At 59.1% G+C, this 115343-nt stretch carries 113 protein-coding genes (1 of these 113 running past the window's edge); 79 read left to right on the forward strand and 34 right to left on the reverse strand.

The window, feature by feature from the left end; translation table 11 throughout:
* From ACGHU1_RS00005 to ACGHU1_RS00025, 5 genes are all read right to left on the reverse strand, one after another.
* On the reverse strand, positions 1-100 hold a 100-nt coding region (locus tag ACGHU1_RS00005), incomplete at its 3' end, for a Flp family type IVb pilin (protein ID WP_390583143.1).
* A 216-nt stretch (positions 101-316) separates the two neighbouring features.
* Positions 317-1468, reverse strand: coding sequence for a hypothetical protein (locus tag ACGHU1_RS00010; protein ID WP_390582215.1), 1152 nt, complete (start codon positions 1466-1468; stop codon positions 317-319).
* A gap of 47 nt (positions 1469-1515) precedes the next feature.
* A complete protein-coding gene (locus tag ACGHU1_RS00015; protein WP_390582217.1) occupies positions 1516-1806 on the reverse strand; it encodes a helix-turn-helix domain-containing protein in 291 nt (96 codons plus the stop codon).
* A 49-nt stretch (positions 1807-1855) separates the two neighbouring features.
* Entirely contained in the window at positions 1856-2194 is a 339-nt protein-coding gene (locus tag ACGHU1_RS00020; RefSeq protein ID WP_390582219.1) for a type II toxin-antitoxin system RelE/ParE family toxin, read from the reverse strand.
* Between the two features lie 61 nt (positions 2195-2255).
* Entirely contained in the window at positions 2256-3086 is an 831-nt protein-coding gene (locus ACGHU1_RS00025) for a hypothetical protein (RefSeq protein WP_390582221.1), read from the reverse strand.
* Between the two features lie 114 nt (positions 3087-3200).
* On the opposite strand from ACGHU1_RS00025, the gene ACGHU1_RS00030 reads away from it, so the two are divergent.
* From ACGHU1_RS00030 to ACGHU1_RS00055, 6 genes are all read left to right on the forward strand, one after another.
* Complete coding sequence (locus tag ACGHU1_RS00030; protein ID WP_390582223.1) at positions 3201-3995, forward strand: outer membrane protein assembly factor BamD; 795 nt, start codon at positions 3201-3203, stop codon at positions 3993-3995.
* An 89-nt stretch (positions 3996-4084) separates the two neighbouring features.
* The gene (recN, locus tag ACGHU1_RS00035; RefSeq protein ID WP_390582225.1) at positions 4085-5752 is read left to right on the forward strand and encodes a DNA repair protein RecN; all 1668 of its coding nucleotides are present in this window, start codon (positions 4085-4087) and stop codon (positions 5750-5752) included.
* On the forward strand, positions 5753-6091 hold the full coding sequence (locus ACGHU1_RS00040; RefSeq protein ID WP_390582227.1) for a hypothetical protein: 339 nt from the start codon (positions 5753-5755) through the stop codon (positions 6089-6091).
* 43 nt (positions 6092-6134) lie between these two features.
* Positions 6135-8207, forward strand: a complete 2073-nt coding sequence (gene ligA / locus ACGHU1_RS00045; RefSeq protein WP_390582229.1) for an NAD-dependent DNA ligase LigA — start codon at positions 6135-6137, stop codon at positions 8205-8207.
* A gap of 37 nt (positions 8208-8244) precedes the next feature.
* Entirely contained in the window at positions 8245-9357 is a 1113-nt protein-coding gene (locus tag ACGHU1_RS00050; RefSeq protein ID WP_390582231.1) for a serine hydrolase, read from the forward strand.
* Positions 9357-9857 carry a CinA family protein gene (locus ACGHU1_RS00055; protein WP_390582233.1) on the forward strand — a complete coding sequence of 167 codons (501 nt, stop codon included), beginning with the start codon at positions 9357-9359 and terminating at the stop codon, positions 9855-9857. Before ACGHU1_RS00050 ends, ACGHU1_RS00055 begins: the two co-directional genes overlap by 1 nt.
* Here the strand turns inward: ACGHU1_RS00055 and ACGHU1_RS00060 are convergent.
* The 5 genes from ACGHU1_RS00060 to ACGHU1_RS00080 form a co-directional block, all read right to left on the reverse strand.
* On the reverse strand, positions 9854-10525 hold the full coding sequence (locus ACGHU1_RS00060; RefSeq protein ID WP_390582235.1) for an SDR family oxidoreductase: 672 nt from the start codon (positions 10523-10525) through the stop codon (positions 9854-9856). The genes ACGHU1_RS00055 and ACGHU1_RS00060 overlap by 4 nt on opposite strands.
* 80 nt (positions 10526-10605) lie before the next feature.
* Positions 10606-11295, reverse strand: a complete 690-nt coding sequence (locus tag ACGHU1_RS00065) for a DUF2459 domain-containing protein (RefSeq protein WP_390582237.1) — start codon at positions 11293-11295, stop codon at positions 10606-10608.
* Entirely contained in the window at positions 11285-12193 is a 909-nt protein-coding gene (locus ACGHU1_RS00070; RefSeq protein WP_390582239.1) for a 50S ribosomal protein L11 methyltransferase, read from the reverse strand. Before ACGHU1_RS00070 ends, ACGHU1_RS00065 begins: the two co-directional genes overlap by 11 nt.
* A complete protein-coding gene (gene bla, locus ACGHU1_RS00075; protein WP_390582241.1) occupies positions 12190-13098 on the reverse strand; it encodes a subclass B3 metallo-beta-lactamase in 909 nt (302 codons plus the stop codon). The genes ACGHU1_RS00070 and bla overlap by 4 nt, the downstream gene beginning before the upstream one ends.
* Positions 13088-13798 carry an SDR family NAD(P)-dependent oxidoreductase gene (locus tag ACGHU1_RS00080; RefSeq protein WP_390582243.1) on the reverse strand — a complete coding sequence of 237 codons (711 nt, stop codon included), beginning with the start codon at positions 13796-13798 and terminating at the stop codon, positions 13088-13090. The genes bla and ACGHU1_RS00080 overlap by 11 nt, the downstream gene beginning before the upstream one ends.
* A gap of 130 nt (positions 13799-13928) precedes the next feature.
* On the opposite strand from ACGHU1_RS00080, the gene sdhC reads away from it, so the two are divergent.
* From sdhC to ACGHU1_RS00105, 5 genes are all read left to right on the forward strand, one after another.
* Entirely contained in the window at positions 13929-14309 is a 381-nt protein-coding gene (gene sdhC / locus ACGHU1_RS00085) for a succinate dehydrogenase, cytochrome b556 subunit (protein WP_390582245.1), read from the forward strand.
* A gap of 11 nt (positions 14310-14320) precedes the next feature.
* Entirely contained in the window at positions 14321-14707 is a 387-nt protein-coding gene (sdhD, locus tag ACGHU1_RS00090) for a succinate dehydrogenase, hydrophobic membrane anchor protein (protein WP_390582247.1), read from the forward strand.
* A gap of 35 nt (positions 14708-14742) precedes the next feature.
* Positions 14743-16560, forward strand: a complete 1818-nt coding sequence (gene sdhA / locus ACGHU1_RS00095) for a succinate dehydrogenase flavoprotein subunit (protein WP_390583145.1) — start codon at positions 14743-14745, stop codon at positions 16558-16560.
* A 220-nt stretch (positions 16561-16780) separates the two neighbouring features.
* Positions 16781-17167: a hypothetical protein gene (locus tag ACGHU1_RS00100; protein ID WP_390582249.1), complete on the forward strand. Its 387-nt coding sequence runs from the start codon at positions 16781-16783 to the stop codon at positions 17165-17167.
* A 93-nt stretch (positions 17168-17260) separates the two neighbouring features.
* Positions 17261-18244 (forward strand): C13 family peptidase, encoded by a 984-nt coding sequence (locus tag ACGHU1_RS00105; RefSeq protein ID WP_390582251.1) that lies wholly within the window; start codon positions 17261-17263, stop codon positions 18242-18244.
* Between the two features lie 15 nt (positions 18245-18259).
* Here ACGHU1_RS00105 and ACGHU1_RS00110 read toward each other — a convergent pair whose 3' ends face one another.
* Positions 18260-18961: a peptidylprolyl isomerase gene (locus tag ACGHU1_RS00110; RefSeq protein ID WP_390582253.1), complete on the reverse strand. Its 702-nt coding sequence runs from the start codon at positions 18959-18961 to the stop codon at positions 18260-18262.
* A 123-nt stretch (positions 18962-19084) separates the two neighbouring features.
* Here ACGHU1_RS00110 and ACGHU1_RS00115 point away from each other — a divergent pair, with 123 nt between their 5' ends.
* Together ACGHU1_RS00115 and ACGHU1_RS00120 are read left to right on the forward strand one after the other, a co-directional pair.
* Positions 19085-19474 (forward strand): BlaI/MecI/CopY family transcriptional regulator, encoded by a 390-nt coding sequence (locus tag ACGHU1_RS00115; protein ID WP_390582255.1) that lies wholly within the window; start codon positions 19085-19087, stop codon positions 19472-19474.
* A complete protein-coding gene (locus tag ACGHU1_RS00120) occupies positions 19471-21147 on the forward strand; it encodes a M56 family metallopeptidase (protein ID WP_390582257.1) in 1677 nt (558 codons plus the stop codon). The genes ACGHU1_RS00115 and ACGHU1_RS00120 overlap by 4 nt, the downstream gene beginning before the upstream one ends.
* A gap of 91 nt (positions 21148-21238) precedes the next feature.
* On the opposite strand, the gene ACGHU1_RS00125 is transcribed toward ACGHU1_RS00120, so the two are convergent.
* Positions 21239-22105 (reverse strand): neutral zinc metallopeptidase, encoded by an 867-nt coding sequence (locus ACGHU1_RS00125; protein WP_390582259.1) that lies wholly within the window; start codon positions 22103-22105, stop codon positions 21239-21241.
* A 117-nt stretch (positions 22106-22222) separates the two neighbouring features.
* On the opposite strand from ACGHU1_RS00125, the gene ACGHU1_RS00130 reads away from it, so the two are divergent.
* The 7 genes from ACGHU1_RS00130 (at position 22223) to ACGHU1_RS00160 (ending at position 28748) form a co-directional block, all read left to right on the forward strand.
* A complete protein-coding gene (locus tag ACGHU1_RS00130; RefSeq protein WP_390582261.1) occupies positions 22223-22978 on the forward strand; it encodes a 3-hydroxybutyrate dehydrogenase in 756 nt (251 codons plus the stop codon).
* On the forward strand, positions 22975-24453 hold the full coding sequence (locus ACGHU1_RS00135) for a M20/M25/M40 family metallo-hydrolase (protein WP_390582263.1): 1479 nt from the start codon (positions 22975-22977) through the stop codon (positions 24451-24453). The genes ACGHU1_RS00130 and ACGHU1_RS00135 overlap by 4 nt, the downstream gene beginning before the upstream one ends.
* A gap of 124 nt (positions 24454-24577) precedes the next feature.
* Positions 24578-26032 carry an IMP dehydrogenase gene (gene guaB / locus ACGHU1_RS00140; protein WP_390582265.1) on the forward strand — a complete coding sequence of 485 codons (1455 nt, stop codon included), beginning with the start codon at positions 24578-24580 and terminating at the stop codon, positions 26030-26032.
* A gap of 9 nt (positions 26033-26041) precedes the next feature.
* On the forward strand, positions 26042-26299 hold the full coding sequence (locus ACGHU1_RS00145; protein WP_390582267.1) for a hypothetical protein: 258 nt from the start codon (positions 26042-26044) through the stop codon (positions 26297-26299).
* Positions 26296-27474 (forward strand): RsmB/NOP family class I SAM-dependent RNA methyltransferase, encoded by a 1179-nt coding sequence (locus tag ACGHU1_RS00150; RefSeq protein ID WP_390582269.1) that lies wholly within the window; start codon positions 26296-26298, stop codon positions 27472-27474. Before ACGHU1_RS00145 ends, ACGHU1_RS00150 begins: the two co-directional genes overlap by 4 nt.
* Positions 27475-27536: 62 nt before the next feature.
* The gene (locus tag ACGHU1_RS00155) at positions 27537-28031 is read left to right on the forward strand and encodes a tetratricopeptide repeat protein (RefSeq protein ID WP_390582271.1); all 495 of its coding nucleotides are present in this window, start codon (positions 27537-27539) and stop codon (positions 28029-28031) included.
* A gap of 36 nt (positions 28032-28067) precedes the next feature.
* On the forward strand, positions 28068-28748 hold the full coding sequence (locus tag ACGHU1_RS00160; protein ID WP_390582273.1) for a glutathione S-transferase family protein: 681 nt from the start codon (positions 28068-28070) through the stop codon (positions 28746-28748).
* Between the two features lie 4 nt (positions 28749-28752).
* Here ACGHU1_RS00160 and ACGHU1_RS00165 read toward each other — a convergent pair whose 3' ends face one another.
* Together ACGHU1_RS00165 and ACGHU1_RS00170 are read right to left on the reverse strand one after the other, a co-directional pair.
* Entirely contained in the window at positions 28753-29238 is a 486-nt protein-coding gene (locus tag ACGHU1_RS00165) for an RNA pyrophosphohydrolase (RefSeq protein ID WP_390582275.1), read from the reverse strand.
* A 1-nt stretch (position 29239) separates the two neighbouring features.
* On the reverse strand, positions 29240-30187 hold the full coding sequence (locus tag ACGHU1_RS00170; RefSeq protein ID WP_390582277.1) for an alpha/beta hydrolase: 948 nt from the start codon (positions 30185-30187) through the stop codon (positions 29240-29242).
* 95 nt (positions 30188-30282) lie between these two features.
* Between ACGHU1_RS00170 and ACGHU1_RS00175 the strand changes: the two genes are divergently transcribed.
* From ACGHU1_RS00175 to ACGHU1_RS00190, 4 genes are read left to right on the forward strand one after another with little or no spacing between them, the layout of a single operon-like run.
* Positions 30283-31245, forward strand: coding sequence for a metal-dependent hydrolase (locus ACGHU1_RS00175; RefSeq protein WP_390582279.1), 963 nt, complete (start codon positions 30283-30285; stop codon positions 31243-31245).
* A 15-nt stretch (positions 31246-31260) separates the two neighbouring features.
* A complete protein-coding gene (locus ACGHU1_RS00180) occupies positions 31261-32652 on the forward strand; it encodes a cryptochrome/photolyase family protein (protein ID WP_390582281.1) in 1392 nt (463 codons plus the stop codon).
* Between the two features lie 52 nt (positions 32653-32704).
* Positions 32705-34000: a class I SAM-dependent methyltransferase gene (locus ACGHU1_RS00185; RefSeq protein ID WP_390582283.1), complete on the forward strand. Its 1296-nt coding sequence runs from the start codon at positions 32705-32707 to the stop codon at positions 33998-34000.
* Between the two features lie 28 nt (positions 34001-34028).
* Entirely contained in the window at positions 34029-35225 is a 1197-nt protein-coding gene (locus ACGHU1_RS00190) for a serine hydrolase domain-containing protein (protein WP_390582285.1), read from the forward strand.
* Between the two features lie 37 nt (positions 35226-35262).
* Here ACGHU1_RS00190 and ACGHU1_RS00195 read toward each other — a convergent pair whose 3' ends face one another.
* The 3 genes from ACGHU1_RS00195 to purF form a co-directional block, all read right to left on the reverse strand.
* Positions 35263-35610 (reverse strand): PilZ domain-containing protein, encoded by a 348-nt coding sequence (locus ACGHU1_RS00195; protein ID WP_390582287.1) that lies wholly within the window; start codon positions 35608-35610, stop codon positions 35263-35265.
* Positions 35611-35776: 166 nt separating this feature from the next.
* Positions 35777-36493 carry an SDR family NAD(P)-dependent oxidoreductase gene (locus tag ACGHU1_RS00200; protein WP_390582289.1) on the reverse strand — a complete coding sequence of 239 codons (717 nt, stop codon included), beginning with the start codon at positions 36491-36493 and terminating at the stop codon, positions 35777-35779.
* 3 nt (positions 36494-36496) lie between these two features.
* Positions 36497-37984 carry an amidophosphoribosyltransferase gene (purF, locus tag ACGHU1_RS00205; RefSeq protein WP_390582291.1) on the reverse strand — a complete coding sequence of 496 codons (1488 nt, stop codon included), beginning with the start codon at positions 37982-37984 and terminating at the stop codon, positions 36497-36499.
* 244 nt (positions 37985-38228) lie between these two features.
* Here purF and ACGHU1_RS00210 point away from each other — a divergent pair, with 244 nt between their 5' ends.
* From ACGHU1_RS00210 to ACGHU1_RS00240, 7 genes are all read left to right on the forward strand, one after another.
* A complete protein-coding gene (locus ACGHU1_RS00210) occupies positions 38229-39467 on the forward strand; it encodes a lipoprotein-releasing ABC transporter permease subunit (protein WP_390582293.1) in 1239 nt (412 codons plus the stop codon).
* Positions 39460-40140, forward strand: coding sequence for an ABC transporter ATP-binding protein (locus ACGHU1_RS00215; RefSeq protein ID WP_390582295.1), 681 nt, complete (start codon positions 39460-39462; stop codon positions 40138-40140). The genes ACGHU1_RS00210 and ACGHU1_RS00215 overlap by 8 nt, the downstream gene beginning before the upstream one ends.
* A gap of 50 nt (positions 40141-40190) precedes the next feature.
* Positions 40191-40469: a hypothetical protein gene (locus tag ACGHU1_RS00220; protein WP_390582297.1), complete on the forward strand. Its 279-nt coding sequence runs from the start codon at positions 40191-40193 to the stop codon at positions 40467-40469.
* Positions 40470-40591: 122 nt separating this feature from the next.
* On the forward strand, positions 40592-41071 hold the full coding sequence (locus ACGHU1_RS00225) for a glutathione peroxidase (RefSeq protein ID WP_390582299.1): 480 nt from the start codon (positions 40592-40594) through the stop codon (positions 41069-41071).
* Positions 41072-41155: 84 nt separating this feature from the next.
* The gene (gene dnaE / locus ACGHU1_RS00230) at positions 41156-44659 is read left to right on the forward strand and encodes a DNA polymerase III subunit alpha (RefSeq protein ID WP_390582301.1); all 3504 of its coding nucleotides are present in this window, start codon (positions 41156-41158) and stop codon (positions 44657-44659) included.
* 131 nt (positions 44660-44790) lie between these two features.
* Positions 44791-46401: a long-chain fatty acid--CoA ligase gene (locus ACGHU1_RS00235; protein WP_390582303.1), complete on the forward strand. Its 1611-nt coding sequence runs from the start codon at positions 44791-44793 to the stop codon at positions 46399-46401.
* 3 nt (positions 46402-46404) lie between these two features.
* Complete coding sequence (locus ACGHU1_RS00240; RefSeq protein WP_390582305.1) at positions 46405-46845, forward strand: DUF1330 domain-containing protein; 441 nt, start codon at positions 46405-46407, stop codon at positions 46843-46845.
* Between the two features lie 41 nt (positions 46846-46886).
* On the opposite strand, the gene ACGHU1_RS00245 is transcribed toward ACGHU1_RS00240, so the two are convergent.
* The 5 genes from ACGHU1_RS00245 to ACGHU1_RS00265 all read right to left on the reverse strand — a co-directional run bounded on the left by ACGHU1_RS00245 (position 46887) and on the right by ACGHU1_RS00265 (position 51582).
* Positions 46887-47270 carry a BLUF domain-containing protein gene (locus tag ACGHU1_RS00245; protein WP_390582307.1) on the reverse strand — a complete coding sequence of 128 codons (384 nt, stop codon included), beginning with the start codon at positions 47268-47270 and terminating at the stop codon, positions 46887-46889.
* Between the two features lie 80 nt (positions 47271-47350).
* A complete protein-coding gene (locus ACGHU1_RS00250) occupies positions 47351-48451 on the reverse strand; it encodes a PA0069 family radical SAM protein (RefSeq protein WP_390582309.1) in 1101 nt (366 codons plus the stop codon).
* 39 nt (positions 48452-48490) lie between these two features.
* On the reverse strand, positions 48491-49021 hold the full coding sequence (gene moaB, locus ACGHU1_RS00255; protein ID WP_390582311.1) for a molybdenum cofactor biosynthesis protein B: 531 nt from the start codon (positions 49019-49021) through the stop codon (positions 48491-48493).
* A 12-nt stretch (positions 49022-49033) separates the two neighbouring features.
* Entirely contained in the window at positions 49034-50815 is a 1782-nt protein-coding gene (locus ACGHU1_RS00260) for a lytic transglycosylase domain-containing protein (protein WP_390582313.1), read from the reverse strand.
* Positions 50800-51582, reverse strand: coding sequence for a uracil-DNA glycosylase family protein (locus ACGHU1_RS00265; RefSeq protein ID WP_390582315.1), 783 nt, complete (start codon positions 51580-51582; stop codon positions 50800-50802). Before ACGHU1_RS00265 ends, ACGHU1_RS00260 begins: the two co-directional genes overlap by 16 nt.
* A gap of 103 nt (positions 51583-51685) precedes the next feature.
* On the opposite strand from ACGHU1_RS00265, the gene ACGHU1_RS00270 reads away from it, so the two are divergent.
* Genes ACGHU1_RS00270 through ACGHU1_RS00300 form a run of 7 tightly spaced genes read left to right on the forward strand, consistent with a single transcriptional unit; the run spans position 51686 to position 59553 of the window.
* Positions 51686-53332, forward strand: a complete 1647-nt coding sequence (locus ACGHU1_RS00270) for a 4Fe-4S dicluster domain-containing protein (RefSeq protein WP_390582317.1) — start codon at positions 51686-51688, stop codon at positions 53330-53332.
* Between the two features lie 8 nt (positions 53333-53340).
* Positions 53341-54153: a 4-(cytidine 5'-diphospho)-2-C-methyl-D-erythritol kinase gene (locus tag ACGHU1_RS00275; RefSeq protein ID WP_390582319.1), complete on the forward strand. Its 813-nt coding sequence runs from the start codon at positions 53341-53343 to the stop codon at positions 54151-54153.
* Positions 54150-54872, forward strand: a complete 723-nt coding sequence (locus ACGHU1_RS00280; RefSeq protein ID WP_390582321.1) for an N-formylglutamate amidohydrolase — start codon at positions 54150-54152, stop codon at positions 54870-54872. Before ACGHU1_RS00275 ends, ACGHU1_RS00280 begins: the two co-directional genes overlap by 4 nt.
* A gap of 41 nt (positions 54873-54913) precedes the next feature.
* Positions 54914-56635: a dihydroxy-acid dehydratase gene (gene ilvD / locus ACGHU1_RS00285; protein ID WP_390582323.1), complete on the forward strand. Its 1722-nt coding sequence runs from the start codon at positions 54914-54916 to the stop codon at positions 56633-56635.
* Complete coding sequence (locus tag ACGHU1_RS00290; RefSeq protein WP_390582325.1) at positions 56616-56969, forward strand: hypothetical protein; 354 nt, start codon at positions 56616-56618, stop codon at positions 56967-56969. The genes ilvD and ACGHU1_RS00290 overlap by 20 nt, the downstream gene beginning before the upstream one ends.
* The gene (locus tag ACGHU1_RS00295; protein ID WP_390582327.1) at positions 56969-58357 is read left to right on the forward strand and encodes an NAD(P)H-hydrate epimerase; all 1389 of its coding nucleotides are present in this window, start codon (positions 56969-56971) and stop codon (positions 58355-58357) included. Before ACGHU1_RS00290 ends, ACGHU1_RS00295 begins: the two co-directional genes overlap by 1 nt.
* Positions 58354-59553, forward strand: a complete 1200-nt coding sequence (locus tag ACGHU1_RS00300; RefSeq protein ID WP_390582329.1) for a class I SAM-dependent RNA methyltransferase — start codon at positions 58354-58356, stop codon at positions 59551-59553. Before ACGHU1_RS00295 ends, ACGHU1_RS00300 begins: the two co-directional genes overlap by 4 nt.
* Positions 59554-59555: 2 nt before the next feature.
* Here the strand turns inward: ACGHU1_RS00300 and ACGHU1_RS00305 are convergent, their stop codons facing one another.
* The 4 genes from ACGHU1_RS00305 to ACGHU1_RS00320 form a co-directional block, all read right to left on the reverse strand.
* A complete protein-coding gene (locus ACGHU1_RS00305; RefSeq protein ID WP_390582331.1) occupies positions 59556-60350 on the reverse strand; it encodes a hydrolase 1, exosortase A system-associated in 795 nt (264 codons plus the stop codon).
* Positions 60347-61030: a hypothetical protein gene (locus ACGHU1_RS00310; protein WP_390582333.1), complete on the reverse strand. Its 684-nt coding sequence runs from the start codon at positions 61028-61030 to the stop codon at positions 60347-60349. Before ACGHU1_RS00310 ends, ACGHU1_RS00305 begins: the two co-directional genes overlap by 4 nt.
* 23 nt (positions 61031-61053) lie before the next feature.
* Positions 61054-61320 (reverse strand): phosphopantetheine-binding protein, encoded by a 267-nt coding sequence (locus ACGHU1_RS00315; RefSeq protein WP_390583147.1) that lies wholly within the window; start codon positions 61318-61320, stop codon positions 61054-61056.
* Between the two features lie 200 nt (positions 61321-61520).
* The gene (locus ACGHU1_RS00320) at positions 61521-62516 is read right to left on the reverse strand and encodes a GNAT family N-acetyltransferase (RefSeq protein WP_390582335.1); all 996 of its coding nucleotides are present in this window, start codon (positions 62514-62516) and stop codon (positions 61521-61523) included.
* Between the two features lie 24 nt (positions 62517-62540).
* Between ACGHU1_RS00320 and ACGHU1_RS00325 the strand changes: the two genes are divergently transcribed.
* The 13 genes from ACGHU1_RS00325 (at position 62541) to ACGHU1_RS00385 (ending at position 78828) form a co-directional block, all read left to right on the forward strand.
* Complete coding sequence (locus tag ACGHU1_RS00325; RefSeq protein ID WP_390582337.1) at positions 62541-64109, forward strand: acyl-CoA ligase (AMP-forming), exosortase A system-associated; 1569 nt, start codon at positions 62541-62543, stop codon at positions 64107-64109.
* The gene (locus ACGHU1_RS00330; RefSeq protein WP_390582339.1) at positions 64106-65338 is read left to right on the forward strand and encodes a pyridoxal-dependent decarboxylase, exosortase A system-associated; all 1233 of its coding nucleotides are present in this window, start codon (positions 64106-64108) and stop codon (positions 65336-65338) included. Before ACGHU1_RS00325 ends, ACGHU1_RS00330 begins: the two co-directional genes overlap by 4 nt.
* A gap of 188 nt (positions 65339-65526) precedes the next feature.
* Positions 65527-66168: an XrtA/PEP-CTERM system exopolysaccharide export protein gene (locus ACGHU1_RS00335; protein ID WP_390582341.1), complete on the forward strand. Its 642-nt coding sequence runs from the start codon at positions 65527-65529 to the stop codon at positions 66166-66168.
* 15 nt (positions 66169-66183) lie between these two features.
* On the forward strand, positions 66184-67707 hold the full coding sequence (locus ACGHU1_RS00340; RefSeq protein ID WP_390582343.1) for an XrtA system polysaccharide chain length determinant: 1524 nt from the start codon (positions 66184-66186) through the stop codon (positions 67705-67707).
* A 12-nt stretch (positions 67708-67719) separates the two neighbouring features.
* Entirely contained in the window at positions 67720-68694 is a 975-nt protein-coding gene (locus ACGHU1_RS00345) for an AAA family ATPase (protein ID WP_390582345.1), read from the forward strand.
* A gap of 95 nt (positions 68695-68789) precedes the next feature.
* A complete protein-coding gene (locus ACGHU1_RS00350) occupies positions 68790-70307 on the forward strand; it encodes a preprotein translocase subunit YajC (RefSeq protein WP_390582347.1) in 1518 nt (505 codons plus the stop codon).
* Positions 70308-70324: 17 nt separating this feature from the next.
* The gene (locus tag ACGHU1_RS00355; RefSeq protein WP_390582349.1) at positions 70325-71542 is read left to right on the forward strand and encodes an XrtA/PEP-CTERM system-associated ATPase; all 1218 of its coding nucleotides are present in this window, start codon (positions 70325-70327) and stop codon (positions 71540-71542) included.
* A gap of 2 nt (positions 71543-71544) precedes the next feature.
* Complete coding sequence (locus ACGHU1_RS00360; RefSeq protein WP_390582351.1) at positions 71545-72471, forward strand: XrtA system polysaccharide deacetylase; 927 nt, start codon at positions 71545-71547, stop codon at positions 72469-72471.
* Positions 72468-73529 carry a FemAB family XrtA/PEP-CTERM system-associated protein gene (locus tag ACGHU1_RS00365; RefSeq protein WP_390582353.1) on the forward strand — a complete coding sequence of 354 codons (1062 nt, stop codon included), beginning with the start codon at positions 72468-72470 and terminating at the stop codon, positions 73527-73529. The genes ACGHU1_RS00360 and ACGHU1_RS00365 overlap by 4 nt, the downstream gene beginning before the upstream one ends.
* A gap of 11 nt (positions 73530-73540) precedes the next feature.
* A complete protein-coding gene (locus tag ACGHU1_RS00370; RefSeq protein ID WP_390582355.1) occupies positions 73541-74767 on the forward strand; it encodes a TIGR03087 family PEP-CTERM/XrtA system glycosyltransferase in 1227 nt (408 codons plus the stop codon).
* On the forward strand, positions 74757-75794 hold the full coding sequence (gene xrtA, locus ACGHU1_RS00375; RefSeq protein ID WP_390582357.1) for an exosortase A: 1038 nt from the start codon (positions 74757-74759) through the stop codon (positions 75792-75794). The genes ACGHU1_RS00370 and xrtA overlap by 11 nt, the downstream gene beginning before the upstream one ends.
* A gap of 14 nt (positions 75795-75808) precedes the next feature.
* Complete coding sequence (locus ACGHU1_RS00380; protein WP_390582358.1) at positions 75809-77707, forward strand: XrtA/PEP-CTERM system amidotransferase; 1899 nt, start codon at positions 75809-75811, stop codon at positions 77705-77707.
* Positions 77708-77934: 227 nt separating this feature from the next.
* On the forward strand, positions 77935-78828 hold the full coding sequence (locus tag ACGHU1_RS00385; RefSeq protein ID WP_390582360.1) for a crotonase/enoyl-CoA hydratase family protein: 894 nt from the start codon (positions 77935-77937) through the stop codon (positions 78826-78828).
* 3 nt (positions 78829-78831) lie between these two features.
* On the opposite strand, the gene zapE is transcribed toward ACGHU1_RS00385, so the two are convergent.
* From zapE to ACGHU1_RS00400, 3 genes are read right to left on the reverse strand one after another with little or no spacing between them, the layout of a single operon-like run.
* A complete protein-coding gene (zapE, locus tag ACGHU1_RS00390) occupies positions 78832-79947 on the reverse strand; it encodes a cell division protein ZapE (protein ID WP_390582362.1) in 1116 nt (371 codons plus the stop codon).
* Positions 79944-80432, reverse strand: coding sequence for a PaaI family thioesterase (locus tag ACGHU1_RS00395; protein WP_390582364.1), 489 nt, complete (start codon positions 80430-80432; stop codon positions 79944-79946). Before ACGHU1_RS00395 ends, zapE begins: the two co-directional genes overlap by 4 nt.
* A 22-nt stretch (positions 80433-80454) precedes the next feature.
* The gene (locus ACGHU1_RS00400) at positions 80455-81237 is read right to left on the reverse strand and encodes a succinate dehydrogenase iron-sulfur subunit (RefSeq protein ID WP_390582366.1); all 783 of its coding nucleotides are present in this window, start codon (positions 81235-81237) and stop codon (positions 80455-80457) included.
* 235 nt (positions 81238-81472) lie between these two features.
* On the opposite strand from ACGHU1_RS00400, the gene ACGHU1_RS00405 reads away from it, so the two are divergent.
* Positions 81473-82219, forward strand: a complete 747-nt coding sequence (locus tag ACGHU1_RS00405) for an SDR family NAD(P)-dependent oxidoreductase (protein WP_390582368.1) — start codon at positions 81473-81475, stop codon at positions 82217-82219.
* Between the two features lie 125 nt (positions 82220-82344).
* The gene (locus ACGHU1_RS00410) at positions 82345-82719 is read left to right on the forward strand and encodes a hypothetical protein (RefSeq protein ID WP_390582370.1); all 375 of its coding nucleotides are present in this window, start codon (positions 82345-82347) and stop codon (positions 82717-82719) included.
* Between the two features lie 95 nt (positions 82720-82814).
* Here the strand turns inward: ACGHU1_RS00410 and ACGHU1_RS00415 are convergent, their stop codons facing one another.
* Positions 82815-83849 carry a phosphoribosylglycinamide synthetase gene (locus ACGHU1_RS00415; protein ID WP_390582372.1) on the reverse strand — a complete coding sequence of 345 codons (1035 nt, stop codon included), beginning with the start codon at positions 83847-83849 and terminating at the stop codon, positions 82815-82817.
* 183 nt (positions 83850-84032) lie between these two features.
* Between ACGHU1_RS00415 and ACGHU1_RS00420 the strand changes: the two genes are divergently transcribed.
* Both ACGHU1_RS00420 and ACGHU1_RS00425 read left to right on the forward strand, forming a co-directional pair.
* Positions 84033-85442: a hypothetical protein gene (locus ACGHU1_RS00420; protein WP_390582374.1), complete on the forward strand. Its 1410-nt coding sequence runs from the start codon at positions 84033-84035 to the stop codon at positions 85440-85442.
* Positions 85443-85506: 64 nt separating this feature from the next.
* The gene (locus ACGHU1_RS00425; RefSeq protein WP_390582376.1) at positions 85507-86142 is read left to right on the forward strand and encodes a class I SAM-dependent methyltransferase; all 636 of its coding nucleotides are present in this window, start codon (positions 85507-85509) and stop codon (positions 86140-86142) included.
* 55 nt (positions 86143-86197) lie between these two features.
* Here ACGHU1_RS00425 and ACGHU1_RS00430 read toward each other — a convergent pair whose 3' ends face one another.
* A complete protein-coding gene (locus tag ACGHU1_RS00430) occupies positions 86198-89005 on the reverse strand; it encodes a ribonuclease E/G (RefSeq protein WP_390582378.1) in 2808 nt (935 codons plus the stop codon).
* Between the two features lie 430 nt (positions 89006-89435).
* Here ACGHU1_RS00430 and ACGHU1_RS00435 point away from each other — a divergent pair, with 430 nt between their 5' ends.
* From ACGHU1_RS00435 to ACGHU1_RS00460, 6 genes are all read left to right on the forward strand, one after another.
* The gene (locus ACGHU1_RS00435; protein WP_390582379.1) at positions 89436-90305 is read left to right on the forward strand and encodes an N-acetylmuramoyl-L-alanine amidase; all 870 of its coding nucleotides are present in this window, start codon (positions 89436-89438) and stop codon (positions 90303-90305) included.
* A gap of 103 nt (positions 90306-90408) precedes the next feature.
* Positions 90409-92934, forward strand: coding sequence for a penicillin-binding protein 1A (locus ACGHU1_RS00440; RefSeq protein ID WP_390582381.1), 2526 nt, complete (start codon positions 90409-90411; stop codon positions 92932-92934).
* A gap of 40 nt (positions 92935-92974) precedes the next feature.
* Positions 92975-93508 carry a peroxiredoxin gene (locus ACGHU1_RS00445; RefSeq protein ID WP_390583149.1) on the forward strand — a complete coding sequence of 178 codons (534 nt, stop codon included), beginning with the start codon at positions 92975-92977 and terminating at the stop codon, positions 93506-93508.
* 91 nt (positions 93509-93599) lie between these two features.
* On the forward strand, positions 93600-94727 hold the full coding sequence (gene prfB / locus ACGHU1_RS00450) for a peptide chain release factor 2 (protein WP_390582383.1): 1128 nt from the start codon (positions 93600-93602) through the stop codon (positions 94725-94727).
* Positions 94727-95443, forward strand: coding sequence for a class I SAM-dependent methyltransferase (locus ACGHU1_RS00455; protein WP_390582385.1), 717 nt, complete (start codon positions 94727-94729; stop codon positions 95441-95443). Before prfB ends, ACGHU1_RS00455 begins: the two co-directional genes overlap by 1 nt.
* A 103-nt stretch (positions 95444-95546) precedes the next feature.
* The gene (locus ACGHU1_RS00460; protein WP_390582387.1) at positions 95547-96950 is read left to right on the forward strand and encodes an NAD(P)H-dependent flavin oxidoreductase; all 1404 of its coding nucleotides are present in this window, start codon (positions 95547-95549) and stop codon (positions 96948-96950) included.
* Between the two features lie 406 nt (positions 96951-97356).
* On the opposite strand, the gene ACGHU1_RS00465 is transcribed toward ACGHU1_RS00460, so the two are convergent.
* A complete protein-coding gene (locus ACGHU1_RS00465; RefSeq protein ID WP_390582389.1) occupies positions 97357-98373 on the reverse strand; it encodes a 2-hydroxyacid dehydrogenase in 1017 nt (338 codons plus the stop codon).
* Positions 98374-98479: 106 nt separating this feature from the next.
* On the opposite strand from ACGHU1_RS00465, the gene ACGHU1_RS00470 reads away from it, so the two are divergent.
* Positions 98480-99001 (forward strand): SH3 domain-containing protein, encoded by a 522-nt coding sequence (locus tag ACGHU1_RS00470; RefSeq protein WP_390582391.1) that lies wholly within the window; start codon positions 98480-98482, stop codon positions 98999-99001.
* Positions 99002-99032: 31 nt separating this feature from the next.
* Here the strand turns inward: ACGHU1_RS00470 and ACGHU1_RS00475 are convergent, their stop codons facing one another.
* Positions 99033-99323, reverse strand: coding sequence for a hypothetical protein (locus ACGHU1_RS00475; protein ID WP_390582393.1), 291 nt, complete (start codon positions 99321-99323; stop codon positions 99033-99035).
* Positions 99324-99337: 14 nt separating this feature from the next.
* On the reverse strand, positions 99338-100534 hold the full coding sequence (locus ACGHU1_RS00480) for a thiolase family protein (RefSeq protein WP_390582395.1): 1197 nt from the start codon (positions 100532-100534) through the stop codon (positions 99338-99340).
* Positions 100535-100694: 160 nt separating this feature from the next.
* Between ACGHU1_RS00480 and ACGHU1_RS00485 the strand changes: the two genes are divergently transcribed.
* The 17 genes from ACGHU1_RS00485 to ACGHU1_RS00565 form a co-directional block, all read left to right on the forward strand.
* Complete coding sequence (locus ACGHU1_RS00485) at positions 100695-102125, forward strand: coniferyl aldehyde dehydrogenase (protein ID WP_390582396.1); 1431 nt, start codon at positions 100695-100697, stop codon at positions 102123-102125.
* Positions 102126-102262: 137 nt separating this feature from the next.
* Positions 102263-102637 (forward strand): NADH-quinone oxidoreductase subunit A, encoded by a 375-nt coding sequence (locus ACGHU1_RS00490; protein WP_390583151.1) that lies wholly within the window; start codon positions 102263-102265, stop codon positions 102635-102637.
* 71 nt (positions 102638-102708) lie between these two features.
* Positions 102709-103239, forward strand: coding sequence for a NuoB/complex I 20 kDa subunit family protein (locus tag ACGHU1_RS00495; RefSeq protein WP_390583153.1), 531 nt, complete (start codon positions 102709-102711; stop codon positions 103237-103239).
* 2 nt (positions 103240-103241) lie between these two features.
* Positions 103242-104012, forward strand: a complete 771-nt coding sequence (locus ACGHU1_RS00500; protein WP_390582398.1) for an NADH-quinone oxidoreductase subunit C — start codon at positions 103242-103244, stop codon at positions 104010-104012.
* A 5-nt stretch (positions 104013-104017) separates the two neighbouring features.
* Entirely contained in the window at positions 104018-105223 is a 1206-nt protein-coding gene (locus ACGHU1_RS00505; protein ID WP_390582400.1) for an NADH-quinone oxidoreductase subunit D, read from the forward strand.
* 102 nt (positions 105224-105325) lie between these two features.
* The gene (gene nuoE / locus ACGHU1_RS00510; RefSeq protein ID WP_390582402.1) at positions 105326-105994 is read left to right on the forward strand and encodes an NADH-quinone oxidoreductase subunit NuoE; all 669 of its coding nucleotides are present in this window, start codon (positions 105326-105328) and stop codon (positions 105992-105994) included.
* A gap of 3 nt (positions 105995-105997) precedes the next feature.
* Positions 105998-106138: a hypothetical protein gene (locus tag ACGHU1_RS00515; RefSeq protein ID WP_390582404.1), complete on the forward strand. Its 141-nt coding sequence runs from the start codon at positions 105998-106000 to the stop codon at positions 106136-106138.
* Complete coding sequence (locus tag ACGHU1_RS00520; RefSeq protein ID WP_390582406.1) at positions 106135-106320, forward strand: hypothetical protein; 186 nt, start codon at positions 106135-106137, stop codon at positions 106318-106320. The genes ACGHU1_RS00515 and ACGHU1_RS00520 overlap by 4 nt, the downstream gene beginning before the upstream one ends.
* A complete protein-coding gene (gene nuoF, locus ACGHU1_RS00525; RefSeq protein ID WP_390582408.1) occupies positions 106310-107602 on the forward strand; it encodes an NADH-quinone oxidoreductase subunit NuoF in 1293 nt (430 codons plus the stop codon). The genes ACGHU1_RS00520 and nuoF overlap by 11 nt, the downstream gene beginning before the upstream one ends.
* Positions 107602-109617 (forward strand): NADH-quinone oxidoreductase subunit NuoG, encoded by a 2016-nt coding sequence (gene nuoG / locus ACGHU1_RS00530; RefSeq protein ID WP_390582409.1) that lies wholly within the window; start codon positions 107602-107604, stop codon positions 109615-109617. The genes nuoF and nuoG overlap by 1 nt, the downstream gene beginning before the upstream one ends.
* A complete protein-coding gene (locus ACGHU1_RS00535) occupies positions 109614-109889 on the forward strand; it encodes a hypothetical protein (protein WP_390582411.1) in 276 nt (91 codons plus the stop codon). Before nuoG ends, ACGHU1_RS00535 begins: the two co-directional genes overlap by 4 nt.
* A complete protein-coding gene (gene nuoH / locus ACGHU1_RS00540) occupies positions 109886-110932 on the forward strand; it encodes an NADH-quinone oxidoreductase subunit NuoH (RefSeq protein ID WP_390582413.1) in 1047 nt (348 codons plus the stop codon). Before ACGHU1_RS00535 ends, nuoH begins: the two co-directional genes overlap by 4 nt.
* On the forward strand, positions 110929-111417 hold the full coding sequence (nuoI, locus tag ACGHU1_RS00545) for an NADH-quinone oxidoreductase subunit NuoI (protein ID WP_390582414.1): 489 nt from the start codon (positions 110929-110931) through the stop codon (positions 111415-111417). The genes nuoH and nuoI overlap by 4 nt, the downstream gene beginning before the upstream one ends.
* 45 nt (positions 111418-111462) lie before the next feature.
* Entirely contained in the window at positions 111463-112086 is a 624-nt protein-coding gene (locus tag ACGHU1_RS00550; RefSeq protein WP_390582416.1) for an NADH-quinone oxidoreductase subunit J, read from the forward strand.
* Complete coding sequence (gene nuoK / locus ACGHU1_RS00555) at positions 112083-112388, forward strand: NADH-quinone oxidoreductase subunit NuoK (RefSeq protein ID WP_390582418.1); 306 nt, start codon at positions 112083-112085, stop codon at positions 112386-112388. Before ACGHU1_RS00550 ends, nuoK begins: the two co-directional genes overlap by 4 nt.
* A gap of 6 nt (positions 112389-112394) precedes the next feature.
* Positions 112395-114389, forward strand: coding sequence for an NADH-quinone oxidoreductase subunit L (gene nuoL, locus ACGHU1_RS00560; RefSeq protein WP_390582420.1), 1995 nt, complete (start codon positions 112395-112397; stop codon positions 114387-114389).
* On the forward strand, positions 114389-115343 hold the 5' portion of the coding sequence (locus ACGHU1_RS00565) for an NADH-quinone oxidoreductase subunit M (protein ID WP_390582421.1). It continues 593 nt past the right edge of the window; only the first 955 of its 1548 coding nucleotides appear in the window; its start codon is at positions 114389-114391; its stop codon lies off the right edge, out of view. The genes nuoL and ACGHU1_RS00565 overlap by 1 nt, the downstream gene beginning before the upstream one ends.

A 115343-nucleotide genomic window follows, 5' to 3' on the forward strand; every position in this document is an offset into this window, starting at 1 on the left:
TCTGAAACGCAATGATAGCCGCGAGCGAGATTAGCGCCGCGATCAGCCCGTATTCAATCGCGGTGGCCCCGCTTTTGTCAGCAAGTAATCGTTTCAGCATTGCTATGCCCCCGTCCAAAGAATCGAGCTGTATGTGACAAGGGTTACTGAAATATATCTAGTTTTGATGATTTTCTATCCTTAGGGCTCACAGCCCTCAAAGATGTCCAAGCGTAGGTCGGAATTTATGACCGTGAAGGCCAAGCAGACTTGCAGCAAAATTGGGGAGCCAAGATACTTGCGCTGAACAGCTGTCAGGCGCCAATTCAACTAAGTATCAAACCGGGGGAATGTTCCGAGGATCAATGTCGTATGGGTCTTGGACGGTAAAGCGCACTCTCTTGTCCTGCTCTTTACCTAGTGGGCTACCGACATCGGTGGACATATGGTTACAAGCCCAATGTTTTCCTCTAAGGAAATCACACAAATAAAGAATATCGCTGCACACCGTTATATACTCGTGCACCGGGACTTCTTCTGTGAAAGCTCCCTTGTGAGCTAGTCTATTGCGGTCTTCGAAGAGTTGCTGAACTGCCTTGACATGGTTTTTCCAAGTCCCCCAATTTATATCCTCATTCTGACTGTGAAGCTCCGGTAGGTAGTCTTTGACGATTCGATATATGGGTGGTGAAGGCACGTTGATAGCAAGCCATTCGGCCTCGGGAACTTGCGATGAAATATGTGATTTCAAGCCCGTTTCTAAAGCAGATGCACACATCAGCAGCGCAGCGCGAGGATTGCGTTCAACGGTGCGCGATGCTTGATGTAACAGCGCATGGCCTAGAGGTTCCTCGACTTGGTTATCCCAGAAATATTTGAAACGAGCGGTTAAGTCAGTATTGGAACGAAGGAAAGGCGTACTCAGGCCGGTTTGCGGGTCGAATTTTTGAGGAATCAAGTGATAAAGCCGCGTCCTTGGTGTCCGCCAACCGATCCAGGTAGATAACTCGTCGAGACTTGGGACTTCCGTCAGACCTTCCCCCCACCTAAGAAGCCCTAAGAAACGGTCTGTTTCTAATTGCAATTTAGTGATGGATTCTTCTAAAAAATTGTCGATGGACTTTGGGAGCCAACGTCGACGAAATCCGACATTTGCAACAAGCCTACAATCCTTATCGATAATCTCAGTTCCGTTGATTGAAAACGGCAAATCAAACGGTAAACAAGGGTGTCGTGTGACTGCCTTGTTCCGAAGTGCCCTCACGAACTCGACGTCTGCTAGGTCAGCTTTGGCTCGAAAAGTGGTTCTAAGTTGAGTTTCCTGGAATTGCTTTCGGGGCTCTCCATTCGAAAGTCTAAATTTCAGACCAGTGTTTTTCGGGGAGAACTCGAATGGCGTTGAATCCGGTTCTGAAAAGTTCATGTACGAAAAGCTGGTTCGTAAGAGATACGAAAAGCTGGTTCGTAAGAGAAAAGTGATGTAACTCATCGATACCATCCTCCCCGTTCTTGAGCTGCCTCGTACTCAGCTAACAATCAACCCGCAGCCCGATCAATCAACTCCAATGCCGCTTTCGGATCAGCGTCCACCATGCCCAATAGTGTCCGCGCAGGTGCATCGGGTGAACGTCGATGCTGCTCCCAATCGCGCAACGTCGCGACAGGCACGCGAATTTTCGCGGCAAATTTCACTTGGCTAAGCCGCGTCTTGGCGCGGATCGCCTTAACGTCGGGGCCGGCGGCAACGCGGCCCTTGGTTGTATCTCCTTCGGCATAGGCCAAGGCATCGGCCAACCCGCCTGCAATCTTGTCGAATGCTTTTGTCATCTCGTTGAAGCCTCCTTCGCTTCGTTACGCGGTCCTCAATGACCTGCGCCTACCGTTCGCTCTGACTCTCCTTCAAAGTTGATGTCAGTTGGCGAAGCGCGTTGCGTTCGCCTTGTGTCAAATTGGCTTTTTCACCTTTGCCGAACACGGTCAGCAGAAAGACAGGAATATCGCCGCCGCCGTAGAAATAGACGACGCGATAGCCGCCGGATTTCCCTTTGCCGCGCCCGGCTAGGCGCACTTTGCGGACACCGCCGGTGCCTTGCATCACGTCACCGATTTCAGGATCGAGTGCGACAAGGTCGACGGCGGATGTCATCTCTTCCTCGCTCATCTTCGCGCCTTTAGCGGCACGCAGATAGCTTTCGGTTTCGATGACTGTCTGCATAGTGGGTTACGATATACGGCAGGGCCGTAGTAATATCAAGTGTGATTTATACGGCACTGCCTTAACCCTTGTCGAAACCATCATCAGTAAGCTTGTGAATCGTCTTAGGCACCTTCGGCTTCACCACCTTCTTCGGCTGCGGCTCCGCGTTCACCGTTTCCCTCGGCCCCTCGATCAAGTTCCGCCGCTCCGCTTCCTCGGCCTTGATCCCTTCCATATCGCGGGCCTTTAGCGCCTCGAAGCGCTGCCATGCCTCGCGCGTGTCCTCGGACAGGGCATCCCATTCGCGTTTCTTGCGCTGCTCGATCTCGGTGCGCAGTCCGTTGATCCTCGCGTCCAGCTTCTCGCGGATTTCCTCAGAGGAGGGGGCGGCGGCGGTGCGCTCTGCCTCCCACTCAGCAAACCATTTCTTGCGCAGGCGCTCCTCTTCCATCCTGCCGACGGCGTTCAGCCCTTTCGCGCGCCCTTCGGCAAAGCGTTCGGGTGCGCGGTTGCGCAGCATAAACATCAGTAGCCGGTCATTGTACCTTTTGCGCGTGCCGACCAGCTTGCCATAGGAATAGAGCGGTTCGTCCACGCCATTGAGCGCGCGGTCCATCGCCACATCCTCAATCCGCTGGACGCCCAGGTCGAGCGCGGCGGACCATGCCTCGCGAAAGCTTTCCGCGCCCGGTTGGCGGCGCAGGTAATACGCGCCGGGCTGGCTCATATCGACAGCTTTGCATGCGGCGGCGACCGATCCGGTGTCGGCCAGTGCCTCGATAAAGGCGCGCTGGCGCTGGGGCGTCCAGCCGTCGTGCCGTTTGCCTTTACGCGGGACGATGGAGAATTCGGGGATCTGGCCTGCGGCGGCGGGAAGGCGGGCGGTGCGGGGATCGGCTCTGCGGGTCATGGCGGGTCTTTTGTGGCTGGCTGGGGGAGGGGCTCTGAACCACAGAAACGCGAAGTAGGAAAACGCGCGCAACTTCACTTGGCGTTCAGGCTGGCGCTGGCTATACGGCGGTCCATGAAACGCACACTTCGCACATCGCTCACCCGCACCGCCCTGATGGGCGCGGCCATCGCCGCCACCACCGCCTGTGCAGGCGGCTCCGCTGATGAGGACGTGGCCTATGTCGCGCGGGATGTGGAGACGCTGTATGCTGAGGCGCAGCGCCGGCTGGACAAGGGCAATACGCTGTTCGCGGCCGCTTTGTTCGATGAGGTTGAGCGGCAGCACCCGTACTCGCCATGGGCACGCCGGGCGCAGCTGATGAGCGCGTTCAGCTATTACGTGGCGCGCGATTATAACAAGGCGATTGCGAACGCGCAGCGGTTCCTCTCGATCCACCCGGGTAACAAGGATGCGCCGTATGCGTATTACCTGATTGCCTTGAGCTATTACGAACAGATCAGCGACGTGAACCGCGATCAGAAGATCACCGAGCAGGCGAAAACAGCCCTGCGTGAGGTGAACCGCCGTTTCCCGCAGACCGAATACGCCGCCGATGCCCGGCTCAAGCTGGACCTGGTGGATGATCACCTTGCGGGCAAGGAGATGGAGATCGGGCGGCATTACCAGCGGTCGGGCCAATGGCTCGCCTCTGCGCTGCGATTCCGCAACGTGGTCAACAACTTTGAAACCACCAGCCACACGCCAGAAGCGCTTTATCGCCTTGTCGAAAGCAGCCTTGCGCTGGGGCTTAAGCAGGAAGCGGTAAAGTATGCCGCCGTGCTGGGCGCGAACTATCCGGGCGACGAATGGTATGAGAAAGCCTTCGAACTCGTCGATGACAATGCGAGCGGCGTCACCGTAGGCTAAGCCCGATTGCGATCTGGTGCCTGCGATTGTGGGGATTACCCTTTCCGCAGCGTGACGCGCCTCAACACTTGGGTTAAAGCTGGCGCGCAATGCTGACCCGGCTTTCCATCCGCAACATCGTCCTTATCGAAGCGCTCGATCTTGATTTCGGGCGCGGTCTGGGTGTGCTGACGGGGGAGACGGGCGCGGGCAAGTCGATCCTGCTGGATGCGCTCGGCCTGGTGCTGGGCGGCCGCGCGGAAACGGCGCTGGTCAGGGCTGGCGAGGCGAAAGCCAGTGTCACCGCAAGTTTCGAATTCGCGGCACTGCCTGCTCCGATTGCCGAGGCTCTGGATGACGCCGACATCGAGCTTGAGCCGGGAGAGCCGCTCATCATTCGCCGGCAGGTGAAAGCCGATGGCGGGTCCAAGGCGTTCATCAACGACCAACCCACCAGCGCCGGATTGCTGCGTTCGCTTGGCGCGTCGCTGGTTGAGCTTCACGGCCAGCACGATGATCGCGGCCTAGTAAATCCGCGCGGCCACAGGGCGCTGCTGGACCGGTACGCGGGCACCGACCTCACCGGTCTCGCGCGCCATTGGACCAGCTGGGCCAAGGCGGAGGCGCAGCTGGCCGAGGCGCGCGGCGAGGTTGAGCAGGCCAAGGCCGATCAGGACTTGCTGATCGCGCACCTTGCAGAACTGACCGCACTTGAACCGCAGGCGGGCGAGGAAGTCCGGCTCGCCGCTGCTCGCACCGATATGCAAAAGGCGGAGAAGCTATCCGGCGAACTCGAAGAATTGCGTCACATCTGGGAAGGGTCGGAATCGCCGCTCGCCTCGCTGCGGGTTGCCGCGCGCAAGCTCGACCGGATTGCCGGCGAGCACGCGATGCTGACCGAGGCGCTCGCCGCGCTGGATCGCGCCGTGATCGAAGCGGGCGAGGCCGAGGAAAAGCTGGAAGCCGCTGCGCAGGCATTGGTCCATGACCCCGCCGCGCTGGACGATGCGGAAACGCGCTTGTTTGAACTGCGTGCACTCGCTCGCAAGCACCGCTGCGAGGTCGATCACCTACCTGAACTGATGCGTGATATGCGCTCCCAACTGGACGCAATCGAGGGCGGCGAAGCGCAGCTCGATGCGCTCGAAGCCGCCGCCAAGGAAGCGCGCACGGCGTATCTGAAGTCGGCGCAAAAAGCGCACGATACGCGGGTCAAAGCGGCGAAGAAACTCGACAAGGCTGTGGCAGCAGAACTAGCACCGCTGAAACTGGATGCGGCGCGATTCCTGACCTCCATCGGCACCTTGCCGGAGGATAAATGGGGCGCGCACGGCATGGATGCGTGTGAATTCCTGATTTCGACCAACCCCGGCGCGGATTTCGCGCCGCTCAACAAGATCGCATCGGGAGGCGAATTGTCGCGCTTCATCCTCGCGCTGAAAGTGGCGCTGGCGGAAAAGGGCGGGGCTGCGACGATCATCTTCGATGAAATCGACCGCGGCGTCGGCGGCGCGGTGGCGAGCGCGATTGGCGAACGCCTCGCGCGCCTCGCAGCGGATGAGGGGCAGCTTCTCGCCGTCACGCACAGCCCGCAAGTCGCGGCTCGCGGTGCAACCCACTACATGATCGCCAAGGCTTCGAGCGGCACGGTGACCAAGACCAGCGTTGCCCTGCTCGATGACAGCGAGCGGCAGGAAGAGATCGCGCGGATGCTGTCAGGCGCAGAGGTTACGCCGGAGGCGAGAGCACAGGCGGATCGTTTGCTGGAAGGGGTTTGAATGATTGAGGCTTGGACCTTAGAAAGCCAATCCATTCGTTTCTTAGCTATCGCGCATCTGATCGCAGCGGGAAGCGCACTTTTTTTGCTGATCGTCCCGGCATTCGGTGTTTTGGCTCGCGTGATTATATTCATTTTTAACCCGTCTGCTATCACAGCATTCGGAGTCTGGGCTTTCGCTTGGGTTCTTTGCGGCGTCGGCGTTGCGGCAGCCAATTTTGTTTGGTCGATGGAAGCCATAAGTAAGCCGCACTGGCTGCTCATCGGCAAAGCGACAGGTCTTTCCATACTAATTCTCATGACTAGCCCACTTTGGTGGGCGGGCAACGGCTCACTGTGATTGCGGCTGCCAAAGCCCCGTCTTTTCCAGAGCGGGAGAAACCATGTCGCGTTTAACTGAAGCCGAAGCCGCGAATGAGCTGATGCGCCTTGCGCGGCAGATCGCAAAGCATGACCGGCTTTATCATGCCGAAGACACCCCTGAAATTACCGATCAGGAATACGATGCGCTCGTGCGCCGCAATGCCGAGCTTGAGGCAGCCTTTCCGCATTTGATCCGGCCAGACAGCCCCTCCCAAAAAGTCGGGCATGAGGTCGCCGCCTCGCCGCTGTCGAAGGTCACGCATGAGCAGCGCATGATGAGCCTCGACAATGCGTTCAACCGCGAGGAGGTGGAGGAATGGACGCAGCGTATCCGCCGGTTCCTCAGCCTTGCCGAAACCGATCCGGTGGCGATTACGGCTGAGGACAAGATTGACGGCCTGTCCTGCTCGCTGCGGTATGAAAATGGCAAGCTGGTTCGCGCGGCCACACGCGGGGACGGGCAGGTGGGCGAGGATGTGACGCCTAATGCGCGCCATATCGCCGATATCCCGCAGCAATTGCCTGATGGCGTGCCTGAAGTGTTCGAGGTGCGCGGCGAGGTGTACATGGCAAAAGCCGATTTTGCTGCGCTTAACGCTGCGCAGGAAAAGGACGGCGGCAAACTGTTCGCCAATCCGCGCAACGCCGCCGCCGGATCGCTGCGCCAGAAAGATGCCGGTGTGACGGCAAAGCGCCCGCTCAAATTCTGGGCCTATGGCTGGGGCGCGGCCTCCGAAGTCCCTTGCGATAGCCAGCATGCAATGATGCGCCGGATTGAAAGCTGGGGCTTCCCCCTGTCGCCGTTCCTGACCGTGACCGATGATGTCGACGCGATGATCGCGCATTACGAGGAAATCGGACGGCAGCGTCCTGATCTCGGCTATGATATTGACGGTGTGGTCTACAAGGTGGACCGGCTGGATTATCAGCAGCGGCTGGGCTTCGTCGCGAAAGCACCGCGCTGGGCGCTCGCACACAAATTCCCGGCAGAGCGCGCGCAAACCACGCTGGAGGCAATTGATATTCAGGTCGGGCGCACGGGCAAGCTGACGCCGGTTGGCAGGCTTTCACCCGTGCTGGTCGGCGGAGTAACGGTCACCAACGTGACGCTGCACAACCGTGACGAGATCGAGCGGCTGGGCGTACGCCCCGGTGACCGGATCGTGGTGCAGCGCGCGGGCGATGTTATCCCGCAAGTGGTCGAAAACCTGACGCGCGGCGAAGACCGGCCAGCCTTCGAATTCCCCGATCATTGTCCCGAATGCGGCAGTGAAGCGGTAGCTGAGGAGGGCGAAGTTGATGTGCGCTGCACCGGCGGGCTGATCTGTCCCGCCCAGCGCACGCAAAGGCTGGAGCACTTTGTCAGCCGCAAAGCTCTCGATATCGACGGGTTTGGGACCAAGACGATTGCGCAGTTCTTTGCATTGGGATGGCTTGAAAGTCCGGCTGACATCTTCCGGTTGCATAGCCGGCGCGAGGATATTCTTGCGCTGGAAGGGTGGCAGGACAAGTCTGTGGATAACCTGTTGGCTGCTGTGGATAGCAAGCGGGAACCGGACGCCGCGCGCCTGCTGTTCGGGCTGGGCATCCGGCATGTCGGCGAAGTGACCTCGCGCGATCTGTTAAAACACCTTCACACTCTCCCAGACCTGCGTCAGATCGCGGAAAAGGCGCGTGCCAATCAGGATCAGGGCGGCGACGAAGATGCAGCGGCAGAACTGACCAGCATCGATGGCATTGGCCCCAGCGTGGTCGAAGCCCTGGGCGATTTCTTCCATGAGCCGCACAACGTCGCCGTGTGGGAAGATCTGCTCGGCGAGGTTTCGCCTCCGCGTTACGAGGTAGAAACTCTGGACAGCCCCGTCGCGGGCAAGACGGTCGTCTTCACCGGCAAGCTTGAAACCATGAGCCGTGATGAGGCGAAGGCCCAGGCTGAACGGCTGGGCGCGAAGGCGGCAGGATCGGTCAGCGCCAAAACCGACCTCCTTGTTGCGGGGCCGGGTGCGGGATCGAAGCTGAAAAAGGCGCAGGAGCTCGGCATAGAAACCACAGATGAGGCGGGCTGGGCAGAAATTGTCGCCAAGGCAGGCTGAAAACGGAAACTAACCGCGCGCAAGTCGTTGGAGAGGCATGGGTTTTTCAACACGCTTCGTCACGATTTTTCTCGCAGTGTTTGGTATCGCGGCGTTTGTTGTTGCGGCATCGCTCGATCCGGCGCGAAAGGCCGACGCGCCCGCTTCGATAGAGGCGGCGATAGAACCGGCGGCGGAGGTGGTCGAAACGCCCGAAGAGCGCGCTTTTGAACAAAAGCTGGAAGAGATTGGCGCGGGCCTGTCCGGCCAGCTTGGGATTGCAGTGGTCGATGTGCGGAGCGGGCGCAGCTACGATTTCAACGGCGATGATCAGCTGCCGCAGCAAAGCGTGAGCAAGCTGTGGGTGGCAATGGCGGCGCTGGGACAAGTGGATGACGGCGAGCTGGACCTTTCCGAGCCGGTCACCATTCGGCGCGCGGACCTTACCCTGTTTTACCAGCCCATCCGCGAAATCGTGCGCGCGCGCGGCAGCTTCTCCAGCGATTACGCCGATTTGATGGAGCGTGCGATTGCCCGCAGCGATAACAGCGCCAACGACCGGTTGCTGAGGCGGGTAGGCGGGGCCGCGGCGGTTCAGGAATGGCTTGACGAAAAAGGGTTGCTGGGCATTCGTTTCGGCGCTGATGAACGGACCAAGCAGAGCGCGATTGCCGGGCTGCAATGGCGCCAGACATATTCGTATCGCAACCTCTTTTATGAAGCGCGCGATCGGGTGCCCGATGATGTGCGGCGCGGCGCGTTTGAGGGCTATCTCGCTGATCCGATTGACGGTGCATCACCGCTCGCCATTGCGCGCGCGCTGACGCTGCTCGCGCGCGGGGAGCTTTTATCGCAAAGCTCGACCGAGCGGCTCCGATCCATCCTCGCCACCACCAAAAGCGGACCGCGCAGGTTGAAAGGCGGCCTTGCCGAGGGCTGGCGCATCGAACATAAAACCGGCACAGGTCAGGTCTATGGCAGCGAGCAATCGGGATATAATGATGTGGGCGTCCTAATCTCACCCGAAGGCAGCGAATATGCTGTTGCGGTCATGATCGGGCGAACAGCCAAGCCGGTTCCCGCGCGCATGGACATGATGCAGGCTGTGACGCGGGCTGTGATCGAGTTTGATGAGCGCCGCTCTGCGCCCGCAAAACTGGCCGCAAGCTGATGGATTTGCTGCGCGAGCTAAACCCTCAGGCGGTTCGAATTGCGGATATGTTAAAGGCTCGCGGTGAAATGATAGCCGTGGCTGACGGGGCAACCGGCGGGCTGATCGCGGCCACTTTGCTGACGGTGCCGGGGGCTCTCAAATTCTATGTTGGCGGCGGGATCGTCTATTCGTTCAAGGCGCGTGATGTGCTGTTTGACCTGCCGCGCGGGGCGTATGAAGGGATGCGCTCCGTCACAGAAGAATACGCGCTGCTTCAGGCGCGCGCGATCCGGGAGCGACTGGGCGCGGACTGGGGCATCGCCGAAAGCGGGTCCGCCGGGTCGAGCAAACATCCGATGGGCGTCGCATCGGGCCGCAGCATCGCCGCGATCGCCGGGCCGCAATCGGAAAAGACCGCCATCACCGAAACGGCCAGCGATGACCGGATCAGCAATATGGCGGCCTTTACCCGAAACGCGCTCAATCTGCTGGAAAGCGCGCTTTCACAGTCAGCTTAATCGTTGGGCATGATATAAACTTCGCGCACGGCAGCGGTTTTTGGCTGGGCGAGAGCATAAACCACGGCGTTTGCGACATCTTCGGGCTGGATTTTCGTCGGCTTTGGCTCGTCGAAAAATGCGGTGTCCACCATGCCCGGTGCGATGATTGTCGCGCGGCCGCCCCATTCACGCATTTCTTCGGCAAGGTTTTCGCCGAAGCCGTGCACGAACCACTTCGTCGCAGAGTAAACTGATCCCTTGAACGTGTCGCGGCCAGCTTTCGATCCGGTCACGACGAAATGCCCTTTGGTCTTCTTCAGGTGAGGGATCGCGGCGTGGGCGGCATAAAGCACGGCGAGGATATTGACGTGGATCATGTCGTGCCATTCATCGGGATCGCCATTTTCGATACCGGCATTTTCAACGCCCATGCCTGCATTGGCGTAAACCGCATCAACGCCGCCGAAATGAGCCGCAGTTTTCTCAAGCGCATCGGTAATCTCTTCGCGCTTCGTCACGTCGCATGGCAGCGCGATCGCTGCATCCCCGATTTCGCCTGCGATCTTTTCAAGCTTGTCGGTTGAGCGTGCGCACAGCGCCACGTTCCAGCCCGCCTCGGCGGCGGCTCTGGCAGTGGCCGCTCCTATGCCCGATGATGCGCCTGTGATGAGAAGTGTTTTCGCCATGTTGTCGGTGTCCCTTTTTTTGAGTGGATGTTTGTCCAATCAAGCGATGACGCCGGAGCTCGTTCCGAGAAACAGGGCCTCTAGTCCTTTGCCAGGTCGGGCACCCATTTCATCACTCCGCCGGGCAGCGGGGTCCATCTACCGGTCGCTATCCCAGCCCCGGCCAGCCTGTCACTGGTCCATTGATTGCAGGTGTTGAACAGGTGATATGTGCCGAGAGCATCGTAAAACACATCGTGCCGCCCATAACCGCCATAGGTTTGCCGCCCGCTGACAGGGGCGATCTGGTCGATGATGCCTTGCGACAGCGCCCGGTATTCTGCCCGGCTGATGCGCATCGGGCGAAAATCCTCGGCCGGGGCAGGGCGCACATACCATGCGATATGCATCAGTCCGTCGCCGCCTTTTAACGCGTTCAGGCCGACCGCCGGGTCAAGATCGCTCCACGTCGGGGTCTCCAGAAAGAAAGATCGCTCGCCCCAGCTGACCGCAACATGGGTATAGGGTCTATCTGGCGCAGCGGTATCACCCAAATCGAAATGCGCGCGCCAATCCTGACCGTCCATGACGACCGGCATGACGATTTCGGTGTGGATACCGTTTTCGCCGATAAATATCTCAATGCCACCGTCTTCCGCTTCGCTCCAATCGGAGTTGCGCGGCAGGGATGAACCGATCCACGCCGACAGCAGAAACGCAGCGATGGGAAGCAGGATTACCAGCGCAGCCGCCCCGGCAACGCGGCGCGGCCATTTGCGTTTAGCGCACACTGCGCCGCCTGAACCACAATATCGCCCAATCCCCGCGCTGCAGACGGGCGGTGAGGCGAAAGCCTGCACGGCGATAGGCCCGCTTTACCGCGCGCTCCTGCTCGCCTGCCAACAATCCCGCCAGCAGCACGCTGCCCTTGGCAGAGACGGACGCCGCAAAATCGGGCGCGAGTTCGACCAATGGCCCGGCAAGGATATTGGCAATCAACAGGTCATACGGACCGCGCGCCACCAGCAGCGGATCATCCATCCCGTCTGCGATCACCATCGTCATGGCTCCCGCTTTCGCGCCCAGCTTCATCGAATTGAGCGCAGCGTTGTCGGCAACAACACCGGCACAGACAGGGTCGATGTCCGATGCCGTGCACTTTGCCCCGGGCCACAATTTCATCGCGGCAAAGCCGAGCAGCCCGGTTCCCGTGCCGATATCGGCAAGGTTGCGGAAATGCGCGCCGCTCGATTTCATTGCGCCCAGCATTTCCAGACAACCCGCGGTTGTTTCGTGCTGACCCGTGCCAAACGCCTGACTGGCGGGGATCGCAAAATTGATCGCGTCCTCAATCGGCGGAAAATCGGGCGTGTGGATGTAAAACCGGCCCGCGCTGATCGGCGGCGTGCCCTGCTGGCTTAGGGTTAGCCAGTCTTCATCGGGCAGTTTTTCCGAGGTGATTTTTGGCGCCTTGCCATCGAACAGCGCTGCAATAGCCTGGGTCTGGGCGGCGGCGGGTTTGTGCGGATACCATCCTTCGAGCACCCATTCTTGAGGGCGATCCTCGTCAATCTCGCGCCCTGAAATTACAAGGTCGTAATCCCATTCCTCGATCTCGTCATGGGCGAGCAGTGCGGCCTGAACGGTTTTCTTGGGCGCGAATGCAGAGAGTTTCCATGCGCTGGTCATTCTGCAGGCTCCGCAGATTCGTCAGTCAGACGTCTGTCTAACCGCTCCATGATCTGGGTCGCATATTCGGAGCAATCCATGCCGCCTACCAGCTTGCCGGCGCGCATCCTTGCGATCATCCGGCTCGCCGAGGGGTGGGGCGTCATCAGCACATCGCAGTCGATCGCAGCGAGGCGGGAAAGCCCTTTGCGGTAATTCGCCAGATAGGCCGGGTGATCGGAAAACCTGTAGCTATCGCTGCTTACGGGAGACAGGCTGTCGGCATAGACTATGGTTTTACAGTCATCTTCTTCGCAGCTTTGCCATCGCCATGACAAAGCGCCCGGCGTATGCCCCGGCGTGGCGATGGCTGTCACCGTTATGTTGCCAAGGGTTTCGGTCTCGCCGCTCTCGATATGACGCTCCGGCACGACTGGGTGCATCGGATCATGCATCCCGTATTGCGGATCTTCGGGATGATCCTGCCCGGTGAAAAAGACGGCTGCCGCCGGTTTTGAAGCAATCAGCTTGCCGCCCGTCAATTCAGCGGTTTTGGCCATCCCGCCGACATGGTCGAAATGTTCATGGCTGTATAGCAACAGTTCGATGTCCTGCGGATCGACGCCGAGGGTGCGGATGTTCGCGATCACCGCATCTGCTCCGGTCTCGGTCCCGGTATCAATCAGGACATGCCCTGCATCGCCCCGAATAAGGATCGCAGAGATGCCGCAGGTGCCGACATAATAGGTGTCGCCGTGCACTTTGAAGGGCGGGGCAGGCTTATCCCATTCATCCCATGCCTTACACGTATCGATAAACGCCTTCTGGTCATCAGCTAGCGGTGCCTCACGGGGATCATTAGCGAATGCTGCTGAGCAGCCAGCCAGGACTGCGGCGGCCAGCAGTGCAGAGAATTTAACGGACAAAGCTCGCTCCGTTCGCGTCGATCACTGCGCCCGTCATGCTGGCCGGTGCGTCCAGTGCGCAGAATTCTATGATGCGCGCAATTTCCTCAGGCTCGGCCACGCGGCCCAGCGGAATATCGGCGAGCAGCCCGTCGCCGCCGCGGCTGGTCAGGTAATCGCCGGCCATGCTGGTGTCGGTAAAGCCGGGCGTGATTGCAAAGCTCAAGATGCCTTCGCTCGCATAGGCGCGCGCGATGGATTTGTGCATCGCGACCATTCCCCCTTTGGCCGCTGCGTAATGCCAGTGCGCGGGCGAATCGCCGCGATACGCCGCGCGGCTTGCGACATGTATCAAGCGTCCCGGCGCACCGGTTTCTTGCCAATGGCGCACGGCAAACCGGCTAAGCTGCGCTGCGGCTGTGAGGTTTATGCGAAGCGTATCCTCCCACGCGTCCAGCCATTCAATGTCGGAGCGGTCGATAGAGTTGGCATCGAACAGACCGGCATTGTTGACCACCGCGCTGATTGCCCCGCCGGAACGCTCCATCGCCTGCTCCCACAAGGCATGTGCGGAACCGGGATCGCTGAAATCAGCAGCGATCTCGCCGTCCCCATTGCCAGACGTGCTGTGACCGATCACATCTGCGCCGCGCGCGGTGAGGGTATGACATGCCGCAGCGCCGATCCCGCGGCTCGATCCGGTGACCAAAATGAAGCTCATGGCATCCTTTATCCTAAACTTTGCAAGGCACTGTCCAGAACTTTGCAAGCGAGCATGCAGCCTCACGGCTTGCCTCATGCGACAGGACCGCTAAGAACGCCCGAGAAGAACACGTTCTAACGGGATAGCCATGAACCAAAGACCGCTTTCACCTCACCTCCAGATCTGGCGGTGGGGCCCTCATATGCTGGTATCGATCCTGCACCGCGCGACCGGCGACGGATTGGCGCTGGTCGGGCTGGCGGTTCTTGTCTGGTGGCTGGGCGCGATTGCGAGCGGGCCAGAGGCGTATGAAAGCTTCACGTTCTTTATGACGACACCGCTCGGTTACATCCTGATGATCGGGCTGTCCTGGGCGTTTTTTACCCATTTGATGAGCGGGCTGCGCCACCTCGTGCTGGATATCGGCGCGGGGTATGAGCTTAACACCAACCGCTTCTGGTCGATGGCCTCGCCAATTCTTGCAATCATTCTGACGGCTGCCCTTTGGGCAATCGTGCTGCTGGGTTGAGGGGAGCGAGCATGGGTAACGGCACTTCCATCGGCCGCGTTCGCGGTTTGGGCGCTTCTCACGAAGGCGCGCATCACTGGCTGGTTCACCGCTTTACCGCGGTCACCAACCTTGTCCTTATGACATGGCTCATTGTCAGCTTTGTGCTGCTTGGCGATTACAGCCATGAAACAGTGACCACGTGGCTGTCGCAGCCGATTTCGTCGGTGGCAATGATCCTGCTTGTCATTAGCCTGTTCTGGCACGCCCGCATGGGCCTGCAGGTTCTGATCGAGGATTACGTCCACAATTACGGCACCAAATTCGCGCTTCTTTCAGCGCTCAACATTGCAGTTATCGGCGGCGGCGCATTCAGTGCGTTCAGCGTCGCCTCGCTCGCATTCGGAGGTCAGGCCTGATGGCTACCGCAGCATCGAACAATAATGGCGCCGGTTTGAAAGGCGCTTACAAGATTACCGACCACACCTATGACGTGATCGTAGTGGGCGCAGGCGGTTCCGGCCTGCGCGCAACCATGGGCTCTGCCGAGGCGGGCCTGCGCACTGCCAACATCTCAAAGGTTTTCCCGACCCGTTCGCACACCGTAGCGGCACAGGGCGGCATCGCGGCGAGCCTTGGTAACAACACGCCCGATCACTGGTCCTGGCATATGTACGACACCGTGAAAGGTGCCGATTGGCTGGGCGATCAGGATGCGATCGAATACCTCGCCCGCGAGGCGCCTCAGGCCGTTTACGAGCTTGAACATGCAGGTGTGCCGTTCTCCCGCAACGAAGACGGCACAATCTACCAGCGCCCATTCGGCGGTCACATGCAGAACATGGGCGCAGGTCCGCCCGTGCAGCGCACCTGCGCGGCGGCTGACCGCACCGGTCACGCAATGCTTCACGCGCTGTATCAGCAGAGCCTGAAATACGATGCAGACTTCTTCATCGAATATTTCGCGCTCGACCTGATCATGTCCGAAGAGGGCGGCGTAAAGAAATGCGTCGGCGTGATCGCGATGTGCCTTGATGACGGCACGATCCACCGGTTCCGCGCTCAGTCCGTTGTGCTGGCGACGGGCGGATATGGCCGCTGCTATTTCACCGCTACCTCTGCCCACACCTGCACCGGCGATGGCGGCGGCATGGTGCTGCGCGCGGGCCTGCCGATGCAGGACATGGAATTTGTCCAGTTTCACCCGACCGGCATTTACGGCGCGGGCGTCCTCATCACCGAAGGCGCGCGCGGCGAGGGCGGGTATCTTACCAATTCCGAAGGCGAACGCTTTATGGAGCGGTATGCGCCTAGCGCGAAAGACCTCGCCTCGCGCGATGTTGTTAGCCGTTCGATGGCGCTCGAAATGCGCGAAGGGCGCGGACAGGGGCCAGAGGGGGATCATATCCACCTTCACCTCGATCATATCGATCCAAAGGTTCTGGCCGAGCGTCTGCCGGGCATTACGGAAAGCGGCAAGATTTTCGCCGGTGTCGATCTGACGCGCGAGGCGCTGCCGGTCACGCCAACGGTTCACTACAATATGGGCGGCATTCCGTGCAATTATCACGGACAGGTCGTGACTATCGGCCCTGACGGCGATCCCGACTTTGTGGTTCCGGGCCTCTATGCGGTTGGCGAAGCTGCCTGCGTTTCGGTTCACGGCGCAAACCGTCTCGGCTCGAACTCGCTGATTGACCTGGTGGTGTTTGGCCGTGCAACCGGCATTCACCTTAAGGAAAACCTCAAGGCCGGCGCCAGCCAGCCCGAATTGCCGACCGATAGCGCGGACTTTGCTTTGGGCCGTCTCGACCATTTCCGTTACGCGCAGGGCGGATCGCCGACTGCTGCTATTCGCTCCGACATGCAGAAAGCCATGCAGGCCCACGCAGCGGTGTTCCGCGATACGAAACTGATGGACGAAGGCGTGCAGAAGCTCGCCGACCAGAACAAGCGGATGGAGGACATTCATGTCACCGACCAATCGCTCATCTGGAACAGCGATCTTATCGAAACGCTCGAACTCGACAACCTGATGGCGCAGGCCAATGTCACAATGGCATCGGCAGCCAACCGGAAGGAAAGCCGCGGCGCGCACGCGCATGAGGATTTCCCGGATCGCAATGACGCCGAATGGATGAAGCACACCGCAGCCTGGTTTGAAGGGTGGGGCGGCAATGGCGGTTCGATCAACATCGATTATCGCCCTGTCCACGAATACACGCTGACAGAAGACGCGACCTATATCGAACCAAAAGCGCGCGTTTACTGATCCGATTGGCGCTGTTTCTGCGCCGTCAGCTACAACACACTTTCAAACTATACATGCCGGGCCGGAGTTTTCTCTGGCCCGGTTGTGTATCGTGCCAGCTGGATTTGTGGTGCGTTCGCCAATTGGCCCCGTCGCTGGCGCGCGCCGCGCGCTTTCATGCTCTGTTCATTCGGTATAGCAGACCTTCAAACGCACAGATCAAAAAGGGGAGACCGTACATATGTTGATGTCAGCCTTTACCGCACTTGCAGTGGCGGCTTCTCCGCCAGCCATCGTCGGCTCTTTCGGCGGTTATGATGAACGCAACGATCCCGGAACCCGGTGGGAGCGGTTTGATCTGGTTTTGACCAACACCGGCACCGACACTCAGACAGTCTCGCTTTGCCCGGCCGATGCCGACATGGTCCTGCAAAACCACCGCGCATCCACGCGCAATGCATTCGCAATAAAGTTTGATGATGAGGCATGGTCGTTCAGCTGCGATGAGCAGGAACTGGCTGCTGGCGAAAGCACGACCGTCGGCATGTTCTTCCGTCCGGGTGATGAAACAGGACCATCGCGCAAGATCGAAGTCGCAACCAGCGTTGGAAATTTCATTCTGGGATAAGCGGTATCGAGGCGCCGGTCGTCCAGATAACGCGGAATATGCGGCACGATAACCGCGCTTGACCATTGGCTCGCCCGCAGGCAGCTTCACGCAATGATCAAACGCGTGTGCATCGGTCTATCGCTCATTTCGTTTCTGGCGCTTCCCGCCGGTTCGCAAGAGCGTAAAGAAGGCGTCCACCAGCCACCCGAACACACCGCCCCTTTCCCGAACCTCGCGATCGGAAAAAACCGCCGCGAAGCCGCGCAAAGTTTCGAACTTGCGCCCCAGCTTGAACGCGGTGTGCCCGCGCGCGAAATGTTGGAGCAGTCGCGGCGGCTAGACCGGGCGCTTGGTCAGATCGCGCCGCAGCAACCGGGCCGCATCGATGCCTATGTTCTTACGGTCGCGCTAGACAGCGATCCCGTTTTCGCGCGCGAGGCGCGAGAGGCAGGAGAGGTGTTGTCGCGTAGATATGGCGGCAAGGGCCGGACACTAACGCTGGCAGGGCCGGACGGGGTGCGCGATGATCTGCCGCGCGGGTCGATCCGATCACTGATCCTTGGCCTCGCTCATATTGCAGAGGTGATGGACCCTGATGAAGATGTGCTGGTGATATACACCACCAGTCACGGCGCGAAGATCGGGTTGGTGAACCATTACGGCGATAGCGAATACGGCATATTTTCGCCAAAGCGGATGAAATCTGTTTTCGAAGAGCTGGGGATCAAACGGCGGCTGCTGATCATCAGTGCCTGCTATTCCGGGGTGTTCATCCCAGAACTTTCCAGCCCCGACACTGCTATTTTGACAGCGGCAGCAGCTCAGCGGACATCATTCGGGTGTGAGGCGGAAAATGACTGGACGTTTTACGGGGATGCGCTGATCAATCGCGCGCTCAGGAAACCACAACCGCTTGCCGATGCTGCGAAAGAGGCGACGCGGCAAATCGCCAGTTGGGAGGCTAGCCGGGGGCTGACGGCATCACTGCCGCAGATTTCTGTCGGCGCGGATGCTGGTGATTGGCTTGACCAACTCGAAGCCCGTATGCCGCAGGTGGCCACCGCGCCCGTTGGCAGGCCATCCATCGGCCAATAGCCGCAAAAGCGATGCCTATTCTGCTGATCCGCTCACCCGGCGCACATCGATAATTGTCACAGGGTCTGCCAGCATCTGCCCTTTCATCCAGCCTTCGCCCTTATCGGGATCGGTCGGTGCGGCATGGATCGCTTTTACCACATCCATGCCGTCCGTAACGAAGCCGAATACGGCATAGCCGTTTTGCCAGATGGGATCTTCGGATTGCGGTTTTGCGTCCAGTCCCGTCTGGTTTTCCACCATGATCGAGAAATCGCCGTTCGCGGTTCCCGGCTCCCCCATCGCCATGGATAGCGCGCCGTTCGTATGGCTTAATCCGGTGGTGCTAGTCGGTTCGTGCTGGATACCGGGGAGGACGCGTGCGGGATCCCACTGCGTTCCGCCCTGTATCAATCCATTGGGGCGTGGTTCGCGGTTTAGCGACATGGCGCGGTAAAAGACTGTGCCGTCAAAGCGATCCTCATCTGCGTAGCGCAGGAAATTTGTAGCAGTGATGGGCGCGCGCTCGGTTTCCAGCGCGACAATTATGTTGCCCATGTTCGTTTCAATCACAACGCTGACGGTCTGCGGAGCTAACATCTCGTCCGTTCCTGTCGCAGGGTTTGGCGCATCAGGGCTTTGCGCGCCTTGCGCGGTTTCATCCGGCTCGCTCTCTGGCGGAAGGCTAGATTGTGCAGCGAAGAGGGAGGCGGCTGTGAGTGTCGAAATCCATGTCATTCGACCTTTGTGATAGGTCGCTGGCAGAAGAACAAGGGGGTGGGTGACGCATTCATCTGGGCTTAATGTTTACAAGCGTAGTCGGTATGACTACAGGTGTAATCAGGAAGTTGGGAGGCCGTCTTGAGCAAGTCGTCAGACAATTCACCCGAGCGCATTAGCGAGGCTGAGCATGCCGTTATGGAGGTGCTGTGGGATCGCGGATCGATTAGCGCGGCTGAGGTTTGCGCTGCCGTTTGCGGACAGCGCGGGTGGAGCCTGCCGACAGTCAAGACACTGCTTTCGCGGCTCGTCCAGAAGCAGGCGATTGAGACGCAGCCCGATGGGCGGCGCTTCCTATACAGCCCCATTATAAAGCGGTCCGAATATGTCGGCGGCGAATCCCGCAGGCTGGTCGACAAATTGTTCGGGGGCAGGGCGGCCTCACTGGTCGCTCACCTCGCCGAATCCGAAGCGTTGAGCGAGGACGATCTGATTGAGATCGAAGCTCTGCTGAAGGAGCTGAAACAATGACCGCCTGGCTGTTTGATACGCTCGTCTGGACTGCGGCATTGATTGCGCTGGTCCTCATAATCAGACGTCCGGTTGCGCGTTGGTTCGGCCCGCAGATCGCCTATGCACTATGGATGCTTCCCGCGCTCAGACTGCTCATGCCCGGCATCACCCTGCCGCATTGGCTCGCACCTGATGATCCGGCCACAATTACCGACACCACGAACTATCAGATGATCCTTGATCAGGGTTCCGATGCTCCAGTTGCGACACTCGGCAGCGGCGGTTCAAGCCTTGAGGCAGGATCGGCAGCGTCTCTTCCATCCGCATCGATTACCCCGACATCCCTGCTAGAGGCAGCCCCATGGGTTGAGCTTGGATTCGCGGTGTGGCTGGCGGGCGCTGCCATTTTTCTCTGGCACCGGTTCAGCACTTATTTCGACTTGCGGCGCGAACTGCTTGCCGATGCGCGCGAGGTGGGCCGGTCTGGCCGGATCAGGCTGATCGAAACGGGCGGTACGAAAGCGCCTTTGGCGTTCGGTGTGATCGATCCAGTCGTGGCTTTGCCGAGCGGTTTCATGGCGCAGGACGACCGCGTTGCCCGCGATCTGGCGCTCGCGCATGAATTGTCGCATCACCGCGCGAATGACTTGCTGATCAATATCGCCGTGCAGCCGCTGTTCGCGATCCACTGGTTCAACCCGCTTGGCCGGTATGGCTGGTTGGCGCTGCGCCGTGATCAGGAGGCGGCCTGCGATGCCCGCGTCATTTCCGAGCAGCCTGAAAAAGAGCGCGCAGCCTACGCCAACCTTATCGCCACAACCGCAGCAGGCCCCAATCTCGCGCTTGCCGCGCCGATGGCCTGTCCGGTGCTTGGCGATAAGTCGATCATCCACAGGTTAAGGAACCTCAATATGTCCGATACATCCAACACCCGCCGTATGGCCGGGCGCTTTATGGTTGGTGCCGCAATCATCGCGCTGCCTCTTACCGCATCGGTGAGCTATGCTGAAAACAGCGCACCGGAGCCGCCAGCTGCACCGCAAGTCAGCGTGACCGCACCTGCGCCCCCAGCGCCGCCTGCACCGCCAACGCCCGTGGGTCCGTCAGTAGCGCCGCCTCTCCCTCCGGTTCCGCCAGCGGCTCCGGCAGTGCAGGCGATGGTTGCGGTCGATCCCGATATCGAGATTGAGCGAGACGAAAACCGCCAGACCGTCGTTCATGTCGTCCAAGACTTTGAGGAAAGCGGCGATAGGAAAACCACGAACAAGGTGCAGACAGTAAAGGTCGTGAATCACGGCAAAAAGATGAGTCAGGAAGAGATGGACGCTCTCATCGCCGAGCTGCGCGAAGATCTTGCCGAGGCTGACCGCGAAGTGAAACTGGCCATGAAAGAGGTTGAAAAGGCCGTAGTGGAAATTCGGACCTCGCAGGCCGAAACAGGGCGCACCATCGTAAAAATGGAATGCCATGGCGACTCAGGTGAGGTCGCCTTTTTTGAAGAGCGTGATGGAAAACCCGACAAGGTCTATATTTGCCAAAGCCGGGTATTGGCGCACGCGCTGACCGGATTGAAAGAGGCCCGCAAAGCGATTGCCAAGAACGCGGAGATCACCGGTGATATGCGCGAGAACGTTCTAGAGGAACTCGACGAGCAAATCGAAAGCTGGACTGCGGCCCAAAATCAAAGCTGATTTGAAAAGATTAGTTTCCTCACAAAATAGGGCCGGAGCGATTTGATCGCTCCGGCCCTTTTGTTTCCAGTTGAACTTTCCAAAAGCCCGATCAACTCATGTCAAAATACACATCACAGGCGCTGTCATCGGCGCTTTGCATTCCGCGCCGGAGCGCGTTCATGCGTTGTTGGCTGGTGCCGTGGGTGAACCCTTCGGGATTGATCCGCTGACCCGCACGGCGCTGCAAGGTGTCATCGCCGATGGCGCTTGCGGCTTGCAGGCCTTCTTCCATATCGCCGCGCTCGATCAGGTTGCGGTTTTTGCCCGCCCAGACCCCGGCATAGCAATCCGCCTGAAGCTCCATACGAACCTGCAGGTCATTCGCCTGCGAAGGACTACGCTGTTGCAAGCTGCGGACCTGCGCGGCGAGCCCTGTCAGGTTCTGGATGTGATGGCCGTATTCATGCGCGATTACGTAAAGCCGCGCGAAATCCCCGCCCGTGCCGGACATTTGCGCAAGCTGGTCGTAAAAGCCGGTGTCGATGTAAATGCCCATGTCGGCAGGGCAGTAAAACGGGCCTGAGGCCGAGCTGGCGCTGCCGCATCCATTGGTGGCGACGGTGCCGCTGGTGAACAGGGCAAGCACCGGTTCTTCAAACGGAATTCCGGCCCGCTGGAATTCGGGTGCCCAAGTTTCGTTGAGGCTTTGCAGGGCGCTGCACGCTTCGTTCGCGAACTGGCCGCGATTGCAGATTTCTGCCTCGCTGAGGTCGCTTTGCTGGCTGGGGGCAGAGGTTTGCTGCTGCGCCCCCTCAATCATGCCGATGGTCTGCATCGGGTCCACGCCGAATACCACCGCACCGATCAGCGCGATCACGATCGTCCCGCAGCCGAGACCTCCCGCCCGGCGCATTCCGCCGCCTCCACCAGATGAACGAACTTTGATTTTGGAGGTGTCGAACGGATTTAGGCGCATTGATCGGGTCCCCTGTATTCCCATTTTGAAGCTGGCCGCCGCCATGTCCAAAAATACTGGACAGCCAGCACGCTAGCAGCGAAAGCCTGATGGTCTAACAATTCACGGACTTTACCGATGTTCCTCGAAGGCAAACACGCACTTATCACCGGCTCAACTTCGGGCATTGGACTGGCGATTGCCCGCGCTTTGCGTGCAGAAGGCGCGGAGATCATTCTCAACGGGCTGGGCGAGGCCGATGAAATTGCGAAGCTACAGGAAGAGCTTGGCGCGCGGTTCAATGGTGCCAATCTGCTGGATGCAGATGCCATCGAAAACATGATGGCGGAAATCGGCCCGGTTGATATTCTTGTCAACAATGCAGGAATGCAGCACGTATCCCCGGTTGAGGACTTTCCGGTCGACAAATGGAATGCGATCATCGCCCTGAACCTGACAGCGGCGTTTCACACATCGCGCCTCGCCGTGCCGGGTATGAAAGCGTCGGGCTGGGGCCGCATCATCAACACCGCCAGCGCACATTCGCTGACGGCATCTCCGTTCAAAAGCGCCTATAACGCCAGCAAACATGCAATTGCTGGTTTTACCAAAACGATTGCACTGGAGCTTGCGCAAAGCGGTGTGACGGCAAACTGCATCAGTCCGGGCTATGTCTGGACCCCGCTGATCGAGGGTCAAATCCCCGACACGATGGCGGCGCGCGGACTTTCACGCGAAGAAGTGATCAACGACGTTCTGCTGGCAAAACAGCCGAACAAGAAATTCGTCCAGCCCGAAGAGGTGGGCGCATTGGCTGTATTCCTGTGCCGCGAAGAAGCAGGCAATGTCACCGGCGCGAACTGGAGCATCGACGGGGGATGGACTGCCGAATGACGATAAAACGGGGGGCGATCGCGCTGGCTTTGGCTGGCAGTACTATTCTGGCAGGGTGCGGGGGCGCGCCGCTGGCCAGTGTTCCGGCGTCCGAACGCGCGCAGATCGAACTGGCGCTGATGCGCGATATCGCGGTGCTTGCCAGTGATGAGTTTGGCGGCCGTCAGCCCGGCACGATGGGCGAAGGGCGCACGGTCGATTTTATTATCAAGAACTTGCAGGATGCGGGACTGACGTCAGGCACGAACGATCCCGGCAGCGCATGGCGCGCGCCTGTCGATCTGCTGCGAACAAAACCATCGGGCAGCCGCCTGATGATTCAGCAGGGAGAGACTGAGAGCGAGCTTGCCGGAGCAGTGGCTTTTACTCTGCGAAAACGCGAACTGATCAATGACGCGGAGCTGGTTTTCGTTGGAAAGCTATCAGACGAGGTTCCGTCCGAACTTGTTACCGGACAGGTCATTGTAATGCTGGGCGAACCCGGTGTCAGTCCGCAGCGGCGTACCGTGCTGTTCGACAAAAACCCGGCAGCGATCATCACTGTGGTCGAAGACGATGATGCAATCGCAAACGTAAACCGGGCCTATGGCCGGGAACGACTGTCGCTCGCTAGCGAGGCTGAAACCTCTTTAACCGCTTTTGCCTCGCAAGCCGCGATAGCTAATGTGCTAGGCGCGGACAATTGGGCGGAATTGCTAGCCTCAGCCGAAGACGGTGCGTTCCAGCCAATTGCGCTCAACGCGACGGTTTCGATCGAGGCGACAACGCAGCGGACGGAATTCACAAGCTACAATGTGATTGGAAAACTGCCCGGAACACGGCCCAATTCGGGTGCGGTTCTTTTGCTGGGGCATTGGGATCATTTTGGAGAATGCGGCGACGACGGGGATGAGGACCGCATTTGCAACGGCGCGGTCGACAATGCCAGCGGCATAGCCGCCATGTTGGAACTGACACGGCGGTTGTCTGCCACAGGGCCGTATGACCGCGATATTTACGTTCTTGCGACCAGCGCGGAGGAATCGGGTTTGCTGGGGGCTAAAGCGTTTATCGAGAATCCGCCCATTCCCACCGGCTCCATCGTGGCGGCGTTTAACTTCGATTCGGTGGCTATCGCGCCTGCGGGCAGCGCAGTCGGTTTTATCGGGGAAGGGCGCACCCCGCTCGATCCGGTAATCATTGATGTGCTGAACAAGTCCAACCGGACACTGGGCGACCGCGAATTTGCCGCGCAGTTTATCCAGCGCCAGGATGGTTGGGCGCTGCTGGAAGGGGGCGTGCCGGCGGTATTTTTGAGCACAGCTTTTGGGTCTGAGATTGTTACTGGTCCTTATCTTTCGACGCATTATCACCGCGCCAGTGACGAGCTGGACAAAATCGAGCTGGGCGGCGCGATTGACGACCTGCTTTTGCATGAGGAATTGGTGCGCCGGATCGTAGATACCTCGCAATATATGCCACCTGCGGCACCATAAGCGGTCATAACCCGCCAAATTGGCGGCGCGTGGGCCTAGCGTTCGGGCGAAAGCGCGCCTAAATGGGCCGCCACGAATCCGCACATAGTGGATCGACACGCGGTTAACATGGAAAGTGGCGCATATGGACATCCCTCTTGGTCTAACATTTGATGATGTCCTGCTGCGTCCGGCGCAAAGCAGTGTGCTGCCAAGCATGGCGGACACGAAAACCCAGCTGACGCGCGATATCGCCTTGAACATCCCGATCCTGTCGGCCGCGATGGACACCGTGACAGAAGCGGACATGGCGATTGCGATGGCGCAGATGGGCGGCATCGGCGTTCTTCATCGCAACCTTGAACTGCCCGATCAGTGCGCGGCGGTGCGCACGGTAAAACGCTATGAAAGCGGGATGGTCGTTAATCCAATCACCATCAGCCCGGATGCCAATCTGGGCGATGCGCAGGCGCTGATGGATCAGCACCGGATCAGCGGCATTCCGGTAACAGACACGGGCGGTCGACTGGTTGGCATTCTTACCAACCGCGACGTGCGCTTTGCCGAAAATCCCGCGCAGCCAGTTCGCGAACTGATGACGACCGATAATCTAGCCGTGGTCCCTATCGGCACTTCACAAGAGGACGCCCGGCGGCTCTTGCATCAGCGCCGGATTGAAAAGCTGCTGGTGGTCGATGACGATTACAAATGTATCGGCCTGATCACAGTCAAAGATATCGAAAAGGCGGTCAATTATCCCAGCGCCACCAAAGACAGCGCAGGCCGCCTCCGCGTGGCGGCAGCGACCACGGTGGGGGACAAGGGGTTTGAACGGTCAGAGGCGCTGATCGATGCAGAGGTCGACGTGGTCATCATCGACACCGCCCACGGTCATAACAAAGACGTGGCCCGCGCGGTTGAACGCGTGAAGAAGCTGTCAAATTCCGTGCAGGTCGTCGCGGGTAATGTCGCAACGGCAGAGGCCACACGCGCGCTTATCGATGCAGGTGCAGACGCGGTGAAAGTCGGCATCGGGCCAGGCTCGATCTGCACCACCCGCGTGGTCGCAGGAGTCGGCGTGCCCCAGCTAACCGCGATTATGGATAGCGCGTCCGAAGCAATTAAATCGGGCGTTCCGATTATCGCGGATGGCGGACTGCGCACCAGCGGCGATGCGGCAAAAGCTCTTGCCGCAGGAGCGAGCACGGTGATGGTCGGATCGATGCTGGCCGGAACGGCCGAAAGCCCGGGCGAGGTCTTCCTTTACCAGGGCCGCAGTTACAAGGCGTATCGCGGTATGGGCAGTGTCGGCGCGATGGCGCGCGGCAGCGCGGACCGGTATTTTCAGCAGGACGTATCCGCGATGAAACTGGTGCCAGAGGGGATCGAGGGACAGGTTCCATTCAAAGGACCCGCATCGAATGTGGTTCACCAGCTTGTTGGCGGGGTAAAGGCGGCAATGGGCTATACCGGCTCTGCCACAATCGAGGATCTGCGCAAGAATGCAAAGTTCGTTCGGATCACCAATGCGGGCCTGTCCGAGAGCCACGTTCACGATGTCGCGATCACCCGCGAAGCTCCGAATTACCCGACGCGATAAGGCGATCAGATGGTAGAATTTATCCCCGTCATGCTGTTCATCCTTGGCTGGCATCCCGACCGGCCCGGTGAGCTTGACCTCCAGAGGCCCGAAATCCTGTTCGCATCGGTCGAGGAATGCATGGCAGAAGGTTCCAAGATGGCAGCGGCCATGACCGCCGCAGCGTCGGACAAGAGCGGTGCGCAGTACCAGGCGCGCTGTATGCCGGTACCCAGCTCGCAAGAGTTTGAAAACGCATGGCAAGACGCCATTAAGCCGGCGGAATGACGCCCGCTGCGCGCGTCCAGGCGGCCATCGAACTGCTTGATGAAACGATCGAGGCAGCAAAGCGCGAAGGCGCCCCTGCCGACCGGCTGATTGCAAAATATTTCAAACAGCGCCGCTACGCCGGATCGAAAGATCGGCGGGCGGTTCGCGAACTGGTATACCGCGCCATTCGTCATTGCGGCGAGATGCCCAAGACCGGGCGCGCGGCAATGCTGGGCCTCGCCAATTCGGATGAAACGCTCAAAATGCTTTTCACAGGCGAAGGTCACGGGCCAAAACCGATTGGCGAGAATGAGGTCGCAGCGGAGCCCGGGACCGCACCATCATGGCTAATGGAAGAGCTGGCGAAATCCGGCATTTCCGGCGAAGCAGCGCAGGCTCTGCTAGGACGCGCGCCGCTCGATATTCGGGTCAATACGCTGAAAGCCGAGCGCGATGGCCTTGTTCTGCCGGAGCCCGGCGAAATTCTCGCCGCGCCGCAGGCTGTGCGGCTGCCGGCGGGGACTTCGGTCGAGCAGTGGGAAGAATACCGCAGCGGAAAGATCGAGGTGCAGGACCACGGCAGCCAGCTGGCCTGCATGGCCGCCGCAGCAAAGCCCGGTGAAACGGTAATTGATCTGTGTGCAGGGGCGGGCGGAAAGACGCTGTCGCTGGCGGCGGCAATGCAGAATGAAGGCCGCCTGATCGCCAGCGATACCGATCGCGGCCGCCTGTCGAAACTCGCACCCCGCGCAGAGCGGGCAGGCGCGGGGATTATCGAGCCTAAATTGATGAACCCGGGCGCAGAGATGGACGCGCTCGAAGAATTTCACGCTGGCGCTGATCTGGTGCTGGTCGATGCGCCGTGTTCGGGCACAGGCACATGGCGGCGCAAGCCAGAGGCCAAATGGCGGCTCACGCCGGCACAATTGGCAAAATACGGCGAATTGCAGGACATGCTGCTCGATATTGCGTCAAAGCTGACCAAACCGGGCGGACGCATTGCGTTCATAACCTGCTCTCTGCTGGATGCGGAGGGCGCGGACCGGGTCGCTGCATTTCTGGAGAGAAATCCCGGCTGGAGCGCCGAGGAAGCCGATATTCCGCTGGGAACGCCCCGCGCAAAGGGTCTGCGCCTCGATCCGTTCCAGCATGATACGGACGGGTTTTTTGTCGCCATCCTGCGTTCAGCGTGATAGCCCTATGACCTATGGACAAGCCAACATCTGACCGGCTTATTGCAATCAAGGATCAATTTATGCGTTTTGCGCCTGCTGCTGCTGCTTTGTCGCTGTTCCTGGCTACAACGGCGAGTGTGACAAGCGCGCAAGACCCCGAAGTTGATCCGCGCGCTGCATCCTTGGTTATGGAAGGGCGCGCATTGCTTGCCGCTGGTGATACGCAGGCGGCGATTGACGCATTCGAGGCGGCGCTGGCGGTTGATCCGGGTTACACACCGATTTTCATCGAACTGGCCGAAGCGGCCCGGCGCGACGGGCTTCAGGGCAAGGCGATCGGATTTTACCGGGAGGCGCTGATGCGCGATCCCGATAATTTTGCGGCGATTTCAGGCGAGGGCGCGGCTCTGGTTGAAAAGGGCGCGCTGGAGAAAGCGAAACGTAATCTCGCGCGGCTTGAAAGTCTGTGCGGGTCAAGCTGTCCTGAAACAGTTTCGCTGCAGGGGGTGATAGCTGCCGGTCCGCCTGCGAGGCTGGCCGCCGAAACCGCAGAAGCCGGTCCGGCGAGCAACTGACTTCGCACACAATTTCAACAGAAAGCCTGCACATCGATGCTGACGCTTCACCATCTTGAATATTCGCAAAGCTTTCGCATCCTCTGGCTGCTTGAGGCGCTGGACGCCGAATACGAGCTGAAATGCTACGATCGGGACCCGGAAAGCAATCTGGCTCCCGACGATTACAAGGCGCTCTCTCCGCTTGGGACCGCGCCGGTTGTGACCGATGGCGATCTGGTGCTGGCGGAAAGCAACGCGATCATCGACTACGTTCTGGACGCGCATCCGGGTAGCGGTCTGCGTCCCGCCGCAGGCCACCCCGACCGCGCGCGCCACCTGTTTTGGTTTCACGCGGCGCAAGGTTCCCTTATGTCGGCGCAGGGCATTGCGATGGTTCTGACCTTGCTTGAAAGCCGTTCGCCATGGCCGATAAGCGCGTTGCTCAAGGCGGTCTTTGGCCAGGTTCGCAAGATTTTCCTTAATCCGCGCCTCGATGCCTTGTTCGATTTGATGGAAGAGGATTTGGGCAAGAAGCCATTCTTTGGCGGCGATAATCTGACCGGCGCGGATATCACCTTGGTTTACCCGATGTACGCTGCGCGGGACAAAGGGACGTTTGACGGCAAATATCCCAACGTGTCGGCCTGGTTCGACCGGATTGAAAAGCTCCCATCGTTCATCGCTGCAAGGGCGAAGGATAATCGCCCGCGCATCACGTTCCGGTTCGATGATTAAGCCATCAGATTAGCGGCAGAAACTGCTTCACAAGGGCGGTGTAAACGCCGCGTTTGAAAGGAATAATCAGATCGGGAAGGGCCTCCGGCTCTACCCATTGATATGCGCGAAACTCCGCCGGATCGTGCGCCTCAAGATTGATTGCGGCATCGTCACCTTTGAACCGGCCAAGATACCAGTGCTGTATCTGCCCGCGATATTTGCCTTTCCACACATTGCCGACAAGATCGAGCGGCAGGTCATAATGCAGCGGCTCTGAAGCAGGCGCAACAACATCGACCAGTTCGGGACCGATGCCGGTTTCCTCCTCCAGTTCGCGAAGGGCCGCTGTGTGCGGGTCCTCGCCCGGATCAATGCCGCCTTGGGGCATTTGCCAATATCCGTGCGCCTTCGGGTTAATGCGCTCACCAACGAACACGCGCCGCTCGCTGTTCACCAGCATAAAACCTGCACAGGGACGATAGGGAAGGGTCGCCGGATCAAGGTCCATCTCAATTATCTCCCAGCATGAATTTCATCGCCGCAATGACGCGTTCCAGATCGGCCTGAGTGCTGGGCACGGCCTGACGGATATTGGTGAAGGAATGCGTGATGCCCTTCATCTCGATAAAGGTGAAATCAGCGCCAGCATCGGCCAGTGCCTTGGCGTAATCGCGCCCGGAATCGCGGATCGGATCAAGGCTGGCGGTGACGAGGACGGTGGGCGGTGCGGTTGTATGATCGCCCAGGATGGGAAAGCCGCGCGCGTCGTTTCGGTCGGCCTGATAAGCCGCATCGAAAAACTCCATCGACGACTGTGTGAGAATAAAGCCGTCGCTAAACTCGGCGATGCTTGCCGAATTCTCTGCCTCACTGGCCAGTGGGAAGATCGGCACTTGCAGGACGATGGGCACATCGGCGGGATTGGCTGCGAGCTGCTGGCCGATGACAATGGTCGCAGTGCCGCCGGCGCTGTCTCCGATCGGGATAAGACCTGTTGCAGGGCGGCCCAGCGCCTCTGGTGAAGCCGCAATCCAGCGCGCCGCCGCCTCGCAATCTTCGACCGCGGCGGGGTAGGGTGCCTCGGGCGCGCAGCGATAATCGACTGCAACCAGCGGCAAATCCATCAAGGCAGCAATCTCCGTGCAAAGACTGTGATGGGTCTCAAGGTCGCCGATGACAAAGCCGCCACCGTGGAAAAACGTGATGACAGGGCCGGGCTCCCGGTCCTCGCGTGGATCATACAGGCGCAGCGGAATATCGCCCGCCGGACCGGGGCACATAAGGTCGCGGATCACGGCGAGATCGCGGGCGGGCCTATCCGCCATCGCGTGAAGCGCGACATAGGATGCGCGCGCATCCTCCAGCGTCATGTCAGCAATTTTTGGCCCGTCCATCGCGGCAAGCGCATCCAAAAATGCTTTCATATCGGGGCGGATATAGGGGGATTGGTCGGTCATTGGCTGGTCTCTCTCTCACTGGTTGCAAGCGCGATAGGGCGTGTGGGCTGCGATTTCCACTCGCTTTGGTAACCTGCCCGGATTAGGCGGGCGAAATGGACAACCTCACCCACAGCCTCGTCGGCGCAGTGCTGGGCCAGACCGGCCTCAAAAAGAAAACCGGCCTTGCAATGCCCGCGCTGATTATCGGAGCGAACCTGCCCGATGTGGATGCGGCGTGTTTCTTCTGGCTGGAGGGGACAGAGCATTTGGGTTTTCGGCGCGGAATTACGCACGGCCCGCCTGCGCTGGTGCTGTTGCCGCTTGTTCTTGCGGGCCTGCTGTGGGCGTTCGACCGCTGGCAGACAAAGCGCGGCAAACGGCCGGACGGGCGGGTTCCGGTGCATTTTGGCTGGCTGTTTGCGCTGAGTTTTATCGGCTGCCTTACACATCCAGCGCTCGACTGGCTGAATGTGTATGGCATCCGGTTTCTTGAGCCGTTTTCCTCGCAATGGTTTTACGGCGATACGCTGTTTATCATTGATGTGTGGCTGTGGGCGATGCTGATCGTTTCGGTCTGGTGGTCGCTGCGCGCGGAAAAGCGCAGCAAATCGTGGCGCTGGCCTGCATTCGGCGGTCTCGCTGCTGCGCTTTTGTATATCGGCGGTAACCTTTTCTGGTCAATTGGCAGCGCCGCCAGCTTTTCGATCAGCAACAAAGGCATAGCTTTCCCGGCAGAGACCTTGATCGCCTCCCCGGTCCCGTTCTGGCCGCAGGATCGCGAGATCATCGCCGGGCGCAAGAATGATTACTACATCGTGCCTGCGGGGGTTGAACCGGTGCGTGAAAATGCGATGCCAGTCACCGATCAGCGTTGCGCATGGCCTGAACTGGAACCGCTGCGTGCCGTAAACTCACAGCTCGACGCCTTCCTCTTTTGGTCCCGTACGCCGTTTGCGACACGCGCCGATGATGGCTCGGTAGTCCTCAGCGATGCCCGTTTCTACGATCCGCGCGCCCGTGACCGATTCTCTATCGCGCTGCCTGATGTCAAATGCGAGGAACCTGATCCCCAGTGACGCGCTTCACTCAGCATGAGTGATCCACAAATCGTTTGGTTACGGCGCGATCTGCGCTTGGCTGATAATCCCGCGCTATACGCCGCTGCTGCCAGTGGCCCGGTCGTCTGCGTTTATGTCCTCGACGATGAAGCCGCAGGGCATCACGCCTATGGCGGCGCTTCGCGGTGGTGGCTGCATCATTCGCTAGACAGCCTTTCAAAAAGCCTGGGCCAGCGCAACGCAAAACTAATCCTGCGGCGCGGTGATGCGGTGGAGGAATTGACCACCGTTGCCAATGCTGTCGGCGCGAAGACCATCCATGCAAACCGCCACTACGAACCGTGGTGGCGCAAGGCGCAGGGCAATCTTGCTGACGAGCTGGACCTGCAATTGCACGACGGGATCTATCTGTTCCCTGCCGGTCACGTCACGACCGGATCGGGCGACCCATACAAGATCTACACCCCGTTTTATAAAGCGATGCGCCAGCAATTTCCTCCGCGCGATACCCTGCCGGTGCCTGAGACGATCTCCTCGCCAGACAGTTGGCCTGCCAGCGATGATCTATCCGACTGGAACCTGCTCCCGACAAAGCCGGACTGGTCCGGCGGGCTCTCCGATTTCTGGAACGTTGGCGAAGACGCCGCCCATCAACGCCTCTCGGAATGGGAGGACGATGTTTCCGATTACGAAGACCAGCGCAATCTGCCCAGCGTCGATGGTTCATCCCGGATGTCGCCGCACCTGCATTTCGGCGAGATTTCCCCAGTCCAGGTCTGGTATGCCCTGAAGCATAAACGCTCAGATGGCTGGCAAAGCTATGAAAGCGAAATCGTCTGGCGGGATTATGCCGCCAATGTGATCTGCCAGTTTCCCGCCTACGCGAGCGAGAATTATCGCGAAGACTACGACAAGCTGAAATGGCGTGATCCAGACAGCGATGACAAAGCGGCCAAAGACCTCAAGAAATGGCAGAAGGGCAAAACCGGCTATCCGATCGTCGATGCCGGAATGCGCCAGCTTTACCAGACCGGATGGATGCACAACCGCGTCCGCATGATCACCGCCAGTTTCCTCATCAAACATCTGCTGATCGACTGGCGCAAAGGTGAGCAGTGGTTTTGGGATTGCCTATGCGATGCAGATTACGGGTCGAATTCGGTCAACTGGCAATGGAATTCTGGCACCGGGGTCGATTCCAACATGTTCAGCCGGATCATGGCGCCGCTCACGCAGTCGGAGAAATTCGACGCCGCAGCCTATATCCGCGAATACGTGCCCGAATTGTCCGATTTGGACGCGCCCTACATCCACGATCCCGAAGAGCATGGCTGCCTGCCCAAGGCATATCCAGCCAAAATAATCGCGCACCGGGACGGGCGTGAACGGGCGCTGGATGCGTACAAGGCCATGAAAGACGGGTAGGTTTGGCCCAACCGGCTTGCCCCGCGCTCCGGGTAACGATTAAGAGAGCGGCATGAACGCACAAGGGGCAAGGCACGAAGGGATGAGAGGAGAACCGCTGCTGAGCGGCGGGGCGCGTTTTGCGCCGCATCCCGGTCTGCTGTCCCGGCTATTCGCTCCCGGTTTTCGCACTATGGTTGACCGCGTCGATAGCGGGCTGGCGGCAGGCTCTCTCACGGCTCATCTGCCCGATGGCACGATGCGTGTTCTGGGCGGGCGCAGCCCCGGCTTCGATGTGGAGATATGGCTGAAAGACTGGCGTGCATTGCTGCGCCTTGCGACCGGCGGTTCGGTCGGCTGGTATCAGGCATACGAGGCAGGAGAGTGGGAGGCTGATAACCACGCGCACCTGTTTGCGCTGTTCGGCGCGAATGCTCGCACGCTTGGCGATACGGCGCGAAGTTCTGGCGCAGTCCGGCTTGCGGCAAAGCTGGCGCATCGGTTCAACCGCAATGACCGCGCCGGATCAGCGCGAAACATTTCTGCGCATTATGACCTCGGAAATGACTTTTACGCACCGTGGCTGGGTGAAACCATGTCGTATTCCAGCGCCCTGTTTCGCGCTGCAGAACAATCGCTAGACGCCGCACAAATCGCGAAAATGGCAGCAATCGCAGACCGCGTTGATCTTGCATCCGGGGGCAGGGCGCTTGAGATCGGATGCGGGTGGGGCTCTCAGGCGTTGCAGATGGCGAGCAGCGACAATGTCCACGTTGATGCCATCAGCCTGTCTAATGAACAGTTGGAATGGTGCAGCGCTGCGGCTTCCGATCCGCGGCGCGATATTATCGGAAGTGTCGATTTCCGCAGGCAGGATTACCGCGATGTGGGTCTGGACCGCGCTGGCGAGTATGACGGGATCGTCAGTGTCGAAATGGTCGAGGCACTGGGCCGCGAATATTGGGGCGATTTCATGGATTGCGTCGCCAGGAATTTGAAACCAGGCGGACGCGCGGCAATCCAGTATATCTCGATGAATGACGATCTGTTCGCAAGCTATGCTGCTGCGCCCGATTTCATCCAGGCATATGTGTTTCCCGGCGGCTTGCTCATCAAATCGTCCGAGTTTCGTGAGCTTGCCGCGAACCGCGGATTAAGCTGGAACGATCAGACAAATTTCGGTGCGGATTACGCGGCAACCTTGCGCATGTGGCGCGAGCGGTTTGACGACGCTGTGGCTAGATCGCAGCTACCCTCCGGCTTTGATGACCGGTTTATCAGGCTGTGGCGTTATTATCTGTCATATTGCGAGGGCGGATTTCTGGCTGGCAATATCGATGTGCATCAGGTGACACTGTTTAAAGACTAATCGTGCATTTTTCGGGAGAGTGATTGAAATGACAATTCGAGCAAAGGCGCTAGCCGGCATCGCGGCACTGGCTCTTGCGTCGTGCACCGGCACGGTAAGCCCTGATTTTGCACCCGCTTCCGCCCCTCTTGAAAGCGTTTCTCTCACCGCGCCGCCTGAACGTGACCAGTCGGAGCTTCAGGTCCTTTTCTGGAATGCCGAGCAGCGTTCCGTGCGCTTTCGCGATATGGAAAGCTGGTTTGCCGGCCACGAAGTTCCCGCCGCATCGACGTCGCGGGTTTTGCCCGAAGGAGAGCCTTTCAGCGCGGAAATTCAGGCCGATATCGCGAAATTGATGGCAGAAACCAATGCGGCCGGTGTCATGGTACTGCAGGATGGCAAGGTCCGGTATGAAAATTATGGGCTAGGGCTGGGCGCAGAGGATCGCTGGACCAGTTTCTCCGTCGCGAAAAGCTTTACCTCCACTTTGCTGGGCGCAGCAATTGCTGACGGGTTCATCGCGAGCCTCGATGATCCGGTAACGGTCTATATTCCCGAGCTAGCCGGCTCGGCCTACGATGGGGTCACGGTGCGTCAGATCGCAACCATGACGAGCGGCGCGGCGTGGAATGAAAACTATTCCGATCCGGCAAGCGATGTGGCGCAGATGAACCGCTATGTCCTTGAATACGGCCCGGAGGCGATCGTCGCGCAGATGAAAACGCTCCAGCGCGAAGCGGAGCCGGGCGAGAAATGGGTCTACAAAACCGGAGAGACCAATTTGATCGGTTTGCTGGTAGAAAACGCAGTCGGACTGCCACTGGCTGAATACGCCCAGACAAAAATTGTTGAGCCTGCCGGGTTTGAAGGGGGCATGTTCTGGATGGTTGATCCGCGCGGCGGAAATATCGGCGGATGTTGCCTGTCCCTGCGCCTGTCGGATTACGCCCGCATGGGGCAATTCGCGCTGGAAGGCGGGGAGGGGGTCGTGCCCGAAGGCTGGTTTGCGCAAGCAGGCGATTCGCAGGTCGATTTCGGCGATAGCGGCTTTGGCTATGGCTATCAGTGGTGGACCTATCCCAGCAATTCGTACGGCGCGCAGGGCATATTCGGTCAAGCCATAACGCTAGTGCCGGAGAAAAACCTGGTATTTGCCATCATCAGCAATTGGCCGCAGGCAACATCATCCGATTACCGCGGTGACGCACGGGCTGTGGTGCAAAAAATCGTAAGCGGCGGAGGCTGATTGGCGGCGTCAAAGCCGATTTCAGCCAACCCCAACTTTAGATTGCGGTGCGGTAGATGCCGGTGCTGCTGTAACGCTGCAGAATGTTATCATGCACGATCGGGCTGAGCAGTTCGGTGAACGCGCAGCCGACGATGCAGTTGTCCCACCACACAACCTCTGACTGAAGCGATTCGAGGCCGGGAAGGGTCAGCCAGCAGACTTGCCCTTCGTGCATCCGGTTAATCGAAGCTGCGGAAAAGCCCGAGATCGAAAGATCGTGGACCACACTTTGAAAAGCGCGGCCGCCAGAGGCCCGCAACGTGGCGGGAATGGTCAGTTTGGTGCGCGGTGCACAGCGATCTTCCTGTGCGGCAACCCGGTATGTGTCATGTTCGCTCGGCATAGCCTTACAAAACCCCGTTTAATCAGCGTGTGGTCTCTTCGCCGCATGGTCGTGTGTCTTGGTCAAACACCTGCATCGGCCCGCGACCCTTTACGCTGTCTTTCACATTATGGTTAACGCGGCGTTATTGTGAACCTATAGCAGAATTCCGGGAAAAGTGTGTGGGTTATCCCTCGACCCGTTCGCGGTGACCTGTCGGGAAGTCCTCCTGCAGCAAGGCGACAATCCGTTCGGCTACTTTCTCCGGCGGCTTCACCGTCTCCGGTTTCTCACCCGGATAGGCGCGAGCGCGCATTTCTGTGCGGGTGGCGCCGGGATCTACAATGGCCACACGCAAATTGCCCAGTTTTTCAACTTCGTCGGCATAGGTGAGCAAGAGATTGTCGAACGCGGCCTTGGTCGAACCATATGCGCCCCAGAAAGCGCGCGGCGATGCGCCCACGCTGCTGGTCAATCCGATGATGCGCCCGTTTTCCGCACGGCGCAGCATGCTGTCAAACGCCGACAACATGGCCTGGGTCGAGATGATGTTGGTGGTGAGAGCCTGCGTGAACTGTTTTGGATCGACCTGTGAAATCGGTGTAAGCTCTGGCAGATAAGCTGCTGAAAGGCATAGAATATCAAGCGTTTCCCAGCGGCCCGCAATTGCCCCTGCCAGCCGCGCGATAGCGTCCGCTTCGGTCAGGTCGAGCGGCGCGATGGTTGATGTGCCGCCAGCGGCATGGATTTTGTCCTCCACCTCCTCCAGCGCCTTCACCTTGCGGGCGACGAGAATGACGTGGGCTCCGGCCTCAGCCAGCGCGATGGCGGTTGCGGCGCCAATTCCCCGGCTCGCGCCGGTAACTAGGGCGGTCTGCCCGGCAAAAGTTTTCATATCTGTCATGGATCAGGCAGCCTTGGGGTCGGCAAAGGGCAATTCGGCGGATTTCGGTTCGCTTTCACCGTGATCGGTGAGCGAAGTGGGATAATCGCCAGTGAAACACGCATCGCAGAATTGCGGGCATTTGTTGTCGCGCCCCTTCGATCCGACAGCGCGGTAAAGACCGTCGATTGAAATAAAGGCGAGGCTGTCTGCCTTTATGAAGTCGCGCATCGGTTCAACGTCCATACGCGCGGCGAGCAGTTTGGATCGTTCCGGCGTATCCACGCCGTAGAAACAGCTGTGAGCGGTTGGCGGGCTGGCGACGCGGAAATGCACTTCGCTGGCCCCGGCTTCGCGCATCATCTCGACGATCTTCATCGACGTCGTGCCGCGCACGATAGAATCGTCGATCAGGACGATCCGCTTGCCCGCAACCAGTCCGCGATTGGCGTTGTGCTTGCGCTTTACGCCCGAATGCCGCGCGCTATCGGATGGCTGTATGAAGGTCCGGCCGACATAGTGCGAGCGGATAATGCCCAATTCAAATGGCACGCCGGATTGCTGCGCATACCCGATTGCCGCGGGCACCCCGCTGTCCGGGACAGGGACAACCAAATCGACATCGCACGGTGCCTCGATGGCAAGCTCGCTGCCTATGGCTTTGCGTGCTTCGTAAACGCTTTGTCCGGCAAAGATGCTGTCGGGCCGGCTGAAATAAACGTGTTCGAAAATGCAGGGACGCGGTGCGGTGCGGCCAAAGGGGTGCACGCTTTTGACCTCGCCTGCGAAATCGACCTGCAACATTTCGCCCGGTTCGACTTCGCGGATCAATTCAGCACCGATCACGTCGAAAGCCACGCTTTCGCTGGCGAACACGACCGCGTCGCCCATCCGGCCCATGACCAGCGGGCGAATGCCCAGCGGATCGCGGCAGGCAATCATGCCCTCTGGCGTCATGACGATCAGGGCATAGGCCCCTTCGACCAGGCGAAGCGCGTCGATTAACCGGTCGGCGATGGTGGGATAACGGCTTGTCGCGACGAGATGGATGATCACCTCGGTGTCGGAGGTCGATTGGAAGATCGACCCCTTGTTCACCAAATCCTTGCGCAATGTCTGGGCGTTGGAGATGTTGCCATTGTGCGCCACGGCAAAGCCGCCGCTGGCAAGTTCCGCATAAAGCGGCTGCACATTGCGCAGGCCCGCGCCGCCGGTTGTCGAATACCGCACATGACCCGCAGCCATATGGCCGGGCAGTTCCGCTATCGCTTCTGATGAAGAGAAGTTTTCGGCAACGTGGCCCAGTCCACGGCGGGAGAAAAACTCCGTTCCGTCAAAACTGGTGATGCCGACGGCTTCCTGACCGCGGTGCTGCAATGCGTGCAGGCCCAACGCGGTCGCTGCAGACGCATCTGCCGCGTTGATCGCGCCGAAGACGCCGCATTCCTCGCGCAATTTATCGCCATCTGCATCAAGATAGGGATGAGTAAGGTTGGAGAGCGCATTTGCCATAGCCAGACCTGTCCGCTGAGCTGCTCGGGAAGAGTGGCCGCTCAATGACCGTGTTACGGATCAATTACAAGGGTAGTGAGGTGTCATTTGCCCTCATTTTTGCCTGAGCTGGTGCGTTTGTCGCATGGGCGGCGGGCCGTGCCTGCGGCTGTTACTCACAATATCAGCCAACAACCGGATTGTGCGAGGCTGCGCCGCCGCCTACAGGCTGCGTTCAGAAGCAACAGGTCAGCCCAGCTAAAGCATGCTTACACCTTTCGAATGGATGATTGCCAAACGGTACCTTTGGCCGGGTAAGGGTGAGGCTTTTATTGCTCTCGTCGCCGGGATTTCCGTCGGTGTCGTAATGCTGTCCGTCGCTATGCTGGTGCTCGTGATGAGCGTGATGGGCGGTTTCCGCACGGAAATGCTGGACAAGTTTGCCGGGCTAAACGGGCACGCGGTCATTCAGGGATACGGCGGCTCGCTCGACAATTGGGAGGGCACGCTAGAACAGGTCCGCGCTACCGAGGGCGTTGTCAGCGCATCTCCGCTGATCGAGCAGGCCCTCGTTGCGAGCTACAATGGCCGCACTGTTCCCATCTTCGTTCGCGGCAACACGCCGGAGGATATCGCAGAGTTGCAGGATAAAGTGCTGCTGGGCGACCTCAGCGGTCTGCAACCGGATGCGCGCAAAGTCGCCATCGGTTCGCGCCTTGCCGCGAATATTGGCGCGCGGGTTGGCGATACGCTGACCGTCATCAATCCGCAGGGCCGTGTGACGCCGTTTGGCACGTCCTGGCGGCAGGTGGGTTACGAGATCGAGGCGATTTTCGAGATCGGCCTGTATGATTTTGACGAGACATTCGTGATCATGCCGATGGAAGACGCGCAGACCCTGCTTCTGCGCGGCGATACAATCGGATTGATCGAGGTCACGGTGACCGATCCCGACAATGTCGGAGACATTCTGGAGCCGGTGAAGGCATCGCTAACCGGCAGGGCGCAGATCGCCGACTGGAAACAGATCAACTCCACCCTGTTCGAGGCGCTGGAGGTTGAGCGTGTGGCAATGGCGTTTGTCCTCAGCTTCATGGTGATCGTTGCGTGTTTCAATATTCTGTCCAGCCTGGTGATGCTGGTGAGAGCCAAAACGCGCGATATTGCAATCATGCGCACAATGGGCGCGACGCGGCGCAGCCTTCTAAAGATTTTCGTGACCACCGGCACCACGATTGGCACGCTTGGCACGGTCGCAGGGCTGATTTTGGGTTTCACTCTGCTGTATTTCCGCAATCCGATTGTCGACGCTGTCGCATTTGTGACCGGCGTTGAGATCTGGGACCCCAGCGTGCGGTTCCTGACATCGCTGCCGGTGCGCGTCGATCCGTGGGAGATTATTGGAATTTCAGCACTGGGTATCGTGCTGAGCTTCCTTGCGACGCTTTACCCGGCATTAAAGGCGTCGGGCACCGATCCTGTGCAGGTGCTTCGCTATGAATAGTGGCGGGCCAATCGTTGCGCTGCGCGATCTGCGTCGCAGCTTTGAACAGGGCGGCCAGCGCATTGATGTGCTGCGAGGGGTCAATCTGGACATCCAGCCGGGAGAGATCGTCGCACTGCTTGGCCCGTCGGGATCAGGCAAATCGACCATGCTACAAGCTGTCGGACTGCTCGAAGGCGGTTTTGAAGGCGGGATCGAGATTGCGGGCGAGGCAGCAGAGCAATTGGCCACCGACCAGCGCACCCGCCTTCGCCGCGAACATTTGGGGTTTGTATACCAATTCCACCACTTGCTCCCCGATTTCAACGCGACCGAAAATGTCGTCATGCCGCAGATGATTGCAGGCACTGACCGGGAGGCGGCGCTGGAACGCGCGACCAGCCTTCTTTCCAGCCTAGGTCTGGGCCACAGGCTAACCCACCGGCCAAGCCAGCTTTCCGGCGGTGAGCAGCAGCGTGTCGCAGTCGCTCGCGCTCTTGCCAACCAGCCGACTTTGGTGCTGGCCGATGAACCCACCGGCAACCTTGATGAAACAACCGCTGATACGGTGCTGGGCCAGTTTGTGGAGCTTGTTCGTGGAGAAGGGAGCGCGGCACTGGTTGCGACGCATAATGAGCGCCTCGCCGCGCGCATGGACCGTGTAGTTCGCCTGCATGACGGAGTGTTGCAATAGCGCCGGACCTTTCCCGTTATTGGCTCGTTATGAGTTGAAAGGAGAAACAAATGTCTGACCACCCAAGCACTTATAAAGGCACCCCTCTGCAAACGGGTAGCCACGCATGGGAAGACCGTGCAGCGCTTCACCGGGCGGATGACGGTGACGGTGTATTCGATGCAATGAAATCGATCAGGCGCGGGACTTTCGCAGAGATGATCCGGCATATCGCCATGTTGCCCGAAGACGAACGCTCGCAATATGTCATCGAGAAAGCGGGCGACCGCGAATATTCCGCTGCCGAAGCTGTCGAGCTTTCCAAACACGACGATTTTCCCGAAAGCTGATGCGCGCCCTCTGCTGACTGGCAAAGGGGTCGACGCACGATGTCACAACGTGGCAAATGGACAGCGATAGACTCTAAGGCGCAAAACTGCGCTGCTGATCAATTCATAGGCTGGGACTGCGCATGACCACTATTGGCGATTTCACTGTTACGACCAATCGCGGTGAGGAGCTGGATCTCTCGGAGAAAAAGGGCAAGGTGCTGCTGGTGGTCAACACCGCCAGCAAATGCGGCTTTACCCCGCAATATGACGGGCTGGAAAAGCTGTTTCAGCAGTTCAAGGACAAGGATTTCGAAGTTCTCGGCTTTCCCTGCAACCAGTTTGGCGGACAGGAACCGGGCAATGCCGACGAAATTGCGGAATTCTGCAAGGTGAATTTCGGCGTCACTTTTCCGCTGATGGAAAAGGTCGATGTGAACGGCCCCGATGCCTCCCCGCTGTTCGACTGGATGAAGTCGGAAAAGAAGGGCCTGATGGGTTCCACCTCGATCAAATGGAACTTCACCAAATTCCTGATCGACCGCGATGGCAAGGTGGTGAAGCGGTATGGCCCGCAAGACACGCCCAAGCTGATTGCCAAGGATATCGCCAAGCTGGTCTGACTTCTCCGCAGGCTTTTGCCTTCCTGTGGAGAATTAGGAGAGACGGACGCTTCCGATTCCGCGCCAAATTCCTAAATTGACCGGATGCCATTTGCTCCGTTCATTCCGCTGCGTGTCCTGTCATCCTATTCGATGCTCGAAGGGGCGATCGACCCCAAGGGTATTGCGAAGCTGGCGAAGGAGCGCGGCTTTCCTGCCATCGCGATCTGCGACCGTAACGGGCTGTACGGCGCAGTCATGTTCGCAGGCGGCTGCAAAAGTGAAGGCGTGCAGCCGATTATCGGCGCGCTGCTGGGCGTTGCGCGCGATGCAGATGGTAAGCAGGTCGATTACCTGCCGCTCTATGCGCAGGATGAGGCGGGATACGATAATCTGTGCCACCTCGTTTCTAAAGCGCATCTGGATCGACCGCTGGAGCTTGAGCCGCATGTCGCTTTGCGCGATCTGGAAGGGCACACCGACGGACTGATCGCATTGACCGGTGCGGGGGAAGGCGCGCTCACCCGCCTGCTGGCCGAAGGGCAGGGACCGGCGGCGGAGGCGCTGTGCGGCCGGCTGCAAACCCTTTTCCCGCAGCGGCTTTACATTGAGCTGGCGCGCGGCGGCGATACCGCCTGCGAGCGGGCGGAAGATGCGCTGATCAACATGGCATATGCGCGCGACATTCCTCTGGTTGCCACCAATCCTGCAAACTTCGCCGAACCGCATATGTACAAGGCGCATGATGCCATGCTGTGCATTGCCAATTCGACTTATATCGAGAACGAGGACCGCCCGCGTTCCAACCCGCAAAACTTCGTCAAATCCGCGCCGATGATGGAAGAGCTGTTCGCCGACCTGCCAGAAGCTATCGCGAACACCGTCGTCATCGCGCAACGCTGCGCATTCGCGCCGCCGTATCGCGACCCAATCCTGCCGAGCCTCGCTGGCGATCTGGAAGGCGAGGCCAAGATGCTGGCCGAACAATCGAAAGCAGGTTTAGAGGCGCGGCTCGATCCATATGGCGAAATGTCAGAGGAAGAGCGTAAGGTCTATTTCGACCGGCTCGATTATGAAATCGGGATCATCGTGGGCATGGGTTTCCCCGGATACTTCCTGATCGTTGCCGATTTCATCAAATGGGCGAAGGATCAGGGCATTCCGGTCGGCCCGGGCCGCGGATCGGGCGCGGGCTCAATTGTCGCTTGGGCGCTGACGATCACCGATCTTGATCCGATCCAGTTGGGGCTGCTGTTTGAACGCTTCCTAAACCCGGAACGTGTGTCGATGCCAGATTTCGATATCGACTTCTGCGAAACGCGGCGCGGCGAAGTGATCCGCTATGTTCAGCAGAAATACGGGGCGGATCACGTCGCGCAGATCATCACATTCGGAAAGCTGAAAGCGCGCGCCGTGCTGCGCGATTGCGGGCGCATTTTGCAGATGAGTTACGGGCAGGTGGACCGGCTCACCAAAATGGTCCCGAACCACCCCACCGATCCTTGGACATTGCCCCGCGCGCTGAATGGTGCTGCCGATTTCAAGAAGGAATACACCAACGATAACGAGGTCAAGCGGCTGGTTGATCTCGCGATGCAGCTTGAGGGATTGCCGCGAAATTCATCGACCCACGCGGCAGGGGTGGTGATTGGTGACCGCCCGCTGGCCAAACTGGTGCCGCTATACCGCGATCCGCGATCCGACATGCCGGTGACGCAGTATGACATGAAACATGTCGAAAGCAGCGGTCTGGTGAAGTTCGACTTCCTCGGCCTGAAAACACTTTCGGTCTTACGCAAGGCGACCGATCTGCTGGAACTGCGGGGGATCGAGATTGATCTGGGGCAGCTGCCGCTGGATGATACCGGCGTTTATGACCTCATGCAGGATGGTAACACGGTCGGCGTGTTCCAGCTGGAATCCGAAGGAATGCGCCGCACGCTGAAAGCGGTGAAGCCGTCCAATTTCGGCGACATCATCGCGCTCGTATCGCTCTATCGTCCCGGCCCGATGGACAACATTCCGCTGTTCGGTCAGCGCAAGGCGGGTGAAGTGCCGATCGAATACCCCCACCCGAAACTCGAAGGTATTCTGGCCGAAACCTACGGCATTTTTGTTTATCAGGAACAGGTCATGCAGGCCGCGCAGATCCTCGCTGGATATTCGCTCGGCGATGCCGACCTTTTGCGCCGTGCGATGGGCAAGAAAGTTCAGGCGGAGATGGACGTCCAGCGCGTCCGCTTTGTCGAAGGCTGTAAGGATGTTTCGGGCATCGAGAAAAAGCAGGCGAACGAACTGTTCGATTTGATCGACAAATTCGCAGGCTATGGCTTCAACAAATCCCACGCCGCCGCCTACGCCTTGCTCGCCTATCAGACGGCATGGCTGAAAGCGCATTATCCCGAAGAGTTTTACGCTGCATCGATGTGCTTTGACCTGCACCAGTCGGAAAAGCTCAATGCGTTCGTCGACGATGCCCGCCGTTACCGTGCGCCCGGCGTTAAGGAAAGCGAGGGCGGGGTGGCCGTTCTCGCGCCTGATATCAATCGTTCCGAGGCGCGCTTCACCGTTGAACAGACCGATGACGGATACGGCGTGCGCTATGCCCTGGCAGGGATCCGCAATGTCGGTGAAAAAGCGATGGAAGCGATCGTTGCAGAGCGAGAGACGAAAGGGCCGTTTGAAAGCCTCAAGGACTTCTTCGACCGCCTGCCGCAGGGATCGATGAACCGGCGCCAGCTTGAAGGATTGATCTGCGCAGGTGCGCTCGACTGTCTTGAGCCCAATCGCGCCTTGCTGTTCGCCAATGCCGACATGCTGCTGGCGATTGCGGACGCTGCGATGCGCGAACGATCGAGCGGGCAGGCGGCCTTGTTTGGCGGAGAAAACGCGCCTGAGGAAGAATTGCGCTTGCAACCGGCAGAAGATTGGTCGCGCGCAGACCGCATGGCGAAAGAGCGCGAAAATTTCGGATTTTATTTCTCGGCCCATCCCGTGCAGCAATTCCGCGATGTGGCATCGGCACAGGGCGCGCGTACGTATCAAAGCCTGATGGAAGCAGGCGCGCCCTCCGGCGGACGAGGGAGCGCGGTCGTCGCCGCGATGGTCGAAGGCGTGAATAAGGGTCGGACCAAACGCGGCGCTGAATTCATTCGCGCCGATTTTTCCGACACGTCCGGCCAGTTCACGGCTGCTTGCTTTGAAGAATCGCTTGTTGCGAACTTTGAACGCTGGGCGGAAAGCGGGGAATGTCTGCTCCTGACCGTGGAGCTGGATTCGCCCAATCCCGGCGAGCCGCCCCGTCTGACCGTGCGCGGGGCAAGGCCGCTCGCAGCGGTAAGCGGCAGCATGGCGATGCGCCTGCGTGCTGATGTTCTGAGTGTTCAGGCGCTGACTGATTTAAAACTGGAGCTTGCCACCGGAGACAACGCGCCGGGCGAGGTTTTGCTGCGCCTGATGCTGGGCAATGATGGCGAGGCGACCATGCGGCTCGGCACCAATTTCATCCTGAGCGGTGAACTGGCCGAACGGCTGGCCGAAATCGAGGGATTGGAGAATGTCGAACTTGCCCCGCAAAGAGGTCGGGCCAATCTGAAACTTGTCGCATAACCCGCTGTTCGGTCACCTGTTGTCCGCAAGCTGCAGCCCAGCAATGCCCTAACCGATTGCATTGATCTTCTCTCATCGGCATGAATGGTGCCGGAGAAGGCCTTTGGCCCAAAAGAGATGGAGAGAGAGTGATGATCGGAACCAGACTGGGTGCGATGCAGGAATGGTCCATGCGGATCACCAGCGTAATCGACCACGCCGCGCGTGAAGCCGGGACGCGCGAGATTGTAACGCGCTGGGCTGATGGCAGCGAAACACGCACAGACTGGTCCGGCATTCGCCGCGATGCGCTGAAAATGGCGCAGGCATTGCAGGGGCTGGGGCTAAAGCCGGGTGACAAGGTCGCAAGCCTCGCCATGAACCATTCGCGCCACCTCGTCAGCTGGTACGGTGTCGCGGGCATGGGGGGCGTGCTGCATACCGTGAACCCGCGCCTGTTCGACGATCAGCTGGAATATATCGTCAATCATGCCGAGGATAAGGTGCTGTGTTACGACGCGGCTTTCCAGCCCATCGTCGACCGGATGAAGTCCCGCTGGACCACGGTTGAACACTACATCTGCTATGACAGCGGTGAACATTCGCCCGCATTCGAAGACTGGATTGGTGAACAGAACGGCGAGTTTGAATGGGTGACGGGAGACGAAACCGACCCCTGCATGATCTGTTACACATCGGGCACCACCGGCAATCCGAAAGGTGTGCAGTACGAACACCGATCGACCATGATGCACGCGCTTGCCGGGCTGCAACCTGCCGCGTTCAACTTCTCCAGTGCATCGGTCATGCTTCCGGTTGTCCCGATGTTCCACGCGGCCAGCTGGGGGCTGCCCTATGCTGGGGCGATGGCGGGTATCAAGTTCGTGTTTTCCGCCGTGAACGATCCTGCGGTGCTGCACGAATTGATGCTGCGCGAAAAGGTTACCGACAGCGCAGGCGTGCCGACCGTCTGGCTTGCGCATTTCCAGTATTGCGATGCCGAGGGGCTGGACCTTCCTCCACTGAAAGCCGCGACCATTGGCGGTTCTGCTTGCCCGAAATTCATGATCGAGCGGTTGATGAAAAACGGCACCCGCGTGCAGCACGCATGGGGCATGACCGAAACCTCTCCCATCGGCACCGTGGGCGGACCGACCTGGGATTGGGACGAGCTTTCGTTCGAGGAAAAGGTCGAAAAAACCGCAATGCAAGGACGCCCGATTTTCGGCGTGGAACTGCGCACCGTCGACCTTGACGATATGGCGAGCGAATTGCCGCGTGATGGGAAGACCTCGGGCGCGCTGCAAATCCGCGGGCCATGGATTATCAAGCGGTATTTCAAGGCAGAGAAAGACGCGGTGAACAACGAAGGCTGGTTCGACACAGGCGATGTCGGCATCATCCATCCCGATGGCACGCTGCAACTGACCGACCGGACCAAGGATGTGATCAAATCAGGCGGCGAATGGATCAGCTCGGTCGAGCTCGAAAACGCCGCCGTTGGCCATGCCGGTGTCGCTGAGGCCGCCTGCGTCGGAATGCCGCACCCCAAGTGGGACGAACGCCCGGTCCTGTTCGTCGTGAAAAACGCAGGATCGCAGGTGAGCGCGGGCGAGATCATCGACCATCTCAAACCGCTGGTCGCAAAGTGGTGGTTGCCCGACGCGGTCGAATTTGTGGACGACATTCCGCACACCGCCACGGGAAAGATTTCAAAGAAAGACCTGCGCGAACGCTTTGCGGAATACAGGCTGGGGGAATAGCTGGTGGCCAAGGTTTATATCGATCCATCGCCGACCAATTTTCAGGCGTTCAAGGATCTGCCGCGGGACGAGCCGATCCACATGCTCAACCTGCTGCGATACCGCGATCACGCCGAATATCCCGAAGGTCACGCTCTGCATGGCAATGGCTGGACGGGCAGGCGCGCTTATGAAGAATACGGCAAGACATCCGGCCAGATCTTCAAACGTGTCGGCGGCACTATTGTGTGGCGGGGCGCTTTCCAGACGATGGTCACCGGACCAGAGCCGGACGATAAGGTCTGGCACGACGGCTTCGTTGCGCAATACCCCAATTCAGGCGCATTTTTTGAAATGATAAAGGATGCCGATTACCAGCAGGCGGTGGTCAATCGGACCGCGGCACTGCTCGACAGCCGATTGATGCGGTTCGCACCGGGTGAAACCGGCGGGGGATTCGGGTGAACGGCGTCCTGTGAGGGTGCTCTTGCCCAGTCAGGACCGAATTAAGCGTTCGGGTTGAGGAACTCAGCGACAGCTCTTCGCACATAATGTGGCGCGCTATCGAGACCTTCGATTGGATCGCCGACCGAGACCGACTTTGGGCTAACTCGTTTCATACGCCATTTTGGAAATGCGCGCTCTTCGACTTGTTTCCGCGAGAGGATATTTACCTGCTTGTGTCGCGGGTCGCCCGAAATCCTATCGAAAAGTGCATCGATTGATACCTCAGGTCCCTCAATGAGCTGGAAAAAACTGTCGCCGGAATAAATCAGAAAACCGGTCAGCTCGTCGCGCAAATTGTTCCGCGAGGAAGTCTCGATGATTTTGAAGATATCCCCCGAAGTCAGCTCCTGTGCCGCTTGGCTCGTATAGGTCAGTTGGATCACTGGCTGTCTCCTCTTGGGTGCCGCGTTAACCCAATTGCCTTACCAAATTGTTATGGGAGATAGCGGAACGGAAGCGGCGATCAGAACAGCCGCATTTGCCCGCCGGTTTCAGGCGGTCTGAATTGCGAACAATCAAGCTCGAATTTTGCGCCCGCGATCCCCGCTCTCTTGCATGCGAGGCGGAAGCGGGCGCGTAGCAGGTCGGCCCAAACGCCGCTCGGCTTCATCCGGGTAAAGAAATCGGGATCGTTATCGCGGCCTCCGCGAATTGATCGAACGATACTCATGACCTTGCCGGCGCGGTCGGGATAGTGGACGTCCAGCCACTCACGAAACAGCGGCGCAACCTCATGCGGCAGGCGAAGCGGTATCCAGCCCGCGCTGGTGACGCCAATAGCCCCGGCTCGCTCAACGATGCCCTCCATATATTCATCGGTGATGGCCGGGATTATGGGCGAGACCGAACAATGCACAGGAACATTGGCACCAACCAGTTTTTCCAGCGCCTTCAGACGTTTGGCAGGCGCAGCGCAGCGCGGTTCTAGGCGGGATGACAGCTTTGGATCGAGCGTCGTCACTGAAATCGCAACAGCCACCAGATTGCGGTGCGCCATTTCCGCCAGCAGGTCGATGTCCTGCATCACGCGGTCCGATTTCGTGGTGATCGTGACAGGATGGCGCGCTTCGAGGCACACTTTCAGGATCTCGTGCGTGATGCGGTAATCGCGTTCGATTGGCTGATATGGATCGGTGTTTGTTCCTAGCGCAATCGGGGCAGGGCGGTATTTCGGTTTCGCCAGAGTCTCTCGAAGAAGCCGCGCCGCATCCGGTTTGGCAAACAGCTTCGTTTCAAAATCGAGACCGGGTGACAGATCGTGATAGGCATGGGTTGGCCGGGCAAAGCAATAAATGCAGCCATGCTCGCACCCGCGATAGGCGTTGATTGACCGGTCAAAGGGGATGTCGGGCGATTTGTTGAAGCTTACGATCGTCTTGGGATGTTCTTCAGTTACGGTCGTGCGCAACTTTACCGGCGGGCCGTCCTCTCCCTGTGCCAGAGCAGTCATGTGATCGCGCCAATCGCCGTCCGCCTGGCGCTGGGCCAAGCCAAAGTGCGCTGACACGTCCGCCGAAGCGGCGCCTCTGCCAGATTGTGCATCGGGGTGTTCACGCGTTCTCATCGGCGAGAACATACAAAGAACAAACCTGCGAGGAAAGCCTTATTTCTCTTTCAGGCGCGGCATCAAATCTACAAAATTGCAGGGACGGTTCCGGTTGTCGAGCTGTTCGGCCAGAATGCCGTCCCAGCCATCCTTAACCGCTCCGTTCGATCCCGGCAGCGCGAACAGATATGTTCCGCGCGCAACAATGGCGCAGGCGCGCGACTGGACGGTGCTTGTGCCGATGGTTTTGAAACTGAGCCACCGGAACAATTCGCCAAATCCGGGAATTTCGCGCCCGCCTTTGATCATGGACAGCGCCTCTGGCGTAACATCGCGGCCTGTCAGGCCAGTCCCGCCGGTACTGACAACGGCATCGACTGCGGGATCATCTATCCATGTTTCAAGCTGGGCGGCGAGCAGCTTTGCGTCATCCTTGATGATCATCCGCTGTGCCAGAGTATGGCCAGCCGCTTCGATCCGGTCAGCCAGAATGTCGCCGGACGTGTCATCTTCAGCCGTGCGGGTGTCGGATACTGTCAGGACGGCAATGTTGATCGGCGTGAATGATCTGCTCTCGTCGATCGCCATATGCGCGCTCCTTCATCGTTCGAGATAGGCAGATCGTGATGTAGCCATGTCGGGGAAGGCTGGCCAGAGCCCCTGCGCCAGCGCGCGCCGACTGGGGCTGGGAACGCCCGCTGTACGCTCGTACATCCAGTAATTGCGCATCACGATGGCGACGTAGCCGCGCGTCTCCCAATAGGGGATTGATTCCATATAAAGCAGCGGGTCATTCTGATCGCGAATTTCCGAATTCCAGCGCGTAATCGGGCTTAGGCCGGCATTGTATGCGGCCATGATTTTTAGCAGCTTTCCTTCGGTCGCGGCGCTGTCGCGCAGCATTTCCAGATTACGCTGGCCGAATGACAGGTTCACCTCGGGATCGTTGAGGTTCACGTAGGATGCACTCATCTCCAGACGCGGTGCGTGCTGCCTCACCGTGATCGGCGTGATCTGCATCAGCCCGCGAGCATTCGCCGGACTTACGGCAGAGGTGCGGAAATTGGACTCCTGCAAGGCGTGGGCAAAGGCGAGGGCGGGATCGACCCGCCAGCCGGTCGTGGGTTTCCAGCGCGCAACGGGAAAACGCAGCGCACGGTCGCTGCTGGTGCCGCGCGGGGCGTTATGCGCCATGAACAGCTGCGTTGATGGCAGGCCAAGCTCGCGCGCCAACCGGGCCAGTGCATCATAATCTCCGGGGCTGCCGACGCGCGCCTGATGGCGCAGCACTTCGTCAGCAAGCCCGGGCCGGTCAATCTCGACCAGAGCCGCTGCGATCTGCACGTTGTAAATGTCGTTGATGCTCGACCAGTCACCATCCGAAAACGGCTGCGGCATCGCCGATGCAGGCAGGTTCATGCCAAGCTGTTCGGCGGCGAGCATACCGTACATTGTCTCTTCGTATCGGGCTGCAGCGGCCAGATGATCCTGCGCTTCGCCGGGCTTGCGGCAGCGAATGAGAGCGCGGTGCGCCCAGTAATGCGCCGCTGCGGTCAATTCGACATTGGTGGACCGGGCCGCTGTATTGGCGAAGGAAACGGCCGAAGCATCGCACTGGCCCAGCCGCCATGCTGCAAGACCCGCGACCCATTCACCCTCCGCAACCCAGGGTCCCGACCCTTCGGCAACGGTCGCAGCCAATTGGAGCGCGGAGAAATCATCATTCTCGATGTAATAGCTCCACGCCACACGCTGCCGCCATTCAGCGCGCGCCTGCGGGCTAAGGTTGTCGTCAACCTCCATCAGGATCGCATGGGCACCTGCCGGATCATCATTCTTGATCCGGTCAAGAATGTCAGAGCGGGTCTGCGAGCTGATCGACGCATCGACGGTGGAGCGCGGCAATATCCGTTTTGGGGCCTCTGGTTGCCGACTGAACGGCTGGGCGCTGGGCAGGCGCGGCATTTGCGCCAGGCCGCGTGTTTCGCCCATCCGCCCGAGCTGCGCGCTTTGCGGCAGGTGGACGCCCAATTCAAACCACTCTGAAATCTGTTCCGCACTGACTGCCGGGCTGTTGGCGTCGGTGTAAAATTCAGCGAGGGCAATTTGGTAGAGGACTGAATCCTGATTGCGTTGCAGCAAATCTTCTACGCGGTCCCATTCTTCGCGGTCAATGGCGCGAAAGACATCGCGGAAATGCTGACGCTCTTCATCGGAAAGGACGCGTGGCAATTGCGCGGTGTTCTGTGTCTGGGCGTTGTAATGGGCTGCCATGCTCTGGCTCTGGGCGGATGCACCGGACGCCGGGGCCATCATGGAAACAGCGGCAAGACCGGCCGCCCCCAGATATGCCCGCATCATCGAATTTACTGCGCTGACCACTCGATCCATCTCCGCCAAAACCGCGATTTGAGCCGCGGCATGGACATCATGCTGTCCAGGCCTTCACTCACCAATACGGGAATGCCTGAAGGTGCATGGTTGATTTCCGGTAAAGATGGAGCGCCTTGCGCCTGATCGTGGCCAATAAGCGGCAGGATGCCGCTGCCCAGCGCGATGATACGCTTTGGCTGGGCAAGTTGGATGTGCAGCGATGTCACCGCATCCATCCCGCCTGCCGCGATCGTGGGGGTATCGGCCATTGGCGTATGCCGGGGCAGGGCGGAGGAAATATACGCGCTGTCCGGCGCAATCCCCATCGCCGCCATCATATTGGCAAGCAGCGCGCCTTGCGGACCGCTGAGCAGGGTTTCCCGGTCTGCTTCTTCGGGATCGACGACAAGGAACATGGTATCCGCATTTGCATTACCGCGCGGGGCGATCCGGCCGCGCGGGCCAACGCCGTCCAGGCCCGGCGCTTCCATCCAGAAAGTATGGAAATCAGCAAGCGAAGCCGGCGGCGAATCGCCCAAAAGATCGGCTCTTGCAATTTTTGATGCAGCCGGTCTGTCGTTTTCAACATTCCCCGCTGCGCCGCTGGCGCCGGGATGGGAACTGTTTATCGCTGCATCCGGCTGGGCAGACGCAGCATCTTCGCTGCCCGTCCAAACCGTAGCGTCATCAGCAAAATCGAGGTCCACACCCGCATCGCGCCACCAATCCATGGCGGCTAACAGATCACGGGTCAGAGATGGGGGCTCGGCGTTCATCCTAATGATTGCAGGTCTTGACTGCGAAGACCCCAGTTAGCAAGTGGAATGCAAAGGAAATGCGGGCGTAATGCCGCGTGAAAAACTCAGGATAGAAAAGCCCATGTCCGAACGTGAATCAATGCCATGTGATGTCGTTATCGTCGGCGGAGGCCCAGCTGGCCTTTCCGCTGCGATCCGGCTGAAACAGATCAATGAAGAACTTGAGGTCGTGGTCCTTGAAAAAGGGTCGGAAATCGGTGCGCACATTCTGTCGGGCGCTGTGGTCGATCCGAAGGCGCTGGATGAGTTGTTCCCTGACTGGCGCGACATGGATTGTCCAATGGCGGAAACACCGGTCACCGATAACTTGCACTGGGTGCTTACCAAAAACGGGAAGAGCTCGCTGCCGCATTTCATCATGCCGCCGCTGATGAGCAATGACGGCTGCTATACCGGATCGCTTGGCAATATGACGCGCTGGCTGGGTGAGCAGGCCGAAGGTCTGGGCGTGATGGTGTTCCCCGGCTTCCCTGTTAATGAAGTTATGTTTGACGATGATGGCAATGTTCGCGGCGTTATCACGCAGGACATGGGCATTGCCGCCGATGGCTCGAAAAAGCCGGATTACCAGCCGGGTATGGAAATCGAGGCGAAATACACGCTTTTTGCCGAAGGCGCACGCGGTTCGCTGACCAAAGAGATGAAGGCAAAATTCGATCTGGAAGCGAATTGCCAGCCGCAGGTATACGGCCTCGGCATCAAGGAATTGTGGGACATTGAGCCGGGCAAGCACGTGCTGGGCCGTGTGATCCACACGCAGGGCTGGCCGCTAACCGAAAGCGATAGCTGGGGCGGGGGTTTCCTATACCATCAGGCCAATGGTCAGGTTGCGCTCGGTTTCGTCACCGCGCTCGACTACAAGAACCCGTGGGTTTCACCCTATCAGGAATTCCAGCGGTGGAAGCAGCACCCTGCAATCCGCGAATATCTCGAAGGCGGAAAGCGGGTCGCATATGGCGCGCGCGCTATCAACGAGGGCGGCTGGCAATCGGTGCCAAAACTCTCCTTCCCAGGAGGCGCGCTGATCGGCTGTGCGGCTGGGTTCGTCAACGTCCCGCGCATCAAGGGCAGCCATACCGCCATGAAAAGCGGGATGCTGGCAGCCGAAAGCATTACGGCGGCAGTGGCCGCGGGTCATGAGAAGACCGAGCTTTCCGATTATGACACGGCCGTGCGGTCAAGCTGGATCGCGGACGAGCTGAAAGTGGTGCAAAACGCAGAACCTGCCGTGGCGAAGTATGGCGGCGATATCGGAACGGCGCTTGCCGGGATCGACATGTGGATGCGCACGCTGAAAATCGGCCTGCCAATTTCGATGAAGCACCACGCTGATTATACGATGACGGGCCGCGCCGATCTTTATCCGAAGATCGATTATCCGAAACCCGATGGCGAGATCAGTTTCGACCGGCTTACCAATGTTGCCTACAGCTACACCAACCATGCGGAGGACCAGCCGGTTCACCTGCAGGTCGAAGACATGGCCCTGCAAGAGAACAGCGAACTCGTAGTGTTCGGCGGCCCATCGGCCCGGTATTGCCCGGCAGGGGTATACGAGTGGGTGAATGAAGACGGTGCCGATCCGAAGTTCGTGATCAACGCGCAAAACTGCGTTCACTGCAAAACTTGCGACATCAAAGACCCGAACCAGAACATCAACTGGGTCACACCCGAAGGTGGCGGCGGACCTAACTATCCGAACATGTGACGCCTGAATTGGCGACCACCGAAACTGCATACGCAAAAATCAACCTCGCGCTGCACGTCCGCAGGCGGCGGGATGATGGCTTTCATGAGCTTGAGACGTTATTCGCTTTTGTCGATGCGGGTGACACGCTTACGGCGCGCGCTGGGTCGCAGGACCGGGTGAATACGATTGGCGAGTTTGGGGGCGGGATCGACAATCCGTTCGATAATCTCGTGTCAAAGGCGCTCGGCCTCCTTCCGCGCGAAGGCGGCCTCGACATAACGCTTGAGAAAAACCTGCCGGTCGCAGCTGGCCTTGGCGGAGGGTCGGCTGATGCGGGCGCATTGTTCCGTATAGTCGAGCAGACGCACGGTCTGCCTTACGATTGGCACGAACGTGCTGCAAAACTGGGTGCGGATGTGCCGTGCTGTGTGCGCAGCGAAACCGTGGTCGGCCGCGGCACCGGAACCCAGCTTGAACCGATTGAGAGCGATCTGGGCGGAATGGCCGTGCTGCTCGTCAATCCGCGTGTTCCGCTTGCGACAGGTCCGGTTTTCAAAGCGTGGGACGGCAAGGATCGCGGCGCTCTGCCAGAGGGAAATGCGCGCGAGGTCGCCGCGGCAGGCCGTAACGATCTGCGCGAACCGGCTATCGAAATCTGCCCTGAGATCGCCGACATCCTTGGTGCATTACAGAGCACGGACCCCTTTCAGTTTGAAATGTCAGGCTCAGGCGCCACATGTTTTGCATTGTTTGAGGGAACCACCGCGCGCGATGAAGCGGCGGCGCGGATTGCTGAACAGCATCCGGGTTGGTGGCAGATGACAGGGAAACTGCGATGATCGATGGACTGCCATATCGCCGGGTCGGCGAGCCAAGGCATGGCGGCATCGTGTGCGTCGCGGACCATGCCTCAAACCACGTGCCAGACACGGTCCCGCTGGGCATTGCGCCCGATCTGCTGAACAACCATGTCGCGGTCGATATCGGCGTGCAAGGCGTGGCCGAACGCATGGCGCGACGCCACGGTATCCCTGCGCATCTCGCCAGCGTCAGCCGGCTGGTGGTCGATCTTCACCGGGAGGAGGATCATCCCGATGTCGTGCCGACGGAAAGCGACGGGCATCTGATCCCCGGCAATATCGGCGCCGATGTCGAGGGGCGTCTTTCAACCTATTACCGGCCTTATCACGAAGCCTTGGCCGCGTGGCTGGATGAAACCGCACCTGATCTGATCATCTCGCTCCACAGCTTCACGCCAAAGCTGGAGACAGGCGGCGAACAAAGGCCGTGGGAGATCGCGCTGCTGTACAATCAGGATGACCGCGCCGCGCGCCACGCCATTCGCCTGTTTGGGGAGCTGGGCCTGAATGTCGGCGATAATGAGCCGTATTCGGGCACGGAACTGAATGCGACGATGAACCGCCATGCTGAGGCGCATGGCCGCCCGTATTGCGCGATCGAAGTCCGGCAGGATTTGATTACGACCCGCGCAGAACAATCGCGTTTTGCTGCAATCATCGCAGACGTATGCGGAAGGGTTGCGCTCGCGCTCGACTAACGGCAGTGCTGTTTCCCGAAACCTAGAATACGGGAAACATTATGTCTTCGTCCTTCGACAAATCGAACCTGCCCAGCCGCCACGTATCGGTCGGGCCGGAGCGAGCGCCGCATCGCTCATATTACTATGCGATGGGCATGACGGAGGAAGAAATTGCGCGCCCGTTCGTCGCGGTGGCCAGCGCCGGCAATGACAGCGCACCGTGCAACACCACGCTCGATCCGCAGGCGAATATCTGCCGCGAAGGTGTGATCGAGGGCGGGGGAACGCCGCGCCGGTTTAACACGATCACCGTCACCGATGGCATCGCGATGGGCCACCAGGGTATGAAAAGCTCGCTCGTCAGCCGCGAGGTTATTGCGGATTCCGTTGAATTGTCGGTGCGCGGGCACTGCTATGATGCGCTGGTCGGTTTTGCGGGCTGCGACAAAAGCCTTCCCGGCATGATGATGTCGATGCTGCGGCTGAACGTGCCCTCGATATTTGTCTATGGCGGCTCGATCTTGCCCGGCACGCATCATGGCAAGGACGTGACAGTGGTCGATGTGTTCGAGGCTGTGGGCCAGCACGCGGCGGGCAACTGCCCTCTGCAAGAGCTGATCGCACTGGAAAAAGTCGCGTGTCCCGGCCACGGCGCATGTGGCGGCCAGTTCACTGCAAACACGATGGCGTGCGTGGGTGAGGCCATCGGATTATCATTGCCAAACAGCAACATGTCGCCTGCGCCATATAAATCGCGCGAGGACATTGCACGCGCCGCGGGGCGACAAGTAATGAAGCTGCTGGAGATCAATTTGCGCCCGCGCGACATTTGCACCAAAGCTGCTTTCGAAAACGCTGCGCGGGTCGTTGCGGCAACCGGCGGATCGACCAATGCGGCGCTGCATCTGCCCGCAATGGCGAGCGAGGCTGGCATTGATTTCGACCTGTTTGATGTCGCCGAAATCTTCAAATCGACGCCCTATATCGCCGACCTGAAACCGGGCGGCAAATACGTGGCAAAAGACATGCACGAGGCGGGCGGCGTCTACATGGGAATGAAAACGCTGCTGGATGGCGGTTTCCTAGATCCCAATCCGATCACCGTCACGGGTAAAACGCTGGGCGAAAATATCGAAGAGATTACATGGAACCCCGATCAAAAGGTGTTCTACGATGTCAAATCTCCGATCACTCCGACCGGCGGCGTTGTTGGGCTGAAAGGTTCGCTCGCACCGGACGGGGCAATTGTTAAGGTTGCAGGGATGGAGCGGTTGCAATTTACCGGCCCCGCGCGCGTCTTCGATTGCGAAGAAGACGCCTTCGCCGCTGTGGAAGCCCGCGATATTGCAGAAGGCTGCGTTATTGTGATCCGTTATGAAGGGCCAAAGGGCGGACCGGGAATGCGCGAAATGCTTGCCACGACAGCCGCTCTTTACGGGCAGGGCATGGGCGAGAAAGTCGCGCTGATTACAGACGGACGATTTTCGGGGGCAACCCGCGGTTTCTGCATCGGCCATGTGGGACCAGAAGCATCCGATGGAGGCCCGATTGCGCTGGTCGAGGATGGCGACACCATCAGCATCGATGCAGAGGCGGGAACAATCAACCTCGACATTGATGAGACCACCCTGGCGGCCCGGAGCGAGGCGTGGCAGCCGCGCTCGAACGATTACCAATCGGGTGCGCTGTGGCGCTATGCCCAGAATGTCGGCCCGGCGAGCAAGGGCGCACTGACTCATCCGGGCGCGAAAAGCGAAACGCATGTTTTTGCGGATATCTAGCAGCCTTGCTCTGGCGCTTATGGCCGGTGCTTGCGGTCAGGAAGCGCCCGAACCCGTGGGCGAAGAGATCGACTGCGCAATCGGCACTGGCGCGGATTTTTCGCCGGTCTGCACGCTCGAACGGACAGTGATTGACGGTGCTGACGTTTTTGTCGTTCACCATCCCGATGGCGGCTTTCGCCTGTTCGCGTTTGACGAAGGCGGCATTCGTTCAGTTGATGGAGCGGCAGAGGTCCGGGTTAACGTCGATGCCGATCCCGCCATGCGCGTAGTCGAATTCTCCGTCGCGCAGGATCGCTACCGGATACCGGCTGAACCTTCTCCGGGCGCGTGATGCAAAGCGATCAGATCCTCACCGTCGTCCAGATGCAGGCTGCCGAGCAGGCGCTTTTTGAAGCTGGCGCGGGCGCCGATGAACTGATGGAGATCGCCGCAGGTGGAGCGGCGGAATGGATCAGGCGCATCGCGGCGGGACGATCCATCACCGTCCTGTGTGGACCCGGCAATAATGGCGGGGATGGCTATGTGATCGCGCGGCGAATGCGCGAATTCGGAAACCGCGTTCAGATTGTCGCGCCCATTCAGCCCAAGACAAAAGCGGCCAAAACTGCCCGCGAAAAATGGGGCGGGGCGGTCTCTACGTCTGGCGGCGAGATCACAGGCGAGGTGTTTGTCGATTGCCTGTTCGGTTCAGGCATGAACAGGCCGCTGTCGGGCGAACACGCTTTGTTGATCCGCGATCTGGCTGACCGTCACGGAATACGAATTGCTGTAGATGTTCCCGCCGGTATCGAAAGCGACAGCGGCGCTTTGCTGGGTGAGCGGCTACCCGAATTCGATGTGACGCTGGCGTTGGGCGCTTGGAAATTCGCGCATTGGTCCTTGCCCGCCCGCGCTCTTATGGGGTCGCTGCGGCTTGTGCCAATCGGTGTTGACGTAGTGGAAGGGGCTGCGCGCCTGATAACTATGCCGCGCCTTGATGCTCCGCCGGTGGACGCTCACAAATACACCAGAGGGCTGGCAGCGGTTGTGGGCGGCGAAATGCCCGGCGCAGCGGTGCTTGCATGTTCGGCCGCCCAGCACGCGGGCGCAGGATATGTGAAGCTTCTAAGCGAAGACGACACTGGGCGCGGGGCTGATATCGTGCTCGATAAAAGCCCCCTGCCAAACGCACTCAGCGACAGCAGGATCGACGCCGTTCTGATTGGCCCGGGGCTTGGCCGCAGCGATGCGGCTGCCAGCCGGTTGGCGGCGGTCTTGCAAGCAGCAGATAACGCCGTTCTTGATGCAGATGCGCTTCAGCTACTCAGTGCAAACGCAGTTCAATCCGGCAAATCCATTTTGGCCACCCCGCATGATGGCGAGCTTGAGACGTTGTGCCGGACATTCGCGGTTATTGGCGAGGGCAGACGCGCTCGGGCGCTCGCTTTGGCCAAGGCCAGCGGGATGGTCGTTTGCGCAAAGGGGCCGGACACCGTTGTGGCCGCGCCGGATGGGCGGATCGCACTCGCGCCGCCCGCGCCCAGCTGGCTGTCAGTCGCTGGCAGCGGCGATGTCCTGGCCGGTATAGCTATCAGCCGGATGGCGGCAGGACGCATTGCATTCGATGCGGCGTGTGAGGCTGTCTGGCTTCATGGCGAAGCGGCGCGGCGAACAAAAGCGCCCTTTACCGCATCGGAGCTATCGCAATCAGTCGGATCGGCCTACGGCGCGTGCCTGTGAGCACAGATCAAGAAATAGTCCGCCTCGCCGCTAAGGGTGACGGCATCACAGCCGATGGCCGCCATCAGAGCGGTGCGTTGCCGGGCGATATCTTGGGCGAGGACGGAATAGCTGCCAAGGGCCCTCATCATGTCACTCCGCCGTGCCGCCATTTCGGCAAATGCGGCGGTTGCCAACTGCAACACGCGGATGAAACCGTGTTGGCGAATTTCGTGCGTGATCGGGTTGTCAATTCTGCTCTGGGCCAAGGATTGGAAATAGGGGAGCTGCTGCCCGAATATCTCTCTCCGCCGGCATCGCGTCGCCGCGCAACGCTTCACGCAATGCGCACGCATAAGGGCGCGATTGTGGGATACCGCGAAGCAGGCTCGCACAAGATTGTCGATCTGGCCGAATGTCACGTGATCGACCCTAGGATCGCGGCGCTTGTGCCCCCTTTGCGGGCGTTTGTGGCGCGCTTTGGTCCGCGTAAAGGGGCCGTGGATATCCAGCTGACGCTCTGCGATCAGGGCGTCGATGTGGGCATCACCAACCTTGTCCTCGAAGGGCTTGAGCCAACCGAAGCTTCGCTTGACCTGGCGCGCGAGCATGGCTTTGCGCGGCTGACGTTGGATCAGGGGTACGGCGCGGAAACGGTGTGGGAGCCGGAGCCGGTAACTGTGACCATGTCTGGTGTCCCCGTCGGGATGCCTGCAGGATCATTCCTTCAGGCCACCCCTGATGCAGAGCAACGCATGATAGCCGACGCGCAGGAGTGGATGGCTGATGCGAATATCGCGCTCGATCTCTTCGCAGGCCTTGGCACGTTTGCATTTGCGCTCAGACAGGGGCGCAAAATGCTGGTGGTCGAGGCGGATCAGGCAGCGCATCTGGCATCGAAAGATGCGGCGGGCAGGGCAGGCGGCACTTTGTTCACGATGCACCGCGACCTGTTTCGCAACCCATTGGACGCAGCGGAGTTGAGCAGATTCGATGCGGCCCTGCTTGACCCGCCAAGGGCAGGCGCGCGCACGCAAATCGCGCAAATTGCAGCGAGCGATCTGGCCCGTGTTGTCTATGTCAGCTGCAATCCGTCAAGCTGGGCACGCGATGCGGCGCAATTGGCGGAGGCCGGGTTCAAGCTGACAAAGCTTCGGCCAATCGGGCAGTTCAGGTGGTCAACCCATGTGGAGCTGATCAGCCTGCTGGAACGATAGCGTCACGTACGCAACGCGGCCAGAATCTGCTCCTCAAGCCATTGGCGTTCTTCCGGTTTTGCATAGGCGTGGCCAGCACCGGCGCATCGGGCAATTCGCGGGTCCGTACTGTCCCAATTGGCGTTGAAAACCTGTGCGGTCCGGTCTGCTTCCGCGAGCAGGAACCGCACGCTGCCCTCAAATTGTGCCAGACCAGATCGCATTGTGTCTGCTAGCTTGGTTGGCGCGGTGTCCTTGCGGAATGTCCGCGCAATCCCCCGCGCCAGTTTGCCAAGATTGACCTCGCCTTTGGCCAGCCGGGCAAGCTCTCGCGGGTTTTTCAGCTTCGCAGCGTAGCGCGCCCGTATGGATGCAGGCGGGGGCAAGGATGTATCACCTGCCTCCTTTCCCGGTTGATCATCCATGGTCCACGGATTTGAAAGGACCAGTCCATCGAAACCGATCCCTCCCGATAGCATCAGTGCGCTTGCCGCATCGCAATTGCCGAATGCCAAAACACGCTTCATTTGAGGGGCCATTGCGCGGAATGCCTCTAGCGCGGCCTCGATATCGCGTGCGCTTTTTGTGAAGCCACGGTTTTCGCCTTCGCTGTCGCCCACGCCGCGACGGTCGAAACGGAAAACAGGAAAACCCTTGGCCGCGATGGCCGCCGCCAGTTTTGCCTGCCCTGAAAATGCGCCCGACCTGATTTCATTGCCGCCGCTGACGATAAGCAGCCCGGACGTGCCCGGCGCAGTGTCGAGCGATCCTGCCAGTTTCAGACGGCCGCACCCGAATTGAAAATGGAGGCGGCTCATCCGGCGAATGCCAAATCAGCGCAGATTGCCTGTGCGAGTGCACCGCTCTGGTCCGCATCATCATCCGGCTCTGCGCGGAGCCACAGGGCTTTTCCGCCCAATTCTGAATGGTCGATAGTTTTCAAGGCGGGCGACGCAGGGGAAACGGCAGTTTCAAGCTGCCTGAACATCTCTGCGCTCATGTCCCAGCCTGCCAAAGTGGTTCCGTCTCGTCGGGCTTCCCGCGTGATTGCTTCGCTGGATTCCGTTTCGCCAGCTTCTTTCGACGCAATCATGCGGGCCCGGATGAGCGTTTTCAGAAGAGCTGCACCAGTGGTCGGTGCGTAGAGCCAGCCTGGCAGGCCGGTGTCCGCAATCAGACCGCCCCCGCGCAAAGCCAGAACATGCGTTGCGGCCACCGCGTCCAACGCTGCGCTGGCCGCCTCATTCCAAAATGCAATCGTCTGGGCGGCCAAAGGAGCAGTGCTTTCATTCATTCCCGGCAGGTCCGGCAGAAACGTGTCGATGCCCTGTGCGTCCAGCTGGCGCATCACTTCGCAGGTGAACCGGCGCAGCTTGTTTGCCTCATCGAACAGCGCCGGGAGGACCAGAACGCGGACATCGCGTTTGCTATCGAATGATACAATCAGTTCTTCGCTGTGCTTTGCATCGGCGAGCGGGGCGTTCCAGGTGCCTATCATGGGGCCGGGAAACTCCGCGGCATTCAATCGGCGATTATCTTGGCTTCGGCAAAGGCCAGCAGACCGCCATAGGTTTCCAGCATTTCGCCGTCGACATCATCATCGTCGATCACGATGTCCATGCGGTCTTCCATTTCGGTGAGCAGACCCGCGACTGCCATTGAATCCAGCTCGGGCAGATGCCCAAACAGGCCGGTATCAGCATCAAAAGTGGCTGCATCGTCAGGATCGATGCCCAGTACGTCGACCAGAATGGATTTAAGAGCGCGGTCGATACCGGCGCGGCTCATACCCAGACCGGGTGAACCTGCTGCGCTGGCATGGGTGCCTGGCGCGGGGCCAGTTTCAGGTTGTTCGATGTCGACCGGGTCGGTGCTCATCTCAATCATCCCACAATTCGGGCAGTGCGCCTGCGCTTTTTTCGCCCAGTGCGCGCCGCCCCTCTTCCTTAGGGACGCGGCCTTAGCCAGCCGTATGCCTGCGTGCAAGGTTATGTCGTGCGTGCGATCAGCCCGCGAAGCCGTGATTTTGCGAGCGCCGGCCAACTGCGCGGCGCGCGCGGGTTCAGGCAATCAATGCGGTATCGCGGGCGGGTTTTGTCCATCCAGTCCGCCTTGTATCGCTCATCCCCAGTGCCAAAGTCGATGGTTTCCACCTGGTCTGTATCAATAGCGAATTCAAACATTGCGGCGCTGAGGACAGTGCCTGCTGATAGATGCTTGTGCTCTTCAAGATGGGCCAGTTTGTGGATGAACGCGGTGCCTGCCTCGACGGTCCAGAATTGTGCAGCAATCGCTTTCCCATCCGCAAAAGCCCGGCCCAGCCGCATTCGACCCGCCGCCGCCTCTGCCTGCGCGAATGCACGCAGCATAGCAGGCTGATCTTCGGCCGGTTTCCAGCTTTTGCGGTAGATATGTTCGTAGTCGGTCCACGCCGCCGCGTCCCATTCACGGGTAAGCCGGGTCACCACCTTGCTGGATTTCCGTTTTAACGTTGTGCGCAATTGCCCCGGACGGGATGCCCAGTATTGCGCGAAATTTCTCCCGTCGACGGGCAGGAAATGGTTCGTGTCACTAACCTTCATAGACGTATGCCATCCGGCTTTGCGAAAAGCATCGAAGAGATGCGCCGCCGAACCATCCTCATCCGGGACGGGTTCGAATGTCACGCGGTGGCCGTGGTCTTTGAGGGTGTGCGCCAGTCGCTCCAGCCGCTGTGCAACATCGCCGTGCGGGGAGTGCTGCGGTCGCCAGATGAAACTGTACCAGTTTCGCAATGATGTGAGGTGCCCGTCGCGGCCGGTCAGGGCCAAGGCGGTTTCGCCGTCATCGTCGCTGGCAGTGATGATCTGCGGCTCTAGTCCGGTTGCGCCCAGCATCTCAAACCATTCGGGCCGGTCGAACGGTGCGGCGCAATGCGTATCAACCACGCGCAAGGGTGAAGCTTGCAAAGCGTCGGCGTTATCGTGATATCTCGCCTGACTCACAAAAGTATGCTCCAGCGGAATTTCATGACGTCCAGTCAAACCTCTCTCGACCCAAAGCCGCGCCCGCTGGACCACCTTGCCGAATTGGCGGGCGAGGGCGGTTATGGCGAGCGGCCTGCTTTGGTTCTGCGCAGCGGAGTGCTTAACCATGAGGAGTTAAGACTGCGTGTCGATAGACTGGCCGGGTGGCTGGCGCGCGAATTGCCGCGAAAAGGCAGCCGGGTGGCAAGCTGGGCAGCCAAAGGCGAGCTTACGTGCCTGATGCCGCTGGCCGCAGCGCGCGCAGGATTGGTCCACGTCCCAATCAATCCGCTTCTGAAACGGGCGCAGGCCGCGCACATTCTGGCTGACAGCGGATCGGTCATGCTGATCGGTAACAAAGCGCGTCTCGCATCGCTCGAAACTGCCGACGCGCCGGCATCATGCGCAATCGTAGAAGAGAGTGAGGCGCTGTTTGCCGCATACGAAGCCGCAATTGAGATCGGCCCATCGGCCGCTGACCCTGATGATCTAACTGCGATCTTGTACACCAGCGGATCAACCGGGCGTCCGAAGGGCGTGATGTTGAGCCACGCGAACCTCTGGCTCGGCGCGGTAAGCGTGTCCCATTATCTCAAATTGGCGCAGGACGACGTGGCATTGGCAGTTTTGCCGCTTTCCTTCGATTACGGGCAGAACCAGTTGCTATCGACCTGGTATGCTAGCGGGAGCGTGGTGCCGCTCGATTTCCTGTTTCCGCGCGATGTGGCAAAAGCTTGCGCCAAACATTCGGTTACGACGCTGGCTGCGGTGCCGCCGCTATGGGTCCAGCTCACCGAACTTGAGTGGCCGGCAGAGGCAAGTTCGCCGCTGCGGCGATTGACCAATAGCGGGGGTGCGTTGACGAATGAGCTCGTAGAGCGTCTGCGCGGCATTTTTACCGAAGCCGATATTTATCCGATGTACGGCCTGACCGAGGCATTTCGTTCCACGTACCTTGACCCTAACCTTGTGGAAAAACACCCGCTTTCAATGGGTAAGGCGATACCCTTCGCAGAAATTCTCGTCATTACGGACGATGGAGAGGTGGCCGGACCGGGCGTGGAGGGCGAGCTGGTGCATTGCGGGCCGCTGGTGGCGCAGGGATATTGGCAAGATCCCAAAAGGACTGCGGAGCGGTTCAAACCTGCTCCCACTTCTTCGCGCTATGGCGGGACTGCAGTCTGGTCGGGCGACAGGGTGAAGCGGGATGAGAACGACCTGCTTTATTTCGTGGGCCGCCGCGATGCCATGATCAAAAGCTCGGGCAACCGGATAAGCCCGCAGGAAATCGAGGAAGCGGCCATCAAAAGCGAATTCGTGCATGAGGCAGTAGCACTCGGCCTGCCCGATGAACGGTTGGGCCATGCGGTGCATCTGGTTGTGCGAGGGGACGCAGGCTCGCCCCAGCGCGATGATTTTGCAAAGATGCTCAAACGGGAATTGCCAGGGTTCATGCAGCCCCACGCGATCCACTGGCGCAATGCGATGCCGCTCAACCCCAATGGAAAGATTGACCGGACAGCGTTGCTGCGCGAATTGAACGCCGAGATCAAAGCCGGGGGCGAGCAGTGAAACCCAAACCAATCGGACCCATTCCCCCCGGCTATCACGCTTTGGGCGGCGAGCTTGCCATTGGCGGGCGAACTGCCAGCGATCTGGTCGCGGAGGCAGGCGGAACGCCGCTTTTCGTGTATTCGCGCGCACTCATCGATGCGCGCATCGCTGATCTACGCGCTGCATTGCCCCAGCGGATCGGTATCAATTACGCGATCAAGGCCAATCCGCATGCCGATGTTATCCGGCATATGGAGGGATTGGTTGACGGGTTCGATATCGCATCAGGCGGAGAGCTTGCGCTAGCAACCAAGGCCGGGCTGGACCCGGCGCGGATCAGCTTTGCCGGGCCGGGGAAGCGCGATGATGAACTGGAGGCTGCCATTGCAGCAGGCGTAACGCTCAATTGCGAATCCGAAGGCGAGGGCCGCAGGGCTATCGCAATCGGCCAGCGGCTATCCATAGCGCCGCGAATTGCGATCCGCGTAAACCCCGATTTCGAGCTCAAGGGATCGGGAATGAAGATGGGCGGCGGCGCCAAACCTTTCGGCGTCGATGCGGACAAGGTGTCCGATCTTGCACGGTTCCTGATGGGGGAGGGCGTCACATGGCGCGGGCTGCACATCTTCACAGGCAGTCAGGCGCTTAGCGCAGACGCTATCATAGAAGCGCAGAATAACGTTCTGAATTTGGCTGATGAATTATCAAACGAAATTGGCGAGGCTTTGCCAAAACTCAATATGGGCGGCGGTTTTGGTGTGCCGTATTTTCCCGGAGACGAGCCCGTCGATCTAAACGCAATCGGCGAAGCGTTGCATGGCCGCATGGCTGATCTGCCAGACAGCCTTGCCAAGACCGATTTGTGCCTTGAACTGGGCCGATACCTCGTGGGGGAAGCGGGCGTGTATCTATGCCGCGTTATCGACCGCAAGGAAAGCCACGGGATGACCTATCTGGTCACCGATGGCGGGCTGCACCATCAGCTTGCCGCGTCTGGCAATTTCGGAACCGTGGTGCGCCGAAATTACCCGATTGCTATTGCCAACCGCTATGACACCGGCCCGGAAGAGGTCGTCAATGTCGTCGGCTGCCTGTGCACCCCGCTCGACAGACTGGCTGACAAGGCCGAAATGCCGCGCGGCCAAGTTGGTGATATCGTTGCGGTCTTCTGCGCTGGAGCATACGGGGCGACCGCGTCGCCATCCGCTTTTCTTGGTCATGGGCCTGCCGCAGAAGTGCTGGTTTAGTGCGCCGTTAACCCATCGCCACTGGGCTATCCCTTAGTGGGACACTGCCGCCGATCCGCCTGTATTCCTAACAGTATGTTCACCAATTTGCGTCACTGAAGCCACGTCATTCGCGTCGCCCGGTGCAGCAGGTCGCTCCTGCAATCCTTCGCTGGTCGCTGCGTCTTTCAGGCCAAGGAAACAAATTGATGAAAATGTCGCCGCCTCTCTCCCGCATTGCCTGCATCGCGCTTTCCCCGTTTGCGCTGGCCGCCTGCACTGCGGGCGGGCCAGAACTTCCGCCAGCGACCTATTCATCCGCACCCGAAGCGCCGAGCGAGGCCTATATCATTGGTCCGCTTGATGAAATTACGGTGCATGTGTGGCGCAATCCTGAATTGAGTGCGGAGAAAATCCAGGTCCGCCCCGATGGCCGGATTACCATGCCGCTGGTGCGTGACATGACCGCCGTGGGCAAAACACCGACCCAGCTGCAGACCGATATCAGCGCCGAGCTTGAACAATATATCGAGCAGCCGATCGTGTCGGTAATCGTCAACGAATTCGTCAGCACGTTTGAACAGCAAATCCGCATCGTCGGCTCTACCGATCAACCTGCATCTCTGCCGTTTCGAGCGAATATGACCGTGCTGGACGCGATGATCGCCGTTGGCGGGCTGGGTGAATTTGCCGCGGGCAACAGCGCCAAATTGCTGCGTTACGAAGGGCCGGACCGCGCGCAGAAGGAATACCGGCTGCGCTTGTCAGACCTGCTGAAACGCGGCGACAGCAGCGCCAATGTCATGCTGAAACCGGGTGATGTCATCATCATCCCGGAAAGCAGGTTTTAAGGACCTGACCGGCAAATGACCGAACTTTTCGAAGAACTGCGTACTGCCATGTATTCGGTCTGGCATCGCCGCTGGACCGCTGCCGCTGTTGCGTGGGGTGTGTGCCTGCTGGGCTGGCTCGCCGTGGCCATGGTGCCCAATTCGTACGAATCGCGGGCGCGTATTTACGTCGATGTAGATGACGTGCTGTCCGAACAGCTTGGCTATGCCGGGGACGGACGCGAAGAGATCATGCGCGTGCGCCAGACGTTGGTCAGCACGAAAAACCTGAAGAAAGTCATCAGCTCGACAAAGCTGGGCGAAGAAGTGACCGAGGCGACCCAGATGGACGCAGCGGTTGCCGACCTTGCCGAGCGGGTGCAAGTGACCAGCCAGCAGGACAACCTGTTCGAAATCGTCGCGACAGTCGGCAAAAGCGATCTTTCCGACGCTGAAAATGCCGTTCTGGCACGCAATGTCGTTCAAAAATTGCTGGATATATTCCGTGAAGAACACATCTCGGGCAACCGGGCAGACATTAACAAGGCGATCGCGGAACTCGACGACCAGCTTGATGAGCGAAAGGTCGAACTCGAAGCAGCCGAGGAGCGCCGCCTCGCATTCGAGTCGCAATACCCCGAACTGATCGGCGGTTCCGCTTCGCTCGCTACGAAAATTCAGCAGGCGCGCACCGAATTGCGCGATGTGGATGCCGATCTTGCCGCATCGACAAGCGCGCTTGCAGCGGTGAACGGTCAGCTCGCCAGTACGCCCCGCACCATCGTAAGCGGGCAGAATGCCGTTGGGCCAAGGGCTGCCCTGATGCAGGCGCAGTCGCAGCTGGCCGAATTGCGTGCGCGGGGGCTTAAAGACGAACACCCCGATGTCCGGTCAACCCTTAGACAGGTGGCGATCCTGCAGGATCAAGTCGATGACGCAGGCCCGAATGCGCAGGGCGGCACACCGAACCCTGCCCATTCCTCGCTGCTTGCCATTCGCGCCGACCGTCAGGCGAGCGTCCAGTCGCTTCAGGCGCGCAGGGCCGCGCTCCAATCGCAAGTTGCCTCGCTTATGGCGAGCCAGGCGACCGAACCCGAAGTCGCCGCAGAGGCCAACCGGATCAGCCGCGATTACGAGGTCTTGCGCAAGAACTACGAAGACCGGCTTCAGGATCGCGAGGAAATCCGCACGCGCGGAAATGTCGTGGACGAAACGAGCCAGTACAAATTCGACCTGATCGACCCGCCGGTCGTCCCGCAAAAGCCCGCCGCACCAAACCGTCCGCTGTTGCTGTTTGGCGTTCTGATCGCCGGTATCGGTGCTGGGATCGGTGCGGCTTATGCAATGGGTCAGCTTAAATCGACATTCGCGACCGCCCAGAAACTTGAACGGACCGCTGACTTGCCGGTGATCGGTTCGATTTCGCTGACAGTCTCCGAGGCAGCGCGCGCGCTGGAGCAAAAACGGCTGAAGCAATTCGCCGGGATCAGCGCAGGGCTGTTTGCGATGTTCTTCATCCTGCTTGCGATCGAGATCATCTCGGTCGGGACGCTGGCATAGGAGGCTGACAGGATGACCGATCAAAGCAAAATTGACCGCAAGGTTGCGAAGCGCGTTTCACTGATCGAGCGCGCGAACGATGCCTTCGGCCTGCGAAACCTTGGCCCGGCCAGCGTGCCGTCGGAATTGCCCGAGACACGGACGCGCCAGCCAAAAGCCGTGGTGGAACCGGCGCTCACACCAGAGCCAGCACCCAGTTCCGAAAAACCTGCGGACGCCGCGCCCCCGCAGAAACCCGAACTTCCGCCGGTTGCGCTGTCCGGGCCGTTGCAGGCTATCGACCGCGATCGCCTACGCGAGGCTGGCCTGATCGTGCCTGAAGACCCGGTGAGCGCGCTGCTGGAGGAATTCAGGATCGTAAAGCGCGATCTGATTGCTGATGCCCGCGCGGTCCGCGATGCGCGCCAACGCCGCATTCTGATGTCGTCTCCGCACACGGGTGAGGGCAAAACGTATTGCGCAGTCAATCTGGCAATTGCTCTCGCAGCGGAAAACGATGTCGAGGTATTACTGGTCGATGCCGACGTGATCCGGCCCTCTGCGGCGCGACGGTTAGGCATAGAGGCCGAATGCGGATTGATGGATGCCTTGGCGAACCCTGATATCCGCCCGGAAACGCTCGCGGTGAAAACCGATATTGACGGGTTGTTCGTGCTGCCCGCCGGCACGACTGGCCCGCGCGATGCCGAATTGCTTGCGAGCGAGCGGACCGGTGAAATCCTTTCGCGCCTTACTCGCGGTGCGCCCAATCGCTTCGTCATTTTCGACACGCCGCCCGCGCTCGCCGCGTCACCAGCGGCTGAGCTGGCCGCGCATGTGGGGCAGGCGGTTCTGGTGGTGCGCGCTGACGAGACCAGCCGGGCCGCGCTAGATGATGCACGGCAATTGCTCTCTGCCTGCCCGAACATGAAGCTGCTTTTGAATGCGGCGCGTTTTAGCCCGACTGGACGTCAGTTTGGCGAATATTACGGCGCTGCCGAGCTTTGAAATCGCTGCTGCGTCTTGGCGTCCTCATAGGACTTTGCGCCGGGGTTCTCCCCGCATCCGCGCTCGCCCAGCAAGGCAGCGGGGACGAGCGTAGTGTGCGTATCGCGCCCTATATCGAGGTAAGCCAGGTTCTTTCGGCGGAACTTTCACCCGGCGATGATCTGGTAACTTTCACGCAAATTGCCGCAGGTGTCGATCTCAACCGTCAAGGCCGCAGCAGCGGCGCATCGGTATCTGTGCGGTATGAGCGCAATATCGGTTACGGCGACAGGGTCGATACCGATACGATCAGCGGAATTGCCCGCGGCTCTCTCTCCGTAATACCGCGCACTATTACCTTCGAAGCGGGCGCTCTCGCGAGCAGAACGCGCATTGACGGCGGCGGGGCCGTGTCAGCCAATCCGCTCGCCAGCGAAGACGCATCCAGCCAGATCTACAGCCTGTTCGCCGGTCCAACTTTGACTGCACAGGTCGGAGATGTCGGCGTAACCGGCCTTGCGCGGATCGGGTATAACCGGTTTGAAACCGGCAACGCAGTCCTTGATGCACAGGGCAGCCCCATTGACATATTCGATGACAGCACGAGCTATACCGGCCAGATCAAGGCGGCAACGCGCGCAGGCCAGCCGCTGCCAGTTGGGCTGGCGGCGACTGCAGGTTTTTATCAGGAAGACATCTCCAACCTAGACCAGCGCGTGCGCGACGTGTTTGTGCGCGGTGACGTGACGATACCGCTTAGCCCTACATTCGCTGTTATGGGCGGGGCCGGATACGAAGATGTCGAAGTATCAAGCCGCGATGCGCTGCGCGATGTGAACGGCGATCCTGTGGTGGGAACTGGCGGCAGGCTGGTTACAGACAGTTCCGAACCCCGCAGGATCGCGTTCGAGGTTGATGGCTTGCTATGGGATGTCGGGGTCATGTGGCGGCCCAGTTCACGCACATCGCTGTCAGCCAGCGTGGGAGAGCGTTACGGCTCAACGACTTATTACGGCAACTTCAGCTACGCCCCCGATCGGCGCAGCGCGCTGAATATCTCTGTTTATGATGCGGTTTCCGGCTTTGGCGGGCAATTGGGCAATTCTCTGGCCGGGTTGTCGAGCGACTTTTCGGCTGTTCGCAACCCTGTCACCGGGGACTTTACCGGGCTGGTAACAGGTGCGGACGGGTCGAGCCTTGTCAATTCGCTCGGATCGGTCCGCTCGGCCGCATTTCGCGGGCAGGGCGTGAATGCCAGCTATCAGCGCCGGATCGGGCGACTGACCGCTGCTATCGGAGCCGGTTATGACCGGCGCGAGTTCATCGGCGCAGAAGGAACGGTGCTCGAAATCGCAGACGGCATCGTCGATGAAACCTATTACCTCAATGGCGGCGTTTCCCGCCAGCTTGGCGAGCGCGCCAGCATCGCCGCCAGCGCATATATCAATTGGTTTGACACCAATGCTGGCGCCAGCGGCGCAACCGGTTTCGGCGCGGCAGCCGCCTACAATCGCCGCATCACCGACCGACTTTCCGCACGGGCCGCCATTGCGGTCGATTATCTCGATAGTGAATTCACCGCTGAAGACTTTGCAGTCGCCACCGCGCTGCTTGGTCTGCGCTATGACTTTTGATGCACGGAGCTGAACCGATGTACGAACAATTTTATGGCTTTACCGGACGCCCTTTCCAGCTGACACCGGACCCCGCGTTTTATTTTGAAAGCGCCACCCATCAAAAGGCGATGTCGTATCTCGGCTATGGGCTCAATCAGGGTGAGGGCTTCATCGTCATCACGGGCGAGGTTGGGGCGGGTAAATCCACGCTGGTCGGCCTGTTGATGCAGCGGGTCGACCCGGCGCAGCTAACGGTCGCGCATATCGTCACATCGGCGCTGGACGGACAGGAAATTGTCCACGTGGTCGCGCAATCATTCGGCATCGAAATCGAAGGCAAGGATAAAGCGAGCGCGCTCGGCGCGATTGAACGCTTCCTGCAGGACGAGGCGCGCGCTGGCCGCCGCTGCCTGCTGATCGTCGATGAATGCCAGTCGCTCGACATTTCCGCGCTGGAAGAGCTGCGGATGCTTTCAAACTTCCAGCTCGGTTCGCACCCGCTGTTGCAAAGCCTGCTGCTGGGCCAGCCGGAGTTTCGCGCAATGGTCGCAAAACATCCCGATCTGGACCAGTTGCGCCAGCGGATCATCGCCTCGCATCATCTTGAGCCGCTGGATGAAAGCGAGCTTGAAGATTATGTCACGCACCGTCTGCGCCATGTCGGATGGGATGAACGCCCGTCATTCGAGGATGGTCTGCTCAATTCGCTTTATGAACAGACATGGGGCATTCCGCGCCGCGTCAACCAGGTGATGAACCGCCTGCTGCTGCTCTCGGCCATTGAGGAAAGCGAAGCTGTCACAGCCGAAATGTTGCAGGCAGTGATTGATGAAATGTCGTTCGAGACAGAACACGGATCGGAAGCGGTGCCAGATCCGCTGCCTGCATCCTCGCCCGAAGTGACGCCAACCGCGCATGACACTCCGGTCGCATCGCTCCACCAGATCAACATGGATGCAGCCGAGCCTGCCGAAACGCAGGACGTGGACAGTGTCCCTGCGAGCGAAGTCGCCGATATGTTGGCCCAGCGCGATGCGCGCACAGCAGAACTCGAAGCGGCCATCGCAGAATTGCAGGCCGCAAAGTCAGCGCCGATCCTAGATGTCGACCTGGACGAGGATTCCAAAGCGAAGGTCGACGAGGTTCTTGGACGGATGGAGGCCCGGCTTGAAGAGCAGGAGCAGTCTTTGCGCCATGTGCTGACCATGCTGATCGAATGGCTTGAGGATGACAACACGCGTGAGGCAGCCTGATCATGGCAGCCAGTCTTCCTGATCAATCCGGTGATGCAAAGATCACGAATGGCCTTTCGGTCGATGTCGAAGACTGGTTTCAGGTCGGCGCATTCGAGAACGTGATTGATCGCAGCGACTGGGACGGGATCGCGACGCGCGTGGAAGGCAATGTCGCGCGCATTCTCGACCTATTTGCAGAGGCCGGTGTCAGCGCGACGTTCTTTACCCTGGGCTGGATCGCAGAGCGGCACCCGGCGCTGATCCGGCGCATTGCCGAGGCCGGTCATGAGATCGCCAGCCACGGTTACGACCATGCGCGTGTGTTCAATCTGGGCCATGCAAAGTTCGCCAGCGACATTCGTAAAGCCCGGATCATTCTGGAAGATTGCAGCGGACAGCAGGTCACGGGATACCGTGCGCCCAGCTTTTCCATTGACCGGCGCACGCCGTGGGCATTCGAAGAATTGGCCGAGCAGGGCTACAGCTATTCATCCAGCGTCGCGCCCATCGCGCACGATCATTACGGATGGCCCGAAGCGCCCCGGTTTGCATTTCGCCCGCTTGCGAATAGCGATTTCATTGAAATTCCGGTTACCACTGCAATGCTGGGCGGCCGGCGGGTCGCAGCAGGTGGGGGCGGATTTTTCCGGGTCCTTCCTTACGCTTTTTCGCGCTGGGCCATTGCGCAGGTGAACGAGAAAGATCGCCGTCCAGCAGTCTTTTATTTCCATCCGTGGGAGGTGGATCCCGGCCAGCCTCGTATGAAACATGCGCCCATGCGATCCAAACTTCGGCACTATACGGGTCTCGACAAGATGGCCGGGAAACTGGGCGATCTTGTCGGCGAATTTGCCTGGGGCCGGATGGATAACATCGCGCAGCAGCAATCTGGCCATGCGCCGCTTTGGACTGGCGACACTGAACCGGCGGAAACGCTTGCGGCATGAACGCGCCTGCCGCCTTGAACACGGACGCGCAGCTGGTTGACCTTGGTGATGCGCGAATGGCGGAACGGATCGACACATTTGTCGAACGAAAGGGCGCGAGCCTGTTTCACCGCCCCGCATGGCTTCGTGCGGTCGAAAAGGGCACCGGGCAGCGTGCATCAGGTTTTGTGACCCGCCAATACGGCGCAATTACCGGTTGGCTCCCGCTAACCGAAGTGCGTTCTGTGTTGTTTGGCAAGGCGCTGGTTTCATCCGGTTTCGGAGTGGGCGGAGGTATCCTTGCCGATACAGGCGATGCGATAGAAAAGGTGGCATGCGCGGCGCAGGCATACGCGCAGGACCACGGTTTTTCAGCGATAGAGGTGCGCGGCGGATCTTTGCCCGATCACTGGCAGCAATGGGATGACAGGCATGCCGGGTTCGAGCGTGCGCTGGCCGATACGGACGAAAATCAGTTGCAGGCGATCCCGCGTAAAGCGCGCGCCGAAATTCGCAAATCGCTTAAAAACGATCTTGAAATCCGCATCGGTTCAGCGCCGGATGATCTCGCGGCGCATTACGCTGTCTACAGCGAAAGTGTTCGCAATCTGGGCACGCCGGTCTTTCCAAAATCGCTGTTTGAGGCGATGCTGGCGGAGTTTCCTGATGCGGCGGATATTCTGACTGTCTGCAAAGAGGGGACGCCAGTATCCTCGGTATTCTCATTCTATCACGGCGGCGCGGTCATGCCGTTCTGGGGCGGCGGCACCGTGCAGGCGCGCAGCGAACGCGCGAATGAACGCATGTACTATGAATTGATGCTTCACGCCCGTCGCAAGGGGATGAAAGTGTTCGATTTCGGGCGGTCGAAAACGGGCAGCGGGCCTTATAACTTTAAGAAAAACTGGGGTTTTGACCCCGTCCCGCTCGTCTATGGGGAATGGGTCGCAGGCGGCGGGCAGGGCCGCGACATTGACCCGACCAGCGATGCATACAGCCGCAAAATCGACCTGTGGAAGAAGCTTCCCCTGCCGATAGCCAATACAATCGGGCCGTGGATCGCGCGCGGTCTGGCGTGATGGGATCGGAGATGCAGAACATCCTCTTCCTCGCGCATCGCGTGCCGTTCCCTCCCAATCGCGGAGACAAAATTCGCGCGCATCATCTGCTGCGCAAGTTGGCCGGACTGGGGCGCGTGCATGTCGGGTGTTTTGCTGAAACCGATGAAGATCGCTCGGGCGCGCTAGAACTCGGTGCGGTCGCAGACAGCTTCACCATCGTAGACCGTACAAAGCCTTTGGCGCTGGCGGGCGCTCAGGCGATAGCCTCCGGCAAACCAGTCAGTCTAACGGCGTTTCACAGCGCAAAGCTAGCCCAATGGGTGCGCAAAACGATTTCCGACAAGGCCATCGACACCATTGTCGTTTTTTCAGGGCAGATGGGCCAATATGTGCCCGATGACTTTACGGGCCGGGTGGTGATCGACCTGTGCGATGTCGATAGCGCCAAATTCGGCAATTACGCTGATGCCGGGGACCGCGTTTGGCTCAACCGGAGAGAGGCCCGGCTGCTTGCCGCCGAAGAGGAGCGTTTGACGCGGCGCGCGGATGCGACTTTGCTGATTACTAAGCAAGAGGCTGATCTGCTGCGGTCGCGTCTGTCGTCGCTGGCGCACACGAACATTCAGGTGATGGGCAACGGGATCGACGCGGAGTTCTTTGATCCTTCGTCAATCGCAGCGGAGCCAGGCATTGCCGCGCGGCCCGGACCGCATTTCGTTTTTACCGGGCAAATGGACTACCGACCAAACGAACAGGCGGCGGTGTGGGTCGCAAAGACCGTGCTGCCGCTCATCCGCGAAACTTTGGCGAGCGCAGAATTTCATGTCGTCGGCAGGAACCCGACAGCCGCACTTTTGGAATTTGATCGCAAAAACGGCGTCACGGTCTGGGGCGAGGTGCCCGATGTCAGACCATATATCGCCGCCGCCGATTGCGTGCTCGCGCCGCTGATGATCGCGCGCGGTGTGCAAAACAAAGTGCTGGAAGCGATGGCGATGCGCCGTCCGGTCGTGCTCACGGCCGAAGCGGCAACCGGAATTGCGGCGCAAGACGGACAGCACTGGCATATCGCACCAAGCGTGGCGGAAGAATTTGCTGCAGCCGCTGTGGAAATGGCGAGTGACTGCGGAGCACAAATCGCAATGGGCTTAGCCGCGCGCGAGTTTGTTATCGAGCATCACGCATGGGCTGCAATGCTTGAACCGCTGGACCGGTTGATCCGATCCGGCGGTGCAGAGGTTCGCAATGCAGCCTGACCTTTCGGCCCCGCAGCAGGACTGGCATTTTGAAAATGCCGCAACCCATATCCCAGCCGCATGGCATGCGCCGCTTGGGACTATTGTCGCCGCAATACTGGCTATCGGCATCGTCATGAGCCGCGAATGGGGCGAGATGTTTCACCAGTGGTGGAATATCGACACCTACACCCATATCCTGCTCGTTCCGGTCATCATTTTCTGGCTTGTCTGGGTGCAGCGGCGCGAGCTTGCTCAGGCGGTCCCCAAACCATATTTGCCCGGCTTAGGATTGGTTCTGGCTGCAATCGGGCTTTGGCTGGCTGGCCGTTACACCGGCATCAATCTTTTGGCCCATGCAGGGGCCGTTGGCGCGATGCAAGGCGTGGTTGTCGCGGTTTTGGGTGTGCGTGTGTCGGTCCTGCTCGCCTTACCCATAGTCTTTGCCGCGTTTCTGGTGCCGTTTGGCGACGAGCTTATTCCTGCATTGCAGATGGTCACCGCCAAAATCGCGATTGCGCTGACACATGCCAGCGGCATCCCTGCGATCGTTGACGGTATCTATATTGAAACGCCGATCGGCCTGTTCATCGTGGCTGAGGCGTGTTCAGGAGTGAAGTTCCTTATCGCGATGGTTACGCTGGCGGTGCTTGTCTGCTTTACCCGATTTGAAAGCTGGTCGCGGCGCATCGGTTTTATGGCGGCCGCAATCATCATTCCGATTATCGCCAACGGCGTGCGCGCGTGGGGCACGATCTTCATCGCGCAAAGTCAGGGCGTCGAATTTGCTGCCGGGTTTGATCATATCTTTTATGGCTGGATTTTCTTTGCGCTGGTCGTCGCAGTCCTGCTTGCAGGGGCGTGGCAATTCTTTGAACGTGAGCCTGAGGAATATGGCTGGCGGCTCCACGAATTGCAGGACTGGCAGTGGCTGGCGCGCATAGAAATGCGCGCCCCGACAGCCGCTGCGATGGGAGGTGCTCTGGCTGCGATCATCCTAGCTGCGGCCCTGATGGCGATCATTGTCGCTCCTGCAGGCGCAGGCTAAGCCGCAAAACTTCTATGTGCGGAATTGCCGGTATCTTTCATGCGGAAACGCCCAAGCCGGTCGATCCTGTCCGGGTTGAGCGCATGTGCGAGGCGATGGTTCACCGCGGGCCGGACGGTTCGGGTGTGTGGACAGATCATGGCATAGGGCTGGGCCACCGGCGTCTCTCCATTATCGATATCGAGGGCTCCCCGCAGCCCATGCATTCCGCCGATGGCCGCGCGGTAATCGCTTTCAACGGAGAGATTTACAATTTCCGTGAGCTGCGAAGCGAGCTTCAGGCGGCGGGTTTCAAATTCCACACCGATGGCGACACAGAAGTAATTCTGGCCGCATGGCAACGCTGGGGCACGGGGTGTCTTGACCGGTTGGACGGCATGTTTGCCTTCGCATTGTATGACTTGGATAAACGCCAATTGCTGCTCGCCCGCGACCGCTTTGGGGTAAAGCCGCTGTTTATGGCGCGCCTTTCCGACGGCAGCCTTGCATTCGCTTCGGAATTGAAAGGTTTGCTGGCGCACCCGCTGCTGCGCCGGAAAGTCGATCCGGCTGCAATCGATAGCTATCTCGCATTCGGGTATGTGCCCGATACGCGGTCGATCCTGTCCGGGGTTGAAAAGCTTCCCGCTGGTCATTTCCTGCTGCTGGAGCAAGGCAAGAGGCCGGAGGGGGCGAAGCAGTGGTGGGATATCGATTTCAGCCAGAGAGAAAGCGGCAGCGAGGCGGACCTGTCGGCGCAATTGGTGCATCTCCTGCGCGAAGCGGTGCGCTCCCGCATGGTTTCTGACGTGCCGCTTGGCGCGTTTCTTTCCGGCGGTGTCGATTCCAGCAGCGTGGTTGCGTTGATGAGCGAAAACAGCGCCGATCCGGTGCGAACTTGCTCCATCGGTTTCGATGTCGATGCCTTGGATGAAACGGGTTACGCACGCGCCATCGCCCAGCGATACGGCACAGATCATACCGCCCGGACCGTAAGCCGTGACGATTTCGGTGAAGCGCAGCGACTCGCCGCGATGTTTGATGAACCATTCGCCGATGCCTCTGCCTTGCCCACGTGGCGCGTATGCCAGCTGGCGCGCGAACAGGTAACTGTCGCGCTATCGGGTGACGGCGCCGATGAAGCGTTCGCGGGATATCGCAGGCAGGTTTTTCATTACAACGAAGACCGCGTGCGCTCAGTCATTCCATCGGCCATCCGTCAGCCGCTTTTTGGCGGGCTGGGTTCAATCTGGCCCAAGGCAGATTGGGCGCCGCAGACGCTTAGAGCGAAATCGACTTTGCTTGCCTTGGCCGCAGATTCTGACCACGCATATGCGGACGCGCTCAGCGTGTCGGATGCGCAAAGGCGGCATTCGTTTTATTCCCCAGCCATGCAAGGCAAGCTGTCCGGATTTCAGGCGGAGCAGGAACTGATCGCGATAATGCGCAGCGCGCCTGCTCGAAGCGGGCTGGACCGGGCGCAATATGCCGATCTCAAATTCTGGCTGCCGGGCGGAATTTTAACGAAGGTAGATAGAACGAGCATGGCTGTCAGCCTGGAGGCCCGCGAGCCGTTATTGGATCACCGCTTGGTCGAATTTGCTGCGCGCCTGCCTGAAAAAATGCGTGTGAACGGGCGCACGGGCAAATATCTGCTCAAGAAATCAATGGAGCGTTATCTGCCGCAAGACATTCTGTATCGCCCGAAACAGGGTTTCGTCACACCGATTGCAGAATGGTTTCGTGGCCCCTTGGCAGGCGAGGCGAGGTCCATCGCCAGCGGAACGGTTCTGGGGCAGACAGGCTGGTTCGATACGGGCAAATTGACCGGCCTTGCAGATGACCACATTGCCGGGATCAGCGACAATTCCCGGGTGCTCTGGCAATTGTTGATGCTCGAAAAATCTCTGAAGCACATGGAAATATCAGAATAGCTTTGGCGCAACAATCGGCGACAATCTGACGCTTCGTGCACCATTCTGAGACTCCGCAATGCAAATTAAAGTAAATATCTGATTGCCAAGCGACTCCGGGGTCGCCTACTCTCATGTCAAATGGAGCCAAATGGCCGTTCGAGTGCTGGAGGGGGTAAAACACGCCAGCAAAATGCGGGTCGACTCGGAGTGTGCATATGGATAGTGGCGCTAGCAGGGCGGTACCATTGACCGCCGATCAGGAATTGTTCGTTGAAAGCGCCGTTCATTCGGCCATCCCAGAGGAGCTTCTGGAGCTTCGGGAACTCGACGTTCTTTATGAAGATAAGACTGCAACTCTCTGGACCTACATGAGTCCACAGGGCAGGCCCAGCTTCACCCCGGCGATGCTCAATGATTTTGAAAGCTGGCAGCGATTGATTGGCGAGGGATTTGGCCCTGATAAGGTGCCACTCAAATACCTGGTCCTTGGCAGCCGGAGTGACGACGTTTTTTGCTTTGGCGGCGATCTTCATTTGTTTCAGCGGCTGATCCGCGAACGTGATCGTGACGGTTTGGTAAATTATGGTCACCGCTGCTGCGCGATACTCGATCGTAATATCCGAACCCTCGAAATTCCGATGCTTACTATCGGTATGGTGCAAGGCGCCGCTCTTGGCGGCGGGTTTGAGGCGTTGCTGTCATTCGACTACATCGTCGCAGAACGCCAGGCGACTTTCGGGCTCCCGGAAATCATGTTCGGTCTGTATCCCGGTATGGGAGCACACGCCTTGCTTGCCCGCAAACTTGGAAGTGCGATGGCCGACCGGATCATCGTTTCAAACGAGACGTTTACGGCCCAGCAGATGTATGATCTGGGGATTGTGCACGCTTTGGCGGAGCCGGGCGACGGTTTGAATGCCACGCGAAGCTTCATCAAGAAAGCCGAGCGGCGTCATGCGGGATTGGTGGGATCACGGCGCGCGATGAAGGAAGTCTGGCAGTTGAAACTGGCTGAACTTAACAAGATCACGGAAATGTGGGCCGACACCGCGCTTCAATTGCGGGAGCAGGATTTGAAGGTGATGAACCGGCTTGTGGCGGCGCAGGCACGTCTTGCCGAACGCATTGCCGCTGCCTGACGTTCAGTAATCCGCCCCGTGGCCCAGTGCGAGATATTCGTCGCTCTGCATTTCGTTAAGCCGGCTTACCGTGCGCTGAAATTCGAAGCTGCCGTCGCCGGCGGTGTACAATTGGTCCGGCGCGGCTGCGGCCGTGGCAAACAGCTTTACCCGGTGTTCGTATAGCGCGTCGATCAGCGTAACGAACCGTGCCGCTTCGTTGCGGCTGTCGGGGCCCATCAGCGGAATTCCGACGATGATGACGGTGTGAAATGCCTGCGCAATGGCCAGATAATCAGGTGCCCCGCGAGCCTCTGCGCACAGCCGTTTGAAACTGAAAACCCCGACGCCTTTAAGCGATTTGGGGACATGCATCGTCCGTTTTGCGCCAATTGCGAGCTCTTCCGATGGGACATGCTCTGCATCCTCCGGCGCAAAGTCGGTCAGGCGGAAGAACGCCTCACGCACCTTTTCTGTCGCTTCATCGCCCAGCGGTGTGTGCCAAGTCGCCAGATCGCCAATCCGGTCAAGCCGGTAATCGGTCGGCCCGTTCAAAGGCAAAACGTCCATCTCCCCGTCGATCAGGTCGATAAACGGCAGGAAATGCTCTCGGTTCAGTCCATCTTTGTAAAGATCGTGCGGCGGCCTGTTAGACGTTGTTACGATGGTCACGCCCTGCTCGCATATCAGCTGGCTGAACAGGCGGCTCATGATCATCGCATCAGCTGAATTGTTGACCACCATCTCATCAAAGGCGAGACAGCGCACGTCTTGCGCAATGGCTTCGGCGACGGGCGGGATGGGATCGCCGGATACCGATTTGCGCGCCTCTCGCATGGCTGCGTGGACGTCTTGCATGAAGGCGTGGAAATGAGTGCGGCGCTTTTCGTTTATGGTCAGCGTGCTGTGGAACAGGTCCATCAGCATCGACTTTCCGCGCCCGACGCCGCCCCACATATAGACGCCTTGCGGACGCTCTTTCTTGCGGCCGAAAAGTTGTCCCAGCAGCCCGCCGGGCGCATCAGCTTCCAGCTCTTTTTGCAGGGTGTCGAGCCGAATTGCCGCCCGGCGCTGGTCCGGGTCTGCCCTAAGCTCGCCCGAGGCAATCAGCTTCTCGTAGCGCGCCAGCATTCCGCTCATGCCGGTAGATCACGCGGCAGCGCCTTCATCTTGCGCACAATGCCGGAATAGCTGGTCACTATATCATCGCCTTGCACGCATTCGCCGCGTAGGAACAGCATTCGGCCCGTTTCGCGCACGATCTCGGTCACGGCGTCGAGAGGTCTTTCCGGGTCGCCAGCACCGACGAACTGCGTCGATAGCTCAACCGTGACCGATGGCCCGGCATTCCCGCTGCCGATCACATGCATGGCCGCGAACAGCGCGATGTCGATCAGACCCAGCGTGGCCGCCCCGTGGATGTTGTCGCCGAGGTTTGTGTGGCGCCGTTCTGGGAACATACGCAGACGGCATCGGTCGCCTTCGCCGCGGACCCTTAATTCGCCGAGCACTGCCGTGTTGTAGCGGGTGCGGTCTTTGAGGTTCCAGCTATACCAGCCTTCCTCCCCGTCTGCTTCCGCAGCGGACAGGGGCCGGTAATCGAATGGCACACCGGGTTCGCTCATAAGCTTAAGCCCGCCGGAGCGATCAGATCGCGCGTTCGGCCATCATCTTCTTGGTTTCGGCGATTGCCTTTGCCGGGCTAAGACCCTTGGGGCAGACATTCGCGCAGTTCATGATGGTGTGGCAGCGATACAGGCGGAACGGATCTTCAAGCGCATCGAGACGCTCTCCCGTCATTTCATCGCGGCTATCGGCCAGCCAGCGGTATGCCTGAAGCAAGATCGCCGGACCCAGGAACTTGTCCGAATTCCACCAGTATGACGGACACGCTGTCGAGCAACATGCACACAGGATGCACTCATAAAGACCATCGAGCTGTTCGCGCTGCTGCGGCGTCTGCAGGCGCTCTTTACCCGAAGGCGTGGTGCTGACGGTTTGCAGCCATGGCTGGATCGAGGCGTATTGCGCGTAAAAGTGGGTGAAGTCCGGGACCAGATCCTTGATCACGTCCATGTGCGGCAGAGGCGTGATGCGAATCTCGCCCTTCAGGTCTTCGATTGCTGTGGTACAGGCGAGCCCGTTCTTGCCATTCATGTTCATCGCGCAGGAGCCGCAAATGCCCTCGCGGCAGGACCGGCGGAAGGTGAGGGTGGTGTCGACCTCGTTCTTGATCTTGAACAGTGCGTCGAGAACCATCGGGCCGCAATCGTCGAGGTCCAACTCGAACTTGTCATAGCGCGGGTTCTTGCCCGTGTCGGGATCGTAGCGATACACCTTGAACGATTTCAGACGCTTGCCGCCCTCGGCCTTGTGGACCTTGCCATCTTTTCGGATGGTCGAGTTCTTGGGGAGGGTGAAAGTCGCCATGTCAGTGTAATCCCATTTCTACTTGCCACCTATCTAGCGTCTTGGCCGCAGGGCGCAAGAGAGCCGGTGTTGCAGCGTTTGGGATAGCTGTTGAATGGCTGACACCATCCACAGCGCGCAGAGACATGGACCGCATGTTACACGGTCCTGGGGCTAAATTCGTCGCGACCCTTTTGATGCTTATGAAAGCGGACGATTTGTGGAACCATAAGACCATTGCCCCGCTCTATTGCCTATGGATGAAGTAGGAAAACCAGGCATCACCGCACCGCGCACTGCGGCTATATTCGGCAGCACTGGCGGAATTGGCCGGGCCTTGTGCGAAAGGCTTTCCGATTTGGGGTGCAAGACGATCTATGCGGGATCGCGCGATGGTAAATTACCAAAATTGCCCGGCTCTGTCCCTTTCGCTTTTGATCTGACCGATGAGAGCACAATAGAGGCCGCCGCATCCCTGATGAAGGACAATCCGCCCACATGGGTAATCGCGGCGACCGGCGTGCTGACGTTGCCGGACGGAACCGGACCTGAGCGGACTTACAAGCGGCTCGATCCAGCCGCGATGGCGCAGGTGTTTGCACTCAACACGATTGGCCCTGCGATCATCGCCAAACATATGCTGCCCCTGATGCCGCGCGACGAGGCATTCGTTTTCGCAGCCCTGAGCGCGCGGGTCGGCTCCATTTCCGATAACGGACTAGGCGGATGGCACTCCTACCGCGCGTCGAAAGCCGCGCTAAACATGCTGATCAAGAATTTCGCGCTTGAAACGGGCCGAACCCATAAAAACGGTTCCGTAATCGGCCTCCACCCCGGCACGGTGGACAGCGCGCTGTCGGAGCCATTCCAGACAAACCTTCCCGATGGCCAGTTGACCGAACCAAACGAGGCGGCAGATAATCTGTTGAGGGTGCTCGCAGGGCTCAGGGCGGAAGATAGCGGAAAGGTGTTCGATTTTGCTGGGAAAATTGTTCCGGCCTGAGGGTTTTGGAATGAATTGGGTTGGGGTGACTATGACCGTTTACGACCCAATTACGGACGTTCCAGCATTGCGCTCTGTGCTTTCGAATCGTACGCTCTCGGAAGCCGCGAGAATGAGGTGAATGCGTGAAGAATTCTGTATGGTTCACAATACTGGCTGGGCTGTTGCTAACATCCCAGCCAGCAGCTGCGAAACCGACTCTAGAGAACTATTTTGAGTGCAGAACCAAAGACGGCGTAGCGCTATCTGAAGTGATCGCATTTAAGGAGGATTATGAAGCAGCAGCGCGGGCTGCTGGTTTCGAAGGATACAACGTCAAAGTAATGATCCCAATTTATCATGAAAAAATGGGTGGTGGTAGGTTCACTTGGTATGGTTCCTACTTGAACTACGAGGTTTGGGCCGAAGTTAATAAGTGGTTTGGTCAATCTGAATGGCCAGCGCGCTTCTATGCAATTGTGGACTGCAAGAGTTCATCTTTTTGGCGTGCAATTGATTAAGCTAATGACACTCACACTTCTGACTCCCATGGTCAGCGTCCGCTTCCACCCCCAATGCCAGACGTCGGAAACGCTCCAAATTCTCCTGACAGGCTTCAAATCAGCCCGTGCCGCCTGAGCCCCTCTGCCAGCAGTGTCTCGATCAGGTCTGATTGCGACCATCCCGCCATTTTGGCCGCGACGCCGAAAACCTTTTGCGACCACAAATTGCAGTTGAGGTTCAGCTCCAGAAAAGTGATCTCGCCGGTCGCTTCGTTCACACGGAATTCGAAACGGCCGTAATCAAACGGGCGATACTCTTCCCACACCATGCGGGTGAGTTCTTGAATGCGCGCCACCATTTCCGTTTTTTCGAATGGGTCTAGCGAGTATTTCTGACTGCGATCGACCAGATCGCGTTTCTCGTAATAGGTGCGTAGGTGCGATGGATCGGATTGGCGGAAGATCAGCATCGGCAGGATTTGCGGCTCGCCATTGATTGTCACCACCGGAACTTCGACGTCGCTTCCTTCGAGGAAGGGCTCAACAATCGCATCCTGTCCGCCGTTTGAGGGGTCTTCGTGGATACGTATTACCGCTTTTTCCACGCCTTCCCAGTCGTAGGCATCCTCTACGCCCCAACTGGCCGACGAATTGTTCGGTTTGATCACATAGCGGGCGGCTTTCGGGCATTTGTCCTGCCTGACCGGAGCGCCTTTTCTATACACCGCCCAAGGCGCAGTCGGCACGCCGGCATCAGCGGCGGAGCGTTTGGCCAGGTGCTTGTCATCCGACAGCCCGCGCAAGATCGGGTTCGCGCCCAGATACGCAATCCCTGCACGCTCACATAAAAGCGGCGGCAGCATTTCGGAATTGAAGAAACCGGCCCGGTTCAGCAGGGGGAACACAAAATCAATGCCCTCGGGCGGGTCGAACAAAATCTCATGCGTTTCCGACAGCGTGAGGCGTAACCCGAGCCCCTCTAGCACCTCACGCATTTCGCGGTGATACATGGCGTGATTGCCGTCCTGCGGGTGAATCTCACCCTCCCACAGAGCATTCTTCGCGATAAACAGGATGTTAAGCCGTTCCTTCGCACTTTCCGGAATGCGAAGCGGCTGTAAATCGGGATGGATTGTTGTGTCGTGCATGGTCAAAACGGCTCAATCTGGTAAGCCGCGCCCATAGGCTGCGCGTTTCGGGTGCGCCAGCGCAATTTTTGTTTTGCTGTCGTCGCGGCGGCCTTGATACGGGATTGTCACAAGATTTCGAAAGCACAAACTCTGCCGCCGCTCAATCGCCCGTTGCCGGGTATTGATTTCGGGCCCGCTGAATTGCGTCTGATTGATGCACTGTCCTCTGGCGGGGACGCAAGGATCACTCTCGCGCCGGAAACCGGGCTAAACAAGTATCTGTCGGCCCCGCATCCGCGCGATATCGCCGCGTATTCATCGTCCACGGTCAGCGATATTTCGCGCGCTGCGTTCGAGCATTTGCTGGACCAGCCACCGGTTCAAAATGCGGCTGATTACGGCCGCGTTCTCGACGGGATCAGGCACCGGGTGCGCAGGGAATGTGGACTGCCGGGTGATACGCAAATCGTCTTCGCGGCGTCTGGGACCGATCTTGAATATGTCGCTCTGGCGGCAACCATCGGCAAAGCGGCGAAGGGCGTTCACAATATTTTGCTGGGCGCAGACGAGATTGGCAGCGGCTGCATACATTCCGCCAACGGAGCATACTTTGCAAACGAAACGGCTCTAGGTATTCCGGTTGAGCCAGCGGACCATGTGGCGGGGTGCGGCCCTGTCAGCATGGTCGATGTGCCGGTCAGATGCGGGGAAGGGGTGGCGCGCACCAGCGAGGCAATCAGCGCCGCGATACGCGCTGAAATCCGCACAGCACAGGCGGCACACAAACATGCACTGGTGCACGGGGTCCACGGGTCCAAGACTGGCCTGGTGCTGCCATCACTCGCCGATATCGACGCCATGCGCGCGGAGTTTGCGGGCGATGTGACTTTCGTGATCGACGCGTGTCAGGCGCGGATCACCAGCGGCGCATTAGGCGAATATGTGAAGCGGGATTGCATAGTCCTGCTCACAGGTTCGAAATTCGTCGGCGCACCGCCGTTCAGCGGTTTCGCCCTGGTACCGCAGTCGCAGGTCGATGGCGCGGCGAATTTGCCGAGCGGTTTTGCGACCATATTCAATCGCGCAGAGTGGCCGCATAGCTGGCCAGGCCGCGAGTGTTTGCCCGGCGGCTGCAACGCGTCGCTCGCTTTGCGGTTGGAGGCGGCGATTTTCGAGATCGAGCGGTTCCAGCGTCTGCCGGTCAGGAAGGTGAAAGCCATTCTCGACACGTTCGAAGAGTGTCTGGAGGATGCGGTGATCACGCCGCTGGGTGTCCAGCGTGTGCTGCCCCACGCAATCGGCATGGAGGCCGCGCAGTCGCAGCGGCCGATTGAAATGCGCACGCTTATGACGCTCGATCTGAGTGTTCTCCCCGGCCTCGCGACCTTTGATGAAGCACAGGGCGTTCACCGCCGTCTCGCACTCGAAGCGGGCATCCGCCTGGGCCAGCCTGTGAAGTGCGTGCGCATCGCCTCTGGCTGGGGCGGAACTTTGCGGATCGGCCTAAGTATGCCTCTGATCAGCCGGTTCGCGGCGATGACGATCGCCGATGCACGCGCGATCATGCTGCGCGACTTCACCGCCATCGCGGACTGGCTGCGCAATCTCTAATATCTTGGCAGCGCCGCTTTTTGGGGTAGACTGATCCGCTGGTTCAGCTTGGGAGAGTGCGCTGGTGGGAGTTCGTGATTGGTATGATGCGCACATAATGCCGCGCCTTGTGACCTGCGCTTGCAGCCAGGGTCAGGTGATGAAGCGGCGCGCGCAATTGATCCCGCTGGCACAAGGTGACGTATTCGAGCTTGGCTGCGGAGGCGGGATCAACCAGCAATTCTATGAAGCGGGTGCGATCACCAGTTACGCCGGGATAGACCCGCATGGGGGCCTGCTAAACGATGCGCGCGAAGCGGCACAGGCCAAAGGCTGGCCCGCCGATATTCGCCAGGGCGTGGGCGAGGATATCCCATTCCCGGCAGGTTTTTTTGATTCTGTAGTTTGCACGTTCACCCTCTGCTCTGTCGAGGATCCAAAACAGGTGCTGTCCGAAATGCGCCGCATTTTGCGTCCGGGGGGAAAGGCGCTGTTCCTTGAGCATGGGCGTGCGCCGGATGCCGGCATAGCGAAATGGCAGGACCGTATCGAACCTGTCTGGAAAAGGATGGCCGGCGGATGCCATCTGACGCGGCCCATAGGGTCGGCTTTCAGAGGTGCCGGGTTTGAGGTCGATCCGCTAGGGCAGGGGTATCTGCCCAAAGCGCCCAGATTTGCAGGCTGGAACGAATGGGGCGTGGCGCGCAAGCCGGGGATCTGATTACCCCTTTTGGCCTGCGCGCCTGTTGCCCGTGATTTAATACGCCGCCAGTTACTTACTCACCGAAAGTGCGCTGCCACCAGCCGCGTTTTTTGTTGCCCGATGGCGCCTCTGACGAATCGTCATCAGTGCCAGCCGCTGGTGCCGATGGTTCGGGTGCCGCAGTGGCTTCGGGAGCTAGCGTATCCTGCGCAGCCGCTTCAGGCTCGGCCTCGGCTTTAGGTTTAGCCTTGGCGCGTGATTTACGCTTCGGCTTTTCCGCAGCAGGGGTTTCAGATGCTTCACCTTGAGGCTCGGCTTCTTCGGCCTTTTTCTTGCGCGGCGCACGTTTGCGTTTCGGCTTTTCTTCGGCAGGCGCCTCTTCTGCTGCATCCGCTTCGGTCGCGGGATCATTCGCCGCTGGTGAAGGCTCGTCGGCCTTTTTCTTGCGCAGTGCACGCTTGCGCTTGGGCTTTTCTTCGGCCGGTTGTTCCGCGGCTTCTTCCTCTGCCGCCATAGCGCCTGCGGTCTCGGGTGCATCGTCCGGTCCGGCGATAACGGCCATGTCGTCCTTCACCTGTTCGGACACCTCTTCGAGGTTTTCCGCATCGGTTTCGCTCACCGTTTCATCGCCCGATTTTCGCCGACCACGCCCGCCGCGCCGGCGGCGACGCTTTGGTTTGTCATCGCCGTCATCATCAGAGCTGTGATCGTCGGATGACGAATTCTCGTCCGAGGAATCGTCACCGTCATTGTCGTTTGTTTCCGCGCCATTTTCGTCGCGCTTCTTGCCGCGTCCACGGCCACCGCGCCGGCGGCGGCGACGTTTCTTGCGTGGTTGACCATCCTCGTCAGTTTCGTGATCGCGGCTTTCGTCTTCGCCGTTTTCCTCTTCGGGAAGATCATCATCGTCATCATCATCATCGACGATGGGATCGAATTTCGGCGCATGTGTTGGGCGCGGTCCCGCACTTGATGCGGTCATTTTCGCGCCTTCGTCCTCACCCTCGGGTGAAACCTCGACTGTGACGCCGTAACGCTGCTCAATCTCGACCAGCTCGCCGCGCTTTTCATTGAGCATATAAATCGCCGCTTCGGTGCTGGCGGCGAGTTTGATGATCGTGCCTTTACCCTTGGCTGCTTCGTCTTCGATCAGGCGAAGCGCGGACAGGCCTGCGGACGATGCCGTGCGGACCAGGCCGGTGCCATCGCAATGCGGGCATTCGCGCGTGGTCGCTTCAAGCACACCTGTGCGCAGGCGCTGACGGCTCATTTCCATGAGGCCAAAGCTGGAGATGCGGCCAACCTGAATGCGGGCACGATCGTTCTTCAACGCATCTTTCATGCACTTTTCGACTTTGCGGACGTTGGAATTGTATTCCATGTCGATGAAGTCGATCACGACCAGACCGGCCATATCGCGAAGGCGCAGCTGGCGGGCGATTTCCCGAGCAGCTTCCAGATTTGTGTGGAGCGCGGTCTGTTCGATGCCGTGTTCTTTAGTCGATCGGCCCGAGTTGATGTCGATAGAAACCAGCGCCTCGGTCGGATTGATGATCAGATAGCCGCCCGATTTCAGCTGCACCATCGGATCATACATCGCGCGGAGCTGATCCTCTGCGCCGTAACGCTGGAACAGGGGCACCGGGTCATTATACGCCTTCACCCGCCGTGCGTGGCTGGGCATCAGCATCTTCATGAAAGCTTTGGCGGATTTGTAGCCGTCCTCGCCTTCGACGATGACTTCCTCAATCTCTCGGTTGTAGATGTCGCGGATCGCGCGTTTTATCAGGTCACTGTCCGAATGGACCAGGCTGGGCGCGGTAGAGGCGAGGGTGGTCTGGCGAATGTCGTCCCACAGCCGCGCCAGATAATCGAAATCACGTTTGATCTCGGTCTTGGTACGGCTGATGCCTGCGGTGCGGACGATCAGGCCCATAGTTTTAGGCAGGGAAAGATCGGATACGACCTGTTTCAGGCGTTTACGGTCGCTGCTTGAATTGATTTTACGGCTGATGCCGCCGCCATGCGAACTGTTCGGCATGAGCACGGTGTAACGGCCAGCGAGGCTGAGATAGGTGGTCAGGGCGGCGCCTTTATTGCCGCGCTCTTCCTTTACAACCTGGACCAGCAGGACCTGACGGCGATTGATAACGTCCTGTATCTTGTATCGGCGGCGCAGGGCCATCCGTTTGGCGCGAACTTCATCGACTTCCTTGGCGCGGCTGCGGCCTTTGTTGCCGCCTTTGCCACCGCGACCACCTTTGCCCTGACGGCGGCCACGACCACGTCCGCGGCCGCGTCCACGGCGCGGATTGTCGTCGCCGTCGTCATCGGAGGACTTTTCGCCGTCTTCGTTGTCGTCCCCATCGGAATCATCGTCGCCATCGTCTTCATCATCGGAATCGTCGTCGTCCGATGTGCCGTCTTCGATGGTTGAAACCTTATCCTTGTCAGACGTGTCGACCTCTTCAAGCCCGTCTTCGGCGAGGTCTTCTGCAAGAGCTTCGGCGCTTTCATCCTCGGCATCGTATTCGTCGCCGGGGGTGATGCCGTCTTCTTCTTCGGCATCGCGCAAACGCGCTTCTTCTTCGGCGGCTTCGGCTTCTTCGGCCAAAAGCGCTTCGCGATCCGATTGCGGGATCTGGTAATAATCGGGATGAATTTCGCTGAAAGCGAGGAACCCGTGCCGGTTTCCGCCGAAATCGACGAAAGCGGCCTGCAATGATGGTTCTACCCTTGTAACTTTCGCGAGGTAGATGTTGCCTTTGATCTGCTTGTGTTCAGCAGATTCAAAGTCGAATTCCTCAATCCGGTTGCCTTTGAGGACCGCCACTCGGGTTTCTTCCGAGTGGCGCGCATCGATTAGCATGCGCGTTGCCATTAGTTATTCTCCAAACGCCCGCTCGCGCGGCCAGTGGCTCGCGGTGTGGGCGTGTATGCTGTGATGTGAAAACGCGCTGTTTGAGCGCGACGATTGTTGCTGCCGCATCTCGCCGTGTTACCGAGGAGCCTGCGATATTCGTGTCTGCTGTGAGAGAGTTGCGGAAAAACTCCGCGTTCTGGCTCGCACGTTCGCCAGCGCCGGATGGGCCCTGCGAATCTATCTGCGAGGAGAAACGTCTCGTCACTGCATCAACCTGTTGTGGTTCTTTGCGGTGGATGACCGGGCGAACCTGCGAGAGAAACATCACTGCCACGCAATAGTTAACGCAGCGGCAGTCAAGGTTTCAGTAATATACGACTAGCACCGTGGGTTTCGTCCCGCAACTCTATTGCGCTTTGTTCGCGCAACATCCTAAGCACTGCAAGCAATGAGCATTCGCACGCTCCTAATCATCCTATTCGCTGTGCCCGCCATACTGCTGGGGACGGCCTTTGCGCTTGGCCTGAAAATCCCGGTGCCGGCATTGGGCCGCGAATATGTTCTCAGTTTTCTGATCGATGAAAGCACTCCTGAATTCCAGCTGCCCGGCGTCGAGGGGCCAACCGATCGCAGCCGTCCGCTGGTCGTGATCGATGCCGGTCACGGGGGCCGCGATTACGGTGCGGTAGGGGGCGAGGTGCTGGAAAAGGATGTTGTGCTCGCCATTGCGCAAGGTGTGCGGGATGCGCTGATCGATGCAGGGGGCATTAGAGTTGCGATGACGCGGGACGGGGATGAACTGGTCCCTCTCGATTACCGTCCGGAAATGGCGCGCCAGCTGGAGGCTGACCTGTTCCTGTCGATACACGCCGATTCCGCGGGTGAATTCGGCAATGTTTCAGGTGCAAGCATATATACCCTCTCTACCGAGGCATCGAGCGAGGCGGCAGCCCGCTTTGCCGCGCGGGAGAATCAGGCCGATCGTGTGAACGGCCTCCAGATCGAGGACCAAAGCGAAGAGGTCAGCGCGATCCTTGTCGAATTGTCGCAGGCACGCACGCAGGACGATGCAGCCGAGTTTGCGTCCCTGATCACTCGGGAGGGCGAAAACCAAATCGTTTTCCATCCCACCGCGCGCCGATCTGCAAACCTCGCTGTTCTGGTCGCGCCCGATGTTCCCTCGGTCCTGTTTGAAAGCGGGTTTATCACCAACGAAGAAGACCGTGCGCGCCTCACCACCGAAGAGGGTCAGGCAAATTTCGCGAATGTCCTCGCGCAGGCAATAAGGGTATATTTCGCACGGCGGGCCGATCCTTGATCTGCGCGCTAACCGGGCATTAAGGCGCGGCCTTGCACACCGCCGCGCACTTTGTTCAAACACGCTAGCAGGGCGGGGTGACCCGTGCTAATCGGCCCGAATAATGACTGACGCTCCATCCTCGATGAACTTCGCGCAATATGTTCGCTATCGCTTCAACCGCGATTTGAGCGGCGCTGGCGCATGGTTTTTGGAGAAATGGCGCGGCAGCTTCCTGTTCAAGGCTATTGCGGTTTTCATCGGCCTTTGCATCGTGGGGTGGGTGGCGCTGTTTGTATGGCTTGCGCGCGATTTGCCAGAGGCGTCTTCGCTGCTGGAGTATGAAACGCCGCTGCCCACCGTCGTGCGCGGTATCGACGGCGAAATCGTGCATTCCTATGCCCGTGAACGCCGCGTGCAGTTGCAATACCCGGATTATCCGGAAAATCTGGTCGGCGCGTATCTGTCTGCCGAAGACAAGACATTTTTCAGCCATGGCGGCGTCGATCTGACGGGCACTGCCAATGCCGTGGTCGATTATGTCACGAAATATGGCTCGGGCGACCGGGCCGTAGGCGGCTCCACCATTACGCAGCAATTGGCGAAAATCCTGCTGCTGGGCGATGAATATTCGGTCACGCGCAAGCTCAAGGAAATGATCCTGGCCAGCCGCATCGAAGAGGTTCTGTCCAAACAGGAAATCCTTGAGCTTTACCTCAATGAAATCCCGCTGGGCCGCAGGTCATTCGGGGTGCAGGCCGCATCGCGCGCCTATTTTGACAAGGATGTGGGCGAGCTGGATTTGCATGAAATGGCGTTCCTAGCGATCCTGCCAAAGGCGCCGGAACGCTATGGCCGGTCCGGGCAGGAACAGGCCGCACTTGCCCGCCGTGACTTCGTTCTCAGCCAGATGGAAGCGAACGGCTATATTTCCGCCGCAGAGCGCGACACCGCATCCGCCATGCCGCTGGGCCTTGTGCGCCAACGCACCCAGCGTTCTGCCGATGCAGGGTATTTTCTCGAAGAAGTTCGCCGGCAGCTCATTGCCGATTTCGGCGAAACTGCCGAGGATGGCGGCAACAGCGTCTATGCTGGCGGATTGTGGGTCCGCACATCGTTGGACGTCGAGTTGCAGGAATCGGCTCGTAACGCCCTGCGCAACGGGTTGATGCGTTACCAGCGCGGGCGCGGTTGGTCGGGCGCGATTGCAACAATCGACGTGAGTGAGGGCAATTGGGCAAGCCAGCTTGCCAGCTCTTATCTCTCTGTCAATTACGAGGATTGGCGCGTTGGCGTCGTAACGCAGCGCAGCAGATCAAGCGCGACGATCGGATTTTCTAATGGCGACGAAGCGCCGCTTTCCGGCCTTCCCAACTCGCTAAAGGCTGGCGATGTCATCACCGTCAGTCCGCAAGGGTCAGGTTTCAAGTTAGAGAGCGTTCCGGGCGTTTCCGGCGGTTTCCTCGCACAGTCGGTTCAAACCGGGCGCATTCTTGCCATGCAAGGCGGTTTCGATCACCGCTTGTCAGATTTCAACCGTGCCACACAGGCGCAGCGTCAGCCCGGCTCCACGATCAAACCATTCGTCTACGCCGCTGGCCTTGATAACGGCCTCACACCGGCCAGCGAAGTGCCCGATCAGGAATTCTGTGTCTGGCAGGGCGCGCGTTTGGGCAATAAGTGCTTTTCAAACTTTGGCGGCAGCCGCGGCGGCGGGGTCTACCCGATGCGTTTCGGGCTTGAGCAGAGCCGCAATCTCATGACTGTTCACATCGCATCCGAAGCGGGCATGGACAAGGTCGTCGACACTTTCAGAAAGGTCGGCATCGGCGATCACCAGCCATTCTACGCATCGGCGCTGGGATCGGGCGACACGACGGTCGAAAATATGGTCAACGCCTACGCCGCGCTCGCCAATCACGGGCGGCTGCATGAACCATCGGTAATCGACTACGTGCAGGACCGGCGCGGCAAGGTGATCTGGCGCGCGGATAAGCGGCAGTGTCAAGGCTGCAATATGCCCGAATGGGACGGCGAACCCATGCCTCGTCCCGGCGCAATGGGCCGTGAGGCGATGGACCCGCGCACCGCGTTTCAGGTCGTCCACATGCTCGAAGGTGTCGTGACACGCGGCACTGCCACCCGCCTGCGCGATCTTGAACTGCCGCTGTTCGGCAAGACCGGAACGACCACTGGCCCGACAAACGCCTGGTTCGTCGGCGGTTCGCCAGAAATCGTGGCAGGCGTTTACATCGGATACGACACGCCCCGCAATTTGGGCGGGTATGTGCAGGGCGGCAACACAGCCGCGCCGATCTTCAAAGACTTTGTTATAAATAGCCGCGACCGCTGGAGCGATGATCCCGCTGTTGCGCCGCCGGGTGTGCGCATGGTGCGTGTAGACCGCCGCACGGGTAAGCGCGTGTTCGACGGATGGCCATCGGGCGATCCGAAAAGCGCAATCATCTGGGAGGCGTTCAAGCCGGATACCGAACCGGATCGCTCAACCCGTCAGGACGAGATCGCTGCAAAACGTGAGGAAATCCTCCAGCTTATCAGGACCGCGCGGGCTGGCGGTTCGGGCCGGAACGAAGGTTCAAGCTTTGACCAGCCAAGCGATTTTGTCGAGGAAAGTGGCGGGATTTATTGATCCGGCTTCACCAACCGCTGTCACGAAAGACTGGACTGCTATGAACATCGCCTCACGCCCTATCGCTGCCGCCGCGTTGCTGCTTGCCGGGATCGCATCGCCTGCGTTGGCAGAGCTGCCCGCGGGCGAACGTGCACCTGTTTTCACAGCGAAGGCTGCGATGGCGGGTGAGGAATTCGGATTTTCCCTTCGCGCCGCTTTGGCCAAGGGGGCGGTTGTCCTCTATTTCTACCCCAAGGCTTTCACAAAAGGCTGCACGCTAGAGGCAAACGCATTTGCCGATGCGATGCCGCAATTCCGGGCCGCCGGCGCCAGCGTAATCGGCATGTCGGGCGATGATATTGAAACGCTCAAACGGTTCAGCCGCGAAGAATGCCGCGATGCCTTTCCTGTGGGTACGGCGAGCGCGCGCCTGATCGAAGCGTATGACGTCGCACTCGGGCAGGGCGACCTTGCCAGCCGCACGTCCTATGTCATCGCGCCCGATGGCCGGATTGCCTATGTCTATTCCAGCGGCGATTACCGCGAGCACGTGTCGCGCACGCTTGCCGCGGTCAAATCAATCTCCAAATAGGCTGCAAGGCGGGGAGACACCCGCCGCGATGCTTTACAATCGCTGCCTCCGCGTTAAGCGGTAGGCCAAATCGAGATTTGAAGGATAGTCTATGCGGGCCGAGGCCCAAGCCAATATCGACCGGATCGAGGCCGCTCTCGACCTGGTTCGCCAATCGCTCGATTGGGACCGCGCGCTGCGCCGTCTTGATGAGCTGGATGCGCGCGTTCAGGACCCGACCTTGTGGGACAATCCAAAAGAAGCGCAGGCTATCAGCCGAGAGCAGAAAACGCTGGAGACAGCAGTAAACACCGTGCGCGAAATCTCTGCCGAGATGGCCGATGCAGTTGAGTTCATCGAAATGGGCGATGCGGAGGGCGAGGAAAGCATCGTCAACGATGGTCTCGCCAGCCTTGAAAGGCTCGCCAAACGTGCCGATGCGGACAAGGTCCAGGCGCTGTTATCGGGAGAGGCTGATCCGAACGACACCTATCTTGAAATCCACGCTGGCGCTGGCGGCACGGAAAGCCAGGACTGGGCGGAAATGCTCTTTCGCATGTATGGCCGCTGGGCTGAACGGCGCGGGTTCAAGATCGAAACGGTCGAATATCAGGCAGGCGATCAGGCTGGGATCAAGTCTGCCACATTGCTGATCAAGGGCGACGGCGCCTACGGGTATTCAAAGACCGAAAGCGGCGTGCACCGGCTCGTGCGGATCAGCCCGTATGACAGCGCCGCGAAACGCCACACAAGCTTTTCCAGCGTCTGGGTGTATCCCGTCATCGACGATGACATCGAGATCGAGATTGATCCCTCCGACCTCAAGATCGACACCTACCGCGCATCGGGCGCAGGCGGTCAGCACGTCAACACCACCGATTCCGCCGTGCGCATCACCCACCAGCCAACCGGCATTGTGGTCGCGAGCCAGAATGATCGCAGCCAGCACAAAAACCGCGCCACCGCGATGAATATGCTGAAAGCGCGCCTGTTCGAGCGGGAAATGGCCGAAAGAGAAGCGGCCGCGGGCAGCGAGTATCAGGAAAAAAGCGATATTGGCTGGGGCCATCAAATCCGTTCCTATGTCCTGCAGCCGTATCAGATGGTGAAGGATCTGCGCACCGGCGTGACCTCCAGTTCGCCTGACAAAGTGCTCGACGGTGAGATTGACGAGTTTATTTCTGCCGCCCTCGCGCAGCGCGTGACCGGGGAGACGGTCGAGATCGAGGACGTGGAATAATGCGCGCCGGGACTGCTTTGTTGGCGGCAATGGCGGTGCTGATCGCTGGCTGCGACCAGTTCGCGCCTGCGCCGGAGCGCCCGGCAACCGCGCTCGAATTTCCTGAACCGGACAGGCCCGTTGCCGAGGTTGTCTCAAACCAGTTTTCAAACGAAGACGCGCGTGACGAGCGCAACGAAGCGCAGGTGGTCATGGACCTCGCCGATATCGAGGAAGGCACAACAGTCGCTGATATCGGTGCGGGAGAGGGATATTACACCGTCCGCCTTGCCCAGCGCGTTGGCAGCGATGGCCGCGTCTTGGCGCAGGATATCAGCCGGGATGCGCTGGAAAGGCTGGGGCGCCGGGTCGAACGCGAGAGGCTCGAAAACATCTCGATCAAATTGGGCCGCGCAGACGATCCGCAATTGCCGACCGACAGTTTCGACCGCATTTTCCTCGTGCATATGTATCACGAAGTGACAGAGCCATACGCCTTTCTATGGCGGCTTTGGCCTGCGCTGGCAGAAAACGGCCAGATCATTGTCGTTGACGTCGACAGACCGACTGACAGGCACGGCATTCCGCCCAAATTGCTCTTTTGTGAATTCGGCGCGGTGGGTTTCCGGCTTGTAGAATTTATCGAGCGTCCCGATATCCGTGGATATTTCGCTCGGTTTGAACGCGGAGAGTCCCGTTCCGAGCCCGAGGCAATCGAGGCTTGCAGCAACGGGTAGATATTCCGGTTTCATTCCGCGACCGACATTGACTGTCCGGTTCGCAACCCTAAGGGTCAACATCAAATTTCGCGCTGTGATTTGCGCGTAGGGGAGTTATTCATTGTTCAAGGGACTTAGCCCGATCATGTATGGCGGGCGCGAAGTGTGGCCTGTTATCGAGGGCGGCAAGGGCGTTTCGGCGACCAATCACGAAAGCTCCGGCGCGTGGGCGGCGGCAGGCGGTATCGGCACAGTTTCTGCGGTGAACGCAGACAGTTACGACGAAAACGGCGATCCGATCCCGCAGGTCTACCCGCAGGCGACCCGGCTGGAACGTCATCAGCAGCTTATCCAGTATGCTATCGATGGCGCTACGACGCAGGTCAAAAAAGCGTATGAAATCGCTAACGGCAAGGGCGCGATCAACATCAATGTGCTGTGGGAAATGGGCGGCGCGCCTGAAGTTCTTGAGGGCGTGCTCTCCAATTGCAAAGGCATGATCACAGGCGTGACCTGCGGCGCAGGCATGCCATATAAACTGGCGGAGATCGCCGAGCGGCACAATGTCCACTACCTGCCGATTGTGAGTTCGGGCCGTGCGTTTCGCGCGCTTTGGAAGCGAAGCTACAAAAACGTGCCGCATCTGATGGCGGCGGTCGTTTACGAAGACCCTTGGCTGGCAGGCGGGCATAACGGCCTGTCCAACGCCGAAGACCCGACCAAACCGGAAGATCCGTATCCGCGCGTCAAAACCTTGCGCGAAATGATGCGCAAGGAAGGCGTCAGCGATGATGTGCCTATCGTGATGGCAGGCGGTGTCTGGCATCTGCGTGAATGGAATGACTGGATCGACAATCCCGAGCTTGGCAAGATTGCGTTTCAGTTTGGCACCCGGCCCCTTTTGACGAAGGAAAGCCCGATCCCGCAGGTCTGGAAAGACATGCTGCGCACGGTTGAGCCGGGCGATGTCCTGCTGCACAAATTCTCTCCCACCGGGTTCTATTCCAGCGCCGTGAAAACGCCGTTCCTCTATGACCTGATGCACCGCAGCGAACGCCAGATCCCGTTCTTCAAACGCGGCGAGGAAGAGGGGACCGTGCAGCTTGGCGAAGAGGGCAAGGCGCGCTCTTTCTGGGTGATGCCTGAGGACAAGGTGAAAGCTGACGCCTGGATGCGGGCAGGGCACACAGAGCCACTTAAAACTCCGGACGGCACCATCGTCTTCGTCGAACCTGATGCGCGCGACACAATCCGTAAAGACCAGCAGGACTGCATGGGCTGCCTGTCGCACTGCCAGTTTTCCAGCTGGAAGGATCACGACGATTACACGACTGGCCGGCTCGCTGATCCGCGCAGTTTCTGTATCCAGAAAACGCTGCAGGATATCGCACACGGCGGTCACCCGGATGACAATCTCGCCTTTGCCGGACATGCGGCTTATAAATTCAAGCAGGATCCGTTCTACTCGAACAATTACACACCCAGTGTGGGCGAACTGGTCGAGCGGATTTTGACCGGAGACTGATCCACTGGGGCCAGGCGAACTCTCTGATGCCGAAATAGAGCGGCGTCTGCCCCTTTGGGTGGTTCTATCCGATCTGTTTCTTGATACGGAGCCAACGCCGCAGCTGTACCAGCATATTGCCCGCACTGCGCGTGCCGGCAGCTTTTCCAATGCGGAAGTCGAGGCAATTTTTCGAGAGGATGTCGCACCGGCATTTTACAGAAATCTGCTAGACGTAGCAGGAGAGTGGGTTGGCTGGCCCGAAGATGTAGTTCGAGAGTGGATTTTGCGCTACCGCGAGCGGGCAATGCATAGAGCGGCGAGCCGGCTCTTGATGGGCAAATTTATAACGGAACAGTGGGTTCAAATCGAGGCAGCTCTGGCAAACTAGTGTGGCCTGATTTCCCGAGCTGCGCCATTTGACGCGTTAGCGCACCAATGCGGTCAGAACCTGATCGGGTGGACGATGTCCGTCAGCCCAGAACCGAATATTGGCGATAACTTTTTCGCCGGAGGCCTCGCGGCCCTCGGCGGTTGCACTGCCGATATGCGGCAGGGTCATTACGTTGGGATGTTGGAGCAGCCGTTCGTCCACGTGCGGCTCGTTCGGATAGACATCCAGCCCGGCCCCAACAAGTTTGCCCGAATACAGTGCCGCAATCATCGCTTCCTGATCAATCAGTTCGCCGCGCGCGGTGTTGATGATGCTCGCGCCGTCTTTCATCAACGCGATGCGACGTTCATCAATCATGCCGCGCGTTTCCTCGCTTAACGGGCAGTGCAGCGTCAAAATGTCCGCTTCTGCGACCAGATCGTCCAGCGAACCGACATACCGCGCGCCCAGCATTTGTTCGAGCGCGCCGGGAAGCGGTTTGCGGTTGTAGTAAATGACCTCCAGCCCGAATGCGCGGGCACGGTGCGCGACGGCCTGACCGATGCGGCCCATGCCGACAATGCCCAGCACCTTGCCGCCGAGTTTTCTTCCCAGCAGGCCGGATGGCGCCCATCCTGTCCATTCGCCCCTGCGCACCAGCGAGGTGCCTTCACGAATGCGGCGAGGCACACCGATAATGCCAGCCATCGCAAGATCGGCTGTGTCTTCTGTGAACACACCCGGCGTATTGGTGACCATGATCTTTCGAGCAGCGGCAGCGGAAAGGTCGATATGTTCCGTGCCCGCACCAAAGTTGGCAATCAGGCGCAGGCGGTCGCTGGCAGCCGCAATCATTTCGCCATCAATACGGTCGGTCACTGCCGGGACGAGCACATCACAGTCTTGCATCGCCGCGACCAACTGATCGCGCGTCATCGGCGTGTCTTCGGTGTTCAGCACAGCCTCGTAAAGCTCGCTCATCCGCGCTTCGACGCTGGGCATCAGGTGGCGGGTCACAACCACTTTGGGTTTGCCAGAGGGGAAATGCGGCGGTGTGTGTGTAGCGGCCATGAAAGCGGGCTAGGGCCACAGGGGCAGGGCGGTCAAGATGCTGGCGGCACTGCCCCTATCAAAGATATCGTTTGCAAACAGTTTTACACGCTTGAAGCGTGCGCCAATGGGGCGCTATCTACGCATCATGACCGCGCTCCGATCAATCACTGGCTTCTGTCTGACTGCGATGTGTGCGCTTGCCGTTTTGACGATGGCCACCGCGCCCAGTCCGGCGAAAGCGCAATTGCGCGAAGTGCCCTATTGGGCGGCGCTCAGGTTTGACCGGGTGTTCATGCGCGTTGGGCCAAGCCAGGAATACAAGATCGACTGGGTGTACAAGCGGAAGGGACTGCCGGTTAAAGTGGTCCGGGTGCGTGAAAGCTGGCGGCTTGTCGAAGATCCGGAGGGCGTGCGCGGTTGGATTGCCTCCAGCCAACTGACGCCGACACGCGGCACAGTGGTAATTGGCGAAGGTGCTATTGAACTGCGCGAATCTGCCGATCGGGGATCAGCCCTCCGGTGGCGAGCGGAACCGGGTGTGGTGGCAAAACTGCTGCGCTGCCGAGAAGACCGTTGCGAGATCGACGTGACCGGCCGCGTTGGCTGGGTCGATCAGGATCGGCTGTGGGGCGCGGGAGAGCCTTAAAGCGAGCCTTCTGCGAGAGTTTTGGCAACAATTATTCAAGCAAATTTTTGTTGCCGCATTTCCGGTAACTGCCAACAAACGTCAGGCAATAGGCTTCAAGCACATTAAAACGATGGGATCTTATGAGCCAGTCGAACCAAATGCGCTGTCCGCATTTCCGGCATTTCAGAAGCAACATGAAGCCAAATACTGCGAAGCCACCAAAAAAACCGATAATCCAACCGTAATGAAAATCGTCCTTATCGCCGAAATTTACTACAAGCGGCGCCGCCAAGAGAAAAGCGATGATTAAGTAGGGTAACGCAAAAAGAATCTTGGGCATTTGACTAGTTGCCCTTAAACTAATTCCACAGCCACTGCGGTGGCCTCTCCGCCGCCGATGCACAGACTGGCGACCCCGCGCGTCTTGCCCTGCTGTTTAAGCGCGTTGAGCAGGGTCACGATGATCCGCGTTCCCGACGCTCCGATGGGATGGCCCAGCGCAGTTGCGCCGCCGTTTACGTTGATCTTGGCATGATCGATACCAATGTCTTTCATCGCGAACATTGCGACACAGGCAAAGGCTTCGTTCACTTCCCAAAGCTCCACATCGTCAACGCTCCATCCGGCATTTTTGAGCACTTTTTCGATGGCTCCAACGGGGGCGATGGTGAAGTCTTTGGGTTCGCGTGCGTGCGCTGCCATGGCAACGATTTTCGCAAAAGGCTCAGCCCCCTTTTCCTTGGCAACGCTCTCGCGGGTGAGCACGACGGCGGCAGCGCCATCTGAAATTGAACTTGATGTCGCAGCGGTGATGGTGCCGTCCTTGGCAAATGCCGCGCGCAGGGTCGGGATTTTATCCGGACGGCCGCGGCCGGGCTGTTCGTCAGTATCGACAGTCACGTCGCCTTTGCGGGTGGAATAGCTGACCGGGACAACTTCATCGGCGAACGCGCCGCTTTCGATGGCGGCATTTGCACGGCGCAGCGATTCGATGGAGTATTCGTCCATATTCTCGCGCGTCAGCTGATATTCGTTGGCTGTGTCCTGCGCGAAAGTGCCCATTGCGCGGCCTTCTTCGTAAGCATCCTCCAACCCGTCGAGGAACATATGATCATATGCGGTATCGTGGCCGATCCTCGCGCCAGAGCGGTGCTTTTTAAGCAGATAGGGCGCGTTCGTCATGCTCTCCATGCCGCCTGCGACAACCATGTCGATCGTTCCGCTCGCCAGCGCCTCTGCGCCCATGATGACGGTCTGCATGCCGCTGCCGCACACCTTGTTTACGGTGGTTGCCTGAACTGATTCTGGCAGGCCGCCCTTGATCACCGCCTGGCGCGCCGGAGCCTGACCCAGACCGGCAGGCAGCACGCAGCCCATGTAAGCGCGGTCGAAATCCTCACCCGCAATACCGGACCGTTCAACCGCTGCCTTCACCGCAGTTGCACCAAGGTCAGTGGCCGAGACATCGGACAGGGCGCCCTGCATCCCGCCCATCGGAGTGCGGGCATAGGAAAGGATCACAATCGGGTCGGCGGCGGAAAACTGGGTCATTTATCGGCTCCTGAAGGGAGGTGAATGGTTGCCGCGTGATGTAATGAAGCGCTGCGATGAATTCAAACCGAATTGGCCTGCAAAACAGGCACGCTTGCAAGTGCCGCGTCTTTCAATCACACAGGATGGCAAAACAAAACTGACATTCCGGGAGCAGACCATGGCCGACGATCGCCGCGAAGAACTCGAAGCCCTTTTGAAATTGCAGCGCGATGCCTTCACCGCATCCCGGCCAGAATCAATGGCGATGCGCAAGGACAGGATCAAACGCGCCATGTCCCTGCTGAAGGAGCACGCGGAAAACCTGTGCAAGGCGATGAGCGCCGATTTCGGCAATCGCGCTATCGAACAAAGTATGCTGACCGATATCGCCGGGACAGTGGGCGCAGGGAAACACGCGCTTAAGAATATGGATAAATGGGCCAAGCCGGATAAGCGCCCGGTTCAATTTCCGCTGGCCTTGCTCGGCGCGAAAGCTGAGGTTCGCTATGAACCCAAAGGCGTGATCGGCATCCTCAGCCCGTGGAATTTCCCTGTAAACCTGGCGTTTTCGCCGCTGATGCAAGTTCTGGCAGCTGGCAATCGCGCTATGATCAAGCCGAGCGAATTTACCGAGCGGACAAGTCTGTTGATGGCGGAACTGGTGGAGGAGTACTTCACCTCTGACGAGGTCGCTGTCGTCACCGGCGGACCTGAAGTCGCCGCGGCGTTTTCCTCGCTGCCATTCGATCATCTGGTTTTCACCGGCTCGACCGAAACGGGCCGCAGGGTGATGCAGGCGGCAGCCGAAAACCTTGTGCCTGTGACACTCGAGCTGGGCGGAAAGTCGCCGGTTATAATGGGCCGTAGCGCCGATTTTGAAAAAGCGGGTGAGCGCATTGCGCTGGGCAAGATGATGAATGCCGGGCAAATCTGCCTGTCGCCGGATTACATGATCGTTCCCGAAGATAAGCAGGATGAAGCGGTCGCGGGTGTCTCCAACGGTGTCAGCAATATGTATCCGACCCTGCTCGACAATGATGACTATGCGTCCATCGTATCCGACCGGCATTTTGAACGGCTTCAGGGTCTAGTCGAAGATGCGCGCGAAAAAGGCGCCGAGGTGATCGAGGTCAATCCCGGCAACGAGGATTTCTCGAACGCGAACCAGCGCAAGATGCCGCTCAACATCATCAAGAACGTCAACGACGACATGAAGGTGATGCAGGAGGAAATCTTTGGCCCCGTCCTGCCGGTCATGACGTACAAAGCGGTCGATCAGGCGGTCGATTACGTCAATGAACATGATCGCCCGCTCGGCCTGTACTATTTCGGCGATGAAAAGGCGGAGCAAGAGCGTGTGCTCTCCCGCACGATCTCCGGCGGTGTCACGACCAATGACGTGATCTTCCATGTGTCGATGGAGGATTTGCCATTTGGCGGTGTCGGTCCATCAGGCATGGGCAGCTATCACGCGGTCGAGGGTTTCCGCGAATTCAGCCACGCGCGCGCTGTTTATCAGCAGCCAAAGATCGATGTTGCCAAGCTGGGCGGTTTCAAACCGCCATATGGCAAGGGCACGCGCAAGGCCGCTGCCGGGATGATGAAATAAGGCAAAACGCGCGAGGCCGATCTGCCGTTCGCTTTTATGCAACAATAATGCGCTGATTTGCCCGAGTCGCACCCTTGCGCGGCCGAAACGACACGCCTAGACGCGGGCGCTAGGGATAAATTAACTTGGAAATCGCTGTGATCGATCTCAGCCAGTATCTGCCGATACTGATCTTTATTGTCATCGCCTTTGGCCTGTCGGTGCTGTTCGTGTTTCTGCCGATGGGCGTCTCGCGTCTTACCGGCTCGCACAACCCGGATGCCGATAAGCTCAGCGAATATGAATGCGGCTTTCCCGCGTTCGAGGATGCGCGCAGTCAGTTTGATGTGCGGTTTTACCTGGTCGCGATCAGTTTCATCATCTTCGACCTTGAGGCAGCGTTCCTGTTTCCGTGGGCCGTCAGCCTTGGCGAAACACAGTGGGTTGGCTGGATCGGTATGATGACGTTCCTGTTCATCCTCGCCGTTGGCCTTGCATATGAATGGAAGAAAGGAGCTCTGGACTGGGAATGAGCAACTCGCAGAACTCCACGATCATCACCCCTCCGACCGCGCCGATCAGCGCGGCAGAGGCGGCTGCAACCATGCCTACCGCAAAAGGCGGCGAAGTTCGCACGCCTGACGCAGATTATTTCAACGCGCTCCAGACAGAAGTGAACGACAAGGGTTTCCTGGTCACATCGACTGAGGACGTATTCCAGTGGGCCCGCACGGGGTCGCTGTGGTGGATGACGTTCGGCCTTGCCTGCTGCGCGGTCGAGATGATCCACGCCAACATGCCGCGTTATGACATGGAGCGGTTTGGCGCTGCTCCGCGCGCATCGCCGCGCCAGTCGGACCTGATGATTGTCGCAGGCACGCTGTGCAACAAAATGGCTCCGGCGCTGCGCAAGGTTTATGACCAGATGTCCGATCCGAAATATGTGATCAGCATGGGCAGCTGCGCCAATGGCGGCGGTTACTACCACTATTCCTACAGTGTCGTTCGCGGCTGCGACCGGATTGTGCCGGTCGATATTTACGTGCCCGGTTGCCCTCCCACGGCTGAGGCGCTGCTGTACGGCGTCATGCAATTGCAGCGGAAAATTCGCCGCACAGGGACGATTGAGCGGTAATCATGGCTGTCCACCACTCCGCCCCGAAATACGCCTCAAACTCAGGCGTGATCGACGAGCTTAGCGAAAGCATCAGCGTCTGGGTTCTCGACGCGCAGGAGAAGCATGGTGAAATCATATTCACCGTGCAGCGCGGCGCAATCGAGGATGTTCTGCGCACGCTGCGCGATGAACACAAATACCAGCAATTGATGGAAATTGCGGGCGCCGATTACCCAGACCGCGCCGAGCGGTTCGAATGTGTTTACATGCTCCTGTCGCTCACCAAGAACCACCGCGTCATCGTGAAGTGTTCGACGGATGAGAACACACCCGTTCCGACCGTCACCACGCTTTGGCCTAATGCCGGGTGGCTGGAGCGCGAAGTGTTCGACATGTACGGCGTGACGTTTGCGGGTAACAAGGATCTGCGCCGCATCCTCACCGATTACGGGTTCGAAGGGCATCCTTTCCGCAAGGATTTCCCGATGACCGGCTATACCGAATTGCGTTATTCCGAGGAGGAAAAGCGCGTCGTTTACGAGCCTGTGGAACTGCCGCAGGATATGCGCACATTCGATTTCCTCTCGCCGTGGGAAGGCTCTGATTATGTGCTGCCCGGTGACGAAAAGGCTGATGGTCCGCCAGACGTGGACAAGCCAAAGGTAACCGAAAGCCCGGCTGACACGGGCGCGGGCGCAAAAGCCGAAGAGAATGCCGCCGAAGGAACCGATGCCGTGCCGCCCGACATGGTCGAGGTGGAAATCGAAACCGATGAGAAGGGGGCCGAGTAAAACCAATGCAACTGGAAGAATCCCCCACCACCGACGGCAACGTCATCACGAATTACACGATCAATTTCGGTCCGCAGCATCCGGCTGCTCACGGCGTTCTGCGCATGATCATGGAGCTGGACGGCGAAGTGATCGAGCGGATCGACCCGCATGTCGGCCTGCTTCATCGCGGAACCGAAAAATTGATCGAGCAGAAGACCTATTTGCAGGCGTTGCCGTATTTCGACCGCCTCGATTACTGCTCGCCGCTGTGTCAGGAGCACTCGTATGTGCTCGCGATTGAGAAGCTGCTAAATCTCGAAGTGCCGGAGCGCGCGCAGTACCTACGCGTGCTGTTCGCCGAGCTGACGCGCATTTCCAACCACATGCTCAACATGGGCGCGCACGTTCTTGACGTCGGCGCGTTCACGCCGAACCTGTGGATCATGGATCTGCGTGAAGATTGCATGAACTTCTTCGAGCGGGCGTCGGGTGCGCGGATGCATTCGGCGTGGTTCCGTCCGGGCGGTGTGCATCAGGATGTGCCGGAAAAGCTGCTCGTCGATATCGGCGACTGGCTCGACAACCGGTTTTTCCAGCTGTTCGACGATGCGATGAGCCTTGTCATGGACAACCGCATTTTCAAACAGCGCAACGTCGATATCGCCGTGGTCAGCCGCGAGGATGCGGTGGCATGGGGCTTTAGCGGGCCGATGATCCGCGCCGCCGGCATTCCGTGGGATCTGCGCAAATCGCAGCCTTATGATGTATATGACCGCATGGAATTCGACATTCCGGTTGGGACCAATTCGGACTGCTATGACCGTTTCATGGTGCGCGTGAAAGAAGTTCGCGAAAGCGCTAAGATCATCAAACAGTGCCTGCGCGATATGCCTGAGGGGCCGGTCGCCAGCAGCGACAATAAGATCGTACCTCCCAAACGCGGCGAAATGAAGCAGTCAATGGAAAGCCTGATCCACCACTTCAAGCTGTACACCGAGGGCTTCCACGTGCCCGAAGGTGAAGTCTACGTCGCCACGGAAAGCCCCAAGGGTGAATTCGGCGTCTATCTCGTAAGCGACGGGACCAACAAGCCATATCGCTGCAAAATCCGACCGACTGCGTTCAGCCATCTCCAGGCGATGGATTTCATGGCGAAGGGCCACATGCTGCCAGACGCGACCGCCATTTTGGGTGCGATCGATGTGGTGTTCGGGGAGTGTGACCGGTGAGTAAGTTGAAAAAGAATGTCGCAATCATTGCCGCTACAAGCGCACTTTTACCGGCAGCATATTGGGGTGGATACGAAATTGGCTATCTCTTAGGGGCGAGCAATGGCTGATCGTACTCCCGCACCAGACACGCCAGAACTCCGCGAACGCTGGGGCAAATTCGCGTGGTCGAAAGCCAACAAGGTGAAGGCGGATTACCACATCGCGAAATACCCCGAAGGCCGTCAGAAATCGGCGGTGATGCCGCTGCTCGATCTCGCCCAGCGTCAAGTTGGCGAAGAGACAGATACGCAGGGCTGGCTGCCAATGCCGGTGATCGAATATGTCGCCGATTATCTCGATATGCCTGCCATCCGCGTGCTCGAAGTGGCAACGTTCTATTTCATGTACAACATGAAGCCGGTCGGCAAATTCCACGTGCAGGTCTGCGGCACGACGCCGTGCATGCTGCGCGGATCGGACGACATCATTTCTGCGTGCAAATCGCGCGGCATGAAGAAGGGTGAAGTGTCCGAGGATGGCCTCTGGACCCTCACCGAAGTGGAGTGCATGGGCAATTGCGCCACCGCGCCGATGGTCCAGATCAACGATGACAATTACGAAGATTTGACCGTCGAACGGCTCGACGCGGTTCTGGATATGCTTGCCAAGGGTGAGCAGCCCAAATCCGGCACGCAGGAGCCTGGCCGCCACACTTCTGAGCCATCTGGCGGGCCAACCACGCTTACAGAAATGGTCGATGCGAACCACGATTATCGGGGTGAGTGGTAGGCCGTGGATATTCTTGCGATCATCGTTGCTCTCGCGCTCGCCTTCATCGCTTACAAGGTGCTGATGGGCCTGATGCGGGTTGGTGTGATCGTGCTGATCGCGGCCATTTTGGCCGGAATGTATCAGCAGGGAGTGTTCGCATGAACGGCGCTGTCATTGCTCTTGCGATGGCCGGACTGGTCGGATTTTTCGCCGGGGCGTATCTCGCCGCGACGGGCGAGCGTCCGGTTGGGATCGCCTTGATGGGAATGGGATTAATTTTTCAGGTGCTGTGTCTGCGCCAATTGAAAATGGCTAAAACGAAGGATGACCGCGATGCTGGCTGACAAGGACCGCATCTTTACCAATGTCTACGGCTTTCAAGACTGGGGTCTGAAAGCTGCGCAAGCGCGCGGCGATTGGGACGGGACGAAAGCCCTCATTGAGCGGGGCAATGACTCAATCATCGAAGAGATGAAAGCATCCGGCCTACGCGGACGGGGCGGGGCGGGTTTCCCCACCGGCCTCAAGTGGTCATTCATGCCAAAAGAGAGCAAGGATGGCCGCCCGAGCTTCCTCGTCATCAATGCCGACGAGTCCGAGCCTGGATCATGCAAGGACCGCGAGATCATCCGGCACGATCCGCACAAGCTGATCGAAGGCGCGTTGATCGCAGGCTTCGCGATGCGCGCGCGCGCTGCATACATCTACATTCGCGGCGAATACATCCGTGAGGCTGAAACGCTCCAGTCGGCGATCGACGAGGCGTATGACGCTGGACTGATTGGCAAGAATGCCAGCGGCACCGGCTACGATTTCGATGTATTCATGCACCGCGGGGCGGGCGCCTATATTTGCGGCGAAGAAACCGCGATGATCGAAAGCCTTGAAGGTAAAAAGGGCCAACCACGCCTTAAACCGCCATTCCCGGCAGGCGCGGGCCTGTATGGCTGCCCCACCACGGTCAACAATGTGGAATCAATTGCGGTCGTGCCGACAATCCTGCGGCGCGGTGCGTCTTGGTTCTCCAGTTTTGGCCGGGAGGGCAATCACGGGACCAAGCTGTTCCAGATCTCCGGTCATGTCCAAAAGCCGTGCGTTGTCGAAGAAGAGATGAGCATCCCGTTCGAGGAGCTGATCGAGAAGCATTGCGGCGGCATTCGCGGCGGGTGGGACAATCTGCTCGCGGTGATTCCCGGCGGATCGTCGGTTCCGTTGGTTCCGGCTGACCAAATCCGCAGTGCGCCGATGGATTTCGACGGGCTGAAAGAACTTGGCAGCGGCCTTGGCACGGCGGCGGTTATCGTGATGGACAAATCCACCGATATCGTCCGCGCGATCAGCCGCATCTCGTATTTCTACAAACATGAAAGCTGCGGCCAGTGCACCCCGTGCCGCGAAGGCACAGGCTGGATGTGGCGCATGATGGAGCGCCTGCGCACCGGCAATGCGGCCATCGAGGAAATCGATATGTTGCATGAAGTGACCAAACAGGTCGAAGGCCACACGATCTGCGCGCTCGGCGATGCAGCAGCATGGCCAATCCAGGGCCTTATCCGCCATTTCCGTCCCGAACTGGAAAAGCGCATCCACGAGCACAATGCACAGTTTGCAGAGGCAGCCGAATAATGCCTAAAGTCACCGTAGACGGCGAAGAAATCGAAGTCCCAGCAGGCGCGACTGTCCTTCAGGCTTGCGAGCTTGCGGGGAAGGAAATCCCGCGTTTCTGCTATCACGAACGGCTCAGCATCGCGGGCAATTGCCGCATGTGTCTGGTCGAGGTGAAGCCGGGCCCGCCAAAGCCGCAGGCAAGTTGCGCGCTGCCCGCTGCCGACAATCAGGAAATTCGCACCGACACGCCGATGGTCAAAAAGGCCCGCGAAGGTGTGATGGAATTTCTTCTCATCAATCACCCGCTCGATTGCCCGATTTGCGATCAAGGCGGTGAATGCGATTTGCAGGATCAGGCCGTCGCTTATGGCCGCGGAGATTCTCGCTACACCGCGAACAAGCGGGCTGTGACCGAGAAATATATGGGCCCGCTGATCAAAACGATCATGACCCGCTGCATCCACTGCACACGCTGCGTGCGCTTTTCTGAAGAGATCGCGGGCGTGGACGAAATCGGCGCGCTGTATCGCGGCGAGGACATGCAGATCACGACCTATCTCGAACAGGCCGCCGCGCACGAACTTAGCGCGAATGTGATCGACCTGTGCCCCGTCGGTGCGCTCACGTCGCGGCCCTATGCGTTTGAAGCGCGTCCATGGGAATTGAAGCGCACCCTCAGTATCGATGTCTCCGACGCGGTTGGCGCCAATATCTCGCTCCATTCGAAGGGCCGCGAAGTCATGCGTGCGCTCCCGCGCATCAATGATGACGTCAACGAGGAATGGCTTTCGGATAAAGGCCGCTATCAGGTCGATGGTCTGTCAAAGCGCCGTCTGGACAAGGTGTTCATGCGGAAAGGCGGCAAACTCGCTCCTGCTTCATGGAACGAGGCTTTTGACGCCATTGCAGCGCAGCTTGGCTCCAAGAAATCGTCGATTGCTGCCGTCGCTGGCGACATGGTTGACTGCGAAACGATGTTTGCCGCCAAAACCTTGCTGAAGACATGTGGCTCTACGCAGATCGAAGCGCGCCAGACCGGCATGACCTACGACGTAAGTAATATTGCTGCAGTCAATTTCAACTCGACGCTCAGCGGGATTGAAACGGCTGATGCAATCCTGATCGTCGGCAGCCATATCCGCTGGGAAGCGGCACTGGTGAATGCGCGCCTTCGCAAGGCTGTGAAGGGCGGGGCGAAGGTGTTCGTGGTCGGCCCTGAATGGGAAACGACGTATCCGGCGCAGTTCCTTGGCCAAGACCTCACGGTGTTGAACCGCATACCTAAAGCTTTGGGCGATGCGATGAAAGCGGCGGAGCGTCCGGCGGTCATTCTTGGCGGGGCAGCCTTGGCGAGCGGTGCGCTTGCGCCTGCGCTGAAACTGATCGACAAATTCAAGCTGGTTCGTGATGGATGGAATGGCTTTAACGTGCTGCACATGAGCGCGGCGCGCATGGGTTCGCTGATGCTCGGTTTCACAGTCGAAGGCGGCATGGCCGACCTGGCAGCCAAAGCACCCAAAGTGCTCCTGAGCCTGGGTGCGGACGAGATGGATTACGAACCGTTCACGGACAGTCTGAAAGTCTATATCGGCCACCACGGCGATGTCGGCGCACATGCTGCGGACATTATCCTGCCAGCGGCCAGTTATGCCGAGAAAGACGGCACCTACGTCAACACCGAAGGCCGCGTGCAATTTGCTGAAAAGGCCGTGTTTGCACCCGGAGATGCGCGTGAGGACTGGACGATCCTTCGCGCGCTGGCCGATGCGCTGGGTGTGAATGTCGGTTTCGACAGCTTTGAAGAACTGCAAGGCAAGATGATCGCCGAAGTGCCCGCACTGGGCGGAGAGGGTCTCGCGGACTATGGCGCGCTTCCAAATGCGGACAGCAGCGCGAAAGCGGAAGGCACCATCAGCGCATATCCGATTGCTGACTTCTACCTTACCAACCCGATCGCCCGCGCCAGTGCAGTGATGCAGCAATGTTCGGATGAGCTGCTTCATGCGGACGAAATCAGGGAGGCTGCGGAGTGACCGAGCTTCCTATCCTCCTTCGCAGGCTACCCTATGCCTTTTACACGCTCGCATTGCTGATGGGGCTTTGGCGGGTCTTCAACGAGTTGAGCATGGTCGAGGCGAGCTATACCTACGCCGGCGCGATCGGAGGGCTTGAAAGCGCCCGTTTTGTCTCGCGTTCAGCCGCCATCTATTGGGGTTTTGCGGAAGCTGCATACCTGATCTCGAGCGGCGCTTTCCTTCACGTTCTCATCGCAATTTATGACAAGATGAAAGGTCCGGCAGAGTGACCGAATTCTTCCAAGACCTCGGAATGTCCTATGAATGGGCATGGACCGTCGCGACGCTGACCGGGATCATCACAATCTCGCTGCTGGTCATGTTCTCGGTCGCGATGGTGATCTATGTCGACCGTAAGGTGCTGGGCGCAATCATGTTGCGGCGCGGGCCCAATGTGGTGGGACCGTTTGGGCTGCTGCAAAGTTTTGCCGACGGGCTAAAGGTCTTCCTGCAGGAAACCATCATTCCGAGCGCCGCGAACAAGGGTATTTTCCTGCTCGCGCCGATCATCACCTTTACCGTCGCCCTCGCCGCGTGGGCAGTGATCCCGTTTGCCGATGGCGTCGTGGTGTCTGACATCAATGTTGGCCTGCTCTATATTCTCGCGATCAGCTCGCTTGGCGTATACGGCGTGGTGATGAGCGGTTGGGCGTCCAACTCCAAGTACCCGTTCTTCTCCGCCATGCGCGCCGCTGCCCAGATGATCTCTTACGAGGTGTCCATCGGCTTTGTTCTGGTGTGCGTCGTGTTGTGGACGAAGTCGTTCAATATGAGCGATATCGTGCTGGCCCAGAAAGGCTTTGGCCTTGGCTTCATCAACGCGCATTTCGTTCATCCGCTGCTGTTCCCGATGTTTGTAGTGTTCTTTATCTCTGCGCTGGCAGAAACCGCGCGCGCGCCGTTCGACCTGACCGAGGCGGAATCTGAACTCGTCGCCGGGTATCAGACCGAATATTCTAGCATGAGCTTCGCGCTGTTCTGGCTCGGTGAATATGCCAACATCCTGCTGATGTGTTCGCTGTGCACGATCCTGTTCATGGGCGGGTGGCTGCCTCCGGTCGAATGGGCGCCGCTGTATTGGGTGCCGGGGATCGTGTGGTTCCTGCTCAAGACCTTCATGTTCTTCTTCATGTTCAGCTGGATCTGGGCGACCGTGCCGCGTTACCGCTATGACCAGCTGATGCGGCTTGGCTGGAAAGTGTTTCTCCCAATGAGCCTGATCTTCGTCGTACTTATCTCTGGCTACCTTATGGCCACAGGGCATTTCTCATGACCACCGCAACCCAGCTCTTAAAATCGTTCACCCTCTGGGAATTTCTCAAGGCTCATGCGCTGACCTTGAAGTATTTCTTCAAGCCCAAGCTGACGATCAACTATCCGTTCGAAAAATCGCCGCTTAGCCCGCGGTTTCGCGGTGAACATGCGCTGCGCCGCTATCCCAATGGCGAGGAACGCTGCATCGCGTGCAAGCTGTGCGAGGCCGTTTGCCCTGCGCAGGCGATTACCATCGAGAGCGAACCGCGCGAAGACGGCAGCCGCCGCACGACGCGTTACGACATCGACATGACCAAGTGCATTTATTGCGGTTTCTGTCAGGAGGCCTGCCCGGTTGATGCCGTGGTTGAGGGTCCAAACTTTGAATACGCCACCGAAACCCGCGAGGAACTGCTTTATGACAAGGCAAAACTGCTCGCGAATGGTGACAAATGGGAACGGGCCATCGCTGCCAATCTTGAAGCCGACGCACCCTATCGTTAAGGGCGCCGGTGACCGGGACGCACGCGGGACGGAAAAACAGGGATCATGATTCAAACATTAGCCTTTTACCTGTTCGCAGGTCTTGTCATCGCGAGCGCGGTCATGGTCATCATGTCGCGCAATCCGGTGCATAGCGTGCTGTGGCTGATCCTCAGCTTTTTCAACGCGGCGGGCCTCATGGTCCTTGTCGGCGCGGAGTTCATCGCGATGCTGCTTGTCATCGTCTATGTCGGCGCGGTCGCGGTGCTGTTCCTGTTTGTGGTGATGATGCTCGACATCGATTTTGCCGCAATGCGTGCAGGCTTCATCAGAAATTTCCCGCTCGGCATTGCCATTGCGGTCATCCTGCTGGCGGAATTGCTATTGGGCGTCGGCGCATACAATGCGGGCGGGCTGGAGCTGGGCACGCCTGATGGTGCAGCGGCGCAGGGCGTCGCCCAAAACAATATCGAGGCTATCGGCGGACTGCTCTACGGCCGCTACATACTGCTGTTCGAGATTGCTGGCATCATCCTGCTCGTCGCCATGATCGGTGCGATTGTCCTGACATTCCAACCGCCAAAAGCGGGTGCGCGCGGCCGTCAGGATATCGGCAAGCAGATCGCACGCCGCCCTGAAGAGGCTACAGTCATGAAGAACCCGGAAACCGGGCAAGGGGTCGAATTGTGATCGGAATTGAACACTATCTGGTCGTGGGTGCGATCCTGTTTGTGCTTGGCGTGCTGGGGATATTCCTCAACCGCAAGAATGTGATCGTCATCCTGATGGCGATCGAGCTGATCCTGCTCGCGGTGAACATCAACCTGGTCGCGTTCAGCGCGTTCATGAACGATCTGGTCGGACAGGTCTTCGCGATGCTCGTGCTCACCGTCGCCGCTGCCGAAGCGGCCATCGGGCTCGCCATTCTAGTCATCTATTTCCGGGGCCGCGGCACTATCGCGGTCGATGATGTAAACCGGATGAAGGGATAAGCACCGGTGCAGACCCAAATCCTCATCATCGTATTCTTGCCCCTGCTCGCGTCAATCGTGGCCGGGCTGATGAATAAGAATGCGCCGAGCGTCTTTGCCAAGTCGATCACCACTGGCGCGCTGTTTGTTTCAGCGGCGCTTAGCTGGCCAATTTTTCTCGCGTTTCTGACTGGCAGCGCGACGGCGGAGGTCGTGCCGGTGCTCAAATGGGTGCAGTCGGGCGACATGAGTTTCGACTGGGCGCTACGGGTCGATACGCTAACCGCAATCATGCTGGTCGTGATCAATTCGGTGTCCGCGCTCGTCCACCTCTATTCGTGGGGTTATATGGAGGAAGACCCGGATCAGCCGCGTTTCTTCGCGTATCTGTCGCTATTCACATTCGCGATGCTGATGCTGGTTACCGCCGACAACCTTGTCCAGATGTTCTTTGGCTGGGAAGGGGTGGGCCTTGCCTCTTACCTGCTGATCGGTTTCTGGTTCAGGAAACCGACCGCCGGAGCGGCCGCGATCAAAGCTTTCGTGGTCAACCGCGTCGGCGATCTTGGGTTCATGCTGGGGATTTTCGGTACATTCCTGGTTTTCCAGACGACTTCGATCCCTGAAATCCTCGAAGCTGCGCCCGCCATGTCCGGCAGCACAATCGGCTTCCTCGGGATGCGCCTCTACACGATGGATATCCTGTGCATCCTGCTGTTCATCGGTGCGATGGGTAAGTCTGCGCAGCTTTTCCTGCACACCTGGCTGCCAGACGCGATGGAGGGGCCGACCCCGGTCTCCGCACTGATCCACGCTGCGACGATGGTCACGGCAGGCGTATTCATGGTCTGCCGCCTGTCACCCATGTTTGAAACCGCGCCAACCGCACTTGCGATTGTAACGGTAGTAGGGGCGGCGACCTGCTTCTTCGCGGCAACGATTGGAACGACGCAATGGGATATCAAACGCGTGATTGCGTATTCGACCTGTTCGCAGCTCGGTTACATGTTCTTCGCTGCCGGGGTTGGCGCTTACGGCGTCGCCATGTTCCACCTGTTCACGCACGCATTTTTCAAAGCGCTGCTGTTCCTAGGCGCAGGCTCGGTCATTCATTCGATGCACCACGAACAGGACATGCGGTATTATGGCGGCCTGCGTAAGAAAATCCCGTTGACGTTTTTTGCGATGCTGGCAGGGACGCTCGCGATCACGGGGCTGGGCGTCTATCACCTTGGCGTCGGTTTTGCCGGGTTCTGGTCGAAAGATGCTGTGCTTGAAGTGGCCTTTGCGCGCGGGACAGATATTTCGGTCATGGCGTTTTGGCTGGGCGTGGTCGCGGCGTTGCTGACGAGCTTTTACAGTTGGCGTCTCATGTTCCTCACATTCTGGGGCAAGCCGCGCTGGATCGAGAGCGAGCATATCCAGCATTCTGTCCACAAGACACCGGCAGAGGCTGGCGAGGACACGACGGGCGGATATCACCCGCATGAAAGCCCAGTTTCCATGCTCATTCCGCTGGTCCTGCTGACAGTCGGCGCGATTGCTGCGGGGCAGGTGTTCGCGCCAAGTTTCCTCGACGATGCAGCGTTCTGGGCTGGGTCAATCTTCTACAACGAGAACCTCATCAGCGCCATGCACGCCGTGCCGTACTGGGTGAAATATTCGGCGTTGATCGTCATGATCATCGGGTTCGTCGCAGCATATGTTGCTTACATAGCCAAGCCTGAAATTCCCGCGAAGTTCGTTGCCGCCGTTCCGTGGTTGCACCGCTTTGTCTACAACAAATGGTACTTTGACGAGCTGTATGACCGCATCTTCGTCAAGCCTGCTTTCTGGCTGGGCCGCCAGTTCTGGAAGCTGGGCGATATCGGCACCATCGACCGCTTCGGTCCCAACGGCATCGCATGGGTGGTGGAGCGCAGCTCTGGCGCCGCCAAGTCGATCCAGTCGGGCTATCTCTACACATACGCTCTGATCATGCTGCTCGGCCTGATCGCGGCGATTACCTGGGTTCTGCTGTAATGGACGGCTTTCCGATCCTCACAACGATGATGCTGGTGCCGCTCGTTGGCGCGGTTCTGTGCCTTTTTACTGGCGGCGCTGCTGCGCGCGGCATCGCACTCGCGGCTACGCTGGCAACCTTTGCGCTGGGCGTGCTTCTGTGGGTCAATTACGAAATTGGCGGCACGCAGTGGCAGTTTACCGAGCGGGCGGAACTGTTTGAGGGGTTTTCCTACGCCCTCGGCATCGACGGTATTTCGTTGATGCTCATCATGCTCAGCGTGTTCCTGATGCCGATCTGTGTGCTGGCCAGCTGGACTTCGATTACGAAGCGCGTTGGCGAATACATGAGCGCATTCCTGTTTATGGAAGTGCTGATGATCGGCGTTTTTGCGGCACAGGATTTGTTCCTGTTCTACATTTTCTTCGAAGCTGGCCTGATCCCGATGTATCTGATCATCGGCGTGTGGGGCGGCGATAATCGCATCTATGCGAGCTACAAATTTTTCCTCTACACCCTGCTCGGATCGGTTTTAATGCTGATCGCGATGTTCTGGATGGTGGCGGAGGCCGGCACGTCCGACATTCCAACGCTGATGCAGTACGATTTCCCGGCGGCGGCGCAGACCTGGCTGTTCCTCGCTTTTTTCGCGAGTTTCGCGGTGAAGATGCCGATGTGGCCGGTTCACACCTGGCTGCCCGACGCGCACGTTCAGGCGCCGACAGCCGGGTCTGTTATTCTCGCGGGCGTGCTGCTGAAACTGGGCGGATACGGTTTCATCCGGTTCAGCCTGCCAATGTTTCCCGAGGCAAGCGGTGAGCTGGCATGGATCATCTTCGCGCTGTCGATGGTCGCGGTGGTCTACACATCTTTGGTCGCGCTGGTTCAGCAGGATATGAAAAAGCTGATTGCCTATTCGTCGGTCGCTCACATGGCGCTGGTGACGGCGGGTCTGTTCGCCTTCAACATTCAGG

This window comes from Erythrobacter sp. MTPC3 (genome assembly GCF_042854385.1).
GTDB lineage: Bacteria > Pseudomonadota > Alphaproteobacteria > Sphingomonadales > Sphingomonadaceae > Erythrobacter.

Coding starts and splice junctions, on each gene's coding strand:
- xrtA (WP_390582357.1), top strand. CDS start 74,757: ATGCAGCCTGACCTTTCGGCCCCGCAGCAGGACTGGCATTTTGAAAAT.
- ligA (WP_390582229.1), top strand. CDS start 6,135: ATGTCGCGTTTAACTGAAGCCGAAGCCGCGAATGAGCTGATGCGCCTT.
- ACGHU1_RS00120 (WP_390582257.1), top strand. CDS start 19,471: ATGACCGCCTGGCTGTTTGATACGCTCGTCTGGACTGCGGCATTGATT.
- ACGHU1_RS00435 (WP_390582379.1), top strand. CDS start 89,436: ATGAGCATTCGCACGCTCCTAATCATCCTATTCGCTGTGCCCGCCATA.
- ACGHU1_RS00080 (WP_390582243.1), bottom strand. CDS start 13,798: ATGAGCTTCATTTTGGTCACCGGATCGAGCCGCGGGATCGGCGCTGCG.
- ACGHU1_RS00100 (WP_390582249.1), top strand. CDS start 16,781: ATGTTGATGTCAGCCTTTACCGCACTTGCAGTGGCGGCTTCTCCGCCA.
- nuoE (WP_390582402.1), top strand. CDS start 105,326: ATGGCTGATCGTACTCCCGCACCAGACACGCCAGAACTCCGCGAACGC.
- ACGHU1_RS00010 (WP_390582215.1), bottom strand. CDS start 1,468: ATGAGTTACATCACTTTTCTCTTACGAACCAGCTTTTCGTATCTCTTA.
- ACGHU1_RS00060 (WP_390582235.1), bottom strand. CDS start 10,525: ATGGCGAAAACACTTCTCATCACAGGCGCATCATCGGGCATAGGAGCG.
- ACGHU1_RS00170 (WP_390582277.1), bottom strand. CDS start 30,187: ATGACCGACCAATCCCCCTATATCCGCCCCGATATGAAAGCATTTTTG.
- nuoF (WP_390582408.1), top strand. CDS start 106,310: ATGCTGGCTGACAAGGACCGCATCTTTACCAATGTCTACGGCTTTCAA.
- dnaE (WP_390582301.1), top strand. CDS start 41,156: ATGCCATTTGCTCCGTTCATTCCGCTGCGTGTCCTGTCATCCTATTCG.
- zapE (WP_390582362.1), bottom strand. CDS start 79,947: ATGAGCGGAATGCTGGCGCGCTACGAGAAGCTGATTGCCTCGGGCGAG.
- ACGHU1_RS00290 (WP_390582325.1), top strand. CDS start 56,616: ATGTTTTTGCGGATATCTAGCAGCCTTGCTCTGGCGCTTATGGCCGGT.
- ACGHU1_RS00050 (WP_390582231.1), top strand. CDS start 8,245: ATGGGTTTTTCAACACGCTTCGTCACGATTTTTCTCGCAGTGTTTGGT.
- ACGHU1_RS00295 (WP_390582327.1), top strand. CDS start 56,969: ATGCAAAGCGATCAGATCCTCACCGTCGTCCAGATGCAGGCTGCCGAG.
- ACGHU1_RS00165 (WP_390582275.1), bottom strand. CDS start 29,238: ATGGACCTTGATCCGGCGACCCTTCCCTATCGTCCCTGTGCAGGTTTT.
- ACGHU1_RS00430 (WP_390582378.1), bottom strand. CDS start 89,005: ATGGCAACGCGCATGCTAATCGATGCGCGCCACTCGGAAGAAACCCGA.
- ACGHU1_RS00520 (WP_390582406.1), top strand. CDS start 106,135: ATGAACGGCGCTGTCATTGCTCTTGCGATGGCCGGACTGGTCGGATTT.
- ACGHU1_RS00070 (WP_390582239.1), bottom strand. CDS start 12,193: ATGACCAGCGCATGGAAACTCTCTGCATTCGCGCCCAAGAAAACCGTT.
- ACGHU1_RS00405 (WP_390582368.1), top strand. CDS start 81,473: ATGGATGAAGTAGGAAAACCAGGCATCACCGCACCGCGCACTGCGGCT.
- ACGHU1_RS00265 (WP_390582315.1), bottom strand. CDS start 51,582: ATGAACGCCGAGCCCCCATCTCTGACCCGTGATCTGTTAGCCGCCATG.
- ACGHU1_RS00485 (WP_390582396.1), top strand. CDS start 100,695: ATGGCCGACGATCGCCGCGAAGAACTCGAAGCCCTTTTGAAATTGCAG.
- ACGHU1_RS00280 (WP_390582321.1), top strand. CDS start 54,150: ATGATCGATGGACTGCCATATCGCCGGGTCGGCGAGCCAAGGCATGGC.
- ACGHU1_RS00335 (WP_390582341.1), top strand. CDS start 65,527: ATGAAAATGTCGCCGCCTCTCTCCCGCATTGCCTGCATCGCGCTTTCC.
- ACGHU1_RS00550 (WP_390582416.1), top strand. CDS start 111,463: ATGATTCAAACATTAGCCTTTTACCTGTTCGCAGGTCTTGTCATCGCG.
- nuoG (WP_390582409.1), top strand. CDS start 107,602: ATGCCTAAAGTCACCGTAGACGGCGAAGAAATCGAAGTCCCAGCAGGC.
- ACGHU1_RS00155 (WP_390582271.1), top strand. CDS start 27,537: ATGCGTTTTGCGCCTGCTGCTGCTGCTTTGTCGCTGTTCCTGGCTACA.
- ACGHU1_RS00185 (WP_390582283.1), top strand. CDS start 32,705: ATGAACGCACAAGGGGCAAGGCACGAAGGGATGAGAGGAGAACCGCTG.
- ACGHU1_RS00015 (WP_390582217.1), bottom strand. CDS start 1,806: ATGACAAAAGCATTCGACAAGATTGCAGGCGGGTTGGCCGATGCCTTG.
- ACGHU1_RS00475 (WP_390582393.1), bottom strand. CDS start 99,323: ATGCCCAAGATTCTTTTTGCGTTACCCTACTTAATCATCGCTTTTCTC.
- ACGHU1_RS00250 (WP_390582309.1), bottom strand. CDS start 48,451: ATGAGAACGCGTGAACACCCCGATGCACAATCTGGCAGAGGCGCCGCT.
- prfB (WP_390582383.1), top strand. CDS start 93,600: ATGCGGGCCGAGGCCCAAGCCAATATCGACCGGATCGAGGCCGCTCTC.
- ACGHU1_RS00305 (WP_390582331.1), bottom strand. CDS start 60,350: ATGAGCCGCCTCCATTTTCAATTCGGGTGCGGCCGTCTGAAACTGGCA.
- ACGHU1_RS00180 (WP_390582281.1), top strand. CDS start 31,261: ATGAGTGATCCACAAATCGTTTGGTTACGGCGCGATCTGCGCTTGGCT.
- ACGHU1_RS00455 (WP_390582385.1), top strand. CDS start 94,727: ATGCGCGCCGGGACTGCTTTGTTGGCGGCAATGGCGGTGCTGATCGCT.
- ACGHU1_RS00220 (WP_390582297.1), top strand. CDS start 40,191: ATGTCTGACCACCCAAGCACTTATAAAGGCACCCCTCTGCAAACGGGT.
- ACGHU1_RS00210 (WP_390582293.1), top strand. CDS start 38,229: ATGCTTACACCTTTCGAATGGATGATTGCCAAACGGTACCTTTGGCCG.
- ACGHU1_RS00400 (WP_390582366.1), bottom strand. CDS start 81,237: ATGGCGACTTTCACCCTCCCCAAGAACTCGACCATCCGAAAAGATGGC.
- sdhD (WP_390582247.1), top strand. CDS start 14,321: ATGGGTAACGGCACTTCCATCGGCCGCGTTCGCGGTTTGGGCGCTTCT.
- ACGHU1_RS00135 (WP_390582263.1), top strand. CDS start 22,975: ATGACGATAAAACGGGGGGCGATCGCGCTGGCTTTGGCTGGCAGTACT.
- ACGHU1_RS00370 (WP_390582355.1), top strand. CDS start 73,541: ATGCAGAACATCCTCTTCCTCGCGCATCGCGTGCCGTTCCCTCCCAAT.
- ACGHU1_RS00495 (WP_390583153.1), top strand. CDS start 102,709: ATGCCTACCGCAAAAGGCGGCGAAGTTCGCACGCCTGACGCAGATTAT.
- ACGHU1_RS00055 (WP_390582233.1), top strand. CDS start 9,357: ATGGATTTGCTGCGCGAGCTAAACCCTCAGGCGGTTCGAATTGCGGAT.
- ACGHU1_RS00110 (WP_390582253.1), bottom strand. CDS start 18,961: ATGACATGGATTTCGACACTCACAGCCGCCTCCCTCTTCGCTGCACAA.
- ACGHU1_RS00190 (WP_390582285.1), top strand. CDS start 34,029: ATGACAATTCGAGCAAAGGCGCTAGCCGGCATCGCGGCACTGGCTCTT.
- ACGHU1_RS00025 (WP_390582221.1), bottom strand. CDS start 3,086: ATGACCCGCAGAGCCGATCCCCGCACCGCCCGCCTTCCCGCCGCCGCA.
- guaB (WP_390582265.1), top strand. CDS start 24,578: ATGGACATCCCTCTTGGTCTAACATTTGATGATGTCCTGCTGCGTCCG.
- ACGHU1_RS00125 (WP_390582259.1), bottom strand. CDS start 22,105: ATGCGCCTAAATCCGTTCGACACCTCCAAAATCAAAGTTCGTTCATCT.
- ACGHU1_RS00415 (WP_390582372.1), bottom strand. CDS start 83,849: ATGCACGACACAACAATCCATCCCGATTTACAGCCGCTTCGCATTCCG.
- ACGHU1_RS00200 (WP_390582289.1), bottom strand. CDS start 36,493: ATGACAGATATGAAAACTTTTGCCGGGCAGACCGCCCTAGTTACCGGC.
- ACGHU1_RS00020 (WP_390582219.1), bottom strand. CDS start 2,194: ATGCAGACAGTCATCGAAACCGAAAGCTATCTGCGTGCCGCTAAAGGC.
- ACGHU1_RS00395 (WP_390582364.1), bottom strand. CDS start 80,432: ATGAGCGAACCCGGTGTGCCATTCGATTACCGGCCCCTGTCCGCTGCG.
- ACGHU1_RS00235 (WP_390582303.1), top strand. CDS start 44,791: ATGATCGGAACCAGACTGGGTGCGATGCAGGAATGGTCCATGCGGATC.
- ACGHU1_RS00345 (WP_390582345.1), top strand. CDS start 67,720: ATGACCGATCAAAGCAAAATTGACCGCAAGGTTGCGAAGCGCGTTTCA.
- ACGHU1_RS00145 (WP_390582267.1), top strand. CDS start 26,042: ATGGTAGAATTTATCCCCGTCATGCTGTTCATCCTTGGCTGGCATCCC.
- ACGHU1_RS00315 (WP_390583147.1), bottom strand. CDS start 61,320: ATGAGCCGCGCCGGTATCGACCGCGCTCTTAAATCCATTCTGGTCGAC.
- ACGHU1_RS00310 (WP_390582333.1), bottom strand. CDS start 61,030: ATGATAGGCACCTGGAACGCCCCGCTCGCCGATGCAAAGCACAGCGAA.
- ACGHU1_RS00160 (WP_390582273.1), top strand. CDS start 28,068: ATGCTGACGCTTCACCATCTTGAATATTCGCAAAGCTTTCGCATCCTC.
- nuoI (WP_390582414.1), top strand. CDS start 110,929: ATGACCACCGCAACCCAGCTCTTAAAATCGTTCACCCTCTGGGAATTT.
- ACGHU1_RS00505 (WP_390582400.1), top strand. CDS start 104,018: ATGCAACTGGAAGAATCCCCCACCACCGACGGCAACGTCATCACGAAT.
- ACGHU1_RS00470 (WP_390582391.1), top strand. CDS start 98,480: ATGGGGCGCTATCTACGCATCATGACCGCGCTCCGATCAATCACTGGC.
- ACGHU1_RS00150 (WP_390582269.1), top strand. CDS start 26,296: ATGACGCCCGCTGCGCGCGTCCAGGCGGCCATCGAACTGCTTGATGAA.
- moaB (WP_390582311.1), bottom strand. CDS start 49,021: ATGGCGATCGACGAGAGCAGATCATTCACGCCGATCAACATTGCCGTC.
- ACGHU1_RS00270 (WP_390582317.1), top strand. CDS start 51,686: ATGTCCGAACGTGAATCAATGCCATGTGATGTCGTTATCGTCGGCGGA.
- ACGHU1_RS00175 (WP_390582279.1), top strand. CDS start 30,283: ATGGACAACCTCACCCACAGCCTCGTCGGCGCAGTGCTGGGCCAGACC.
- ACGHU1_RS00480 (WP_390582395.1), bottom strand. CDS start 100,534: ATGACCCAGTTTTCCGCCGCCGACCCGATTGTGATCCTTTCCTATGCC.
- ACGHU1_RS00500 (WP_390582398.1), top strand. CDS start 103,242: ATGGCTGTCCACCACTCCGCCCCGAAATACGCCTCAAACTCAGGCGTG.
- ACGHU1_RS00340 (WP_390582343.1), top strand. CDS start 66,184: ATGACCGAACTTTTCGAAGAACTGCGTACTGCCATGTATTCGGTCTGG.
- ACGHU1_RS00105 (WP_390582251.1), top strand. CDS start 17,261: ATGATCAAACGCGTGTGCATCGGTCTATCGCTCATTTCGTTTCTGGCG.
- ACGHU1_RS00040 (WP_390582227.1), top strand. CDS start 5,753: ATGATTGAGGCTTGGACCTTAGAAAGCCAATCCATTCGTTTCTTAGCT.
- ilvD (WP_390582323.1), top strand. CDS start 54,914: ATGTCTTCGTCCTTCGACAAATCGAACCTGCCCAGCCGCCACGTATCG.
- recN (WP_390582225.1), top strand. CDS start 4,085: ATGCTGACCCGGCTTTCCATCCGCAACATCGTCCTTATCGAAGCGCTC.
- ACGHU1_RS00365 (WP_390582353.1), top strand. CDS start 72,468: ATGAACGCGCCTGCCGCCTTGAACACGGACGCGCAGCTGGTTGACCTT.
- ACGHU1_RS00360 (WP_390582351.1), top strand. CDS start 71,545: ATGGCAGCCAGTCTTCCTGATCAATCCGGTGATGCAAAGATCACGAAT.
- ACGHU1_RS00445 (WP_390583149.1), top strand. CDS start 92,975: ATGAACATCGCCTCACGCCCTATCGCTGCCGCCGCGTTGCTGCTTGCC.
- ACGHU1_RS00465 (WP_390582389.1), bottom strand. CDS start 98,373: ATGGCCGCTACACACACACCGCCGCATTTCCCCTCTGGCAAACCCAAA.
- ACGHU1_RS00355 (WP_390582349.1), top strand. CDS start 70,325: ATGTACGAACAATTTTATGGCTTTACCGGACGCCCTTTCCAGCTGACA.
- ACGHU1_RS00225 (WP_390582299.1), top strand. CDS start 40,592: ATGACCACTATTGGCGATTTCACTGTTACGACCAATCGCGGTGAGGAG.
- ACGHU1_RS00325 (WP_390582337.1), top strand. CDS start 62,541: ATGACGTCCAGTCAAACCTCTCTCGACCCAAAGCCGCGCCCGCTGGAC.
- sdhC (WP_390582245.1), top strand. CDS start 13,929: ATGAACCAAAGACCGCTTTCACCTCACCTCCAGATCTGGCGGTGGGGC.
- ACGHU1_RS00215 (WP_390582295.1), top strand. CDS start 39,460: ATGAATAGTGGCGGGCCAATCGTTGCGCTGCGCGATCTGCGTCGCAGC.
- ACGHU1_RS00130 (WP_390582261.1), top strand. CDS start 22,223: ATGTTCCTCGAAGGCAAACACGCACTTATCACCGGCTCAACTTCGGGC.
- ACGHU1_RS00030 (WP_390582223.1), top strand. CDS start 3,201: ATGAAACGCACACTTCGCACATCGCTCACCCGCACCGCCCTGATGGGC.
- ACGHU1_RS00195 (WP_390582287.1), bottom strand. CDS start 35,610: ATGCCGAGCGAACATGACACATACCGGGTTGCCGCACAGGAAGATCGC.
- purF (WP_390582291.1), bottom strand. CDS start 37,984: ATGGCAAATGCGCTCTCCAACCTTACTCATCCCTATCTTGATGCAGAT.
- ACGHU1_RS00440 (WP_390582381.1), top strand. CDS start 90,409: ATGACTGACGCTCCATCCTCGATGAACTTCGCGCAATATGTTCGCTAT.
- ACGHU1_RS00380 (WP_390582358.1), top strand. CDS start 75,809: ATGTGCGGAATTGCCGGTATCTTTCATGCGGAAACGCCCAAGCCGGTC.